General features: G+C 63.6%; 95 protein-coding genes and 2 pseudogenes (1 of these 97 cut by a window edge). 36 read left to right on the forward strand and 61 right to left on the reverse strand.

Annotated elements, in window-relative coordinates:
* Positions 1-34 precede the first annotated feature (34 nt).
* Positions 35-493, forward strand: a complete 459-nt coding sequence (locus tag BPNPMPFG_RS08785) for an Lrp/AsnC family transcriptional regulator (protein ID WP_258594754.1) — start codon at positions 35-37, stop codon at positions 491-493.
* A 51-nt stretch (positions 494-544) separates the two neighbouring features.
* Here the strand turns inward: BPNPMPFG_RS08785 and BPNPMPFG_RS08790 are convergent, their stop codons facing one another.
* Genes BPNPMPFG_RS08790 through BPNPMPFG_RS08810 form a run of 5 tightly spaced genes read right to left on the reverse strand, consistent with a single transcriptional unit; the run spans position 545 to position 4,893 of the window.
* Positions 545-1,516, reverse strand: coding sequence for an ABC transporter substrate-binding protein (locus tag BPNPMPFG_RS08790; protein ID WP_258594756.1), 972 nt, complete (start codon positions 1,514-1,516; stop codon positions 545-547).
* 41 nt (positions 1,517-1,557) lie between these two features.
* Positions 1,558-2,712 (reverse strand): ABC transporter permease, encoded by a 1,155-nt coding sequence (locus tag BPNPMPFG_RS08795; protein ID WP_258594758.1) that lies wholly within the window; start codon positions 2,710-2,712, stop codon positions 1,558-1,560.
* Positions 2,709-3,587, reverse strand: coding sequence for an ABC transporter permease (locus BPNPMPFG_RS08800; protein ID WP_258594759.1), 879 nt, complete (start codon positions 3,585-3,587; stop codon positions 2,709-2,711). The genes BPNPMPFG_RS08795 and BPNPMPFG_RS08800 overlap by 4 nt, the downstream gene beginning before the upstream one ends.
* Complete coding sequence (locus tag BPNPMPFG_RS08805) at positions 3,588-4,112, reverse strand: endonuclease domain-containing protein (RefSeq protein WP_413776839.1); 525 nt, start codon at positions 4,110-4,112, stop codon at positions 3,588-3,590.
* Positions 4,102-4,893: an ABC transporter ATP-binding protein gene (locus BPNPMPFG_RS08810; protein WP_258594760.1), complete on the reverse strand. Its 792-nt coding sequence runs from the start codon at positions 4,891-4,893 to the stop codon at positions 4,102-4,104. Before BPNPMPFG_RS08810 ends, BPNPMPFG_RS08805 begins: the two co-directional genes overlap by 11 nt.
* Before the next feature lie 142 nt (positions 4,894-5,035).
* Between BPNPMPFG_RS08810 and BPNPMPFG_RS08815 the strand changes: the two genes are divergently transcribed.
* Positions 5,036-5,440, forward strand: a complete 405-nt coding sequence (locus BPNPMPFG_RS08815) for a cupin domain-containing protein (RefSeq protein ID WP_258594761.1) — start codon at positions 5,036-5,038, stop codon at positions 5,438-5,440.
* 20 nt (positions 5,441-5,460) lie between these two features.
* Here the strand turns inward: BPNPMPFG_RS08815 and BPNPMPFG_RS08820 are convergent, their stop codons facing one another.
* The 6 genes and pseudogenes from BPNPMPFG_RS08820 to aptA all read right to left on the reverse strand — a co-directional run bounded on the left by BPNPMPFG_RS08820 (position 5,461) and on the right by aptA (position 10,947).
* Positions 5,461-5,838 carry a hypothetical protein gene (locus BPNPMPFG_RS08820; protein WP_258594762.1) on the reverse strand — a complete coding sequence of 126 codons (378 nt, stop codon included), beginning with the start codon at positions 5,836-5,838 and terminating at the stop codon, positions 5,461-5,463.
* A 22-nt stretch (positions 5,839-5,860) separates the two neighbouring features.
* A complete protein-coding gene (locus tag BPNPMPFG_RS08825; RefSeq protein WP_258594764.1) occupies positions 5,861-6,232 on the reverse strand; it encodes a hypothetical protein in 372 nt (123 codons plus the stop codon).
* Positions 6,233-6,234: 2 nt separating this feature from the next.
* Positions 6,235-7,687: pseudogene (gene hydA, locus BPNPMPFG_RS08830) on the reverse strand (dihydropyrimidinase).
* A gap of 80 nt (positions 7,688-7,767) precedes the next feature.
* Positions 7,768-8,133, reverse strand: coding sequence for an endonuclease domain-containing protein (locus tag BPNPMPFG_RS08835; protein WP_258594765.1), 366 nt, complete (start codon positions 8,131-8,133; stop codon positions 7,768-7,770).
* Positions 8,134-8,296: 163 nt separating this feature from the next.
* Positions 8,297-9,547 carry a Zn-dependent hydrolase gene (locus BPNPMPFG_RS08840; protein ID WP_258594767.1) on the reverse strand — a complete coding sequence of 417 codons (1,251 nt, stop codon included), beginning with the start codon at positions 9,545-9,547 and terminating at the stop codon, positions 8,297-8,299.
* A gap of 71 nt (positions 9,548-9,618) precedes the next feature.
* Positions 9,619-10,947 (reverse strand): omega-aminotransferase AptA, encoded by a 1,329-nt coding sequence (gene aptA, locus BPNPMPFG_RS08845; protein WP_258594768.1) that lies wholly within the window; start codon positions 10,945-10,947, stop codon positions 9,619-9,621.
* Between the two features lie 258 nt (positions 10,948-11,205).
* Here aptA and BPNPMPFG_RS08850 point away from each other — a divergent pair, with 258 nt between their 5' ends.
* Positions 11,206-11,841, forward strand: coding sequence for a TetR family transcriptional regulator C-terminal domain-containing protein (locus BPNPMPFG_RS08850; protein WP_258594769.1), 636 nt, complete (start codon positions 11,206-11,208; stop codon positions 11,839-11,841).
* A 12-nt stretch (positions 11,842-11,853) separates the two neighbouring features.
* On the opposite strand, the gene BPNPMPFG_RS08855 is transcribed toward BPNPMPFG_RS08850, so the two are convergent.
* The gene (locus tag BPNPMPFG_RS08855; protein WP_258594770.1) at positions 11,854-12,741 is read right to left on the reverse strand and encodes a helix-turn-helix transcriptional regulator; all 888 of its coding nucleotides are present in this window, start codon (positions 12,739-12,741) and stop codon (positions 11,854-11,856) included.
* A gap of 102 nt (positions 12,742-12,843) precedes the next feature.
* Between BPNPMPFG_RS08855 and BPNPMPFG_RS08860 the strand changes: the two genes are divergently transcribed.
* From BPNPMPFG_RS08860 to BPNPMPFG_RS08870, 3 genes are read left to right on the forward strand one after another with little or no spacing between them, the layout of a single operon-like run.
* On the forward strand, positions 12,844-13,689 hold the full coding sequence (locus BPNPMPFG_RS08860; RefSeq protein WP_258594771.1) for an SDR family NAD(P)-dependent oxidoreductase: 846 nt from the start codon (positions 12,844-12,846) through the stop codon (positions 13,687-13,689).
* Positions 13,686-14,408, forward strand: a complete 723-nt coding sequence (locus BPNPMPFG_RS08865) for an SDR family oxidoreductase (RefSeq protein ID WP_258594772.1) — start codon at positions 13,686-13,688, stop codon at positions 14,406-14,408. The genes BPNPMPFG_RS08860 and BPNPMPFG_RS08865 overlap by 4 nt, the downstream gene beginning before the upstream one ends.
* Before the next feature lie 11 nt (positions 14,409-14,419).
* Positions 14,420-14,542, forward strand: a complete 123-nt coding sequence (locus BPNPMPFG_RS08870; protein WP_258594773.1) for a hypothetical protein — start codon at positions 14,420-14,422, stop codon at positions 14,540-14,542.
* Between the two features lie 223 nt (positions 14,543-14,765).
* Here the strand turns inward: BPNPMPFG_RS08870 and otsB are convergent, their stop codons facing one another.
* The 10 genes from otsB to BPNPMPFG_RS08920 all read right to left on the reverse strand — a co-directional run bounded on the left by otsB (position 14,766) and on the right by BPNPMPFG_RS08920 (position 26,161).
* Positions 14,766-15,530, reverse strand: coding sequence for a trehalose-phosphatase (otsB, locus tag BPNPMPFG_RS08875; protein ID WP_258594774.1), 765 nt, complete (start codon positions 15,528-15,530; stop codon positions 14,766-14,768).
* Positions 15,527-17,308, reverse strand: coding sequence for an alpha,alpha-trehalose-phosphate synthase (UDP-forming) (locus BPNPMPFG_RS08880; RefSeq protein WP_258594775.1), 1,782 nt, complete (start codon positions 17,306-17,308; stop codon positions 15,527-15,529). Before BPNPMPFG_RS08880 ends, otsB begins: the two co-directional genes overlap by 4 nt.
* 141 nt (positions 17,309-17,449) lie before the next feature.
* On the reverse strand, positions 17,450-19,612 hold the full coding sequence (locus BPNPMPFG_RS08885) for an amylo-alpha-1,6-glucosidase (protein WP_258594777.1): 2,163 nt from the start codon (positions 19,610-19,612) through the stop codon (positions 17,450-17,452).
* 49 nt (positions 19,613-19,661) lie between these two features.
* Entirely contained in the window at positions 19,662-20,720 is a 1,059-nt protein-coding gene (locus tag BPNPMPFG_RS08890; RefSeq protein ID WP_258594778.1) for a glycosyltransferase family 4 protein, read from the reverse strand.
* Between the two features lie 139 nt (positions 20,721-20,859).
* Positions 20,860-21,237, reverse strand: coding sequence for a DoxX family protein (locus BPNPMPFG_RS08895; protein WP_258594779.1), 378 nt, complete (start codon positions 21,235-21,237; stop codon positions 20,860-20,862).
* Positions 21,238-21,305: 68 nt separating this feature from the next.
* Positions 21,306-21,764, reverse strand: coding sequence for a carboxymuconolactone decarboxylase family protein (locus BPNPMPFG_RS08900; RefSeq protein ID WP_258594780.1), 459 nt, complete (start codon positions 21,762-21,764; stop codon positions 21,306-21,308).
* A gap of 12 nt (positions 21,765-21,776) precedes the next feature.
* Positions 21,777-22,295, reverse strand: a complete 519-nt coding sequence (locus BPNPMPFG_RS08905) for an RrF2 family transcriptional regulator (RefSeq protein ID WP_258594781.1) — start codon at positions 22,293-22,295, stop codon at positions 21,777-21,779.
* 337 nt (positions 22,296-22,632) lie between these two features.
* Positions 22,633-23,946: an NAD-dependent dihydropyrimidine dehydrogenase subunit PreA gene (gene preA, locus BPNPMPFG_RS08910; protein ID WP_258594782.1), complete on the reverse strand. Its 1,314-nt coding sequence runs from the start codon at positions 23,944-23,946 to the stop codon at positions 22,633-22,635.
* 12 nt (positions 23,947-23,958) lie between these two features.
* Entirely contained in the window at positions 23,959-24,801 is an 843-nt protein-coding gene (locus BPNPMPFG_RS08915; protein WP_258594784.1) for a class I SAM-dependent methyltransferase, read from the reverse strand.
* Between the two features lie 4 nt (positions 24,802-24,805).
* Entirely contained in the window at positions 24,806-26,161 is a 1,356-nt protein-coding gene (locus BPNPMPFG_RS08920; RefSeq protein WP_258594786.1) for an NAD(P)-dependent oxidoreductase, read from the reverse strand.
* 308 nt (positions 26,162-26,469) lie between these two features.
* Between BPNPMPFG_RS08920 and BPNPMPFG_RS08925 the strand changes: the two genes are divergently transcribed.
* Complete coding sequence (locus tag BPNPMPFG_RS08925; protein WP_258594787.1) at positions 26,470-27,246, forward strand: VOC family protein; 777 nt, start codon at positions 26,470-26,472, stop codon at positions 27,244-27,246.
* Positions 27,247-27,354: 108 nt separating this feature from the next.
* Here BPNPMPFG_RS08925 and BPNPMPFG_RS08930 read toward each other — a convergent pair whose 3' ends face one another.
* The gene (locus tag BPNPMPFG_RS08930; protein ID WP_258594789.1) at positions 27,355-27,843 is read right to left on the reverse strand and encodes a hypothetical protein; all 489 of its coding nucleotides are present in this window, start codon (positions 27,841-27,843) and stop codon (positions 27,355-27,357) included.
* A gap of 209 nt (positions 27,844-28,052) precedes the next feature.
* Between BPNPMPFG_RS08930 and BPNPMPFG_RS08935 the strand changes: the two genes are divergently transcribed.
* The gene (locus BPNPMPFG_RS08935; protein ID WP_258594790.1) at positions 28,053-28,445 is read left to right on the forward strand and encodes a DoxX family protein; all 393 of its coding nucleotides are present in this window, start codon (positions 28,053-28,055) and stop codon (positions 28,443-28,445) included.
* A gap of 19 nt (positions 28,446-28,464) precedes the next feature.
* Here the strand turns inward: BPNPMPFG_RS08935 and BPNPMPFG_RS08940 are convergent, their stop codons facing one another.
* A complete protein-coding gene (locus tag BPNPMPFG_RS08940) occupies positions 28,465-30,891 on the reverse strand; it encodes a GcvT family protein (protein ID WP_258594792.1) in 2,427 nt (808 codons plus the stop codon).
* Between the two features lie 57 nt (positions 30,892-30,948).
* Complete coding sequence (locus BPNPMPFG_RS08945; protein ID WP_258594793.1) at positions 30,949-32,487, reverse strand: trimethylamine methyltransferase family protein; 1,539 nt, start codon at positions 32,485-32,487, stop codon at positions 30,949-30,951.
* Positions 32,488-32,699: 212 nt separating this feature from the next.
* On the opposite strand from BPNPMPFG_RS08945, the gene BPNPMPFG_RS08950 reads away from it, so the two are divergent.
* Positions 32,700-33,290, forward strand: a complete 591-nt coding sequence (locus tag BPNPMPFG_RS08950) for a transglycosylase SLT domain-containing protein (RefSeq protein WP_258594794.1) — start codon at positions 32,700-32,702, stop codon at positions 33,288-33,290.
* A gap of 28 nt (positions 33,291-33,318) precedes the next feature.
* Here BPNPMPFG_RS08950 and BPNPMPFG_RS43610 read toward each other — a convergent pair whose 3' ends face one another.
* The 7 genes and pseudogenes from BPNPMPFG_RS43610 to BPNPMPFG_RS08980 all read right to left on the reverse strand — a co-directional run bounded on the left by BPNPMPFG_RS43610 (position 33,319) and on the right by BPNPMPFG_RS08980 (position 48,455).
* Complete coding sequence (locus BPNPMPFG_RS43610) at positions 33,319-33,678, reverse strand: helix-hairpin-helix domain-containing protein (RefSeq protein WP_495885007.1); 360 nt, start codon at positions 33,676-33,678, stop codon at positions 33,319-33,321.
* 84 nt (positions 33,679-33,762) lie between these two features.
* Positions 33,763-36,072, reverse strand: a pseudogene (locus BPNPMPFG_RS08955) (dipeptide ABC transporter ATP-binding protein); the annotation flags it as partial.
* A gap of 48 nt (positions 36,073-36,120) precedes the next feature.
* On the reverse strand, positions 36,121-37,278 hold the full coding sequence (locus BPNPMPFG_RS08960) for an ABC transporter permease (protein ID WP_258594795.1): 1,158 nt from the start codon (positions 37,276-37,278) through the stop codon (positions 36,121-36,123).
* A gap of 12 nt (positions 37,279-37,290) precedes the next feature.
* The gene (locus BPNPMPFG_RS08965; protein WP_258594796.1) at positions 37,291-38,325 is read right to left on the reverse strand and encodes an ABC transporter permease; all 1,035 of its coding nucleotides are present in this window, start codon (positions 38,323-38,325) and stop codon (positions 37,291-37,293) included.
* 225 nt (positions 38,326-38,550) lie between these two features.
* Positions 38,551-40,203, reverse strand: a complete 1,653-nt coding sequence (locus BPNPMPFG_RS08970; RefSeq protein ID WP_258594797.1) for an ABC transporter substrate-binding protein — start codon at positions 40,201-40,203, stop codon at positions 38,551-38,553.
* A gap of 266 nt (positions 40,204-40,469) precedes the next feature.
* Positions 40,470-46,523 carry a translocation/assembly module TamB domain-containing protein gene (locus BPNPMPFG_RS08975; RefSeq protein ID WP_258594798.1) on the reverse strand — a complete coding sequence of 2,018 codons (6,054 nt, stop codon included), beginning with the start codon at positions 46,521-46,523 and terminating at the stop codon, positions 40,470-40,472.
* Between the two features lie 3 nt (positions 46,524-46,526).
* Entirely contained in the window at positions 46,527-48,455 is a 1,929-nt protein-coding gene (locus tag BPNPMPFG_RS08980; protein ID WP_258594799.1) for an autotransporter assembly complex protein TamA, read from the reverse strand.
* A 272-nt stretch (positions 48,456-48,727) separates the two neighbouring features.
* Here BPNPMPFG_RS08980 and BPNPMPFG_RS08985 point away from each other — a divergent pair, with 272 nt between their 5' ends.
* From BPNPMPFG_RS08985 to BPNPMPFG_RS09025, 9 genes are all read left to right on the forward strand, one after another.
* Positions 48,728-54,226 carry an alpha-2-macroglobulin family protein gene (locus BPNPMPFG_RS08985; RefSeq protein ID WP_258594800.1) on the forward strand — a complete coding sequence of 1,833 codons (5,499 nt, stop codon included), beginning with the start codon at positions 48,728-48,730 and terminating at the stop codon, positions 54,224-54,226.
* Positions 54,227-54,445: 219 nt separating this feature from the next.
* On the forward strand, positions 54,446-56,536 hold the full coding sequence (pbpC, locus tag BPNPMPFG_RS08990) for a penicillin-binding protein 1C (protein ID WP_258594802.1): 2,091 nt from the start codon (positions 54,446-54,448) through the stop codon (positions 56,534-56,536).
* A gap of 9 nt (positions 56,537-56,545) precedes the next feature.
* Entirely contained in the window at positions 56,546-57,277 is a 732-nt protein-coding gene (locus BPNPMPFG_RS08995) for a M15 family metallopeptidase (RefSeq protein ID WP_258594803.1), read from the forward strand.
* A gap of 173 nt (positions 57,278-57,450) precedes the next feature.
* Complete coding sequence (locus BPNPMPFG_RS42845; RefSeq protein WP_263013310.1) at positions 57,451-63,084, forward strand: autotransporter outer membrane beta-barrel domain-containing protein; 5,634 nt, start codon at positions 57,451-57,453, stop codon at positions 63,082-63,084.
* Between the two features lie 189 nt (positions 63,085-63,273).
* Positions 63,274-64,377: a TIGR03032 family protein gene (locus BPNPMPFG_RS09005; RefSeq protein ID WP_258594805.1), complete on the forward strand. Its 1,104-nt coding sequence runs from the start codon at positions 63,274-63,276 to the stop codon at positions 64,375-64,377.
* 223 nt (positions 64,378-64,600) lie between these two features.
* Positions 64,601-65,629, forward strand: a complete 1,029-nt coding sequence (locus BPNPMPFG_RS09010) for a sulfate ABC transporter substrate-binding protein (RefSeq protein WP_258594806.1) — start codon at positions 64,601-64,603, stop codon at positions 65,627-65,629.
* A 16-nt stretch (positions 65,630-65,645) separates the two neighbouring features.
* On the forward strand, positions 65,646-66,497 hold the full coding sequence (gene cysT, locus BPNPMPFG_RS09015; protein ID WP_258594808.1) for a sulfate ABC transporter permease subunit CysT: 852 nt from the start codon (positions 65,646-65,648) through the stop codon (positions 66,495-66,497).
* On the forward strand, positions 66,490-67,374 hold the full coding sequence (gene cysW, locus BPNPMPFG_RS09020; RefSeq protein ID WP_258594809.1) for a sulfate ABC transporter permease subunit CysW: 885 nt from the start codon (positions 66,490-66,492) through the stop codon (positions 67,372-67,374). Before cysT ends, cysW begins: the two co-directional genes overlap by 8 nt.
* 12 nt (positions 67,375-67,386) lie before the next feature.
* On the forward strand, positions 67,387-68,433 hold the full coding sequence (locus BPNPMPFG_RS09025; RefSeq protein ID WP_258594810.1) for a sulfate/molybdate ABC transporter ATP-binding protein: 1,047 nt from the start codon (positions 67,387-67,389) through the stop codon (positions 68,431-68,433).
* Between the two features lie 39 nt (positions 68,434-68,472).
* Here BPNPMPFG_RS09025 and BPNPMPFG_RS09030 read toward each other — a convergent pair whose 3' ends face one another.
* Both BPNPMPFG_RS09030 and BPNPMPFG_RS09035 read right to left on the reverse strand, forming a co-directional pair.
* A complete protein-coding gene (locus BPNPMPFG_RS09030; protein WP_258596679.1) occupies positions 68,473-68,958 on the reverse strand; it encodes a GNAT family N-acetyltransferase in 486 nt (161 codons plus the stop codon).
* On the reverse strand, positions 68,958-69,239 hold the full coding sequence (locus tag BPNPMPFG_RS09035) for a type II toxin-antitoxin system TacA family antitoxin (RefSeq protein ID WP_258594812.1): 282 nt from the start codon (positions 69,237-69,239) through the stop codon (positions 68,958-68,960). The genes BPNPMPFG_RS09030 and BPNPMPFG_RS09035 overlap by 1 nt, the downstream gene beginning before the upstream one ends.
* A gap of 260 nt (positions 69,240-69,499) precedes the next feature.
* Here BPNPMPFG_RS09035 and BPNPMPFG_RS09040 point away from each other — a divergent pair, with 260 nt between their 5' ends.
* Positions 69,500-70,486: a sulfate ABC transporter substrate-binding protein gene (locus tag BPNPMPFG_RS09040; protein ID WP_258594813.1), complete on the forward strand. Its 987-nt coding sequence runs from the start codon at positions 69,500-69,502 to the stop codon at positions 70,484-70,486.
* A gap of 377 nt (positions 70,487-70,863) precedes the next feature.
* Positions 70,864-71,313 carry an RrF2 family transcriptional regulator gene (locus BPNPMPFG_RS09045; RefSeq protein WP_006202816.1) on the forward strand — a complete coding sequence of 150 codons (450 nt, stop codon included), beginning with the start codon at positions 70,864-70,866 and terminating at the stop codon, positions 71,311-71,313.
* Positions 71,314-71,354: 41 nt separating this feature from the next.
* Here the strand turns inward: BPNPMPFG_RS09045 and BPNPMPFG_RS09050 are convergent, their stop codons facing one another.
* The 9 genes from BPNPMPFG_RS09050 to BPNPMPFG_RS09090 form a co-directional block, all read right to left on the reverse strand.
* Positions 71,355-71,903, reverse strand: coding sequence for a gluconokinase (locus BPNPMPFG_RS09050; RefSeq protein ID WP_258594820.1), 549 nt, complete (start codon positions 71,901-71,903; stop codon positions 71,355-71,357).
* Positions 71,904-71,905: 2 nt separating this feature from the next.
* Positions 71,906-72,892 carry an ABC transporter permease gene (locus BPNPMPFG_RS09055; protein WP_258594822.1) on the reverse strand — a complete coding sequence of 329 codons (987 nt, stop codon included), beginning with the start codon at positions 72,890-72,892 and terminating at the stop codon, positions 71,906-71,908.
* Entirely contained in the window at positions 72,889-73,869 is a 981-nt protein-coding gene (locus BPNPMPFG_RS09060; protein WP_258594823.1) for an ABC transporter permease, read from the reverse strand. Before BPNPMPFG_RS09060 ends, BPNPMPFG_RS09055 begins: the two co-directional genes overlap by 4 nt.
* Entirely contained in the window at positions 73,866-75,413 is a 1,548-nt protein-coding gene (locus tag BPNPMPFG_RS09065; RefSeq protein ID WP_258594824.1) for a sugar ABC transporter ATP-binding protein, read from the reverse strand. Before BPNPMPFG_RS09065 ends, BPNPMPFG_RS09060 begins: the two co-directional genes overlap by 4 nt.
* An 81-nt stretch (positions 75,414-75,494) precedes the next feature.
* Complete coding sequence (locus BPNPMPFG_RS09070; protein WP_258594825.1) at positions 75,495-76,622, reverse strand: sugar ABC transporter substrate-binding protein; 1,128 nt, start codon at positions 76,620-76,622, stop codon at positions 75,495-75,497.
* A gap of 303 nt (positions 76,623-76,925) precedes the next feature.
* Entirely contained in the window at positions 76,926-77,978 is a 1,053-nt protein-coding gene (gene gntR, locus BPNPMPFG_RS09075; RefSeq protein WP_258596681.1) for an HTH-type transcriptional regulator GntR, read from the reverse strand.
* Between the two features lie 131 nt (positions 77,979-78,109).
* Positions 78,110-79,339, reverse strand: coding sequence for an MFS transporter (locus BPNPMPFG_RS09080; protein ID WP_258594826.1), 1,230 nt, complete (start codon positions 79,337-79,339; stop codon positions 78,110-78,112).
* A 243-nt stretch (positions 79,340-79,582) separates the two neighbouring features.
* Positions 79,583-80,359: a FadR/GntR family transcriptional regulator gene (locus BPNPMPFG_RS09085; RefSeq protein ID WP_258594828.1), complete on the reverse strand. Its 777-nt coding sequence runs from the start codon at positions 80,357-80,359 to the stop codon at positions 79,583-79,585.
* A 104-nt stretch (positions 80,360-80,463) separates the two neighbouring features.
* A complete protein-coding gene (locus tag BPNPMPFG_RS09090) occupies positions 80,464-81,360 on the reverse strand; it encodes an NAD-dependent epimerase/dehydratase family protein (protein ID WP_258594829.1) in 897 nt (298 codons plus the stop codon).
* A 119-nt stretch (positions 81,361-81,479) separates the two neighbouring features.
* Between BPNPMPFG_RS09090 and BPNPMPFG_RS09095 the strand changes: the two genes are divergently transcribed.
* Positions 81,480-82,418, forward strand: a complete 939-nt coding sequence (locus tag BPNPMPFG_RS09095; RefSeq protein WP_258594831.1) for an NAD(P)-dependent oxidoreductase — start codon at positions 81,480-81,482, stop codon at positions 82,416-82,418.
* A gap of 18 nt (positions 82,419-82,436) precedes the next feature.
* On the opposite strand, the gene BPNPMPFG_RS09100 is transcribed toward BPNPMPFG_RS09095, so the two are convergent.
* Together BPNPMPFG_RS09100 and BPNPMPFG_RS09105 are read right to left on the reverse strand one after the other, a co-directional pair.
* Entirely contained in the window at positions 82,437-83,219 is a 783-nt protein-coding gene (locus BPNPMPFG_RS09100; protein ID WP_258594833.1) for a FadR/GntR family transcriptional regulator, read from the reverse strand.
* Between the two features lie 181 nt (positions 83,220-83,400).
* Complete coding sequence (locus tag BPNPMPFG_RS09105) at positions 83,401-84,390, reverse strand: sugar-binding protein (RefSeq protein ID WP_258594835.1); 990 nt, start codon at positions 84,388-84,390, stop codon at positions 83,401-83,403.
* A 476-nt stretch (positions 84,391-84,866) separates the two neighbouring features.
* Between BPNPMPFG_RS09105 and BPNPMPFG_RS09110 the strand changes: the two genes are divergently transcribed.
* The 12 genes from BPNPMPFG_RS09110 (at position 84,867) to BPNPMPFG_RS09165 (ending at position 95,659) form a co-directional block, all read left to right on the forward strand.
* A complete protein-coding gene (locus tag BPNPMPFG_RS09110) occupies positions 84,867-85,607 on the forward strand; it encodes an ATP-binding cassette domain-containing protein (protein WP_258594836.1) in 741 nt (246 codons plus the stop codon).
* Between the two features lie 40 nt (positions 85,608-85,647).
* The gene (locus BPNPMPFG_RS09115) at positions 85,648-86,646 is read left to right on the forward strand and encodes an ABC transporter permease (RefSeq protein ID WP_258594838.1); all 999 of its coding nucleotides are present in this window, start codon (positions 85,648-85,650) and stop codon (positions 86,644-86,646) included.
* Positions 86,647-86,660: 14 nt separating this feature from the next.
* Positions 86,661-87,428, forward strand: a complete 768-nt coding sequence (locus BPNPMPFG_RS09120) for an SDR family oxidoreductase (protein WP_258594839.1) — start codon at positions 86,661-86,663, stop codon at positions 87,426-87,428.
* Positions 87,429-87,612: 184 nt separating this feature from the next.
* On the forward strand, positions 87,613-88,440 hold the full coding sequence (locus BPNPMPFG_RS09125; RefSeq protein ID WP_258594840.1) for a helix-turn-helix domain-containing protein: 828 nt from the start codon (positions 87,613-87,615) through the stop codon (positions 88,438-88,440).
* Between the two features lie 139 nt (positions 88,441-88,579).
* On the forward strand, positions 88,580-89,023 hold the full coding sequence (locus tag BPNPMPFG_RS09130) for an SRPBCC family protein (protein ID WP_258594841.1): 444 nt from the start codon (positions 88,580-88,582) through the stop codon (positions 89,021-89,023).
* 11 nt (positions 89,024-89,034) lie between these two features.
* A complete protein-coding gene (locus BPNPMPFG_RS09135) occupies positions 89,035-89,829 on the forward strand; it encodes an FAD binding domain-containing protein (RefSeq protein ID WP_258594843.1) in 795 nt (264 codons plus the stop codon).
* A gap of 61 nt (positions 89,830-89,890) precedes the next feature.
* Entirely contained in the window at positions 89,891-90,373 is a 483-nt protein-coding gene (locus tag BPNPMPFG_RS09140) for a (2Fe-2S)-binding protein (protein ID WP_258594844.1), read from the forward strand.
* Between the two features lie 10 nt (positions 90,374-90,383).
* Complete coding sequence (locus BPNPMPFG_RS09145; RefSeq protein ID WP_258594845.1) at positions 90,384-91,751, forward strand: xanthine dehydrogenase family protein molybdopterin-binding subunit; 1,368 nt, start codon at positions 90,384-90,386, stop codon at positions 91,749-91,751.
* 1 nt (position 91,752) lies between these two features.
* Entirely contained in the window at positions 91,753-92,757 is a 1,005-nt protein-coding gene (locus BPNPMPFG_RS09150) for a xanthine dehydrogenase family protein molybdopterin-binding subunit (RefSeq protein WP_258594847.1), read from the forward strand.
* 9 nt (positions 92,758-92,766) lie between these two features.
* Entirely contained in the window at positions 92,767-93,648 is an 882-nt protein-coding gene (locus tag BPNPMPFG_RS09155) for an AAA family ATPase (protein ID WP_258594849.1), read from the forward strand.
* Between the two features lie 5 nt (positions 93,649-93,653).
* The gene (locus BPNPMPFG_RS09160; protein ID WP_258596683.1) at positions 93,654-94,772 is read left to right on the forward strand and encodes a vWA domain-containing protein; all 1,119 of its coding nucleotides are present in this window, start codon (positions 93,654-93,656) and stop codon (positions 94,770-94,772) included.
* Positions 94,772-95,659 (forward strand): amidohydrolase family protein, encoded by an 888-nt coding sequence (locus BPNPMPFG_RS09165; RefSeq protein ID WP_258594852.1) that lies wholly within the window; start codon positions 94,772-94,774, stop codon positions 95,657-95,659. The genes BPNPMPFG_RS09160 and BPNPMPFG_RS09165 overlap by 1 nt, the downstream gene beginning before the upstream one ends.
* A 70-nt stretch (positions 95,660-95,729) precedes the next feature.
* Here the strand turns inward: BPNPMPFG_RS09165 and BPNPMPFG_RS09170 are convergent, their stop codons facing one another.
* From BPNPMPFG_RS09170 to BPNPMPFG_RS09195, 6 genes are all read right to left on the reverse strand, one after another.
* Entirely contained in the window at positions 95,730-96,137 is a 408-nt protein-coding gene (locus BPNPMPFG_RS09170) for a carboxymuconolactone decarboxylase family protein (protein ID WP_258594853.1), read from the reverse strand.
* 406 nt (positions 96,138-96,543) lie between these two features.
* Positions 96,544-98,040 (reverse strand): sugar ABC transporter ATP-binding protein, encoded by a 1,497-nt coding sequence (locus BPNPMPFG_RS09175; RefSeq protein ID WP_258594855.1) that lies wholly within the window; start codon positions 98,038-98,040, stop codon positions 96,544-96,546.
* Positions 98,040-99,089: an SMP-30/gluconolactonase/LRE family protein gene (locus tag BPNPMPFG_RS09180; protein ID WP_258594857.1), complete on the reverse strand. Its 1,050-nt coding sequence runs from the start codon at positions 99,087-99,089 to the stop codon at positions 98,040-98,042. Before BPNPMPFG_RS09180 ends, BPNPMPFG_RS09175 begins: the two co-directional genes overlap by 1 nt.
* Positions 99,086-101,209, reverse strand: coding sequence for an ABC transporter permease (locus BPNPMPFG_RS09185; RefSeq protein ID WP_258594859.1), 2,124 nt, complete (start codon positions 101,207-101,209; stop codon positions 99,086-99,088). Before BPNPMPFG_RS09185 ends, BPNPMPFG_RS09180 begins: the two co-directional genes overlap by 4 nt.
* 75 nt (positions 101,210-101,284) lie before the next feature.
* The gene (locus BPNPMPFG_RS09190) at positions 101,285-102,310 is read right to left on the reverse strand and encodes a sugar ABC transporter substrate-binding protein (protein ID WP_258594861.1); all 1,026 of its coding nucleotides are present in this window, start codon (positions 102,308-102,310) and stop codon (positions 101,285-101,287) included.
* A gap of 60 nt (positions 102,311-102,370) precedes the next feature.
* The gene (locus tag BPNPMPFG_RS09195; RefSeq protein WP_258594863.1) at positions 102,371-103,357 is read right to left on the reverse strand and encodes an ABC transporter permease; all 987 of its coding nucleotides are present in this window, start codon (positions 103,355-103,357) and stop codon (positions 102,371-102,373) included.
* On the opposite strand from BPNPMPFG_RS09195, the gene BPNPMPFG_RS09200 reads away from it, so the two are divergent.
* Positions 103,356-103,652 (forward strand): hypothetical protein, encoded by a 297-nt coding sequence (locus BPNPMPFG_RS09200; protein WP_258594865.1) that lies wholly within the window; start codon positions 103,356-103,358, stop codon positions 103,650-103,652. The genes BPNPMPFG_RS09195 and BPNPMPFG_RS09200 overlap by 2 nt on opposite strands.
* On the opposite strand, the gene BPNPMPFG_RS09205 is transcribed toward BPNPMPFG_RS09200, so the two are convergent.
* Positions 103,629-105,062: a DHA2 family efflux MFS transporter permease subunit gene (locus BPNPMPFG_RS09205; protein WP_258594867.1), complete on the reverse strand. Its 1,434-nt coding sequence runs from the start codon at positions 105,060-105,062 to the stop codon at positions 103,629-103,631. The two genes, BPNPMPFG_RS09200 and BPNPMPFG_RS09205, sit on opposite strands and share 24 nt — an antisense overlap.
* Positions 105,063-105,183: 121 nt before the next feature.
* Here BPNPMPFG_RS09205 and BPNPMPFG_RS09210 point away from each other — a divergent pair, with 121 nt between their 5' ends.
* Positions 105,184-106,185, forward strand: coding sequence for an ornithine cyclodeaminase family protein (locus tag BPNPMPFG_RS09210; RefSeq protein WP_258594869.1), 1,002 nt, complete (start codon positions 105,184-105,186; stop codon positions 106,183-106,185).
* A complete protein-coding gene (locus BPNPMPFG_RS09215; protein WP_258594871.1) occupies positions 106,182-107,699 on the forward strand; it encodes an HAL/PAL/TAL family ammonia-lyase in 1,518 nt (505 codons plus the stop codon). The genes BPNPMPFG_RS09210 and BPNPMPFG_RS09215 overlap by 4 nt, the downstream gene beginning before the upstream one ends.
* Here BPNPMPFG_RS09215 and BPNPMPFG_RS09220 read toward each other — a convergent pair.
* The 9 genes from BPNPMPFG_RS09220 to BPNPMPFG_RS09260 form a co-directional block, all read right to left on the reverse strand.
* Positions 107,664-108,464, reverse strand: coding sequence for a 3-methyl-2-oxobutanoate hydroxymethyltransferase (locus BPNPMPFG_RS09220; protein ID WP_258594872.1), 801 nt, complete (start codon positions 108,462-108,464; stop codon positions 107,664-107,666). The two genes, BPNPMPFG_RS09215 and BPNPMPFG_RS09220, sit on opposite strands and share 36 nt — an antisense overlap.
* Before the next feature lie 35 nt (positions 108,465-108,499).
* Entirely contained in the window at positions 108,500-108,814 is a 315-nt protein-coding gene (locus BPNPMPFG_RS09225) for a MocE family 2Fe-2S type ferredoxin (protein ID WP_258594875.1), read from the reverse strand.
* A gap of 11 nt (positions 108,815-108,825) precedes the next feature.
* Positions 108,826-109,920, reverse strand: coding sequence for a fatty acid desaturase family protein (locus BPNPMPFG_RS09230; RefSeq protein ID WP_258594876.1), 1,095 nt, complete (start codon positions 109,918-109,920; stop codon positions 108,826-108,828).
* Positions 109,921-109,981: 61 nt separating this feature from the next.
* On the reverse strand, positions 109,982-111,166 hold the full coding sequence (locus BPNPMPFG_RS09235) for an aldose 1-epimerase family protein (RefSeq protein WP_258594878.1): 1,185 nt from the start codon (positions 111,164-111,166) through the stop codon (positions 109,982-109,984).
* Between the two features lie 10 nt (positions 111,167-111,176).
* Complete coding sequence (locus tag BPNPMPFG_RS09240; protein WP_258596684.1) at positions 111,177-111,959, reverse strand: ATP-binding cassette domain-containing protein; 783 nt, start codon at positions 111,957-111,959, stop codon at positions 111,177-111,179.
* The gene (locus BPNPMPFG_RS09245) at positions 111,956-112,960 is read right to left on the reverse strand and encodes an ABC transporter permease (protein ID WP_258594879.1); all 1,005 of its coding nucleotides are present in this window, start codon (positions 112,958-112,960) and stop codon (positions 111,956-111,958) included. The genes BPNPMPFG_RS09240 and BPNPMPFG_RS09245 overlap by 4 nt, the downstream gene beginning before the upstream one ends.
* 58 nt (positions 112,961-113,018) lie before the next feature.
* Positions 113,019-113,963 (reverse strand): sugar ABC transporter substrate-binding protein, encoded by a 945-nt coding sequence (locus tag BPNPMPFG_RS09250; RefSeq protein WP_258594880.1) that lies wholly within the window; start codon positions 113,961-113,963, stop codon positions 113,019-113,021.
* A 57-nt stretch (positions 113,964-114,020) separates the two neighbouring features.
* Complete coding sequence (locus BPNPMPFG_RS09255) at positions 114,021-114,935, reverse strand: sugar phosphate isomerase/epimerase family protein (protein ID WP_258594881.1); 915 nt, start codon at positions 114,933-114,935, stop codon at positions 114,021-114,023.
* 56 nt (positions 114,936-114,991) lie between these two features.
* On the reverse strand, positions 114,992-115,343 hold the final stretch of the coding sequence (locus tag BPNPMPFG_RS09260) for a Gfo/Idh/MocA family protein (RefSeq protein WP_258594883.1). It continues 734 nt past the right edge of the window; 352 of the gene's 1,086 nt are visible here — the last part of the coding sequence; its start codon lies beyond the right edge, outside the window — the gene reads right to left on this strand; it ends in the stop codon at positions 114,992-114,994.

Here is a 115,343-nt window from a genome sequence, read left to right on the forward strand (position 1 = left end):
CATTACCGCAACAAATTGCCGGAAGAGACCGATAATGCAGCAGAAGATAGCCGATGATTTCGACCGCAGGATCCTGCGTGAACTGCGGGCCGACGCCCGCATCACCAACAACGAGCTTGCCGAGCGGATCGGCCTGTCGCCGTCACCTTGCTTGAGACGAGTGCGGCGGCTGGAAGAAACCGGCGTCATCAGAGGCTACACCACGCTGGTCGATCCGGCCGCCTTCGGCTGGAGCATGGCCGCCATCGCCACCATCCGGCTCAGCCGTCAGAACGAGGACGAGATCGTCATGTTCGAGGACGCGATCCGCGGCTGGGAAGAGGTGCTGGAGTGCCACCTCGTCACCGGTTCGCGCGACTATGTGCTGAAAGTGGTGACCGGCAGCCTCGAACAGTACGAGCGCTTCATCAAGGAAAAGATCGCGCGGCTGAAATGCGTCGCCTCGATCGAGACCAGCTTCGTCATGAACACCATAAAGGAACGGCGCCTCTGACTTTTTTGCCAGAGGCGCCGTTCGTCAATATCAAGATGTTGCCGGCTAGGCTTACTTGACCGCCTTGTCGGTGATGGCGGTGGTGTAGGCGCCGGTCGGCTCCTTGGTGATGATCTTCTGGTCGAGCAGCGCCTTGGCGGTGCGCTCGTAGGTCGCCGGGTCGAGCTTGCCGTCGGCATTGTCGATCAGCTTGGCGACTTCGCTCATCATGCGCTTCTGGTGGTTCTCGTCCTGGCCGCCACCGTCCATGACGATGCTTGCCGCCTCGTCATTGTGGTCGACGGCATATTTCCAGCCCTTCATCGAGGCGCGCACGAAACGCACCATCTTGTCCTCGAAGGCCGGGTCCTTGAGCTTGTCTCCCGACGCATAGAGACCGTCCTCGAGCAGGTCGTTGCCCATCGCCGAGTAGTTGAACACGGTCAGCTGGTCCGGCTTGTAGCCGGCATCGATCAGCTGCCAGTACTCGTTGTAGGTCATCACCGAGATGCAGTCGGCCTGCTTCTGGATCAGCGGCTGCACGTCGAAGCTCTGCTTGAGCACCGTGACGCCGTCCGGGCCGCCATCGGTCTTCAGGCCGAGCTTGTTCATCCAGGCGTAGAACGGATATTCGTTGCCGAAGAACCAGACGCCCAGCGTGTGGCCCTTGAAGTCGGCTTCGGTCTTGATCGGGCCGTCCTTCGGGCAGACCAGCTCCATGCCGGCCTTCTTGAACGGCTGGGCGATGTTGACCAGCGGCACGCCCTTTTCGCGGGCGGCCAGCGCGCCGCCCATCCAGTCGACGATCACATCGGCGCCGCCGCCGGCGATCACCTGCTCGGGCGCAATGTCGGGACCGCCCGGCTTGATGTCGACGTCGAGACCTTCGGCGTCATAGAAACCCTTGGCCTTGGCAACATAGTAGCCGGCAAACTGGGCCTGCGTGACCCATTTCAGCTGCAACGTCACCTTGTCGGCGGCCATCGCCTGGAAAGCGGCAAGCGACATCGCGCCGGCCAGAACAGGAATAATCAGTCTTTTCATCTTTTTACCCTCTGAAGTTAGCACCCTTAAACCCACCGCCCCTATCCACCACGGACAGAGGGATGCCAAAACGTGACGGCTCTTTCGACCAGAGCGACCACGCCATAAAAGACCGAACCCGCAAGTGCTGCAACTGCGATTTCGGCCCAGACCATGTCGATGTTCATCCGCCCGACCTCGGTCGAGATGCGGAAGCCCATGCCGACGACGGGCGTGCCGAAGAACTCGGCGACGATGGCGCCGATCAGCGCCAGCGTCGAGTTGATCTTCAGCGCGTTGAAGATGAAGGGCGCGGCTGCCGGCAGCCGAAGCTTCAGCAGCGTCTGCCAGTAGCCTGACGCATAGGTGCGCATCAGGTCGCGCTCCATATGGCCGGAGGCCGCAAGGCCGGCGACCGTGTTCACCAGCATCGGGAAGAAGGTCATGATGATGACGACGGCTGCCTTGGACTGCCAGTCGAAGCCGAACCACATGACCATGATCGGCGCGACGCCGATGATCGGCAGCGCCGAGACCATGTTGCCGATCGGCAAGAGCCCGCGCCGCAGGAATGGCACACGATCGGCGAGGATCGCCGTGATGAAGCCGGCGCCGCTGCCAACGACATAGCCGAAGATCACCGCCTTGAAGATGGTCTGCCGGACATCGGCGCCAAGTATCGGCAGCGAGTTGGCGATGCGCACGCCGATGGCGCTTGGCGGCGGCAGCAGGATGAAGGGGATGCCGGCGCCCCGCGTCACCGCTTCCCAGATGATCAGGATCCAGGCGCCGAAGATCGCCGGGATGATCAGGCGCAGCGCGGTCCGAGCAGAGCTTGCCATCGGGCGAAGCCCCGACAGGACAGCGACGCAGCGCCAACCAAGCAGCCAGGCCGCCGTGAGCAGCAAAAAGTACGGCGCCAGCGCGGTGCCTTCGAAACCTGCAACGCCGGAGATCAGCAGCCAAGCGACGAGGTGAGCGCCGACAAACAACACCACGGCTTCCACAAGGGGCGGAATGCTGATCATCGAGATCAGCGCCGCCAGCACGGCCAGGCCGAACATCAAGCCCTTCGTCCCGAGATAGGGATAGTTGATGCTGGCCGTCGGGTCGGCAAGTGCCGCCGCTTCCGGCTTCGACATCGCACCGAGCGCCACCGCGATCAGGCACAGCACGATGGCCAGCACCGCTTGCCAGGAGGGTTTCAGCCAGTTCATGCCAGCCTCCCGCCCATGGCGCGGTCGACGATGCGCCCGGCAATGCCGACCACCATGACCAGCAGTGCGGCCACCACCGAACCGGCGACCAGCGTCGACCAGATGTCGATGGACTGGCTGTAGTAGGCGCCTGCCAGAAGCTTGGCGCCGATGCCGGCGACAGCACCCGTTGGCAGTTCGCCGACGATGGCGCCGACCAGGCTTGCCGCCACCGCCACCTTCATCGAGGTGAACAGGAACGGCACAGAGGCCGGCACACGCAATTTCCAGAAAGTCTGTGCGCGGCTGGCATTGTAGGTGTGCATCAGGTCGAGATGCATGATCTCGGGCGACCGCAGGCCCTTCACCATGCCGACCGTCACCGGGAAGAACGACAGATAGGTCGAGATCATCGCCTTCGGGATCAGGCCGGTGATGCCGATCGCCGCCAGCACGACGATGATCATCGGCGCCACCGCCAGGATCGGAATGGTCTGCGAGGCGATGATCCACGGCATCAGGCTGCGGTCGAGCGTCGCCACATGCACGATGCCGACAGCGATAATGATGCCCAGCGCCGTGCCGAATCCAAAGCCAAGCAGCGTCGACGACAGCGTCACCCAAGCATTATAGACGAGGCTGCGGTTCGAGGTGACGCTGCGCAGGAAGGTGTTTTCGAAGAAGTTCACCGCCACCTGATGCGGCGCCGGCAGAGTCGGCTTCGGCTGCGACAGCGTCTTGCCGATGAATTCGCTCAAGGTAGGCGTTTCACCGGCGCGGCGGTCGAGGTCGCGCTGGAACGGCGTGTTGAGGATGACGGCGAAAACATACCAGAGCACGACCACGCCAGCGAGGATCGAGGTCACGGGAATGAGCTTGTCGCGGAAGGTGTCCATTTAGCGGGGCTCCCCTCCTCTCCCCAACGGGGAGAGGGTGGCCGGAGCGAAGCGGAGGTCGGGTGAGGGGATAGAAATCTTTCCGTCGAGGCAAGCCAAGATCGTATCAAGCACCGCTCGACGCTCGGCCAAGACTTCGTGGTTCCAGAATCGAAGAACGGAATAGCCATGGCTGTTCAGCCAGGCTGTCCTGGCAGGATCGGTTGGAGAATCCGCATGTTGACTGCCATCGAGTTCGACAACGAGGCCTTTCTCGCGGCAAACGAAATCGGCGATGAAAGGTCCAAGCGGCACTTGCCTCACAAACTTATAACCGTTCAGATGGCGACCTCTCAGTTCCCCCCAAAGACGATAATCAGCTTCGGTCTCGTCGGATCGCAGCTTTCTGGCGCGCTCGGTTGCGCCTATCTTTCGCTTGGTTGGATCTGTCGGCGCAGCCCCCTCACCCGACCTCCGCTTCGCTCCGGCCACCCTCTCCCCGATGGGGAGAGGAGGGAGCCTATCCTCAGCCCGCTCAATCATCATAACTATGCCCTGCCCGCAGCCCGTCGCGGACGCGCGCCGCGATCGCCAGGAATTCCGGCGTCTCGCGGATGTCGAGCGGCCGCTCTTTCGGCAGCGTCGATTCGATGACATCGCTGACGCGGCCCGGGCGTGGCGACATGACGATGATGCGCGTCGAGAGATAGACGGCTTCGGGAATGGAATGGGTGACGAAGCAGATGGTCTTGTTGGTCCGTCCCCACAGCTCCAGCAATTGCTCGTTGAGGTGGTCACGCACGATTTCGTCCAGCGCGCCGAACGGCTCGTCCATCAAAAGAAGATCGGCGTCGAAGGCCAGTGCACGCGCGATCGAGGCGCGCTGCTGCATGCCGCCAGAAAGCTGCCAGGGATATTTCTTCTCGAAACCTGAGAGGTTGACGAGGTCGAGCGTGCGCTTGATGCGCTCCGCCTGCTCCGCCTTGGACAGGCCCATGATCTCCAGCGGCAGCCCGACATTGCGCTCGATGGTGCGCCACGGAAACAAGGCGGCAGCCTGGAAGACATAGCCATAGGCACGTTTCTCGCGCGCCTGTTCGGGCGTCATGCCGTTGACCGAAATCGTCCCTGAGGTCGGCTTCTCCAGATCGGCGATGACGCGCAGCAAGGTGGTCTTGCCGCAGCCCGATGGCCCGATGAAGGAAACGAACTCCCCCTTGCCGATGGTCAGGTCGACATTGGACAGCGCCTGCACCGGCCCGTCATTGGTCTGGAACGTCAGTCCGAGTTTGCTTGCCGCGACGACGGCTGGCGAAGTCCCTGTCATCGCTTGCTGCCTGCTTCCCGCCCCTGCGGCGCCGGCTGAAATCCGATTGCTTTTATCGCGTTGTTGTTTTCCACTCGCCCTGTCCCATTGGCCTCAGTCCCACTAACCTTGTCCCACTCAACCGACGCCCGGAGTTTCCCCGATGTCGCCCAAACCTAGCTGTCATCTTATCCGCCCTGAAACCACTTATGAAGGCAAGCAGGGATTGACCTATTTCGCCGGCATCGCCGCTGAAACCGTCGGCTCCTCCGGCATCTGCATGCACATGCTCACCATGCCGCCCGGCGCCCGCGCCAAGGCACATATGCATGAGAGCCATGAAACGGCGATCTACGTGCTCTCCGGCGAAGTCCATACTTGGTACGGCGACCGGCTCGAGCATCATATCGTCGTCAAGGCCGGTGACCTCTTCTACATTCCGGCCGGCGTGCCGCATCTGCCGGCCAATCTCAGCGGCGCTCCGTCTTCGGCCGTCATTGCCCGCACCGATCCCAACGAACAGGAAAGCGTCGTCCTGCTGCCGGAACTGGATGCGCTGGTCGCCTGAAGCCGATGCGAACTTGATCGTCATCGGCACCGGGAGACTTCCCCCATGACATTACCGTCCGCATCGGCGATCATCAGCTTCTTGGCGTTCTTGGGGTTCGGTTTGACGGTGAACTCCGCTGGCGACTTGCCTTCCTCGCCTTCCGTCTCGCACTGCGCCTTGATGGTCAGCGAACCGTCCGGCTTCGCCTGCTTGTCGGTGAAGGTGCAGGCGCTGGCCGCGGTGACCAGATCTTTGTCGGTCAACAGCAGCATGTCCTCGGCATAGACCTCCTGGCCGTTCTTGTTGATACAGCCGGACTTGTTGCCGTAGGGCCTGGACAGGTCGATGCCTGCCGCCGAAGCCGGGCCGGCCACCAGCACGAGAACCATCGCAACAGACACACCAAAACCACGCATGTTCATCCCCCGATGTCCAACGTCACGAACATGATTGCAGCGGCCCCATTTCGTCGAGACCGGGAATGGTGACGAAGAAACCATCCTCTCCCTTGTTGGTGACCACAATCGTTTCGATCGTCGTCCCCGCCTCGCCCTCGGCGGAACAGGTCGAACGCAGCGATTGCGCGCCCGGCACCGACATCAATTGCTGTGCGAAGCGGCAACTGCTGCCATAGGTTTCGATGCCCTCCGCGGTCAGCACGATATAGGCATCGCTGTCCTGAGACCCGGCCTTCACGCCGGCACAGCCGACGTCATTGCCCCAGGAGCCGGCGAGCACGCCAGCCGCGGTTGCCGGACCGGTGACAACCGCCGCCCAGACCAGCGAAAGGAGCGCGGCGGAACGCGCCAAGCTCAGACCCCGGTCGCCGGGATGCCGGTGCGCTCGACCTTGCGCGGCGCGGAAATTTCCTTCCAGGTCGACAGCGCCCGGTTGACCGCCGCATTCGGTTCGCGGCCGACGAATTCGCCGTGCCCCGGCTTGGCCTTGACCTCAGCCTCCTGGATCGACAGTTCGCCGCGCGAGAACACGAAGCGCGGCAGGCCAGTCACCTCGAACCCTTCGAAGACATTGTAGTCGATGACCGACTGCTGCTTTTTCGACGAGATCTTCTTCTTGGCGCTGGGATCCCAGACGACGATGTCGGCGTCCGCGCCTTCGACGATGGCGCCCTTCTTGGGATACATGTTGAGGATCTTGGCGATGTTGGTCGAGGTCACGGCGACGAACTCGTTCATCGTCAGCCGTCCGGTGTTGACGCCCGTCGTCCACAGCATCGGCATGCGGTCTTCCAGCCCGCCGGTGCCGTTCGGAATCTTGGTGAAATCGCCGACGCCGTTGCGCTTCTGCTTCGTCGTGAAGGCGCAATGGTCTGTCGCCACCACCTGCAGGGAGCCTGCCTGCAGGCCGGCCCACAGCGAATCCTGGTGCAGTTTGTTGCGGAAGGGCGGGCTCATCACGCGGCGCGCCGCATGGTCCCAGTCCTTGTCGAAATACTCGCTCTCGTCCAGCGTCAGGTGCTGGATCAGCGGCTCGCCGAACACCCGCATGCCTTTCTGCCGTGCCCTGCGGATCGCCTCATGGCTCTGCTCGCAGGAGACATGCACGACATAGAGCGGCACGCCCGCCATGTCGGCGATCATGATGGCGCGGTTGGTCGCCTCGCCTTCCACTTCCGGCGGCCGCGAATAGGCGTGGCCCTCGGGGCCGTTGTTGCCGGCCGCAAGCAGCTTCTGCGACAGGGCGGCAACGACATCGCCATTCTCGGCATGCACCAGCGGCAGCGCTCCAAGATCGGCGCAGCGCTGGAACGACGCATACATTTCGTCGTCGTCGACCATCAGCGCACCCTTGTAGGCCATGAAGTGCTTGAACGAGGTGATGCCCTTGTCGACGACTGTGGCCATCTCGTCGAACACCTGCTTGCCCCACCAGGTGATGGCCATGTGAAAGGAATAGTCGCAGGACGCCTTCGAGGTCTTGTTGTCCCACATCTGCAAGGCTTCGAGCAGTGAATTGCTGCGGCGCCGGTAGACAGAAATCGACCACCATCGTGGTGCCGCCAGCCAGGGCCGCCCGGGTGCCGGATTCGAAATCGTCGGCCGAATAGGTGCCCATGAACGGCATTTCGAGATGGGTGTGCGGATCGATGCCGCCTGGCATCACATAGCAGCCGGTGGCGTCGAACTCATGGTCGCCATGCAGATCCGAGCCGATGGCGACGATCTTGCCGTGGCTGAACAGCACATCGGCCTTCCATGTGCGGTCGGCGGTGACAATGGTGCCGTTCTTGATGACTTTGGTCATGTTCTTGTTCCCTTGTTCTCTTCGCGCTTCTTTGTGAGCGTCTTCGCTGTTTTCAGATCGGTTCAGGCCCTCAAATGTCCCTACATGACTCCAACTTCCCGCAATATCTCCTCGACGCAACCATCGAAAGAATTCGCCAGATCTCCGGTCGAAAACCGCAGCACACGATAGCCCTGTCGGTCAAACCATGCATCGCGTATCCGATCCTTCTCCATTTGCTCCGGCGTGAAGTGATGCTCTCCGTCCACCTCGATGACGAGGTTTTTCTCATGCAGAACGAAGTCCGCGACGTAAGGTCCGATCGGCGCCTGTTTCCTCGCATGTAAACCGTAGAGGCGACGGAACTCCTTCAACTCCGACCAAAGCTTGCGCTCGCCTTCCGTCATGTTCCGCCGCAAGACCCTGGCGCGCTTTATGACTGCGGGGTTGATTGCAGTCGGTGCCAAGACGAGTACCCCCACCCTCAATCCCTCCCCACAAGGGGGAGGGAGGCTCGGCGTCGCGCATTCACAGCCGTATCGTCAGAGCCTCCGAAAGCAAGCACAGACGTCCGCGATCCCCCTCCCCCTTGTGGGGAGGGGTTAGGGGTGGGGGTGCAGCGCCGACCTGTCACCCGACGATCTCCGCCGTCTCCACCACCGCATGGAACAGCACGTCGGCGCCGGCCGACGCCCATTCCTTCGTGATCTCCTCGGCCTCGTTGTGGCTGAGCCCGTCGACGCAGGGGCACATCACCATGGCTGTCGGCGCAACGCGGTTGATCCAGCAGGCATCATGGCCCGCGCCGGAGACGAGGTTGCGGTGGGAATAGCCAAGCCGTTCGGCGGCATCGCGGATTGCCTTGACGCAGCCGGCATCGAAGGTGACCGGGTCGAAGGCGCCGACCTGTTCGATCTTGTACTGGATGTCGAGCGCCTCGCAGATCGTGTCGATGCCTTCGCGGATGCGGCCGTCCATCGCGTCCAGCACTTCCTTTTCCGGCGAGCGGATGTCGATGGTGAAGACTGTGCGACCGGCGATGATGTTGCGCGAGTTCGGAAACACCTCCATGTGGCCGACCGCACCGACGGCATCCGGCTGGTAGTCCATGGCGATCTCGTGCACCAACTCGATCACCCTGGCCATGCCGAGACCGGCATTGCGGCGCTTGGGCATCGGCGTCGAGCCGGTATGCGACTCCTTGCCGGTCAGCGTCACCTGCAGCCATTTCAACCCCTGGCCGTGGGTAACGACACCGATGTCGATGCCTTCATCCTCGAGGATCGGTCCCTGTTCGATATGCAGTTCGAAGAAGGCGTGGATCTTGCGATCGCCGACCTTCTCGGTGCCCTTCCAGCCGATGCGTTCGAGCTCCTCGCCGAATTTCTTGCCCTGCTTGTCGGTGTGCTCATAGACATCGGCCTGGTCGAGCACGCCGGCGAACACGCCGGACGCCATCATCGCCGGGGCAAAGCGCGAGCCTTCTTCATTCGTCCAGTTGGTGACGACGATCGGATGCTTGGTCTTGATGCCGAGGTCGTTGAGCGAGCGCACGACTTCCAGCCCGCCCAACACGCCGAGTACGCCGTCATACTTGCCGCCGGTCGGCTGGGTGTCGAGGTGGCTGCCGACATAGACCGGCGGCAGGCTGGGATCAGTGCCTTCGCGGCGGGCAAACATCGTGCCCATCTCGTCGACGCCCGTTTCGAGCCCGGCGGCATCGCACCAGCGCTTGAACAGATGCCGCCCCTCGCCATCCTCGTCGGTCACTGTCTGGCGATTGTTGCCGCCGGCGATGCCGGGGCCGATCTTCGCCATCTCCATCAGCGAATCCCACAAACGGTCTGAATTGATTCGCAGATTCTCGCCGGGTGCGGCCATTCAAAGTCCTTCCATTTCATGTTCTGGGCGGGTGGCGGTTCCCATCGCCACCCGCCCAGATAAAGGCAGAATTAGTCTATCGAGCGCAGCACTTCGCGCACATGGTCGATCAATTCATTGATCTGGCCCTTGGTGATGATCAGCGGCGGCGACAGCGCGATGATGTCGCCGGTGGTGCGGATCAGCGCGCCGCGCTCGAACGCCTTGACGAAGGCCGAGAAGGCACGCTTGGTCGGCTGGCCGGCGATCGGCGCCAGCTCGATCGCACCGATCAGGCCGATATTTCTGATGTCGATGACGTTCGGCTCGCCCTTCAGCGAATGCAGCGCGTCTTCCCAGTACGGTGCCAGTTCCTCGCCGCGCGTCAGCAGGCCCTCTTCCTTGTAGGTGTCGAGCGTGCCCAGTGCCGCCGCGCAGGCGATCGGATTGCCCGAATAGGTGTAGCCGTGGAAGAACTCGATCATATGCTCGGGGCCGGTCATGAAGGCGTCGTGGATTTCCTTCTTCACGAACACCGCGCCCATCGGGACAACGCCGTTGGAGACGCCTTTGGCGGTGGTCATGATGTCGGGCGTAACCCCGAAATAATCGGCGGCGAACGGCGTGCCGAGACGGCCAAAACCGGTGATGACCTCGTCGAAGATCAACAGGATGCCGTGCTTGGTGCAGATTTCGCGCAGCTTCTGCAGGTAGCCCTTGGGCGGCAGGATGACGCCGGTGGAGCCGGCGACCGGCTCCACGATGACGGCGGCGATGGTCGAGGCGTCATGCAGGGCGACGATGCGCTCCAGCTCGTTGGCCAGTTCCGCGCCATGTTCCGGCACGCCCCTGGTGAAGGCGTTCTTTTCCGGCAGATGGGTGTGCGGCATGTGGTCGACGCCGCCGAGCAGCGTGCCGAACATCTTGCGGTTGGTGACGATGCCGCCGACCGAGATGCCGCCGAAATTGACGCCGTGATAGCCGCGCTCGCGGCCGATCAGGCGGGTGCGCGCCCCCTCGCCCTTGGCGCGGTGATAGGCGATCGCCATCTTCAACGCCGTCTCGACCGATTCCGAACCGGAATTGGTGAAGAAGACATGGTCCATGCCCTTGGGCGCGAGGTCGACCAGGCGGTTGGCCAGTTCGAAGACGATCGGATGACCCATCTGGAAGGCCGGCGCATAGTCGAGCTCGGCGGCCTGCTGCTGGATGGCCTCGGTGATCTTCGGCCTGCAGTGGCCGGCATTGACGCACCAGAGACCGGCGGTGCCGTCCAGCACCTTGCGGCCATCGCTGGTCGTGTAGTGCATGTCCTTGGCGGACACCATCATGCGCGGCGCCTGCTTGAACTGCCGGTTTGCCGTGAACGGCATCCAGAATGCGTTGAGATCGTTCGGCGTGACTTTCAGCCGGTTGGACATGACCAAGACTTCCCCTTGTAACCTGTTTCGGTGCGGCTAACGCTTGGTCTTCCCAACACTTGGTCTTCGCGACGATTTCGTGCTACGCAAATTTTTGACCGATTGGACAAACGTTAGCACCGCCCTGTCGGCGGTCAAGGGATTACTAGCGGAAATGCGGCACCTGAAGTGCGTTCCACAGCCTGGGGAAAAACTGGTCCAGAGAATTGGTCCAGATGACCTTGAACGCGAGGTTTGGCAAAGCGAGGGCCGGCAACGGTGAACACCGGCACGGACGCCCCTCGCCGCACCCGCATCCAGCAGGAAAAGCGCGAACTCATCCTGGAGGCGGCGCTCGAGGTTTTCTCCACCAACGGTTTTCGCGGCTCGACCATCGACCAGATCGCCGAAGCCGCCGGCATGTCGAAGCCGAACCTGCTCTACTATTTCCGCCGCAAGGAAGACATTCACGAGACGCTGATGCAGCGGCTGCTCGACACATGGCTGGCGCCGCTGCGCGAGCTCGACGACATCGGCGATCCCCTCACCGAATTGCGCAGCTACATCAGGCGCAAGCTGGAGATGGCGCGCGATTTTCCGCGCGAGAGCCGGCTGTTCGCCAACGAGATCCTGCAAGGCGCGCCGCGCATCATGCCGCTGCTGGCCGGCGAGCTGAAAACGCTGGTAGACGAGAAGGCCGCCGTCATCAAGGGCTGGATGCGCGCCGGCAAGATCGCCAGGACCGACCCGTGGCACCTGATCTTCTCGATCTGGGCGACGACGCAGCATTATGCCGATTTCGACGTCCAGGTCCGTGCCGTGCTCGGCCCGAACCGCGGCGGCGACGGCCGCTTCGAGGACGCAGCGCGGTTCCTGGAGCAATTGTTCCTCGACGGACTGAAGCCGAAGACCTGACGTTTTGACGCCTCAGGCGCTGCGCCGTTCGGCCGGCAGCGCGTCCAGCAATGTCTGAAGCTTGGCGACAGAGTTCTGCTCGGCAAGCGGCGTGTAGACGATCAGCTTCATGTCGGAGCCGTCGTCGATCGACAGGCTCATATGTTCGAAAGCCATGGCACCGGCGATCGGATGCCGAAGATGCTTCACGCCGGACAGGCGATGCACCACGTCGCGCTGCGGCCACCATTCACGGAACTCGGGGCTTGAGCGCATCATGAGTTCGATCAACCGCTCGAAATCCGGATCACCGACATATCTGGCGCTTTCAGCGCGGAAAGCAGCAAGGGTTGCGCGCGCCAGTCCTTCCCAGTCGACTAGCAGGTGCCGCCGTTGCGGATCGGTGAACACGCCATGGATGATGTTGCGGGCGTCGCCCTCCAGCAGCCCGTAGTCGCCGAAAATGGCAACCGCCCCGGCATTCCAGGCCAGCACATCCCAGCGCGGTCCTACGACATAGGCCGGCTGCAGGACCAGGCTTTGCAGCATATGCAGCAACGGGCCGTCCACCCTTTCCGGTGCAATACGCCGCCGCTCGGGCTGCTGGCGGCCGGCAAGGGTGAACAGATGCCGCTTCTCCGCGGCGTCGAGGCGCAGCGCCCCGCACAGCGCCGTCAGTACTTCCACCGAGGGCCGCACGTCCCTGCCCTGCTCCAGCCATGTGTACCAGGTGGTGCCGACACCGGCGATCATCGCCACCTCCTCGCGGCGCAGGCCCGGCGTACGCCGCCTGAGGCCGGTGGCTATGCCTGTTGCCGACGGCGTCAGCCTTTCGCGCCGCGAGCGCAGGAAAGCGCCCAGCTCGCGCCTGCGGCTGTCTTCAGCGGAATGAGCGGGGGCAGAGCGGGGTTGGGGGTCCATGAGCTATTATAGCAGTATTGATACCAGGATAAAGTTTGAACTGTTTGGCATGCGCCAGCAGTCCCATCTTCCGTTCAGAGCAACAGAACGGAGGCTCTGAACATGGAACTCAAAGACAAGACAATCCTCGTCACCGGGTCGACCGACGGCGTCGGCCGCGTCGTCGCGCAGCGGCTCGGCGCCGGTGGCGCCCGCGTGCTGGTACATGGCCGCGATGCAACGCGCGGCAAGGCGACGGTCACCGAGATCGAAGCCGCCGGCGGCAGAGCCGAGCTTCTGGTCGCCGACCTCTCCTCTCTGGCGGAGGTGCGCCGCCTCGCCGAGGCCGTTCGCGCCAGCACGGACCGCCTCGACATCCTCATCAACAATGCCGGCATCGGCACATCAGGCCAAGGGGCCAAAAGGCAAGTCAGTGCAGACGGTTACGAGCTGCGCTTCGCCGTCAACTATCTTGCCGGCTTCCTGCTGACATCGGAGCTTCTGCCGTTGCTGAAGGCGAGCGCGCCGGCGCGTATCGTCAATGTCGCCTCGGCCGGCCAGCAGGCGATCGACTTCGGCGATGTCATGCTGACCCGCTCCTATGACGGCATGCGCGCCTACTGCCAGAGCAAGCTGGCGCAGATCCTGTTCACCATCGACCTTGCGCAGAACCTGAAGGGCACCAGCGTCACCATCAATGCGCTGCATCCGGCCAGCTACATGAACACCACCATGGTCCGCCAGGCCGGTGTGACGCCATGGAGTTCGGTCGAGACCGGCGCCGACGCCATCCTCAACCTCGCGACGTCATCGGCGCTGGAAGGACGCAGCGGTCTTTATTTCGACGGCCTGCGGGAATCCCGCGCCGACGCTCAAGCCTACGACGCCAAGGCAAGACAACAATTGCGAACCTTGAGCCTCGACCTCGTTGGCCTCGCCTCCCCAATATCGAAGGAACAGCATTCATGACCAAGGCAATCGAACACACCGTCATCATCGGCGGCTCGTCCGGCATCGGTCTGGCGACGGCGCGCAAACTGCTTGGTCCCGGCATGAAGGTGACCATCACCGGACGCAACCAGGACAGGCTCAACAGCGCATGGAAGAGCCTTGGCGGCGCTGTCGACAAGGCTGCGTTCGATGCCGCGAATCCCGACGAGGTCAGCCAGTTCTTCGAGCGCCTCGGCCCGTTCGATCACCTGGTCCTGGCGGCCAGCGGCGGGAAGGGCCTTGGCCCCTTCCAGACGCTTGACCTGGCCGACATCGGCAGCGGTGTCGACGAGAAAGTAAGGCCGCAACTGTCCTGCCTGCAGGCGGCGTTGCCGACGCTGAACAAGAGTGGATCGGTCACCTTCATCTCGGCGGTCTCGGCTCAGCTTGCGATGCCGGGCGTCGCCGGCATCGCCGCCATCAACGGCATGCTGCTGACAGTGGTGCCGATCCTGGCTGTTGAGCTGAAGCCGCTGCGTGTCAATGTCGTGGCACCCGGCGTCATCGATACGCCCTGGTGGGATTTTCTGGCCGAGGAGCAGCGGCGGGCGATCTTTGCCGACTATGCCGGCAAGACCCCGGTTGGCCGCGTCGGTCGCGCCGAGGATGTCGCCGGCGCCATCGCCTTTCTCGTCTCCAACGGCTTCATGACCGGGCAGGTGCTGACCTGCGACGGTGGCCTGCGATTTGCGGCGTAGAGACAAGCAATATGAGCGACGCCAAGACCTGCTACCTGCTCGGCTTCCTTGGAACGCGCGGCAAATTCTTCACGTTTACGGGCCTGTCGCCCGCCGGTCTTGCCGTATCTGAAACAGGATGGTCCGGAACATGAGAATAATCGGACGTATCGGCCCCATACATCTTGTTGTCGATTGCTTCCTGCCAGCTGGCGTCAGCATCGGATGGTGAAATGCCGGCGGCTTCATGGCGGGTAGCGCGAGGATTGAGCCAATCTAGCGTGATCTCACGCACCAAACGTGCAAAGAGTCCCATCGAACCGTTCCTTTCCTGCCGAATATCCTTCCAAACTGCGCGATTGCGTCGCTCGGTTGGATCTAAAGTTGACCTCTCAGCCAGGCGAGCGTTTCGGCAACGCCGGCAAGGCCGTACCGCGCGGTGGTATGCGCTGGTGGTTTGATCCGTATCGATATACCGCCGGCATCATTGACGGCCTCAAAACCGTTTTCATCAGGTGTATCGTCGCCCAGGAAGACCGGGCGGCGGCCCGTGAATGGCGCGATGCCCATGAACCGCCGGATCGCGGCACCCTTGGCTGCCTCGAGCGGCAGCAGTTCCACTCCGGCATTGCCGGCAACCACCCGGTAGCCCTTTGGCAGGCTGGCCAGCGCCTGCTCGACAAGCTGCGTCGCGCGCGGAAGCAGATGCGGCGCAGCGCGCGTGTGGATCGCCAGCACCCGGCCCTTGCGCTCGATATAGGCTTGCCCACGACCGAGCTCGGCCTCGATCTCGTCGGCAAGAGCGGCAATATCCGCCGGCTCTCCCGCGACTTCGACGTCGTCGTCCGGCAGCAGCCTGTGTTCCAGGCCATAAAGCCCGGCCGCCCGCAGTTTCAAAGGTTGAAACAGCTGGTCCACGGCCGCAACGGAGCGGCCTGTGATAACGGCCAATGCCCCGTTCAACTTGTGATCCAGGCCCTGCAGCAAAGAGCGAAGTTCGTCGCTGACCGACACGGCGTCCGGATGTTCCGCATGTTCCAAAAGGGTGCCGTCAATGTCGAGGAACAGCGCCCATTCGCCGGTCAGCACAGTCTGCGGCCTTTGCAGGGTCTCGCCTATAACCTTTTGCAGGGTCTCGCTCATGACATTGCCAGCCGTTTGCGCTCGAACATGGAAACGACATTGTCGACGCTTGGAGGCTGCCGGTCGCCAGTGCCGGTTGCCCGATCGACGTCGCCGCGCTTGCGCAAGCGCGCCGCATCGAGAAGCATGCTGCCGGCCCAGCGATAGACATTGTTGTCGCGCACCATCTGCCGCATCGGCCGCATGCGCTCGCGCTGCTCGTCCGGCGTCATGGTCAGCGCCTGCAGCAGCGTCTCGCTCATCATGGCGGCATCGTAGGGATTGACGATCAGCGCTTCCAGCAATTCGCGCGAGGCGCCGGCGAATGTGCTGAGCATCAAAACGCCCTGTTCGTCGTCGCGCGCCGCGACGAATTCCTTGGCGACCAGGTTCATGCCGTCATGCAGGCTGGTGACCATGCATATGTCGGCGGCGCGATAGATCTCATAGACCTGTTCCTGCGTGTGATGTTCAGCCACCATGATCACCGGCTTGTAGCCATCGCGGCCATAACGCTCGTTGAGCTCTTCGGCATAGCGGTGGCATTCGTCGTGGAGCTGCTTGTAGGCCGGGAGCGTGCCGCGGCTGGGTGCCGCGATCTGCAGAAAGACCAGTTTTCCGATCCATTCCGGGTATCGTTTGAACAATTCGTCCAGCGCTTGAAACCGATCCAGGATGCCCTTGGTGTAGTCGAGACGTTCGACGCCGACGCCAAGCTTCACATCCGCTTTCAGCCCGAACCTGTTGCGCAGGCGGGCGCGGCAATCATCGACATCAGGCAATTTTGCCAGAAGGGCCGCCGGCCATTCTATCGAGATGGGATAGGCGTGTACCAGCGTCGTCTGCCCGCCATAGGAGATCGCCGCATCGGCTCGCTCGATGCGGCTCTCCAGGAAGCGATCGACGCTTTCGGTGAAATTGTTGGCATGGAACTGGGTGTGGAAACCGATGATCGAGCTGCCGAGCAGCCCCTCGAGGATGCGTTCACGCCACGGACAGATGCTGTATACTTCCGAGTTCGGCCATGGGATGTGCCAGAAGGTGATGACGATCGCCTCGGGCAGGCGCTCGCGGATCATCCGTGGCAGCAGCGCGAAATGGTAGTCCTGAACCAGCACGATCGGCCGCTCGTTGCGTGCCTCGGCCACCACCGTATCGGCGAACTTCCGGTTGACGGCTTCATAGGCTTCCCAGTCCGATGCGCGAAAAATCGGCCGGGTAAAGGCGATATGGCAAAGCGGCCACAGGCCTTCATTGGCGAAGCCGAGGTAGTAGCCCTGATGTTCTTCCTCCGTCAACCAGACCCGGCGCAACGTGTAGGACGGATTGCCGGGCGGCACCTGTACCCGGTCGTCCTTGTCGACGGTGAGGCGATCCGCCGTTCCGCCGCCATAGGCGATCCAGGTGCCGGCGCAGGCGCGGGTGATCGGCTCCAGCGCCGAAACCAGGCCGCTGGCCGGAACCACCAGTTCGACGCCATCATCCCTGACATTGTGGATATACGGCTCGCGGTTGGAGACCACGATGACCTGCGCATCGGGCAGATCGTCGGCCAGGATCTTGCGCAATGTTTCGGGCGACCATGTCACCAGGGCGGCGTCGGCCGATTGGCCGTTCTTTTCGAACTCCCGAATCACCTTGCGCGCGGCTTCCGCGGCCACGTCCTCGCCCGCCGGATGGGTAACCGCGGGAGGGTGATTGCGGCGTTGCCGCGATATGGAGAAGAAAACGGCAAGAGCGGAGAGACCAAGGCTTGCAAGGATCAGAACCCAGAGCAGGTCCGCACCATAATCTGTCATTGGAATACCAACTCGTCTCCGGCCGTTCGGCGGCCTTTTTGTTCGTGTTTCCGATTTGGAACTGTCCGCTGGCGACCCGGTCGCCGTCCGAACCTGAATTTGCAACGCACAAAGCCGGGATCGGTTCCGAGTTGATCCGGATCAGGTCCTGACGATGAGCGGCACCAGGCCTTCATGCCGGTCGGCAAGAAAGGCGACGACGCGGTCGCCAACGCGCTGGAACGTGAGATCGACCATTCTTTCGCCGACGCCCAGGTGCCGCAGCGTGAGTGTGTCGATGCCGATCGGCAGCCTCGGACGGGTAACGCGGATCTCGCCATCCCAGCCATCGATTTCCAGGCCAAGGCAGGCCTGCATCAGCATGAAGGCGGAACCCGCCGACCACGCCTGCGGCAGGCAGGCGACGGGATAGGCGATCGGTGCTTCGCCAGGCGCGCGCGTAAAACCGCAGAACAGTTCCGGCAACCGCATGTTGAAATGGACCGCGGATTCGAATGTGCCACTCATCAGGCGGACCACGCTGTCGCGCTCGCCATAACGCGCCAGGCCGGCGCCGCATAGGGCGGTGTCATGCGGCCAGATCGAGCCATTGTGGTACGACATCGGGTTGAAGAACACGGCATCGTCGGCAAGCGTCCTCAACCCCCAGCCGGAATGGAAGGAGGCGGAAAGAAGCTGATCGGCGACCATCCGCGCCCGCTCCGGCGCAGGCAACCCGACAAGGAGAAGATGTCCGGCATTCGAGGTCCGCACCTTGCAGGGCTCGCCGGCACCGTCGATCGCCAAGGCATAGAAGCCGAGATCGTCGAGCCAGAAATCGCGTTCCACCGCGGCCCGCATGGCCTCGGCGCGGCTATCCCAATGATCGGCTCTGTCGTCCTCGCCGCGGCGACGGGCGAGCTTCGCCAGCCCCCGGAAGGCGGCAAAGACATAGCCTTGCACCTCGACCAGCGCGATCGGACCCTTGGGGATGCGGCCATCGGCATGAAAGACGGAATCGAAGCTGTCCTTCCAGCCCTGGTTGGCCAGGCCGGACTCGGCAGCCCGCTGGTAGGTCACGAATCCGGTCTCGCGGCCCGCCTCCTCCGTCCACTCGGCCGCGGCGCACAGCGACGGCCACAGGCTGTCGATGAACGCCATGTCACCGGTACGATCGGCATAGGCACAGGCGAGATGGATGTAGAGCGGCGTCGTATCGACGCCGCCATAGTAACGACCGAAGGGAAGTTCCAGCAGCGCGGCCATCTCGCCCTTGCGGGTCTCGTGCATGATCTTGCCCGGCTGCGAATCGCTGAACGGCGACGTCTCCGTCGCCTGATGCTGGGCCAGGAAGGCCAGCACGCCCCGCGCCAGGCCTGGGTTGAGCCAGAGCATCTGCAGCGCCGAGATGACGCCGTCACGGCCGAATGCCGTCGAGAACCAAGGGATGCCAGCATAGGGATAGGGTCCGGTCGCAAGCTCGGTGGTCAGCAGCGCGACATCGGCGCGGGCGCGCTCGACCCAGTCGTTGAAGACGCGACCGGAACTGTGCACCGTCGCGCCATGGCGGCGCTTGGCCCGCATGCCAAAGCGGGCCCGGGCGGCGGCGGCGCGAAACCGGTCGCGATCGGGCGCATTCGCCATCTCGGGACCGACCTCGACATAGAGCACCTTGCTGCTGCGCTTGGTCACGGCGAGCAGGAAATCGGCGCGGTCGGCCGTCAGCTGATCCGGTTCCTGCGAGAACGAAATCACCGATGCGCGCGCCAACCCGTCCAACCCGTCGTAGCGCAGCAGGACGGATGTCGCACCCGTCTCGGCCACATGGGCCAGGCCGCGCCGCGGCCGTGTCGAGCCGCGCACCTCGAACATGTCGCGGAAATCGGCGGCAAAGTGCAGGGAAACGCCGATTGTCGAGGTTTCCCGACTGTAGTTGGAAAGTCTGATGCGTTCGAACAGCCTGTCCTGCCAAAGCAGCCGGACGCGTTCGACGTGAATCGCGCCCTGCGGAATGTCGCGGCCGCCAGCACTCTGCATCGGTAGATTGGTCAGGTTGGTGGTGAACAGCACATTGTCCTGGCTGAGCGAGGCGCCAAGCAACGATGTCTGCCTGCCGCCGACGGTCAGCCTGAACTCGGAGAGCACCCGTGTGTCGTCGCGGAAGAAGCCATCGCCGGCGCCCCGTATGTCGCCATAGGCATCGGCAACGACAAAGCAGTCGCCCTGCTTGAGCGCAAACAGCCGGTGTGGCTCACGAGGAGCGGTTGCGTCGAGCGAGGCAAGCGCTACGGCTGGATCGAGCTGGCGCTCGTCGAGTTGGGCCATTCGTCACAAATCCCTGTCGTTTTGTTCCGTCGCCCGAGCACGTCGCCGTTCACGACGCCTTCGCTTGGGCCGGGACGCCGATCAGTCGCGCATAGGCGGCCAAATAGTCGCCGGCCATTCTTCTGGCGGAAAACCGCTTTTCGAAAACGGCTCTCACCTTTCGCCTGTCGAGTTGCAGCAAATCAGGCACGGCAGCGACCGCGCCATCCACCGTGTCAGCTATAAAGCCGGTCACGCCCTGATCGATGATTTCCGGCAGTGCGCCGCAATTCCAGGCGATCACCGGCGTACCGCAGGCCATTGCCTCGATGGCGACAAGGCCGAACGGCTCCGGCCAGTCGATCGGAAACAGCAGGCCGGCCGCATTGCCGAGAAATTCCGCCTTCTCGTCCTCCTCGATCTCGCCGACATAGTCGATGCGATCGCCGTCGATCAGAGGTTCGACCACCTCGTGGAAATAGGCGCGATCGTCGTCGCCGATCTTGGCCGCGAGCTTCAGCTTAAGCCCCGAGCGCAAGGCGATCTCGATGGCGCGATCCGGGCGCTTGTCGCGCGAGAACCGGCCGAGGAAGGCAAGGTAGGGTTCTTCCGCGGTCCTGAAAGTCGGTTCGTAGATATCAGGCGGCAGTCCATGGTGGATCGTTGCCAGCCAGTTGGCCTTGGCCAGGCCTGCCTTCTGGCTGTGTGAAATGGAAATCATCGGAAAGCGCGCGAAACGCTCATAGGCCGGCGCCAGGTCGACATAATCCAGCCTGCCATGCGGCGTCGTCACCGTCCGCTCCGCTATGTCCTCGAAGAAGGAAAAGTGCAGGAAGTGGCTTAGGTGAAAGTGGATGACGTCAAACTCTCGCGCGCGTTTGCGCACCTCGGCGAGCATTGAAAGATGCGCCGCAATCTCGGATTTGAGCGGGCGCGGATCGAGGCGAAGCGCGCATTCCCGGCCGGCTACCAGCCTGGCGGAGGTCTGGCTGTCGCCGCTCGCAAACAGCGTCACATTATGGCCCAAATCGACCAGCGCTTCGGTCAGATACGAGACGATGCGCTCGGTGCCACCGTAAAGTCTGGGCGGGACCGATTCATAAAGCGGCGCGACATGGGCGATTTTCATATTTCATCCCGGGATGCTCGGCATACAGGTGCGAAATGCGTCAACGGCTCGATTGGTTCCGATTTAAGATCGATGCCGTCGGGCTACAGAACCGCCCATCCAGGAATTGGCGACGGCCACACGGTCGCCGCCGGATCTGTCAAACCGACTGCGCGATCAGCGTCAGAAAACCGCCGCTCAGTGCGACATTGCCGACGAAGCCATTGATACGCGATGCGCGGTCCGGGCCCCGATGGTCCCAGAAATTGTGGAGCATCGGCGTGGCGACGATGAGGAACAGCAACAGCACCGCGGCGGCCATTGCCGTCCAGAGGCCCGCGATTACCACCAGACCGGCGACAATCTGCAGGACAATGCCGGTCCACAGCGCCAACCGCGCCTGCGGCACGCCGCGTGCTGCCATCAACTGGGTCAGGAACTCCGCGTTCTGGATGTTGCGCAGGCCGGCGAGAACGAAGGCGCCACCGAGCAACAGGCGGCCGAGAAACAACAGGATCGAAGGCAAATCGACAGGCATCAAACTCTCCCTTCAAAAACAGTTGGAGCGCCGCCTCGTCGACGGCGCTCCAAGACACAATTGGACAATCAGGCAGCCTTCGCCGTCGGCATCGGATGAATGGCCTGGAACGGAATGCACAGCCGGTTCCAGGTGTTGATCATGCCGAGCGCGACGGACAGTTTGACCAGTTCCTCTTCCGAGAAATGCTCGAGCGTCCTTGCATAGAGTTCGTCCGACACGCCGTTGTTGGCGATCAGTGTGACGGCCTCGGTCCAGGCGAACGCAGCCCGCTCGCGCTCGGAAAACAGCGGCGATTCCTTCCAGGCCGAAACCAGATAGAGCCGTTGCTCGGTCTCGCCGTCGCGCCTGGCCTCGCGGCTGTGCATCTCGACGCAGAACGAGCAGCCATTGATCTGCGACGCCCTCAGCTTGATCAGGTGCAGCAGGCTTTCCTCGAGTCCGCATTCGTCGACCGCCTTGTTGAGCGCCGACACCGCCTTCATGATCTCCGGCGCCTTGGCGAAAAATTGCAGCCTCTGTTTCATCTTGATGTCCCTTTACGCTTGCTTGGTTGAACTGGATTTCTGCTGCCGCTGATGGCGCGCCACGAAGGCACAGCCTGCGGCCACCGAACGCGGATCGGCATCGGTCATGTATTCCGCCACGATGTCGGACAGCTTTGCCTCGGCGAGTGCGGCGCGGTAGGCTTTCTCGGCCTTCAGCATCGCGGCATTGATGCCGCAGGGTTTGACATAGGCCGAGGCGTCGAGCCTGGCCGGACCGTTGCGGCGGATCTCGCCACAACGAAAGGCCGGTTCGCGCCCTTCGACGGCGAGCACGATATCGAGCAGCGTTATGCGCTCGGCCGGCCGCGCCAGCCGGTAGCCACCGGCCGGTCCCGAGACCGATTCCAGGATGCGCGCCGCGCTCAGCATGTTGAGATGCTTCAGGAGATAGCTCGGCGACAGGCCAAAGGCCTCCGCCATGGCGGAGGCCGGCATGGTCGCCTCGCCCTCGACGCCGGCCAGCATGGCGGCGCAGTGAATGGCTGCTTCAACGCCCTCGCCCAGCTTCATTGTGTCAGCCTCCTATTCATGGATAGTTTTTATCGTGGATAATTCTTATCCGCAATAGGAAACTGGACAATCTCCCCCTCTCGCGGACGATATAGCGTTGAGGGGTTGCGGTTGCAGGAAGTTCCTCGCCCCCGCGGGAGCGGGGGAGAGGTGGCCCGGCGAAGCCGGGACGGAGAGGGGGACGACCTTCGCGACGTCAGAAGCGCAGAGGAAAAGGCACGAGCAAATAAAAGGCCATCCGGACTTTGGGCAGTGCCCAGTCGTCCCGAAAGCCCCTCTCCGTCCCGGCTTCGCCGGGCCACCTCTCCCCACTTCGTGGGGAGAGGAAAACCCAAAACTACTCCGCCGCCACCTTGGCCATCGGGTTGTTCGGGTGCGTCGTCCAGTTGGCATAGACCGGCGACACCGGCTTGCCGGTGCGCTGGTCCATGACGCCTGCCGCCAGCGGTTCCATGGTGATGCAGTTCTCGACCGGGCAGACATTGACGCACAGATTGCAGCCGACGCACTCGGCTTCGATCACCTCGAAGTGCCTGACGCCATCGACCATGCTGGTGATCGCCTGGTGCGAGGTGTCCTCGCAGGCGATGTGGCAGCGGCCGCATTTGATGCAGGCGTCCTGGTCGATACGCGCCTTGGCGATGTAGTTGAGGTTGAGATACTGCCAGTCGGTGACGTTGGGCGTGGCGCGGCCGACGATGTCGTCGAGCGAGGCATGGCCCTTCTCGTCCATCCAGTTCTCGAGGCCGGCGATCATCTCCTGCACGATCTTGAAGCCGTAGGTCATCGCCGCCGTGCACACCTGCACATTGCCGGCGCCGAGCGCCATGAATTCGGCCGCGTCGCGCCAGGTGGTGATGCCGCCGATACCGGAGATCGGCAGGCCATGGGTTTCGGGATCACGCGCGATCTCGGCCACCATGTTCATGGCAATCGGCTTCACCGCCGGACCGCAATAGCCGCCATGCGACCCCTTGCCGTCGATGGTCGGCTGCGGCGCGAAACTGTCGAGGTCGACGCCGGTGATCGAATTGATGGTGTTGATCAGCGACACCGCGTCGGTGCCGCCGGCATGCGCCGCCCTCGCCGGCTTGCGCACATCGGTGATGTTGGGCGTCAGCTTGGTGATGACAGGCATGCGGGTATTCTGCTTGCACCAGCGCACCACCATTTCGATATATTCCGGCACCTGGCCGACTGCGGCACCCATGCCGCGTTCCGACATGCCGTGCGGGCAGCCGAAATTGAGCTCGATGCCATCGGCCTCCGTCTCCTCGACAACCGGCAGGATCGCCTTCCAGGCCTCCTCGACGCACGGCACCATCAGCGAGACGACGATGGCGCGGTCGGGCCAGTCCTTCTTGACCTGCTTGATCTCGCGCAGATTGACCTGCAGGTCGCGGTCGGTGATCAGCTCGATGTTGTTGAGCCCGAGCAGGCGGCGGTCGGCGCCCCAGATGGCGCCATAGCGCGGGCCGTTGACGTTGACCACCGGCGGGCCTTCCTCGCCCAGCGTCTTCCACACCACGCCGCCCCAGCCGGCCTTGAAGGCACGGATGACGTTGTAGGCCTTGTCGGTCGGCGGCGCCGAAGCCAGCCAGAACGGATTGGGCGATTTGATGCCGACGAAATTGTTGCGGATGTCTGCCATGACAGGTCCCTTTCAGCCGAGACGAAGGAGCAGTTCGACGGGTGCAAGAATGCCGCCTTCAAGCGCGGCGGTAAGATTGGCGATCTTGGTGCGGGCGTCCTCGCCCATGATGAGGCCGACGCCGGGCGGCGGTTTTTTGCCTTCGGCTTGCGCAGCCGCCATCCGGGCACGCATCGTCGCGAAGAATTCAATGGCAAAGGCGCCGCGCGGCCGCTCAGCGGTCACCGAGAACCCCGCGGCGGTTGCCGCCGAGCGATAATCGTGAGGCGTCGCGACGAAGGACATGGTTTGGTTCGACGCCCATGGCAGCGGATGGGTCAGCGCGCCGTCCTTCAGCCTCATGACATCGTAAACGGCGAAAACGCCGCCCGGCCGCAGCACGCGGGCGGCCTCGCTCATCAGCTTCGGCTTGTCGGGAAGGTTCATGCCGACATGCAGGATGACAGCCGCATCGAAGCTTGCATCCGCAAATGGCATATCCAGAGCGCTGCCTTGCACGAAGTGTGTCTTGCCAGCCATCCCGGTTCGCTTCGACAGGCTGGTCGCGATATCGACATAGCTTGGCGTCAGATCGATGCCGGTAACATCGGCGCCAACGCTGTTTGCAACAAAGCGAGCCGGGCCACCGACACCAGACCCAATATCGAGAAGCTTGGCCGCCGGCTTCAGACCCATCTGCTCGATGAGTTCCCTGGTGGCGGCCACGCCGCCAATGTGGAATTCGTCGACCGCTTCGAGATCGCCGGCGCGCAGATGGGCAACGTCCACGCCCGTATCGGCGAGCGCGGCAATGATCCGCTCCTCCAGACCCGATATGTCGTAGTGACGGGCGATGCCCGGTTCCACCGTGGCCATGATCCTATCCCTGAGCGAGGCTCCTGTGGATGCTCTCCGCCGCGTCGCGGCCTTGCGCGACGGCCGAGACGGTGAGGTCGTCGCCGCCAAAGATGCAGTCACCGCCAGCCCAGACCTTGGCGAGCGAGGTGCGGCCTTCCGCATCGACCTTGATGCGGCCGGCTTCGAGGTCGATCGCGGCACCGCTGCCATTGAGCGCTGTCGGCACAAAGCTCTGGCCGATCGCCTTGAACACCTGGTCGGCGACGAGCGTCAGCGTCTCGCCGGTGCCGGCAAGCCTGTCGCCATTCATGGCGGTGTATTCGAGTTCGATCGCCGACACCTTGCCGGCCTCAGCGACCACCCGCTTCGGCTGCAGCCAGTGGCGGATGCTGACGCCGTTGGCGGCGGCCAGATCCTGCTCGAACCCGGAAGCGTTCATGTGCTCCTGGCCGCGCCGGTAGCAGATCGTCACCTCCTCGGCGCCAAGCAGTTTCGACTGCACCGCCGCATCGATCGCCGTCATGCCGCCGCCGATGACAACGACGCGACGGCCGACCGGCAACCCCGAGAGATCGCTGGCCTGGCGCAATTCGGCAATGAACTCCACTGCATTGGTGACGCCGTCGGCGTCCTCGCCATCGGCGCGCAGTGCATTGACGCCGCCAAGCCCCATGCCGAGAAACACCGCATCGTAATTTCGGATCAGGTCGGACAGCTGATAGTCGCGGCCGAGCGCCTTGCCGTTCTGGATGTCGATGCCGCCGATGGCGGTGACGTAGTCGACTTCGGCCTGGGCGAAATTGTCGACGCTCTTGTAAGCGGCGATGCCATATTCATTGAGGCCACCCGCCTTCGGGCGCGCTTCCAGGATGGTCACGTCATGGCCATGCCGGGCAAGCCGGTGCGCGGCGGCAAGGCCTGCCGGCCCGGCCCCAACCACTGCAACCGTCTTGCCGGTGGCGGTGGCGCGTTGGTAAAATTGCTTGTTCTCGCCCATCGCGACATCGGTGGCATAGCGCTGCAGGCGGCCGATCTGCACCGGCTTGCCTTCCGCCACTTCGCGCACGCAGACCTCCTCGCACAGCGTCTCGGTCGGGCAGACGCGGGCACACATGCCGCCCAGAATGTTCTGGTCGAAGATCGTCTTGGCCGAACCGATCGGATTGCCGGTCGAGATCTGTCGGATGAACAGGGGAATGTCGATCGAGGTCGGGCATGCATTCATGCACGGCGCGTCGTAGCAGAAATAGCAGCGGTCGGATTCGACCAGCGCCTCGTGATGATCGAGCGGCGGATGCAGGTCGGAAAAATTGTCTGCATACTGGTCGGCCGCAAGCCGGCCGCCGGCAATACCCTCTTTGAACTGGCCTTCTGGCATCGTCAGTTCCCCATGTTTTCGTTTTGCGAAAGGCTAGCACGTTTTATTTTTTTATCAATTGGTCAATTTTCGGCGGAAGACACTGAAAAGGCTCGATAAAAACATGATTTTTTTAGTCATGTTATGACAGCTGCGGTTGCGTTTGCAGCGCGAATGAATGGCTGGGCTCGCCTGCACGGGCATCGATAGCCCTGACCTCGTCCATGGATCGACATTGTTGTTTGGGCGTTGTCGGATTTTCGTCGTGAAGATCGTCCTAGGATGGATCGTCCGAACGATCGATGCATGAACCGGTGAGGAGACCGACAATGCCAAAATCCCCGATGCCCTTCTTCTGGTACGAATTGATGACCACCGATCTCGACGCCGCCGAGACGTTCTACACCAAAGTGGTCGGCTGGACGGCGCAGCCTTTCGACAAGGCCCCCGGCATGCCGCGCTATATCGTCATGAATGTCGGCGAGCGTGGCGTCGGCGGCCTGATGACGATGCCTGAGGATGCCGCCAAGATGGGCATGCCGCCCGCCTGGCTCGGCTATATCCATACCAAAGACGTCGATGCCGCCACGGCATCGCTGGAGAAGGCCGGCGGTGCCGTACACCGCCAGCCCGACGACATTCCGGGCGTCGGCCGCTTTGCCGTCGTCGCCGATCCGCAGGGCGCGACCTTCATGTTCCTGCAGCCGAACGGCCCGGACCAGCCCATCGTGCCGGCCAGCACACCAGGCCATATCGGCTGGCACGAGCTTTACACATCGGATTGGAAGGCCGCGTTCGATTTCTATTCCGACCAGTTCGGCTGGGCCAATGCCGGCGATTTCGACATGGGCCCGATGGGCATCTACCAGACCTTTACCGCCGGTCCCGAATCCGGTGGCGGCATCATGAACAAGCCGCAACAGATCCCGGTGCCGGTCTGGCAGTTCTACTTCAATGTCGCGGCCATCGACGCGGCGGCAAAGCGGGTGACCGACAATGGCGGCAAGATCTTGATGGGGCCGATGGACGTCCCCGGCGGCAGCTGGATCGTGCAATGCCAGGACCCGCAAGGCGCGCATTTCGCTCTGATGGCCCCGGTACGGTAAGAGCTCACCGGAAGCTCGCAACGTTGTGAAGGCTGGCGATCCTTTGCGCCTCACTCTGTCCGCCAGACAGAGTGAGGCGCTGTCCCGCCAACCCCGCGCCTTTGACGATTATTCCGGCGTCAGCACCGCGACCTTAAGGTCAGCCTTTTTCGCGCCGCTGAACTGGACGGTGGCCGGGCCGGCTGCAAGCTTGAAACGCACACTCTTACGGATGCCGGGGCAGGTTTTCACGCCGCTATAGCCCACCGACTTCACGGCGTGGCCGTCCTGAATGACGTCGATCCAGGCCTCGCCCGACAGGCTTATCTGGATGGTTCCGTCGGGCGGCACCTGTAGGCTGGCGGTCGCACCAAACGTGCCTGGCGCCGGGGCATGTTCGGGCGGCACCGCGAAACCGGCCTTCTCGACCGGCACCAGCGCCAGCTCCGCGGCCGCGCCGACCGCCAGCGTCGCCCCGGACGGCGTTGCCGGCGCGGCGGCAAACAGCGCCTGTTCCCGCGTTACCGGCCACTTGAAGGCCTCACAACCGGCGTCCTCGGCCATGGCGGCCGTCGTTGCCGCCAGCATGGCTGCAAAACCAAGAGCGAGTGTCTTCATTGGCGAGGCTCCATAGGACTGAATGACGGATCGGGCGAGATGTGGCGCCAACTATAGCGCCTCGGACGGCGATGGCCAGATGCGAGCCGGCCGATCCCATCCGTCCGCCTCACAGCCCTCTCACCGACAATTGATGGCGGACCGGACTTTGTGAATGGCCCGGCTTTCGGCAATGATCTACGGCCGGGCGGGTAATAATGGAGTCATTTATGAAGCTTTTCGACAGCCTCGCCAAATACCAGCCGCAGGCTCTGGGCGTGCTGCGCATCGTGACGGCGCTGCAGTTCATCGAACACGGCAGCCAGAAGCTGTTCAACTTCCCCGTCAGCGCCCAACCCCATGCCCTTGGCGGGCTCTCGCTCGCCGCCGGAATTCTCGAATTCGCCGGTGGCATCCTGCTGGCGCTGGGCCTCCTCACCCGCCCGGTCGCGTTCCTTCTGGCCGGCGAAATGGCGATCGCCTATTTCATGGCGCACATGCCGCGCGACTTCTTCCCGGTCAACAACAGCGGCGATGCGGCGATCTCGTTCTGCTTCATCTTCCTCTATCTGGTGTTTGCCGGCGCCGGTGCCTTCGCGCTGGACAACCGCCGCGGCGCCTGAAGCCTTGAAAGGGATGCGTTCAGGCGCGCATCCGCTCGAAATTGGCATCGAACAGCGGCACCGCCTGCATGCGCGCCGCATGACGCTTGCCCAGGAGCTCGATCTCGAACCCGTCGCTCTCGTCGGCGATCTCCTTCGGCACGTAGCCGACGGCGACGGATTTTTTCGAATGATGCGCATAGCCGCCCGACGTCACCCAGCCGCGCACCGCGCCGCCGAACCAGATCGGCTCGTCGCCGATGACGTCGGCGTCGGCGGTGTCGACGATGAAGGCGCGCAGGCGAAGCTTGCCGCCCTGTTTGCGCTCGGCGAGTGCCGCAGCCTTGCCTATGAAATCCGCGTCCTTGCTGTAAGCGACGAAGCGATCGAGCCCGGCTTCCAGCGGCCCGTAGATCGGCCGGTACTCGCGCGCCCATGAGCCGTAATTCTTTTCCAGCCGCAGCGCGTTGAGCGCCCGCGAACCGAACAGGCCGACGCCAAACTCCTCGCCGGCCGCCACCAGCGCCTGGAACGCGGCGCGCTGATACTCCGGCGCCACCCAGATCTCATAGCCGAGGTCGCCGGTGTAGCTGACACGGCCGACCAGGCATGGCGCCATGCCGATGTCCATTTTCGCAACCGCCATGAACGGAAACGCCGCGTTGGAGACATCCGCGCGGCTGACCTTGGCCAGCACTTCCCGCGCCTTCGGCCCGGCGATAGCGAGGCCAGTGAGTTTCGGTCCCAGCGCCTCGATACGAACGGAGTCATCGCCAGGCAGATGCGTCTCGAACCAGCGCATGTGGTACTGCTCGGCGATGCCGGAGCCTGCGAGGAACCAGCCCTCCCTGCCGAGATTGGCCAGTGTGAAGTCGCCGATCAGCTTGCCGTCGTCCTTCAACATCGGCGCCAGCGTCATGCGACCGGGCTTCGGCAGCTTGCAGGCCAGCATCCGGTCCAGCCACACGGCCGCCCCCTCGCCCGTCACCTTGTATTTGGCGAAGCTCGAAATCTCGGACAGGCCGACACTGTCGCGAACGGTCGCGACCTCCCTGGCGACCTGGGTGAAATCGCTCGAGCGGCGCCACGAGAACTCGTCCTTGACGCCCTCCGGCGCATACCAGAGCGGCACCTCCAGCCCATAGGCGACGCCCCACTGCGCGCCCTTGGCCGAGAGCAGATCATAGACCGGCGTCGTCTTCAGCGGACGCCCGGCGGGCAGCTCCTCATTGGGGAAGCGGATCGAAAAGCGCCTGGAATAGTTCTCGCGCACCTTGGCGTTGGTGTAGGCCATCGTCGCCCAGTCGCCATAGCGCGCGACATCCATCGCCCAGATGTCGGCGCCGGGATCGCCCTCGATCATCCAGTTGGACAGCGCCAGGCCGACGCCGCCGCCTTGTGAAAAGCCGGCCATGACGCCGCAGGCGACCCAAAAACCCGGCAGGCCGCGCACCGGCCCGACCAGCGGGTTGCCGTCCGGCGCGAAGGTGAAGGGGCCGTTGATGATCTGCTTGATGCCGGTGTTCTGGAAGGCCGGGAAATGCCGAAACCCGACCTCCAGCGACGGCGCGATGCGATCGATGTCGGGCGCCAGCAATTCATGGCCGAAATTCCACGGCGTCTGGAACTCGGACCACGGTTTGTTGGCTTTCTCATAGGTGCCCATCAGCATGCCGCCGCGCTCCTGGCGCAGATAGAGTTCGCCGTCGAAATCGACCGCATGGATGATCTCGGTGCCGGTCTTGGCGTTCCAGGCAGCGACCTCCGGCATGTCTTCGGTGATCAGGTACATGTGCTCCATGGCCAGCACCGGCAGTTCCAGCCCAACCATGCGGCCGACCTCGCGCGCCCACAGGCCGCCGGCATTGACGACATGCTCGGCCACCACCTCGCCCTTGTTGGTGATGACCCGCCATAGTCCGTCGGCGCGCCGCACGATGTCCTCGACCTTGGTGAAGCGCTCGATCTCCGCGCCAAGTTTGCGCGCGGCCTTGGCATAGGCATGGGTAACCCCCGACGGATCGAGATGACCGTCCTCCTTGTTTCTGACGGCGCCGACGAACTGCTTGGGATCGAGCAGCGGCATCAGTTCGGCCGCCTCGCTGGGCGAGATTTCCTCAAGCTCGATGCCAAGATAGCGACCCTTGGCGACGACGCCGCGCAGCCAGTCGAGCCGCGCCTCGGTCGCCGCCAGAAGCACGCCGCCGGTCAGGTGTACGCCGGTCGCCTGGCCGGAAAGCTCCTCGATCTCCTTGTAGAGGTTGATGGTGTATTTCTGCAGCTTGGCGACGTTGGGGTCGCCATTGATGGTGTGCATGCCGCCGGCCGCGTGCCAGGTCGAGCCCGACGTCAGTTCGTCGCGCTCCAGAAGCACGACATCGGTCCAGCCATGGCGGGCCAGATGGAACAGTACGGAGCACCCGACGACACCACCGCCAATGACCACGACCTTTGCATGCGATTTCATGGGTTCTTCTCTGATATCAGTGAGTTGGATGGGTGAGTGGATTCAGGATGGGAGGCATCACGGCTCGCCATGCCCGATCGCTTCCTTGCGCTTGGCCATGTAAGCCTCCAGTGCCTCGCGCACGGCGATATCCATCACTGGCTCGACATAGTCCTCCAGCGCCTTCTTCCACAGCCGCGTCGCGCGCGCCGTGGCGTCGAGCCCCCCGGCTTCCTGCCAGGCTTCGTAATTCTGCCAGTTGGACAGCATCGGCTGGTAGAAGGCGGTGGCGTAGCGCTCCAGCGTGTGCGGCTCGCCGAAGAAATGGCCGCCGGTCGGCACCGCACCCAGCGCCTCGACGGCAAGCTCCGCCTCGTTGACCTCGATCGGGCGCAAGAACTCCATCATGTGCTGGATCATCTCGACATCGATGATGAGCTTCTCGAACGATGCCGTCAGCCCGCCCTCCTGCCAGCCGGCGGCGTGGTAGACTAGATTGCCGTGGCCGAGCACGGCGCCCCACAACGCCATCAGCGTCTCGTAGGCGCCTTGCGCATCGGCGGCGTTGGAGGCCGAGCCCGGCGTGGTGCGGTAGGGCAGCCCGTAGCGCCGCGCCAATTGCCCCGAGGCAATGTTGGCCTTGGTGTTTTCGGGCGTGCCGAAGGCCGGCGCCCCCGACTTCATGTCGACATTGGAGGTGAAGGCGCCATACATGACCGGCGCGCCGGGCCGCACAAGCTGTGTCAGCACCACACCGAACAACGCCTCGGCATTCTGCTGCGCCAGCGCGCCGGCCAGCGTTACCGGGCTCATCGCCCCCATCAGCGTGAACGGCGTCACCGCCACCGACTGGCCGAATTCGGCCATGGTCATCAGCCCCTCGGCCATCATCTCGTCGAAACGGCGCGGCGAGTTGACCGAAATGATGGTGGTGATGCCGGGATCATCGCGCATCTGGTCCAGTGTCATCCCACGCGCAATCGCCATCATCTCGATGCCGTCCAGCGCCCGGCCTCGGCCGATCGCCGAGACATGGAAACTCTTGTCGGTCAGCGTGAGATTGGTGAAGTAGGTATCGAGATGGCGGGAATTCGCCGGCAGTTCGACCGGTGCGCAGACCTGGTTGCCGAGCATGTGAATGCAGTTGAAATGCTGCGCCAGCCGAGTCAGATCCGCATAGTCGCGCAAATTGCCGGCGCGGCGCCCGCGTTCCATGTCGTGCACATTTGGTGGCCCGGCGACGAGGGTGAAGTTGATGGTGTTGCCGCCCAGATGAATGGCGTTGGCCGGATTGCGCGGCGTCAGCGTATAGTTGGACTGAGTGGTCTTCAGCGCCTCGACAACCAAGCCGCGATCGATGCGGACATTCGCTGAGGCATGATCGACCTGGGCGCCGGATTTCTCGAACAGCGAAAGCGCGCGTGGGCTCATCACCTCGATGCCGAAATTCTCCAATATATGCATCGACGCCTGATGGATCTGCTCGATCTGATCGGGCGACAGCATTGCCATCGGCGGATAGGGATTTGTCACCCGCCTGAGCGGCAATTGCGGGATGGCCGACGGCCCCCTGTTGCTGGTGCGCTCGGCGCCACGTTTGCGTCTTGGTTCGTTCATGCCTGATATCAAAGCCCTGGCAAACCGGGCAAGCTGTCAGAAATACGCCATTTGCGGGCGTGATTTTAGCCACGGCGGCATTTCTTCAATAGCTGTTTAGAAAAAGCGACTAAATACGTCGGATTATCAATACGGTATCGAGCGACGCCGACGACGAAGCGTTAATGGACGCAGCAAGATTCCTTTTATGTTTTCGGTCTATTGCTCATCCAATGCGTAGTTCGAGTTTTAGTAAAATTGGTGCGGTTTGCGTGCTGCTGGCATTGTCGGCCTGCGCCACCGCGCCCAGTCACATCAACAATGTCTGCGCCGTCTTCGATCAGAACGATGGCTGGTTCGACAATTGGCAATCGGCCGCCGAACGCACACAGCGGAAATACGGCGTGCCGGTTCCCGTGCTGATGGCGACGGTGCGCAAGGAATCCGGCTTCAAGAGCAATGCCCGGCCGCCGCGCACCAAGCTGTTCGGCTTCATCCCCTGGAAACGTGTCTCGTCGGCCACCGGCTTTTCGCAAGCCCTGGACGGCACCTGGTCGCAATATCAGCGGGAAACCGGCAACTGGGCGGCGCGGCGGACGAAATTCGCCGACGCCGTCGATTTCGTCGGCTGGTATCACTCCAAGACATCGGACACGTATGGCGTCGCGCGCAACGACACCTACAATCTCTATCTCGCCTACTATCTCGGCTGGACCGCCTATGGCCGCGGCAATCGCGGCGATGCCGGCGTGCAGGGCTATGCCCGGGCCACCGAAAAGATGGCGCGGGACTATGCGCAGCAGTTGAGCCAGTGCGGCAGCTGAAAGATCTGCCGCGGTAACGTCGTTCCGGTCAGCGCGGCTTCTTGCCGAACACCTTGATGTATTCAGCCTCGCCACCCTTGGCGAGCGCCTTGGCCTGCTTGACCCAGTCGTCGCGCTCGATACGGCCGTGAAACTTCAGATGGTCGTCGACCCACTCGCGCTCGGCCTTCTTCCACGCCGCGACCTGCGCGTAGGTGAAGATGCCGAGACCATTCAGGATGCCTTCGATCTTCGGGCCGACGCCGGCGATCAGCTTCAGATCGTCGGGCTCGGCAGGCTTGCCGATGCCTGATGGTCGATTCTTGTCGACGGCGCTGGCGCCGGTCAGCGGAGCGGCCGTCTGGTTTGGTTTGGTCGGCCTCGCGGCCCGCCCGCCCGCCGGTGCCACGCGTGCATTCTCCGCCTGACGACCGTCGCCAAGCGTTCTTGGCGTGAACGGCGCGGAGGTGGCATTGGCATCGGTCGCTGGCCCGCCGGTTTCCGAAACCTCGTCGCGAACCTCGTGTTGGCGGGCTCGTGAAACGGCTTCCGTTTCCTCGGCGGCCTGCCCCACCGCGTCGGCTTCCGCGCTCGCCGTCTTGCCGTGCGGCCGGTTGGGCGGCGTGCCGACAAGTCCCGGGCCGACGCCACGCGGCCCGTCTTCCGGCACGCCCTCATGTGCCGCATGTTCCTTGTCGAACTTGATCACCGGCTCCATCTTGGCCAGCACGTCGTCGGCCAGCCAGCACAGGCTCATATGGCCATCGCCGAGATGCTTGACCGGCGGCACCTTGGTCTCGCACAGATTGTCCGGCACCAGCTTCTTGTAGCCGCAGCGCGTCTGGAACGGGCAGCCCGACGGCGGGTTCATCGCCGAAGGAATGTCGCCTTCCAGCACGATGTGGCGCTTGACCACGCTGGTGTCGGCGATCGGGATCGCCGACAGCAGCGCCTCGGTATAGGGGTGATAGGGCGGCGCGAAGATCTGGTCGGTCGTGCCTTGCTCGACGATATAGCCGAGATACATTACGACGACGCGGTCGGCGATGTAGCGCACGACCGACAGATCGTGGCTGATGAACAGCATCGTCGTCTTGTTCTTGCGCTGGATGTCCATCAGCAGCTCAGTCACCGCCGCCTGCACCGAGACGTCGAGGGCCGAGACCGGCTCGTCGGCCACCACCACCTTGGCGTCGCCGGCAAAGGCCCGGGCCACTCCGATGCGCTGCTTCTGGCCACCTGAAAGCTGGCGTGGCTTGCGGGTCTCGAAAGCCCTGGGCAGCTTCACCAGGTCGAGCAGTTCCAGCATGCGCTTGCGGCGGTCGGCAACCGTCTTGCCGACATTGAATTTCTCCAGCGTGCGGATGATCTGCGAACCGACAGAATGGCTGGGATTGAGCGTGTCGAACGGGTTCTGGAATACCATCTGGATCGACGACACGGTTTCGACACTGCGGCGCTCAATGCCGGTCGACTGGATTTCCTTGTTGCCCAGCGTCACCGTGCCGGCACTTGCCGTCTCCAGCCCAAGCAGCACCTTGGCCAGCGTCGACTTTCCGCAGCCGGATTCGCCGACGATGGCGACGGTCTCGGATTCGCGCGCCATGAACGAGATCGTCTCGTTGGCCTTGACGACACGGCCTTCGCTCGAGCCGAACACCTCGCTGCCACCGACCTTGTAGTATTTTCTCAGATCCTCGATCTTGAGCACCGGCGCGCCGGGCACGACGCGCTCATTGACCTTCTTGGCGCCGGGCGGCAGCGCTTCCCAGTCGATCTCGTTGAAGCGCACGCAGCGCGAGAAATGGCCTTCGTGACCCGCGACCTCGATCATCGGGATTTCGGCGGCGTTGCAGACGCCCTCGACGAAATGGTGGCAGCGCGGGCCGAAATTGCAGCCCTTCGGCCGCTCATGCGGCAGCGGCAGCTGTCCGGGAATGGAGATCAGCGGCCGCGAGTTCTTGTCGGCGCCGGGCAGCGGGATTGAGCGGAACAGCCCTTGCGTATAGGGATGGCGCATCCGGTCGAACACGTCCTTGATCTTGCCGGTCTCCACCGCTTCGCCGGAATACATCACGGTGATGCGGTCGCAGGTTTCGAGGATCAGGCCGAGATTATGCGACACGAAGATCATCGAGGTGCCGAACTTCTCGCCCAGCCCCTTGACCAGATCGACAATGCCCGCCTCGACCGTCACGTCGAGCGCCGTCGTCGGCTCGTCGAGCAAAAGCAGCGCCGGCTTCGACAACAGCGCCATGGCAATGACGATGCGCTGCTGCTGGCCGCCGGAGAGCTGGTGCGGATAGGAGCGCATCATGCGCTCGGGGTCGGGCAGCTTGACCGAGCGCACCATGTCCAGGGCACGTTTATAGGCTTCTTCCTTCGACACCTTGTCGTGGATCAGCGGCACTTCCATCAGCTGCTGGCCGACCTTCATCGCCGGGTTGAGGCTCGCCATCGGCTCCTGGTAGATCATCGCGATCTTGTTGCCGCGAATGGAGCGCAGCTCCTCATCGGAGAGCTCGCCCATGTCCTTGCCCTGGAACTTGATCTTGCCGCCGACTATCTTTCCGATGTTGGAAAGGTCGCGCATGATGCCGAGCGACACCGTCGACTTGCCGCAGCCGGATTCGCCGACGATGCCCATCGCCTCGCCCGGCATGACCGTGCATGAAAAATCCATGACGGCCGGGATCTCGCCCTTACGGGTGAAGAAGGAGATCGACAGGTTCTCGATCTCGATGATCGGCCCATTGGTCGGCCCAGGGGTCGGTTTGGCGGGATTTCGAACTGCCTCATTCATGGGTCGCTCCAATCCAAATTTTACCAGACGCGGGCCAGAGCCCGTCAATCAGTCTTTCATCGATTGTTCGCGCAGCGAGTCGGCGAGCAGGTTCAAGCCCAGCACGAACGACATCAGCGCGATCGTCGGCGGCAGCGCCGGGTGGATGAAGGAGCGCAGCAGGCGGCTGGCGTCCTTGATCGCGGTGCCCCAGTCCGGGCTTTCCGGCGCCAGCCCAAGGCCGAAATAGCCGAGCGTGCCGAGCAGGATGGTGGTGTAGCCGATGCGCAGGCAGGCATCGACGATCAGCGGCCCGCGCGCATTTGGCAGGATCTCCCACAGCATGATGTACCAGGGCGATTCACCGCGCGTCTGCGCCGCCGCCACATAGTCGCGCGTCTTGATGTCCATCACCAGGCCGCGCACGATGCGGAACACACCGGGGCTGGAGGCAAACACCACCGCCACGAAGATGTTGAGCTGGTTGGGATCGATATGCACGATGTGCAGCGGGTCCTTGTCGAACACAAGGCCGAGGTAGATCCAGCCGCCGACGATCAGCGTGATGCCGAGAAGGATGTACAGCCGGTCCGGCCGGTTCTTGTAGCGCGTCCAGAACAGCACGCTGAAGAAGATGATCGGAAACAGGAAGAACACGCCGGCCATCGCATAGGGGATCGGCGTGTCCATGATGCCCGGCGTCACCAGCAGGTAGAACAGCAGGATCACCGGGAAGGCCAGCACGAGGTTGGCCAGGAACGACAGCACCGTGTCGATCTTGCCACCATAATAGCCCGCCGGCAGGCCGAGCGTGATGCCGACCATCAGCGCGAAGCCGGTTGCGGCAGGCGCGATGATCAGCACGATCTGGCTGCCATAGACCATGCGCGAAAACACGTCGCGCGCCAGCTTGTCGCCGCCGAACAGATAGGTCAGTCCCGATTGCGGCTCGATGGCGCCCGGCAGCACGTCCTTCATGATTGGGACCTGGGCCAGCGGATCGAAGGGTGAGATGGTCGCGGCGAAGATCGCCGTGAACAGCCAGAACAGGCAGATGCCGACGCCGACGATGCCGACGCCGCTGTCGAACAGTTGGCCGTAGAGCGCCAGCTTCTTCTTGTAGGCGAAGCTCGTTCCCATGACGATGAGGAGTGCGATCCAGACGGGCCAGAAGCGCGACAGCACTTCGAGAACCACGGTGAAGCCACTGATGTATTGAACCGGCATCCGCTTCGCCCCCTACTGAACTCTGATACGCGGATTGAGGAACGCGTAGCCGACATCGGAAATGAGCTGCGTGATCAAGACGATGAACACCGAGACCAGCGAGCAGCCGAGCAGCAGGTCGATGTCGTTGTTGCCGGCCGCCTCGACCAGCGTGTAGCCAAAACCCTGGTAGCGGAACATCACCTCGACGATGACGACGCCGGTGAGCAACCAGGGAAACTGCAGCATGATGACCGTGAACGGCGCGATCAGCGCATTGCGCAACGCGTGCTTCACCACCACGTTGCCGAAGGAGAGACCCTTCAATCGGGCGGTGCGGATATATTGCTGCGTCATCACCTCGACCATCGAAGCGCGCGTCATGCGGGCGATGTAGCCGATGCCGTAGATCGCCAGCGTCATCACCGGCAGGGTGAAATTGTAGAAGGTGATGCCCTGGCTCGCCGAAGCCGCCGAACCGTTCAGCCAGCCAAGCCATGAGGCGAAGATGACGGTGAAGATGACGCCCGACACATATTCGGGTGTCGCCGTCGAGGCGATCGAGGCCACCGACAGCACGCGGTCGGTTCGCGACCCCTCGCGCATGCCGGCCAGAATGCCGATCAAAAGCGAGATCGGGACCATCACCGCCAGCACCCAGAACATCAGGATGCCGGTGGCGCCGAGGGCGGGAAACAGTTTCGAGGCGACCGTTGCCTTGAACTTGGTCGAGCAGCCGAAATCGCCCTCGAAGACACCGGCGAAGGTCGGCACGATCGGGTCATTGCAGAAGCTGAAACGCTGCGCCGGCTTGCCGGTCGCCGGATCGGTCACCGGCTGCTTGGGCACGACGCCAAGCCACTGCCCGTAGCGGACGAAGAAATTCTGCCGGTAGCCATGACTGACCAGCCAGCTCTCGAGCTGCTCGGCCGACGTATGCATTTCGGTCTGGCTGATCGCCAGCTTCTTCAGATTGGGTTCGAGGTTGATCAGGAAGAAGACGACCATGGTCAGGCACAGCATCGTCAAAGCCATGGTGCCAAGGCGCCTGATAACGAAAGAAAGCATGGCGGTCCCCTGCCGATGGGTTGGGGTTCGAGCCGGCTATGAAAACCAACCCTGCCGTGACCGGCGGGGCTGGCTGTCAAACAGGCCTTCGGATGCGATCAACCCTGTTTTGTTGCACGACCTTGCCCGGGAGTCCGCAACTTTTTTGAGAAGCGCGGACCACAGGGGCGGATGATGCCAAGAGCGAGGGAAAGGGACCGACGCCCCTCCCCCTTGTCGGTGCGATCAAGCCTGTTCGAGCCAGACCTTGCCGTAGTCGCGCTCGAAGGTCGGATGCATCTTGTAGTTCTGCACCGCCTTGACCGAATGGCTGTAGAGCTTGCGCCAGTACGGCTGGATCATGATGCCGGAATCCTGCAGGATCTGCTCGATGTCCTTCATCATTTCCTTGCGCTTGGCGGCGTCGGCAACGGCAAGCGCCGCATTGAGCTTGGCATCCCAGTCGGGGTTCGACCAGCCAGCCTCGTTCCAGGCCTCGCCGGTGCGATAGGCGATGGCCAGAACCTGGACGCCGAGCGGGCGCATGTTCCAATTGGTCATCGACAGCGGATACTTCGTCCAGTCGTTCCAGAACGTCGAACCCGGAAGCACGGTGCGCTTCACCTTGATGCCGGCGTCGCGCAACTGGGCAGCGATCGCATCGCCGGTGTTCTTGTGCCAGTCCTCGTCGACGGTGATCAGCTCGTGTTCGAAGTCGGCCTGGCCGGCTTCCGCCATCAGCGCCTTCGCCTTGGCCGGATCACGCGCAACCTTGGGCAGCTCGTAATATTCCGGATGGATCGAGCAGACATGGTGGTTTTCGGCGACCGAACCGGCATTGCCGTAGCCGAGCTGCAGGACGACTTTATTGTCGACCGCCAGCTGCAACGCGTGGCGCACCTTCTGGTCGCCATAGGGCTTGTTGTTGACGTTGGTGCGGCAGACGATGGTCGACGCCGTGACGATTTCCGACTTGACCAGGTCCATGCCGTCGAGGATCGACACATAGTCGGCCGAGGTCTCGAAGTTGGTGTGCACTTCACCGGCTTCGAAAGCGCTGACCATGGCTGCCGGATCGGTGCCGTAATCGATGAATTCGAGGCCATCGAGGAACACTTCGCCGTCCCACCACTTATTGTCGGTGCGGCGCTTGTAGACGACCTTCTGGCCGACATCGTAGGAGACGAGTTCGAACGGACCGGTGCCGATCGGGCAGGATTTGAAATCGCCGCCCTTCTGATCGAAGCTCTTGTGGACGATCAGGCCCGGATAGTCGCACATGTTCGGGATCAGCGCGATGTCAGGCTTGGTTAGCTTCAGCACGACCGTGTGGTCGTCCGGCTTGGTCACGGCACTTTCGTCGAGCTTGTCGTCCTTGACCAGCGAGCCGAGACGGCCGGGCATCGAATTGCCTTCGGCTTTCTTGTCGGCCCAGCGCTTCAGGTTGAAGATGATGTCATCGGCGGTGAAGGCGTCGCCATTCGACCAGGTCACGCCCTTGCGCACATGCAGCGTGTACTGCGTGGCGTCGTCATTGACGTCCCAGCTTTCCAGCAGATAGGGGCGGAACGTGTATTCGGACGTGTACTTGACCAGCGGCTCGAGTGCCTGGCGCTCGGCATTGGCGATTTCCGACCAGTCGGCCTTGCGCGGGTCCTTCGGATCCTTGATCCACTGGGCGATCTTCAGCGTGCCGCCCTTCTTGCCTTTTACCTCTTCGGCCTTCGCCGGCGTCGGGTCGGCGAGGCCGAGCAAGCCGTAAGCCATTGCCGTCGATGCACCGAAGACGCTGGCCATGGCCAGGAACTCGCGGCGATCCACCTTGCCTGCCTTGGCGTCTTCGGCCATCGCCAGGATGTGATCCGGAACGCGATCGCCATTGCTCTTGTAAATTGTCATGACTTAACTCCCATTGTTGGCTTTCCGCCTTTTAACATTCCGCATCCAGGCCATGATGTCAAAGACGGCATGGATTGGGAACATGTTAGCGAATGTGCAACTTTGGAAAGGGAGCGGTTCGCGCGATAACGACAGTCTTGGCGCAAAATTGCTACTGCCCGACCGATTCCGCTGGAATCTCGATAGTCGATTAAACTGAGCCATTTACCGAAGGCCGGACAGCGCCAGCCTTGAGCCACGATGAGGCCAAAAGCCTCATCGAAATATCAGTATTCCTTCTCGTAGAAGATACCGCCCTTGGCCTCGCCGGCATCGTTGGCCTCGCCGCGCAATTTGACGCCGCGCCCGACATTGAGGTCGATCGTCGCCTTGCCGGAGCCCGGTTTGTCGCCTTTCTGGATCGTCACATAGGTGCGGTCGTTGAGATACTTGCCGGCTGAAACCGCCGTGCCGCCCTTGTCGTCGGTGGTGACGTCCAGATCGTCGACGCCGATGGCGCTGCGCAGGTTTTCCAGCAGCGACGTCGAGCCGCCAACCCCGGCCAGTTGCCCGGCCGCTTCGGCGAGCTGGGCGATCTGCAGCGGCGACAGGTTCGACATCGAGCGCCCGAAGATCAGCTGAGCCAGCACCTCGTCCTCGGGCAGCGCCGGCACCGAGGAGAAGGTGAATTTCGGATTGGTCGCCTCGCCCGACACCAGGATGGTGACGGTGGCGCTGGTCGTCGTCGTTGTCGCCGTCAGGTTGAGGTAAGGCACCAGCGAGCCGGAGAAGCCGACCGTGCCCTCGGTGAAGGTCAGCCGCTTGCCGAGGATCGACAGCCGACCGCGCTGCAGGGTGAAGGTGCCAACCGCTTGCGGCGACGAGGCCGGCCCCGTCAGCCTGAGCGAGCCACCGAGTTCGGCATCGACGCCCCTGCCCTGGATGAAGATCTGGTTCGGCGCGTTGACCGTGACGTCGAGAGCAAGGCCGCCGCCACCGCCACCGCCGCTGGTCGTCGCCGGGCGCAGCGCCTTATCCTGTGCCCGTACCGCACCTGACGCATTCTTGTGCTTGACGTCGAGCGCCGCCAGCGAGCCCGGCAATTTGTCTGGAACCGTGATCACCGTCTTGGCGAGATTGACGGTGCCGGCAATGACCGGTGCCGATGTCAGCGGTCCCTTGATCGTCAGGTCGCCACCGAGATTGGCGGTCACCACCCTGCCATCCGTATAGCGGCCGTCGACCAGCTTGATCGACAGATCGGCCGGAAACCCCTGAGCCGGGTTGATGCCAACCGTGCCGCTGGCCGACAGGCTGCCGCGCGTCGACAGCGTTCCGGTCAGCCGGTTGATCCTGGCGACACCGCCGCCGATCGACACGTCGGCGGCGAGATCGTTGACCGCGAGACCGGAGCGCGCATCGACCAGGCGCGCGCCGGAGGTGCTGACCGAGCCGCCGATGACAGGCGATGTCGCGGGACCGCGCACCTGCACGTTGACATTGGCCGTTCCGGACAGCGACAGCCCCTGCGCGGCAAGCTTCTGGCCAAGCACGCCGAAGGGCACGGTGCCATTGAAGTCGAGCACCAGCGCCGGCGTGCCTGCCGTCGTCACTGTGCCGCCGCCCTTGAGGCCAAGGCCGGCTCCATCGCTGACATTGGCGTTGAAGGCCAGCCTGTTGGCGGCGAAGGTACCGGAAGAAGAAACACTCACCGCGCCAATTCCCGCGCCGCGGGTCTGCGACGTCTGCACGCCTGACGCGTCGATGTTGAAGGCAACGGCGGGGCTCGCCGGCGCGCCCGTCACCTTGACCGTGCCCGAGATCGAACCGGCGGCATCGAGGCCTGGCGAGAAACTGTTGGCAAGCGACATCGGCACGCGTGCCAGCGTCGCATTGATGTCGAGCGCCGTGCCGACCTTGCCGGTCACCGTCGCCGTCCCGCCACCCAGGTTGAGCACCAGCCGGTCCAGCGTCGTCGTGCCATTGGCGATGCTGACGGTCGAGGCCTGTGCGATGGCCGCCTTGATCCCCTGGACGGTCGCCTGGCCGGAAGCGAGTTCGATGGTGGTCGTGCCATTGGCCACTTTCACCCGGCCTGCGGCCTGCGCCGGAATGCCCTTGACGGTGGCGCCGCCCGAAAAGCCGGTCCAGTCGCCGTCGCGCTTCAAATCGACATTGATGCCACTGATCAAGGTACCGCCGGAGGTGACGGTGTCGGCACGGATTTTTCCGGAGATCACCGGTGCCGCCAGATAGTTGGCGATCAGCGCATCGACAGAGACGGCTTTTGCCTGGAGGTCGCCGCGCGCAATCGATGCCGTCGCCGCCTTGATGGCGACTTGTGGCGCGGTGCCATTCTTCGAGAAAGCGATCGTCCCGCGCACGTCGCCTTCGGCCTTTTCCAGCGCAAGTGCCGCCAGCGGACCGATATCGGGCAGATCGAGCGCGATGGTGCCGACCGGCACGAACTTCTCATCCAGCGCCAGATCGCCGGAAATCCTGTTCTTGCCGAGCGACAGCAGCAGTCCATTGATGGCGCTCTTGCCGTCGGCAGTCGCCAGCACCGCACTGCCTTGCAGCGCCTGGCCGGCGACATTGCCGGTCAGTTGCACATTCGCCGCCGGATTGGCGGCATCGGCCTTGCCGGTGGCGGTGAGTTTCAGGCCGGTGATCTCGCGCGCCGCCACCAGAAGCCGGTCGCTATTGACCGTCAGCGACAGATCGGGCGCGGTGGCCGGTCCTTGCGCATTCAGGGCGAAGGCAATGGCGCCCTTGGCGTCCTTCGACAGCAGGGAAATGTCGGTGAGAGCACCGCTGATGTCGGCGGCGACCTTGTTGTCGGCGAGGCTGGCCTGACCCTCGGCAGTCAGCGCACCCGAGGCCAGCTTCAATCCATCGACATTGACATTGCCCGATGCATCGCGCTTCAGCGCAGCACTGAGTTGCGTGCGCTCGGCAAGCACGCCGCGCACCGCGGCCGGCAGCGCTGCGGAAGCCGCATCAGCTTTCAAATTGAGATCGATGGCGCCGTCGGCCAGCGATATCCGGCCGCTAAAACCACTGTTCAGCGCATCGCTCGTCACCGAGCCGTTGTCGATGGTGACGGCGTCCGTGGCGAGGCTGCCGGCAACCTTGGCCGTGACCTTGCCGGCGATCAGCGGCGCGATGGTCGGATTGTCGAGACCGATCCCGTCGGCCGACACAGTGCCGGAGATCGGACCCGTCCGGGCCTTCAGATCGAAAGCATCGGAATGCAAGGCGACCGCGACGCCCTCGACCTTGGCCAGCTTGGTGGCGACCGAGGGCAGCGTCGCCGAAATGTCGAGCCGTGGCTGCGTGCCCTGCCCGGCGGCTTTCAGCGACAGCGCCTGCAGTTCGAGCTTGATCGGGCTTTCCGCGCTGCCCAGCGTCAGCGGCAGGCTTGGACCGGTCGAGGCGAGGTCGAGAGCAAAATCGCTAGCGCCGTTGGGATTGATTGTGCCTGTCGCCTTGCCCGAAATCTTGTCGCCGGAGAGCGTCGCGTGGTCGAGGGCGACGCCGCCGGCCATGGTGTAGCTGCCGGCCGCGTCGAGCGCGAGCGGCCCGAGTCCGGCCTGGCGAGTCTGACTGGTTTCGACACCAGCCAATTGCGCGTTGAACCGAACCTCGGGAGCCGACGGCGACCCGGTCACTTCAGCGGTACCGCCCAGTGTTCCCACGGCATCGAGGCCGGGCGAAAATTCATTGGCGAGTGCTGCCGGCAGTGCTGAGAATTGCGCTACCAGGTCGAGCGTCCGACCGGCGGTGCCGGACAGCGTCACCGAGCCGCCACCGACATCGAGCGCCAGTTTTTCGATGCTGGTCGTGCCATTGGCGATGGAGAGCGTCGATGGCTGCGCGATCGCCGCCTTGATGCCACGAACCGTGGCCTCGCCAGAGGCGATCTCGACGCTGGTGATGCCGTCAGCGATCTTCACCCGGCCTGCAGCAGTCGCCGGAATGCCCGCTATGGTGGCGCCGCCGGTAAAATTGGTCCAGTCGCCATCGCGCTTCAGGTCGACGCCGATGCCGCCGATTTCGGTGCTGCCGGAGGTGACGCTGTCGGCCTTGACCGAACCGGCGATCGCCGGGGCCTTCAGATAGTTGGCGATCAGCGCGTTGACGGTGATCGCCTTGGCCGTCACCTCGCCACGCGCGATCGACGTGCTCTTCGCGTCGATGGCGACCGAGGGCGCGTCGCCATCCCTGGCGAAGCGGATGGTGCCGTCGATGTCGCCCATCACCGCCTGGCCGGCGAGCGCGGCCAGCTGATCGATGGCGGGCGCGGCGAGCGTCAGCGTGCCCAAGGGCATGAATTTGTCATCCAGCGCGAGATCGCCCGAGACCTTGTTGTCGCCCAGCGAGATCAGGAAGCCGTTGATCGACCGCTTGCCTTCGCTCGTCACCAGTGCCGCCTTGATGTCGAGCGGCTGGTCGTTGACGGAACCGGTCAGCGAGACATTGGCGGCGGGGTCGGCGATGTCGGCCTTGCCGCTCGCGGTCAGCTTGATGGTCTTCACCGTGCGGCCCGAGGCCGTCAGGCTGTCGCTGTTGGCGGAGACCGTGAAATCGGGCGCGGTGCGCGCACCCTTGGCGCTGAGCGAGAAATCGATGCCACCCGCAACAGGGACGCCGACCATCGGCGACAGCACCGAAACGTCACCCAGCGTGCCCGTGATGTCGGCCTGGATGTCCGTGCCTTGCGCGCTGGCTGTGCCGCTGGCGCTGAGCGTGCCGGAGGTCAATGAGATCGAATTGGCGGCAAACGACCCCTGTGGATCGCGGGTCGCGGCGGCCGAGAATTTCACCCGGGCGCCGAGCACCGAGGCGATCTGCGGCGGCAAGGCCGTCGCCACCGCATCGGCATTCATCTTGAGCCGCATCGACAGGTCGGCAAGCGCCACCGTCGCCGTCAGCGAGGCATTGACCGCATCGGAGCGCAACGTGCCCTGGTCGATAACAATGGCGTCCTTGCTGACCGACCCGGCCAGATCGACATTGACTTTGCCGGTGATCAACGGCGCCAGCGTCGCCACGTCGGTTTTGAGACCACCCGCCTCCAGCTTGACGGCAACCGGCCCGGCGCGATTCTGGATGTCGAAGCCGTCGGAATGAATTTGCGCCGCTAGATCGTCCAGTCGCGTGCCGCCGGCGACAATCGACACGAAGGAGGCGCCGATGTCGATGATCGGTGCCTTGCCGTCGCCGAACGCGCGGGCGGTGGCGTTGCTGATCGCCAGCGTGATCGGCTGTGCCTTGCTGCCGACGCTGATCACCACGGGGGCGCCCTTGGCGGCGAGTTCGACCGAAAGGTCGCTGGCCCCGGCGGGATCGACGATGCCGGATGCGTTGCCGTGCATGGCATCGCTGTCGATGTTGGCGCGATCGACACTGACGCCGCCGGCTGACGTGGCGGTGCCCGCCACATCGAAGCTGGTCTTGCCGGCAAACAGCGCCTTCAAATTCTCCGGCAGGAAGCGGGCAAAGTCGCCGTCACCCTTGGCCTCGACGTGATTACCCTTGTCGGTCAGTTGATGGCGCCCGGTGAGCTGGGTGACGATCTGGCCGTCGACAACGAAGGTACCGATGCCGCTCCAGTTGGCCAGTGGCCCCGTCCCCGAGACAATGATTTCGACCGGCGGCGCATCAGGCAATTTGAGCAGGTTGGCGATGATGCCGCCCGCCGGTTCCGATGCCTTCAGATCGAGGTCGAGCTTGTTGTCGGCTGGCGCGAAATGGACTTTGGCCTCGACATTGCCTTGCTTGCCGTCATGGCGGGTGACGTTGAGCGTCGTCTCGACCGCCAGCGGCGCGGCGTCGGCCTTGAGCATGCCCTTGGCGGCGAGTTCGGCAATGCCGCTGCCGGCCAGATCCTGCCCAAGCGCGATTTCGGGCAGGTCGATCTGCTTGATGTCGAGCGAGACCGGCAGCGTCGTCGTGCCGCCGCTCTGCGCTGGCTGCGTGCTGGCCACAGGCAACCGGGCCAGTTCGATGCGCTCGGCCGCGATGCGCTCGGCGCTGAAGCTTTTCGACAACAACGCCAGCGGCGACCAGTCGACGGCGACCTTGCGCGCCACCAGCCAGGCGCCCTCGCGATCCTCCACCACGACATGGTCGACGCTGAGCGCGCCCGACCAGATGCCGTCAATGCCGCTGACGGTGATCTTGCGATCATCGCTCGATGCCAGCCGCGAAATGATGCCGGCAAGATTGTCGCGGCCACGCTCTGTCTTGGTCAGCACCACCAGCGCGCCGATCGCTCCGGCGACCACGATGAGCAGCGTGTAGAAGACAATGCGAAGGATGCGTCTGAATATCTTCATCGCTCAGAACGCCTGTCCGATGCCGGCATAGATGCCGAAATGCGGATCACTGGGGTCGCGGTTGAGCGGCACGGCGGCGTCGATGCGCAGCGGCCCGAACGGCGTGACATAGCGCAGGCCGATACCGGCACCGACCTTGACGTCGGAGAAATTGGGGACCGCCTTCGTCGACACTGTGCCGGCATCGACGAACGGGACGATGCCTATCGTGTCGGTGATGGCGATGCGCATCTCGACCGACGTCTCGAAGAACGACAGGCCGCCGATGGGCTGACCGGTAGGATCCTTCGGGCCGATGCCCTGATAGGCGTAACCGCGCACCGAACCGCCACCGCCGGAATAGAAGCGCCGGTCCGCCGGCACATTCTGAAGTCCGGTGCCGACGATCGAACCGACCGCGACGCGTTCGGCCAGCACGAACTTCGAGGCCGAATCCAGCGACTGATAGGCCGACCCCTCGCCCTTCAACTTGAGGAAGGCCGCACCGCTCAGAATGTCGTAGCTCGGCTCGGCATAGGCCAGCACCCGGAAGCCGCTGGTCGGGTTCAGCCTATTATCTCTGTTGTCATAAACATATTGCAGCGGGATGCTGGCGATCAGGTACTTGTGCTTGCCGAAGGCGTCGTGGATTCGGGAATAGTCGAGTGACACTTCGGCGGACACTGTCTGCTTCTTGGTCAGTTCGTAGGACAGGCCTGTGCTGCCCTTGACCGAGAAATGGTCATAGGCATCAGGATGTTCGAGCACTGTCTTGAGACTGGCAAAGAACTTTGACGCCGGTCCGATCACGCCCGGCTTTTCGAACATGATGCCGGCATTGTAGTTGAGCTTGCTGAGATTGTTGCTGCCGATACCGCTGATGGCGCCGTCGATGCGCAGCTTTTCGGCCCGGCCAAACAGGTTGCGGTGGCCCCAATAGCCTTCCAGGCCAAGACCCTCGGTGTTGGAGAACGTGCCGCCGACGCCGAAAAAGCGTGGCTTGCGCTCGCTGACCTGGACGCCGATGGGAATGTTGCCGTCGGCATCGAGCTTGTCGGCTTCCTTGAACGTCACGCTGTTGAAGACCTCGAGCGCCAGCAACCGGTCGCGCGCATCGCTGATCTCGTCGGGCGAGTATTGCCGGCCGCGCTTGAGGCCGGTCATGTATTCGGTGAAATCGCGGTCGACCTTTTCGGTGCCTTCTACCGTGGTGTCGCCATAGCCGGCGACCGGCCCCGCGGCGACCGTCAGTGTCACGTCGAGCGTCGAGGTGGCATGGTCGGCAACGATCTGGCGGTCGGTCACCTTGGCCAGCGGCCTGCCCTCCTGCTTCAACGCTCGCACGATCAGCGCCTCGGCCTTGAGCACGGCGCCGGAGCCGGCGTCGCCGCCGGCGATCAGCCCATAGTCGGCGCTCATCAGCCCCGCCGCATCACCATCAAGCCGGATATTGCCCAAGGTGAATTTCGGCCCGCTGGCGATATCGATGACCACTGGGACCGGCTGCGGGCCCTTGAATTCGGCATCCGGCGGCAAGTCATCCAACGGCTTGCCGTCGATGGTGATGGTGACGACGCCTTCATAACGGGCATCGGCATAAAGCGCGGCGACCAGTTGTTCGCGATCGCTGCGCGCCTTGGCCATCAGCCCGAGCGAGCCGGAAACCGGGCGCTCCTCGTCGCTTTTCAGGGCCGAGGCGTTTTCGAGCTTCTTGACGAGATCCTTGTCGGCATCGGGCGCGGAGATGGTCACGGCATAGCGGAGCGGATCGACGATGTCGGCGTCCTCGTCGTTCGACGCCCCCCACAGCTTGATGCCGAAAAGCTCGAAAGCGGCCGCCGGCCGCGATTCGGCGACAAGGGCGGTCGAGCAAAGCATGGCCAAAAGCAGGGCGCGCGGAAGCACGCGCCCTGGCGCGATACCTCCTGACATCTGCTCTTCATGCGCCGGCATTAAGACAACCTAGGTTGAAAAACTAAAATTGGAATGAAGTTCTGAAGCGCTCGTAAAGGAGCCACAATCCAATTGTCTGAAATAGGCCGGGCTTGGAATTCACACCTTTTGCGTCGCCGCAAGAAAGCGTGATCCCCTGTCCTATGGAGGTTACTACCGGCCATTGGCCGGAAAGGAAACCGTTGGCAGGCGGAACCCTGCCGCGTCCTTGTGTTGACAAGCTTGACTGAAGCTTGAACATGCCCGGACGTCAGCAGTGTCTGGAGGGTGTTATGGCAATGCGCGCGGCTCGTGGTCTGTCGATCCTGATTCTTCTCATTTTCGCCTGGGCCAATGTCTTGACCTGGAGTGGTGTCGCGCAAGCAGCCGAAGCCCGGCGAATCGCGACGTCAGACAATTCCGACTATTTCGGCTTTGACCTCAGGTCCGACCAGAATGTCACGCTCGATCAGTGCAAGACGACATGTCTTGGCGATCCGGCCTGCCGCGCCTTCACCTACAACACCAAGGCCAAATGGTGTTTCCTCAAATCCGACTACAACCAGTTGAAGCCGTTCAACGGCGCCGTCGCCGGCAAGGTCGTCAAACTCGACGGCGATCCCGATATCGGCGCGCCGCCGGAACTCGCCTTCTTCCCCAACTGGATGGCCGACCAGGCCCAGCAATACCGCAACAAGCTGCTCGGCCCAGGGTATGACAAGCCGAAGGACGGTATGGCTGCGCTGACCAACGCTGCCGAGCAGGCAGTGCTCACCGGCGATCATCGTTCCGCAATGCTGAAATACGAAGCAGCGGTCTCGATCATGCCTGATGATGGTCAGCTTTGGCTCAACCTGGCGCGTGAAACGCTGGCCGTGCAGCCCGCCGCCAACACCTCCGAAGCCTCCACTTTGCCGGCAAACGGCACATCGGCGGCCTTCAACGCCTACAAGCTGCTGCGCACCACCAAGACGCGCGCCGAAGTGCTGGCGCAGCTCGGCAATGGCCTCGACAAGCGCGATCTCTACCGACCGGCCCTGCAGGCCTATGAAGCCAGCCTTGCGCTGGTACCTTCGCCGGCGGTCCAGGCCGACTATGCCGATCTCAAGGCGCGCAAGGGTTTCCGCGTCATCGACCACACCGTCGATGCCGACACCAGCGCACCGCGCATCTGCGCGCAATTCTCCGAGGATCTGGTCAAGACCGGCGTCGACTACGCGCAGTTCGTCACCGTCGACAACGCGCCGCCCAAGGGCGTCGAGGCCAAGGACAAGCAGATCTGCATCGAAGGGCTGGAGCATGGCCAGCACTACGACGTCACCTTCCGCGCCGGTCTGCCGGCCGCCATCGGCGAGGTGACCGCCGCCCCCGTGGTGCTGTCGATCTATGTGCAGGACCGGGCACCCTCGGCCCGCTTCACCGGCGACAGCTTCGTGCTGCCGGCCGGCGCGCGCCGCGGCATTCCCGTCGTCACCGTCAACATGAACGCCGCCGAAATGAAGCTCTACCGCATCGGCGACCGCTCGTTGGCTCAGCTTCTGTCCGGCTACCAGTTCCTGCACCAGCTGGACGGCTATGATATCTCCAACATTTCCGAGCAGATGGGCGAGCCCGTCTGGCAAGGCCAGCTCGACATCGCCAATGATCTGAACAAGGAGGTGACCACCTCCTTCCCCGTCGACGAGGCGCTGCCGCAGCGCAAGCCCGGCGTCTATGTGCTGACCGCCCAGGCCGTCAATGGCAAGAGCGACAGCTACAACTCGATGGCCACGCAATGGTTCGTCGTCTCCGACATCGGTCTGTCGACCTATACCGGCCAGGACGGGCTCAATGTCTTTGCCCGCTCGCTGGGCAGCGCCAAGCCTATCACAGGCGCCGAACTGACGCTTGTTGCCCGGAACAACGAGGTTCTCGGCACCGCGACCACGGATGCGGACGGCCACGCCGTCTTCAACCCCGGACTGACGCGTGGCGACGGCGGCATGGTGCCGGCGGTGCTGATGGCCAAGCAGGGCGACAATGATTTCGTCTTCCTCGACATGGGCCGGGCCGGCTTCGACCTGTCCGACCGCGGCGTCACCGGACGCCCGGCGCCCGGCGCGCTCGACGTCTATGCCTGGACCGAGCGTGGCATCTACCGCGCCGGCGAGGATGTCCATGTCGCGGCCCTTGCCCGCGATGGCGCCGCCAAGGCGGTCGAGAACCTGCCGCTGACCTTCATCTTCTCGCGCCCCGACGGCGTCGAGGACCGTCGCATCGTCAGTGACGGCGCGTCGGCCGGCGGCCATGCCGTCGACCTGCCGCTCGAGCCGAACGCCATGCGCGGCACCTGGTCGGTGTCGATCCATACCGATCCCAAGCAGCCGGCGGTGGCCAGCCAGATGTTCCTGGTCGAGGATTTCGTGCCGGATCGCATCGAATTCGACATGAAGTCCGACAAGCAGGAGATCGCGCGGGGCGAAACCGCCAACATCAACATTGACGGTCGCTTCCTCTATGGCGCGCCGGCAGCGGGGCTGGCGCTGGAAGGCGAGTTGACGCTGTCGACGTCCCGCGATTGGGACCGCTTCCAGGGCTTTTCCTTCGGCCTCGCCGACGAGCAGTCGGCGCAACCCACGGTCACGCCCCTCACCGATCTGCCGGTGGTTGGCGACGACGGCAAGGTCACCTTCCCGATCACCGTCGAACAGCTGCCGTCGACCACCAAGCTGGTCGACGCCAAGGTGACGGTACGCATGCGCGAAACCGGTGGCCGCGCCATCGAGCGCTCGCTCAACATCGGCATCCGCCCGCAAGGCCATATGATCGGCATCCGTCCGGATTTCGCCGACAATGAAGTGCCGCAGGGCGGCACGGCGAAGTTCAGCCTGATCGCCGTCGATCCCGACGGCAAGCGCGAAGCGCTGAAAGGCGCGCAGTGGACGCTGGTCAAGGTCGAACGCAATTACCAGTGGTACCGCTCCAACAATTCATGGAACTACGAGCCGGTCACCTTCACCAAGTCGATCGCCAACGGCCAGGTCGATCTGAGCGCCGATGGCGACGCAACGGTCTCCGTGCCGGTCGATTGGGGCCAGTACCGGCTCGAGGTCGAGACATCGGATCCCGAAGGCCCGGCAACCAGCTACGAGTTCGACGCCGGCTGGTACGTTTCCTCGATCACCACTGAAACACCTGACGGCCTCGAGATCGCCCTCGACAAGGATACCTATGCCGCCGGCGAAGTGGCCAAGCTCAAGGTCTCGCCGCATTTTGCCGGCGAACTTCTGATCAACATCGGCTCCGACAAGCTGTTGAAGACCGTCACCGCAACGGTGCCGGCCGGCGGCAGCACCGTCGATATCCCGGTAGGCAATGACTGGGGCGCCGGCGCCTACGTCACCGCAACCCTGTTCCGGCCGGGTGATGCGCAGGAGACGCGCATGCCGGCCCGCGCCATCGGCGTGAAATGGCTGAAGGTCGATCCGGGCTCGAAGAAGCTCGCCATCACCCTGACGCCGCCGGACAAGACCATGCCGCGCCAGCAGCTGTCGATCCCGATCGCGGTGGCCGGCATGCAGCCGGGCAGCAACGCCTATGTGATGGTCGCCGCCGTCGATGTCGGCATCCTCAACCTGACCAACTACAAGGCGCCGGATCCGGAGAACTGGTTCTTCGGCCAGCGCATGCTGGGCATGGAAATCCGCGACCTCTACGGCCGCCTGATCGACGGCTCGCTGGGCAACACCGGCAAGCTCAGGACCGGCGGCGATGGCGCCAACATGCAGACGCAAGGCAGCCCACCGACCGAAAAGCTGGTCGCCTTCTTCTCCGGTCCGGTCCAGCTCGATGCTGACGGCAAGGCGCGGATCGACTTCGACATTCCGCAGTTCAACGGCACCGTGCGCGTCATGGCTGTCGCCTGGACCAAGGAAGCGGTCGGCCATGCCCAGTCCGACGTCATCGTGCGCGATCCGGTGGTGATCACCGCCGGCCTGCCGCGCTTCCTGGCGCCTGGCGACGCCGCCGTCATGCGCCTCGATGTCGCCGACACCGATGGCCCGGCCGGCGACTATGCGCTGTCGATCGAAACGACGGGCGACCTGTCGACCGGCGACAAGCCCCTGCCCCAGAAGCTGACGCTCGCCCAGGGCAAGCGCCAGACCCTGACCGTGCCGCTGATCGCACAGACGGCGGGCAACGCCTCGCTCACCATCAAGCTCGCCCATGCCGATGGCACCAAGGTCGAGCAGACGCTCTATGTGCCGGTGCGCCCGGCGCAGTTGCCGGTCACCACCCGCCTGGTGGTCGACCTCAAGGGCAATGGCGGCGCGCTGCGCGTCGACAAGGAACTCTTGGCGGCAAGCCTGCTCGACGGCGCCTCCGTCAGCGTCGGCGTTTCGCAGGCGGCAGCCTTCGACGTGCCCTCGCTCTTGATGACGCTCGACCGCTACCCCTATGGTTGCGCCGAGCAGACCACCAGCCGCGCCATGCCGCTTCTCTACGTCAATGAAATGGCGTCAGGCATCGGCATGGCCAGCGACCCCGACATCCATGGCCGCATCCAGGACGCCATCTACAAGGTTCTGAGCTATCAGGCCTCTGCCGGCAGCTTCGGCCTGTGGGGTCCGGGCTCCGGCGACCTCTGGCTCGATGCCTATGTCACCGACTTCCTGACCAGGGCCCGCGAGCAGAAATACGACGTGCCGAGCCTGGCCATGAACCAGGCGCTGAGCAACCTGCAGAACTCGCTCGGCTACGACCAGAGCGTACAGGACCGTGGCAGCGAGATCGCCTACGCCCTCTACGTTCTGGCACGCAACAAGAAGGCCTCGATCGGTGATCTGCGCTACTATGCCGACACCCAGCTCGAAGCCTTCTCAAGCCCGATGGCGGTTGCCCAGCTGGCGGCCAGCCTCGCGCTCTACGGCGATACGCCGCGCGCGGAATCCACGTTCCAGACCGCCTTGCGATTGGCCAAGTCGACCACCGACTACGACTACTACCGCTCCGACTACGGCTCGCCCTTGCGTGATGGCGCGGCGATGCTGGCGCTGGCGGCGGAATCGAAGCCAGTGCCGACAGTCGTGCCGGAGTTGATCAAGCTGGTGACCAGGGAACGCGCCCAGGCCGACTGGACCAGCACCCAGGACGAATCCTGGATGCTGCTGGCGGCCCGCGCATTGAAGGAAGGCAATGATTCGATCACGCTGACTGTCAATGGCGCGCCGCATTCGGGCGGTTATTCCAACCAGCTCAACGGCAGTGACCTGGCCGACAGCCCGCTGACCATTGCCAACACCGGCAAGACACCGCTGCAGGCCGTCGTCACCACCGTGGCGTCGCCGATCCAGCCCTTGCCGGCGGGCGGCAACGGCTTCACCATCGAGCGCACCTACTACAAGCTCGATGGCACCGAGGCCAATGTGACAGAGGCAACCCAGAACGAACGCTATGTCGTCGTTCTCAAGGTCAACGAGCAGAACACCTGGCCTTCGCGCCTCTTGATCACCGACCTGTTGCCGGCCGGCTTCGAGATCGACAATCCTGGCCTGGTCTCCAGCGCCCAGTTGACGAACTTCTCCTGGCTCGCGCAGACCGACGCCGCCCATCTCGAATTCCGCGACGACCGTTTCGTCGCGGCGTTCAACCCGAGCGACGGCGACCACGACCACAATCTGACGCTCGCCTATGTCGTGCGCGCCGTGACGCCGGGCACCTACGCCCACCCGGCGGCAACGGTGGAGGACATGTACCGGCCGCAATATTCGGCCCGTACTGCTACCGGCATGATGGAGATCAAGGCGCCGTAAGGCGCCGATGATGGTGGCGATCATGGACATGGCGACAGCGCTGCCCCTCATCCGCCTGCCCGCACCTTCTCCCCGTATAGCGACGGGGAGAAGAGGACTGTCGCGATCGTCGGCACCTGTTCTGCTACGTCCAAAATTGGCGAAAGCCTCGGTGCAGGCCCATTTCTCCCCGTCTCTATACGGGGAGAAATGCCCGGCAGGGCAATGAGGGGCAGCGCCATGCTTTCAAGAAAGCTCCTTCGCCGCGCCGCCATCACCGCAGCATCCTGCGCCGGCGCCCTCGCCCTGTCCACAGCCGGCCTCTGGGAACTCGACCGCGCCTTCCCGCCGCCGTTGCCGGCCGAACTCACGGTCTCGACGGAAGTCCAGGACCGCGACGGCCAGCTGTTGCGCGCCTTCGCCACGCCGGACGGCTATTGGCGGCTCGAAACCCGCCTCGACCAGGTCGACAAGCAGTTTGTCGACATGCTGGTCACCTATGAGGACAAGCGCTTCTGGGATCATGAGGGCGTCGACGTGCTGGCGCTGGCCCGCGCCGCCGGCCAGTTCGCCACCAGCGGCCACATCGTTTCCGGCGGCTCGACCCTGTCGATGCAGCTCGCCCGGCTGATCGAGCCGCGCGAAAGCCGCAGCCTTGGCTCCAAGATCAAGCAGATGCTGCGCGCCATCCAGATCGAGCGCCGGCTGTCCAAGCGCGAAATCCTCGAACGCTATCTGACGCTGGCGCCCTATGGCGGCAATCTGGAAGGCGTGCGCGCCGCCTCGCTCGCCTATTTCGGCAAGGAACCGAAGCGGCTCACTGTTTCCGAAGCCGCCCTGCTCGTCGCCTTGCCGCAGCTGCCGGAAAGGCGCAGGCCCGACCGCAACCTGCAGATTGCCCACGCCGCGCGCGACCGGGTGCTGACCCGGATGGTCTCCTCCGGTCTGCTCGGCGAGCGCGAGGCCGCGCGCGCCGCCCTCGACGATGTGTCGGGTCTGCGCCGCACGCTGCCGGCACTCGCCGCGCACGCCGCCTATGCGATGCTGCCCAAGGCTGTTCCCGGCCAGCCCTTGCAGCTGACGATCCGCAAGAGCGTCCAGGAAGGGCTGGAACAGGTAGCCAGGGACGCCGCCACCAAGCTCGGGCCGCGTCTGTCCGTCGCCATGGTGCTCGCCGACGCCCGCACCGGCGACATCCTTGGCGAAGTCGGCTCCGCCAATTTCTTCGACGCCAGCCGCTCCGGCTGGATCGACATGACCAAGATCGTCCGCTCGCCCGGCTCGACGCTGAAGCCGTTCATCTACGGTCTCGCCTTCGAGCAGGGGCTGGTGGCGCAGGAAACGCTGATCGACGACAGCCCCGTCGATTTCTCCGGCTACCGGCCGAAGAATTTCGACATGGGCTACCAGGGCGACGTCAGCATTCGCCAGGCGCTGCAGCTGTCGCTCAACGTGCCGGCGATCCGCGTGCTCGACGCGGTCGGGCCAACGCGGCTGATGGCGCGGTTCCGCCAGGCGGGGGTGAATCCAATACTGCCGGTCAACGAAGCCCCGGGCCTGGCCATCGGCCTCGGCGGCGTTGGCGTGACATTGCGCGATCTCGTCCAGCTTTACACAGGGCTAGCCAATGGCGGCAAGACGCACACGCTGCACGACGGCACCGAGCCGGCCAGCGCCGAGCGCACCACCGCCACCATCCTCGACAATCAGGCCAACTGGCAGATCATCGACATCCTGTCGGGCGTCAAGCCGCCCGAGGGCGCCTTGCAGCGCGGCATCGCCTACAAGACCGGCACCTCTTACGGCTACCGTGACGCCTGGTCGGTCGGCTTCGACGGCCGCTACGTGCTGGGCGTCTGGGTCGGCCGCCCCGACGCCGGCGCGGTGCCCGGCCTGTCAGGTTATGTCTCGGCCGCTCCCATTCTGTTCGAGGGCTTTGTCCGATCCGGCCTGGCCACAGTGCCCTTGCCGGGCAAGCCGCCCGGCGTCCTCAGCCCCAAACGCGAGGACCTGCCGATGACGCTCGCCCGCTTTGGGACCGGTTCGGACGGGCTGGTGCAGGCGACGCCGACCGAACCCGCGCCAACCATCATCTTTCCACCGGACGGCGCCCGCGTCGATCTTGGCACCAACTCAGCCGATGCCTCGCCACTGGTGCTGAAGCTGCAAGGCGGCCGTGCGCCGTTCCGCTGGCTGGCCAACGGCAAGCCGCTCACCGGCATCGATCGCCGCCGTACCGCGACGTGGCAACCGGACGGTACCGGCTACTCGACGCTGACCGTGATCGACGCCGCTGGACGTGCGGCCAGCGTGAAAGTGTTTGTCGAGTGAAAGCGTTCCTTGAATAGAACGCGCCAGGCGATTCAGCGCATTGGCTTTTGCGCACTTGTGGTCGCGGCTCTCGCTCTGCCGGCACATGCCGACGCGCTGCCCGCCGGCTTTGTCCGGCTCGCCGATGTCGACCCCTCGATCCGCCAGGACATCCGCTACGCCGGATCGGACAATTTCCTCCATCGCAAAGCCAATGGCTATGACGCACCGGTCTGCATCCTCACCGAGCAGGCGGCCAGGGCACTCGGTCGTGTCCAGAAGGCAATCGCCGCCAAAGGCCTGGCGCTGGTCGTGTTCGATTGCTACCGCCCTGCCCGTGCCGTCGCCGACATGGGCGAATGGACGCGAGAGGGCGGACCACCCGATCCGCAATGGTATCCGTGGATCAAGCGCGGCGACCTCATCGCCAAGGGCTATGTCGGTCAACTGTCCAGCCATTCTCGCGGCTCGACGGTCGATGTCGCCATCGCGCGAACCGACAGGACATCCGCGCCGAAACTGGCCTGCGGTGCCGTAGATGCCGGCACGCTCGATTTCGGCACCGGCTTCGACTGCTTCGACCCGATGAGCGAAACTGTCCACCACCCGCTCAGCAACGAAGCGGCGGCAAACCGCGAAATGCTTGTCGATGCCATGCGCGCGGGCGGCTTCAAGAACTATGCCCGCGAATGGTGGCACTTCACGCTGGAACACGAGCCCTTCGCCAAGCAGCGTTTCGACTTTCCCGTCGCCGCCGAGTGAGGCCGAGACAGCCGCCAGCCGGCGATTTGCTGTATGGCGAACCCAGCACACCAGCAAGTTGTTGTATAATTACAACATAAATTATCAGTCGCTAATAATTATCCCGAGATCGAGCAGACTCAATTTGCAATTTTCTTCCGCAGGGATACCCATGGCCGCGGGAGGGGCTTCCTATGGGCTATACGTCGGATTTTGACGTCGCGTTCGCGCGCGGCGTGGTTCAACTGCGTCCAAAGCGTCGCCGGTTGCTCCTTCTGGGCACGGCACTCGGCTCGACGCTGATGGCATTCTCCGCCTCTCCGTCCTTCGCCGCGAACTGTACGCAGCCGGCTTCACCCTCTCCGATCACGGTCAACGGCGCGGCGACGCCGATCTCCTGCATCAACCCCGTTGCACGCGCGGCAGCCGTGGCCGGCGACAACGCCATCGGCATTGTGACGACCGGCAACGGCAACACCGTCGACATCACCAACAGCGGACTGCTGACGACAAATTCGACCTCCCTCATTCCGGGCCCATCCTATTCGCAGTCGACCGGCGCGCGCGGCATCTATGCCGGCACCAACGGCATCGGCGCTGACATCACCATCAACAACGCCGGCACCATCAACTCGTACAGCGACGGCATCAAGGCGACCGACTCCGCCACGAGCGGCACCATTTTCAGCAGCGACACGCACATCACCATCACCAATTCGGGCAACCTGACCGCCGGTCCCAATGCCGAGGGCATATTCGCCCGTGCCAGTTCCGGCGCCAACAATATCGTGACCATCGACAACAGTGGCAGCATCCAGACCGGCTACAGCACTTCGACCTCAGGCACCTCGACAGGCATCGTCGGCAATGTCGGTGGCGACAATGGGCTTGTCGACATCACCAACAACGGCGCCATCACCACTTCAGGCCTGAGTGCTGCCGGCATTAGCGCGGTCGCCAGCTACTACAATGGCTCGAACAGCAGCATCGTCATCGACAACAAGGCCGGCGGCACGATCAACACCGCCCACGGGGCCTATGGCATCTTTGCCCAGGCAGGCAGCATCGGCCCGGCCAATCCTGACAATGGCGGCACGATCGAAATCACCAACGCCGCCACCATTAATTCCGGCTATATCGGCATCGGCGCCTTCACTTACGGCACGGGCGGCAACATCATCATAACCAACAAGGCCGCGATCACGTCCGGCAACGGCGGCAACAACGGTTCCGACGGCATCAAGGCCGTGGCAAATGACAGCGACTCCACGCTCAGCGTCACCAACAGCGGCGCCATCGACACCTCCGCCGGCGGCGCGAATTCGATCGGCATCGAAGCCATCAACGGCTCCCTGTTCAACGGCTCCAACCTGCATATCTCGGTGACCAACAGCGGCAACATCACCACTGGTGCCGATTCGGAAGGCATCTTCGCCCGCTCGGCCGGCGCCAATGGCATGGTGACGGTCGACAATAGCGGCAACATCCAGACAGGGCCTAGTGCGTCGCTGAGCGGCGGTTCGTCCGCCATCTTCGCCGACGTCGACGGCGACAACAGCCAGATCAACGTCACCAACAGCGGCACGATCAGCACCAGCGGTGCCAGCGCTGCCGGCATCTCGGCGATCGCCAACTACTATAATGGCAACAATGGCAGCATCGTCATCGACAACAAGGCAGGCGGCACCATCACCACGACAGGCGCCGACGCCTATGGCATCTTTGCCCAGGCCGGCAGCATTGCGCCGAGCAACAACATTCCCAATCCGAACAATGGCGGCACCATCAACCTCACCAACGCCGCAACCATCCATGCCGGATACATGGGCATCGGCACCTTCACCTATGGCAGCGGCGGCGACATCACCATCATCAATTCGGGCAACATCGCCTCGGGAAGCGGTGGCTATGATGGGTCCGATGGCATCAAGGCGGTGGCCAACGGCGGTGACGCGACCATCAGCATCACCAACAGCGGCGCCATCGACACCACGGCGGGTGGCGCCTATTCCGTCGGCATCGAAGCCATCAACACTCCGTGTCTGTGCATCGGTTCCAACACGCACATCTTGATCACCAACACGGCCAACATCACCACCGGAGCCGATTCCGCTGGCATCCTCGCTCGCTCGCTCGGCGATGGCGCCGTGGTGACGATCGACAACAGCGGCAGCATCCAGACCGGACCCAGCACTTCGGGGGGCGGCAATTCGTTTGGCATCTTCGCCACTGTCGCCGGCGACAACAGCCAGATCAACATCGCCAACAACGGTTCTATCAGCACGATCGGCGACGGCGCTATCGGCGTTGGAGCCGCCAATTACCACGCTGGTTCCGACAGCAGCATCGTCATCGACAACAAGGCGGGCGGCTCTATCACCACCACCGGCAGCTATGCGTCCGGCATCTTTGCCATCAGCATCGGCCGGGCCGGTGGGGGCAGCATCGAGATCACCAATGCTGCCACGATCAACTCGGCCAACATAGGCATCGGCGCCGTCAACTATGGCAGCGGCGGCAACATCACCATCACCAACACGGCCGCCATCACCACCGGCTCCGGCGGATACGGGTCGAACGGCATCAAGGCGCTGGCCTTTGGCGGCGACTCGACCATCAGCATCACCAACAGCGGTGCCATCGACACCACGGCTGGCAGTGCCTATTCCGCCGGCATCCAGGCCTCCAACGCATCGCCGTCCACGGGCTCCAACCCGCACATCTCGATCACCAATACGGCGGCCATAACCACCGGCGCCGATTCCGACGGCATCTCCGCCTACTCGGTCGGCAGCGGCGGCATGGTGACGATCGACAACAGTGGCGCCATCAAAACCGGTGCCAGCACTACGACCTTCGGCTACTCGTCCGGTATCTTCGTCGCTGCAGACGGCGACAACAGCCAGATCAGCGTCACCAACAGCGGCACGATCAGCACGGTCGGCACCGGCGCGGCCGGCATTTGGGCGACCGCCAATTACTATGGCGGCTCCAAAGGCAGCATCGTCATCGACAACAAGGCGGGCGGCTCAATCACCACCACCAAGGATGCCTACGGCATTCTTGCGAAGGCGGGCAGCATTGGTTCCAATAGCCCCGGCAATGGGGGCACCATCGAGATCACCAATGCCGCCACGATCAGTTCAGGCTATGTCGGCATAGGCACCTTCGCCTATGGCAGCGGCGGTGACATCGCCATCACCAATAAGGCCGCCATCACCTCCGGCACCAGCGGACACGATGGGTCCAGTGGCATCCTGGCCATGGCCAATGGCAGCGACTCGACCATCAGCGTCACCAACAGCGGCGCCATCGACACCACGGCCGGCGGTGCCAATTCCATCGGCATCGAGGCCGTCGGCGGAACTTGTCAGTGTGCGGGTCCCAACCCGCAGGTCTCGGTCACCAACACGGCTGCGATAACCACTGGCGCCGATGCAGTCGGCATCCTCGCCCGCTCGACCGGCACCGGCGGCATGGTGACCGTCGACAACAGCGGCGCCATCCAGACCGGTGCCAGCGCTTCGAGTTTCGGCGGCTCATCCGGCATCTTCGCCGACGCCGATGGCGACAACAGCCAGGTCAATGTCACCAACAACGGTGCCATCCACACGGTCGGCGCCAACGCGGCCGGCATTTGGGCGATCGCCAACTACTATGCAGGCTCCAACGGCAGCGTCGTCGTCAACAACAAGGCCGGCGGCACGATCACCACCACCAGCAGCGATGCATTCGGCATCTTTGCCCAGGCCGGCAGCCCGGGCGGCGCCCCCGCCAACCCCAACGACGGCGGCACGGTCGATGTCACCAATGCCGCCGCGATCAACTCGGGCGGCAAGGGCATTGGCGCCTATACAAATGGCGCCGACGGCATCATCACCGTCACCAACAGCGGCGCGATCGTCTCGACCGCAGGCGACGGCGTCTACGCCAAGTCGAACGGCGACGACAGCAGGGTCACCATCACCAACACTGCCTCTGTAAGCTCCCTGAACGGCGATGCGGCAATCTCGGCATTCACGGCCGGAGCCAACAGCCGCATCACGGTCACGACCAACGGCAACAGCACCGGTGTCGGCGGCTTTGGCGTGATTGCGAAGGCAAGCGGAGCGTCGAGCACCGTCGTCATCAACGGAGGATCCAGCATCCATGGCGCTCTTGGCGGCATCCAAGCCGATTCGACGGCGGGATCGACGATCAACATCGATCCTTCCGGTTCCGTCGGCGCCGGGAACAACCTCGCCATCAAGTCTTTCGCAGGAACAGCCACCATCAACAATGACGGCGTGATCATTGGCCGGGTCGAATTGAGCGACGCCGGCAATGTCATGAACATCAAGGGCAACGGTGTCTTCAGGGCATTTACCGACAGCAAGTTCGGCGCCGGGGCCGATGTGCTCAACAACGGCGGCACCCTCTACGCGTCGAGCAGCTTCTTTGGTGCGTCACCAGGCACCGTCAGCTTCATCGGTCTCGAGACCTTCGTCAACGGCAGCCTGGGCTCCGGAGCCGGCCTGACGACGATGATCGATGGCGTGGCCGGCGACAGGCTGACAACGAGCGGCAACTTTACCGGTCAGGGCAATTCGAAGCTCGGCGTCGATGTCGATTTTTCGTCCAGCAAGGCGGATACGCTGACAATCGGCGGCAATGCCTCCGGTCATACCGATCTGGTCGTGAACGCCATCGGTGCCGGCCTGCCCGCGGTCTTCATCCCCGTGGTCACGGTGACCGGAACAACCGCCGAGAGCGATTTCGGTCTGGCCGGGCCACTCAACGCCGGCCTCTTCACCTATGGCCTGTTCCTGCAGGGCAACACGCACGGCCTGCGTTCCATCGGCCTCAACGATGCGGGTTTCGAACTGCCTGCCGGCGTCACCGGCGCACAGGATGTGTGGCTGGACACGACCGGCTTCTGGCAGGATCGCATGGCGGATCTGCGCACGCAGGAAAGCGGCGTCCACAATGCGGATATGCCCGATTCCAAACTCGCAGCGCGCATGGGAGGCCTCTGGGCACGGGCGTCCGGCGATTGGTCGAGCCGCGACAGCACCATAAGCTACACAGATCCGGTCTCGCTGCACACAGAGACGCTCAACCTCGATCGCAAGCAGCACACAGGCGCGTTCCTCGGCGGCATCGACATGGGGCTCGAAGGTGTTGCCGGCGGCGATATGCTGTTCGGCGTCATGGGCGGCTATGTCACCTCCACGCTCGACTTCAAGGCGACGAATAACAGCTGGAACTACAAGGGCGGCACGGTCGGCGCCTATGCCACCTACCTGAACGGCGGCTTCTATCTCGATGGCCTCGTCAAGGCGGACTTCCTCAACGTCGACATCAACGACGTCGGCGGCAAGGCGAGCACCAACGCCACCAACATCGGCGCGCGCCTCGACGCCGGCTACCGCGTCGCCATGGGCTGGGGCTTCATCGAGCCGCAGGCTAGCCTGGAATGGGTCCACACGAACATGGACTCGGTCTCGTTGTTCGGCGGCGACGTCGACTTCCAGAACGGCAGCAGCGGCCGCGCCAAGATTGGCGTGCGCATCGGCACCGACATGCAGATGAACGGCATGACCGTCAGCCCCGACCTGACGCTGAGCGTCTGGAACCACTTCGGCAGCAGCAATGCCGTCAACATCAACTTCCCGGGCAGCGCCTTCTCCGCAACCGACAGCGCCGGCAACGGCACATTCGGCGAGGTTGGCGTCGGCGTGAATGTGGCGAGCTCCAGCAACTGGTCCGGCGTGGTCCGCGGCAGCGTCCGCTTCGGCAGCAATTACAGCGCCGGTTCCATCGGCGCGTCACTCCGTTACGGCTGGTAGTCCTGCGGATTGCATCTGAACTTCTTGCGCCGGCCCTCGTGGCCGGCGTAGTCATGACCAATGTATGTCGCCCAAAAGTGGTCCCCGGTTTTTGGGACAACGACACGCATAAAAACAGGGACCTAAAGCGCGCGTCGCCTGATTCCGTTCAAAGGCGACGCGCTTTTTAGGTCGACCCATGGAGCGAGCGTGAGCACATCCAAGGCCACCGACGAGGCCACGGCGAAACCGGCGGAAGCCGCGCCTGCCAGCCCGGCCGAACAGCAGACCAACGTCTCGCTGTCGCGCGGCTTCATCAACTGGATGCAGACGGCGCAGTGCTCGCTGGCCTTCACCTCCTACCAGACCGGACAGTTGTTCCTGGTCGGCCTCACCGGCGACAGGAAGGCGTCGATCCACCAGACCAGTTTCACCAGGGCGATGGGCGTGACCGTGGCCGGGCAGCGCATCATCCTTGCCTCCGACACCGCGGTGTGGCGGCTGGAAAATATCCTCGGTCCCGATCAGGTCGCCAACACCATCTACGACCGCATGTATATGCCGCGCGCCGCCTCCTACACCGGCGACCTCGACATCCATGAGGTGGCCGTGCGCGAAGACGGGCAGATCGTGTTCATCAACACCAAGTTCTCTTGCCTGGCGACGCTGAGCCCGACGCATTCCTTCCGGCCGCTGTGGAAGCCGTCCTTCATCAGCAAGCTGGTGCCGGAGGATCGCTGCCATCTCAACGGTCTGGCCATGCAGAACGGACGGGCGCGCTATGTCAGCGCGATCAGCCGGTCGGACTCGGTCGGCGGCTGGCGCGACCGCCGCTGGGAAGGCGGCATGATCATCGACATCACCGAGGACAAGGTGGTGGTCGACGATCTGTCGATGCCGCATTCGCCGCGTGTCCATGACGGCGCGCTCTGGGTGCTCGATTCCGGCCGCGGCTTCCTGGTCCGCATCGATCCCGGCACGAACGAAAAGCAGAACATCGCCTTCTGCCCCGGCTTCCTGCGTGGCCTGAGCTTTCATGGCCGCTTTGCCATCGTCACCACGTCGCTGCCGCGCGATGGCCTGTTCAACGACCTGCCGCTGCAGGCCAATCTGCGGACGCGCGACGCCGAGCCGCGCTGCGCGCTCTACATCATCGACCTGCATACAGGCGGCATAGCCGAGTGGATCGAGTTGAAGGGACACATCACCGAGCTGTTCGACATCGCCGTCATTCCAGGCTGTCGCTGCCCCTCGTCGGTGCCGCTCAACAGTCCGAACATGGCTTCGCTGATCACCATCGACAGCGAAGGCTGAGCGGACCGCCCCTCGCCGGCGAGGTCCTTGTCCCGGCCGGCCCCAAAGCTAGATGACACGTCAGCCAGGCCTGGAGCACGCTCAGTGCAGCCATGAGGAAGAAATTTCTCCACATGGCGAAAGATCGTCAAACATTTTCTTCAGAGGGGCAAAAAAGGCAACATTGAATGCATCTAATTTCTATCAATTCGGTAGATTTGGCGCGGGTTCAACGGAGGCAGAAATGACCAAACCTCATTTCAGGAAACTGCTCGGCGCACTGGTCGCCACATCTGTCCAGTTCGGCACGCTCGGTTTCGCGTTCGCCGATACCACCATTCTCAACGTGTCCTACGATCCGACACGCGAGCTCTACAAGGCCTATGACGAAGCCTTCGCGGCACATTGGAAGGCCGACACGGGCGAGACAGTCACCATCCAGCAGTCGCATGGCGGATCGGGCGCCCAGGCCCGTGCCGTGATCGACGGCCTCGACGCCGATGTGGTGACGCTGGCGCTCGAAGGCGACATCAACGCCATCGTCTCGAAATCGAAGAAGATCAATCCCGACTGGCGCACCAAATTCGAAAACAATTCAGCGCCTTACACGTCGACCATCATCTTCCTGGTCCGCAAGGGCAATCCCAAGGGCATTCACGATTGGAACGACCTCGTCAAGGACGGCACCCAGGTGATCACGCCTAACCCCAAGACATCAGGCGGCGCACGCTGGAATTATCTTGCGGCCTGGGCCTACGCCAACGCCAATGATGGCGGCGACGAGGCCAAGACCAAGGAATTCGTCGGCAAGCTCTACGCCAATGCCCCCGTGCTCGACACCGGCGCGCGCGGCTCGACCGTGACCTTCGCGCAAAAGGGCATCGGCGATGTGCTGATCGCCTGGGAAAACGATGCCTATCTGGCGCTCGACGAATTCGGCGCCGACAATTTCGAGGTCGTCTATCCCCCGACATCGATCCTGGCCGAGCCGCCGGTGGCGATTGTCGACGCCAACGTCGATGCCAAGGGCACACGCAAGGTCGCCGAAGCCTATCTGGGCTGGCTCTATTCCAAGGAAGGGCAGACGATCATCGCCAAGAACCATTATCGTCCGGCCAAACCCGAACTCGTGCCGCCGGAAGATCTCGCCAAGACACCTGAAATCAAGCTGATCTCCATCGACGATCCGCTTTTCGGCGGCTGGAAGAAGGCACAGCCTTATCATTTCGGCGACGGTGGTATATTCGACCAGATCTACAAGCCGGCCCAGTGAGCTAGATCAGGACGATATGACCACAGCACCCGCGCAGGCGGGGTGGCGGTTCAGGCAGCCGAGCGTCATTCCGGGTTTCGGATTGACGCTCGGCTTCTCGCTTGCCTACCTCACCCTCATCATCCTCATACCGCTGTCCGGGCTGATCTGGCGCTCGGCCGCCCTTGGCTGGCCTGAATTCTGGGCAATCGCCACTGACCGCCGCACCCTCAACGCGCTGGAAATCAGCTTCGGCACCGCCTTCATCGCGGCTGCCGTCAACGTTGTCTTCGGCACGCTGGTCGCCTGGGTACTGGTTCGCTACCGCTTTCCCGGCCGCCGCATCGTCGATGCCATGGTCGACCTGCCCTTCGCACTGCCGACGGCGGTGGCCGGCATCGCGCTGACCACTCTCTACGCTCCGAACGGCTGGATCGGCAAATTGCTGATGCCGCTCGGCATCAAGGTCGCCTATACGCCGCTCGGCATCGTCATCGCGCTGATCTTCATCGGCCTGCCCTTCGTCGTGCGCACCGTGCAGCCGATCATGGAGGAGATCGACAAGGAGGTGGAGGAAGCAGCCGCCACACTCGGTGCAAACCGCTTCCAGATCATCACCCGCATCCTGTTTCCGGGCCTGGCGCCGGCCATCGTCACAGGCTTTTCGCTGGCCTTCGCGCGCGGCGTCGGCGAATACGGCTCGGTCATCTTCATCGCCGGCAACCTGCCCTATAAATCCGAGATCGCGCCGCTGCTGATCGTCATCCGGCTGGAGGAATACAATTATCCGGCGGCGACCGCGATCGCGGCGATCATGCTCGCTTTGTCGTTCGTCATGCTGCTGGTGGTCAATCTGGTGCAGACATGGAGCCGCAAGCGCTATGGCTGACCCCGAGATCAAGTCCTACGAACCGCACCACGAGAGCCAGTCAGCCGCGGTGACAGAAAGCCGCCCGGCGCGCATGGCGCTGATGAGCGTTGCCTTCGCCTTCCTCGGCATCTTCCTGCTGCTGCCGCTGATCATCGTCTTCCACGAAGCGCTGGCGAAAGGCGTCGGTGCCTATACGCAATCGCTGAGCGATCCCGACACGCGCTCGGCGATCCGGCTGACTCTGCTGGTGGCAGTGATCTCGGTGCCGCTCAACATCGTCTTCGGCATTTCCGCCGCCTGGGCAATCGCCAAGTTCGAGTTCAAGGGCAAGGCCTTCCTGACCACGCTGATCGATCTGCCCTTCTCGGTCTCGCCGGTCATATCAGGCTTGGTCTACGTGCTTCTGTTCGGCGCCCAGGGGTTGCTCGGCGGCTGGCTGAAGGCGCACGGCATCGTCATCCTGTTTGCCGTGCCGGGCATCGTACTGGCCACAGTCTTCGTCACCTTCCCCTTCGTCGCGCGCGAACTGATCCCGCTGATGCAGGAACAGGGCAATGGCGACGAAGAGGCATCCCTGTCCCTCGGCGCCAATGGCTGGCAGACCTTCTGGTACGTGACCTTGCCCAACGTCAAATGGGGGCTGCTCTATGGCGTGCTTCTGTGCAATGCGCGCGCCATGGGCGAATTCGGCGCGGTTTCGGTGGTATCGGGCCACATTCGCGGTCTGACCAACACCATGCCGCTGCATGTCGAAATCCTCTATAATGAGTACAACGCCGTCGGCGCCTTTGCCGTCGCTTCATTGCTTGCGGGCCTGGCGCTCGTCACGCTGGTCTTGAAAACACTTCTCGAGATGCGCTACGGCGCCGAGATCGCCGCCACGCGCGGGCACTAGAAGGTTCTGTCGATGGAAGTTCGCGTTGCCAACGTGCGCAAGGAGTTTGACCGGTTTCCGGCGCTTCACGACGTGTCGCTCGACATCAAGTCGGGCGAACTGATCGCCTTGCTCGGGCCATCCGGTTCCGGCAAGACGACGCTGCTCAGGCTGATTGCCGGGCTGGAACGGCCGACGCGGGGGAAAATCTTCTTCGGCGACGAGGACGCCTCGCACAGGTCGATCCAGCAGCGCAATGTCGGCTTCGTCTTTCAGCACTATGCGCTGTTCCGGCACATGACGGTCGCCGACAATATCGGCTTCGGCCTCAAGGTCCGGCACGGGCCGTCGCGCCCGCCGGCGCAGGAGATCCGCCGCCGCGCTTCGGAGCTGCTCGATCTCGTCCAGCTTTCGGGGCTCGAGAAGCGCTATCCGGCACAGCTCTCCGGCGGCCAGCGCCAGCGCGTGGCGCTGGCGCGCGCCATGGCGATCGAACCCAAGGTGTTGTTGCTTGACGAGCCGTTCGGCGCACTCGACGCACAGGTGCGCAGGGAATTGCGCCGCTGGCTGCGCGAAATCCATGACGCCACCGGTCATACCACCGTCTTCGTCACCCACGACCAAGAGGAAGCGCTGGAGCTTGCCGACCGCGTCGTGGTGATGAGCCAGGGCCGCATCGAGCAGGTCGGCACCGCCGACGACATCTACGACACGCCGAACTCGCCCTTCGTCTACGGCTTCATCGGCGAATCGAGCTCGCTTCCCGTCAAGGTCGAGAATGGCGAGATCTGGCTCGCCGACCGTCCGATCGGACTTGCCGCGCCAAACGAGCCCTCGGGCGATGCAACGCTGTTCTTTCGCCCGCACGACGTCGAATTGCTGGACGGCTGCAGCGGCTGCATCGCCGGCACGGTCGCCGCCAGCCGCCGCGTCGCCGGCACGCGCCGGGTGGAGCTTGAGATCGGCGGCGATCGCCAGCGGGTCGAGATCGAGCTGCCGGTCGGCCATCCCGCGGCGCAGAAAAGCCGGGTGGCGTTCCGCCCCGGTCGCTGGAAGCTGTTTCCGGCCGCCTCGCTATGAGGCACCATGAATTTGGCGCACCATGCTGAGCGACATCGACTACCCTTTCAACGCGCCTTTTAACGACAGCACCAAGGTCATCGGATTTTTCGGGGAAGCCGCAAAGCCGTAGCGCACATGGAAAGCTTTCGCTTCATCCGATATGGCATGAACAAAAATGCCGCGAATCCCCAGGATCGTCGCCGCGTGACCGGCACGCAGAACGGCGTCTTGCAACAGCGCTGCGCCCAGTCCCTTCCCTTGCCAACCTGCGTCTACGGCGAGACGCCCGAGCACAACCATTGGAATGGGATCTGGCATGTTGCGGCGAATGGCACCGGGTGCTTCCGCGAGATCAAGCCCGCCCGAAGAGAGACAGTAGTAGCCGACGACACGAGCGCCTTCAGCCACCACATAAGTGCGCGACGCGCCACTGACCTGGTTGGCCCGCGCCCTGAGGTGAAGCCATTGGTCGAGGCTTTCCGTCCCGCTTTGGAAAAATTCGACATCGTGATTTTCGGCCAGAGGCGTGGGCGCCGATAGCATCAGCCCTGCCATGGCTTGGGCACGTTCATGAGGCGTGCAAAACCTTCACCGCTCGGCGGTCCATCAAGGATGTCGAGATAGTGCCGGTAACTCTCAGGATCCACCTTGATCAGAGCTTGGTCGAGCAGCGTATCCTCGGCCGCACGGTAGGCAGCATCGATCATAAAGTCGGAACGGGTTTTCCCACGTATTTTCGCGGCGCGGTCAATCAGCATGCGCACATCCTCTCGGATGCGCAGATTTACAGGCTTGGCGTGGGTCTCAGGTCTGGTCTTTGTCATGGAGGACTCCTTTCCGTATCATAGCATTCCGCATACACAATGTGTATCTATTTTATCATCTTGCCAGTGAGGTGACTGGAAGGGTCGGCTTCCGAAGGCCCTCAAAAGAGACTCTCCTTGAAAGAAAATCCTACGGGCCATCCATTTCAGCAATGGTTTTTCTAGCAACGGGCGCTCAGCCTTGAACCCATACCTCGCCGCACACCCTGCCCCACGGCTATGGTCCAACCATAAACGCATTGCATCGGAGCCCTATTTTCATGAAGCGATTTTTCCTCGGTGTAGCCACCGTCGCCGGCCTGTTCCTCGCATCTTCCCAAGCCTGGTCGGCCGACAAACTGCTCAACGCGTCCTACGATGTCGGCCGCGAACTGTTCGTGCAGGTCAACAAGGCCTTCATCGCAGGGCATCCCGGTGTGACCGTCGACCAGTCGCATGCCGGCACCTCGGCGCAGGCTCGCGCCATCGCCGAGGGCCTTGGCGCCGATGTCGTCACCTTCAACCAGGTCACCGACATCGACTTCCTGGTCAAGAAGGGCCTCGTCTCGGCCGATTGGCAGAAGGATTTCCCCGACAACGCTTCGCCGTTCTATTCGCTGCCGTCCTTCCTGGTGCGCGCCGGCAACCCCAAGCACATCAAGGACTGGAACGATCTGGTGCGCGACGACGTACAGGTGATCTTCCCCAACCCGAAAACCTCGGGCAATGCGCGCTACACCTATCTGGCAGCCACCGCCTACGCCAAGGAAGCCTTCAAGGGCGACGATGCAAAGGTAAAGGAATTCGTCACCAAGCTGTTCAACAACGTGCCGATCTTCGATACCGGCGGCCGCGCCGCGACCACCACCTTCGTGCAGCGCGAGATCGGCGACGTGCTGATCACCTTCGAGTCCGAGACGCGCGGCATCCGCAAGGAATATGGCAACGACAAGTTCGAGCAGGTCACGCCCTCGGTCAGCCTGCTGGCCGAATTCCCGGTGGCGATCGTCGACAAGGTGGCCGACGAACATGGCAGCCGCGATCTGGCCAAGACCTATCTCGACTTCCTTTACACGCCGCAGGGCCAGGACATCCTCGCCCAGAACGGCAACCGGGTCCGCGACGCCGCCGTCGCCGCCAAATACAAGGCCGACTTTCCCGATGTCCGCCTGCTGACGGTGGAAGACGTCTTCGGCGGCTGGGACAAGGTGCAGAAAGAGCATTTCGCCGCCGGCGGCCTGCTCGACCAGACCTATGGCAGCCGCTGACGAAAGCAACATCCGAAGTGACCGAGAAAGCCGGCGCTTTGCCGGCTTTTTCGTTTCGTGCGCCGGCAACCCGGTTTTCAGCGACCAAAGCATGATCCCGAAAAATGGAACCCGGTTTTCTCGGACAACCGGAAACCGTTTGTCCAGACATCATGCTCAAGCCAAGAGATCGAGGCCCATCCCGAGTCTATCGGGATGGAACAGGCTTTATCGGCGTCATCCGTGCAAAACGTTACAAAGAATCAACGCGTTTGTGCCTAACGTGCCATCCGGCGGCTTGTTTTCGCGAAACATCATCGCTTGATCAAACCGTCATTATTTGCACACAAACAGTCGCCAGATGCGGGTGGTTGGGGCTTTTATGGGTTGATCTGGGCATGCTGACAAAAAAAGGCAAATACGGCCTCAAGGCCCTGGTGCATCTGTCCGGCCTGCCGGTTGGCCAGTTGGCCTTCGTCAACGACATCGCGGTTGCCAACAACATCCCGAAGAAATTCCTCGATGCCATCCTGGGCGAACTGCGCAATGCCGGCTTCGTCCAGAGCCGCAAGGGCAAGGAAGGCGGCTATCGCCTCGCCCGCCCGGCCTCCGAAATCAAGATCGGCCATGTCGTGCGCGTGCTTGACGGACCGCTGGCGCCGATCCCCTGCGCCAGCCGCACGCAGTATCAGCGCTGCGAGGACTGCGACGAGGCGACCTGCCAGGTCCGGCACATGATGCTGGAGGTGCGGCAGGCGATCGCCGAAGTGCTCGACAATCGCAGCCTTGCCGCCATGCGCGATGCCGACAATGACGATTTTCCGGTCGAGCTGACGTCGCAGATTTAGCGGCTCGGGACACCATCCATCCATATCAGCACTGATGAAGGTTATATCAGGCGTATCAGGCGGGCGGCTTCAGCGACGATTTCGCCGACCGGGCGTTTCGCGTCGAGCGTCAATGCCCGCTCCTCCGCTGTCGGTGGCTCGAGGATGGCGAACTGGCTGTCGACCAGGCTTGCCGGCATGAAATGGCCCTTGCGGTTACCGACGCGCTTTCTGGCCGTGGCGGGATCGATCTCCAGATAGAGAAAGACGATGTCCGGGCAGAAGCCGCTCAGCCGTTCGCGATAGCTGCGCTTCAGAGCCGAACAGGCGGCGACCGCCCCTTGCCCCTGCCCCACGGTCGCCGCGATGCGCGCGCCGATCGCATCGAGCCAGCCTTCGCGCAGCTGATCGGTGAGCGGCTCGCCGCTTGCCATGCGCGCGACATTTTCAGGCGGGTGCAGCCTGTCGCCCTCGATGAAGACGCCGCCCAGCACAACGGCCAAGGCCGTGCCGACCGCCGACTTGCCGCAGCCGGCGACGCCCATCACCACGATGGCCGGAGGCACTGAGCCGGGAGCGCCCGATGGCGCCTGTGCTGCCTTTTCGTCCACTGTCAGCGGCTTGCCGGCGCGCGGCCGTAGAGCAACAGCATGGCGACGATGACGACGCCATAGATGATCTGCCGCCCTGCCTCCGGCATCTGCATGACCGACAGGATGGATTGCAGCAGCGTGATCAGGATGACGCCGGCGACGGTGCCGAGATAGGAGCCGCGCCCGCCCAGGATCGAGGTGCCGCCAAGCACCACAGCGGCGATCGACGGGAGCAAATAAGCGTCGCCCATCGATTGCGCCGCCTTGGAGGCATAGCCGGCCAGCAGGACGCCGCCGAAGGCCGAGAGACCGCCGGAGACGGCGAAGGCGATCATCACCACGCGCCGCGTATCGATGCCGGAGAGATAGGCGGCGCGCTCGCGGTTGCCGATGCCGTAGACGGTGCGGCCGAAGCTGGTACGGGTCAGCACGAACACCATCGCCGCGCCGATCAGCGCCCAGATGATGACCGCATTGGGCACGCCCGGAATGGTGAAGCCGGTCGCCAGGTAGCGCATCGCGCCGGTCGCCGAATCCTGCGGCGAGAAGCCGCCGGTGTAGACCACCATCAGACCTTGCGCGACCGCATTGGTGGCCAGCGTGATGATCATCGAGGGGATGCGCAGATAAGCGACGCCGATGCCGTTGACGACGCCGATCAGCATGCCGCAGATAATACCGAACGGAATGGCCAGCACCACGCCGACCGGGCCATAGGCGGCGGCCGCACAGGCCATCATCGCGCCCGCCGCCACCGCCCACGGCACCGACAGGTCGATCTGGCCGAGCAGGATGACCAGCATCATGCCGGTGGCGATGACGCCGAGAAACGACGCCACCTTGAGCTGCTGCAGAAGATATTCAGGCGACAGGAAGCTTCTGGAATAGAGGCTGCCCAGGAACAGCAACAGCACGATGCAGGCAAAGGCCGTCAGCACCGCCGGATCGGCGCGGCGGATGAATTTCGGCATATGCCCGGCGATGCCGCCCAATGTCGTTTCGCTCACAGGAACCACTCCAGCCGATTGCGGACCCGAAACAGGGCAAAGGCGCCGAGGCTGACGGCGACCAGCAGGATAACGCCCTGGAACAGCGGCTGCCAGAGCGGATCGAAATCGAAGACGAACAAAAGGTCGCCGATGGTGCGGAAGGCCAGTGCGCCGAAGATGGCGCCGATGGCGCTGCCCTTGCCGCCGAACAGCGAGACGCCGCCAAGCACCACGGCGGCGATCGAAAACAACGTGTAGGAGTTGCCGCTGGCATAGGCCGCTTCGCCCGTATAGGTGAAGAAGGTTAGGAACAGACCGCCGATCGCGGCCAGCAGCCCGGCCAACGTGTAGGCGGCGAACTTGCCGCGCCGGATCGGCACGCCGGACATGTACGCCGCCGTCTCCGACGACCCCGCCGCGTAAGCCGCGCGGCCAAGCACCGAGCGGCTGAACGGCACCCAGATCACCAGCACGATGACGAGCAGGACGACGAAGCTCGCCGGTACCACGCCGAACACACGGCCGGTCAGCGCATCGGCGAGATCCTCATTGACCGAGCCGCCCGGAAACGGCCGCAGCAGCAGGCCGATGCCGTAGTAGACGGCACCAGTGGCAATGGTGGCGACTATTGGCTGCAGCCGCCCGTAGATGACGATGGCGCCGTTGATGGCGCCGCAGAGAATGCCCACCGCCAGCACGGCGATGACGCCCAGCGTCGTCTGCATCGGCGTGCCCACCACCAGCCAGGAGGCGAGGCAATTGGTGAGCAGGAAGATCATGCCGACGGACAGGTCGATGCCGGCGGTGATCACCACCAGCGTCTGCGCCATGGCGACGAAGGCGAGCAGCACGCCCTTGTTCGCTGCCGTCTGCACGACATTTGCGGTGAAGCCCGCCGGATGGTTCGAGGTGTATATGACGAACATGACGATGAATATGCCAAGCGCCAGCAGCGTTCCGCGCTGTTCGGCCAGCCAGTAACGCCAATCTTTCACGCGTCCGCTCCCAAGCTCACGGGGCTCTCTTCGCCATGGATGTTGAGCGCGCTGGCGATCAGCGCCCGCTCGGAGATCTCTGCGCCGACCAGCTCGCGCTTGACCGCGCCGTCATAGAGCACCAGCACGCGGTCGCAGCAGCCAATCAGTTCGTCATAGTCGGTCGAATAGAACAGGATCGCAGCACCCGCATCGGCGAGCTTGCGCATCAGCTGGTAGAGCTCCTGCTTGGTGCCGACATCGATGCCGCGCGTCGGATCGTTGAGCAGGATGATGCGCGGCTGGCGCATCAGCCATTTGGCGATGACCACCTTCTGCTGGTTGCCGCCCGACAGCGCGCCGACCGGTATGTCGAGACCCGCGGTCTTGATCGCCAGCAGGCCGACCATGTCGTCGATCAGCCGCTGTTCGGCGGCGCGGTCGATGATGCCGGCTTTCGACAACCGGTCGAGCGCGGCGAAAGAGAGGTTCTCGCGCACCGTCATCGGCAGCATCAACCCTTCCGTCTTGCGGTCTTCCGGGATCAGCGCCATGCCGATCCCGTCATGGCGTGCAGCGGCAGGGCTGGCGATCAAGACCGGCTTGCCGTCGATCAGGATCTGACCGGACAGGCCGCGCAGCACACCGAAGAAGGCGAGCAGCAATTCGCGCTGGCCCTGGCCGTCGAGACCGCCAAGACCGACCACCTCGCCTGCCCCAACCGTCAACGAGACATTGTCCAACCGATCGGTCCATGAAAGCTGGCGTGCCTCCAACACCGGAACGGCGGCAGCCGAAGCGCGTACCGGCTTTGGCGGAAAAATATGGCTGTATTCGCGCCCGATCATCAGCTCGACCACTTCATTGTCGCTCTTTGTGCCCGCCGCGTAACTGGCGACGTTGCGGCCGTTGCGGAACACCGTGCACTGATCCGCCAGTTCGGCGATCTCGTTCATGCGGTGCGAGATGTAGAGCAGCGCCAGCCCTTCCGAGCGCAGCCGTTTCAGCACCGCGAAGATCTTGGAAACATCCGCCGCCGTCAGCGCCGAGGTCGCCTCGTCGAGGATGAGGATGCGCGGCTTCCTGGCGAGCGCCTTGGCGATCTCGACCATTTGCCGGCGCGACAGCGGCAGGTCCTTGACCAGCGCCAGCGGATGGATGTCTGCGGCGCCCGCGCGCGCCAGCGCCTCCTCCGCGATCCGGCGTTGTGCCTTGCGGTCGATCATGCCGAACCGCGTCGGCGGGTCGGAAATGACGATGTTGTCGGCGACGCTGAGCTCAGGAACCAGCGACAGTTCCTGGAAGATGCAGACGATGCCGGCCTGGTTGGCGGCAGCCGGCGAAGCGAACGTCACCTCGCGCCCGTCCAGCGTCATGCGGCCTTCGTCGGGCGCCACGACGCCCGCCATCACCTTGATCAGCGTCGATTTGCCGGCTCCATTTTCGCCGAGGATGGCGTGAATGCTGCCGGATGAGACCGACAGCTCGGCCTTTTCCAGCGCCCGCACACCACCATAGCGCTTGGACATGCCTTCCATCCGGAAGAGCGAAACCGCACCGTCCATCGGCCCTCCCGAGGCAATTTGACGACTAGGGATATCGACTGGTCGGCGCCGCGGGAGATCCCGCGGCGCCAGGTGTGCAGCCTACTGGTCAGCCTTGGTCTGGCCCATGATTTCCTGAGCGGTGAAATTGATACCGCAGGTCGGGAAGGAATTGCCGACGAAGAAATTGTCTGACTGGTCGGGGAAGAAATCCTGACCTGCCTTGAAGTTCGGATCCTCGACGATCGCAAGCGGCAGCTTGACCGACTGCGGGACGACATTGCCTTCAAGCGCCGAGATCGCCGTCTTGATGGCAACCGCCACCTGGGCCGGACCGGTACCGGCTGACGAGCATTTCAGCCCGTCCGCTGCATGGGCCGCGCAGAACTTGCGGAACCCGTTCTCTGTTTCGCCGCCGAACGGTACGAAGGGATGCTTGGCATCGATCATCGCCTGCACGATGCCGGTGTCGCCACCCTGGCCAGTGATGCCGACGAACGGACCGTTGGTGGCGATCGCGTCAGCCGTAACCTTCTGCGCTGTCGGATCGTCCCACTTGCCGGCGACTTCGGTGACATCCCATTTCTTGCCCGAAGCGTCGAGAACCTCATGGATGCCATTATGACGATCGGTGTCGACCGACGTGCCGGCAACGCCGCGCACTTCAAGAATCTTGCCGCCATTGGGTATATGGCTGATCAGCCATTTGCCCCAAAGCTCACCGAGGCCCTTCTGATCGACATTGACGTTGATGGCATCCTTGGTATCGAGAATGTTGTCGAAGGCGACCAGCACGACGCCGGCTTCCTTGGCGCGCTTGATGACCGGCGCGAAAGCGGTCGGGTTCTGCGCGTTGACAACAATGGCGTCATAGCCGGAATCGATGAAGTTGTTGATCGCCGAAATCTGCGCCGGCACATCCTCGCCGGTCGACACCACCTTGAATTCCTTCAGCTTGGCGGCGACGTCCTTTTGCGCTGCGTAAGCCTTGGCGGTCTGGATCATCTGGATGCGCCAGGTGTTGGCGATATAGCCGTTGGCGAGCGCGATCCGGTATGGGCCATTTTTTTTGGGAAACTTGAAGAACTGCGTATCTGCGGCCCAGGGCGCGAAACAGTCCGCCTCGGCGGCAGGTCCCTTCACGACTTCGGGGCCGGCGGCCATTGCGGCCGAGTTGAGCATGACGAATGCAGTGGCGGCAACGATGCCACCAACAAGTGACTTGATCATCGACATTCCTCCCAGTTGCAGTTTTGAGTGTTGTTGGCTGCCATGCACTTCACGCGTCCGGCCAGACACCTCCCGCCTTGCCTGTCGCGCTTTTTAAGTCGCCAATGCCGAGCCGATGCCCTCCTTTGCCACCTCTCAATCGGAAACAAAAACTATCATATTATACATAATAAACAAGCATTAGCTGTCGCTTATATATAATAAACAGGCCTTGGCTTTTGCCGTAAGTTTCCACGGTAGGCAATTGGTAGCGCTACCATGACGTTGTGTAAACCGGCATTCACACAGTCGCTTCTGTGTGTTTCAACGGGCGGTGCTCTCGCGGCGCTTGAGTTCGAAACCGAGATCGACGATCCGTTGTTCCGGCCTGTTGCCGGCGATCGCCGACAGCGCCATTGCGACCGCACGCCTGCCGATCTCATACCGGTAGGTGCGGACGCTGGTGATCGAAGGGAACGCCACCTGCATCATGTCGAGATCGTTGAAGCCAACGATGCCGATCGTCTTCGGCACCGCGATCGAGGCGCGATGGCACTCGAACAGCACGCCGAGCGCGATGTCGTCATTGTTGCAGAAGACGCCATCCAGCGTCGGCATCTTGGCCAGCGCGTCGCGGAACAGCTCACGGCCGAGCGGCACGCTGGACAGCACCGGCGTGGTGGTGACGAGGCGCGGGTCGAACAGGCCGGCTTTCTCCATCGCCGCGCGATAGCCGGCCAGGCGCCGCTGCGAGCGCGGGTCCATGCGCGCCCCGATGAAGCCGATGCGGCGATAACCCGCCTCGATCAGATGTTCTGTCGCCGTCCTGCCGCCGTCGAGATGCGAGAAGCCGACCATCATGTCGACAGGGTCGGGTCCGGTTTCCATGACCTGCACCACCGGACAGCCGGCGTTTTCCAGCAGCTTTCGCGACACCGGTGTCTGGTCGATGCCGGCGACGATCAGCGCTGCCGGCCGCTGCGAGCCGAACAGCTGCAGCAGCCGCTCTTCCTCGAGGCCGGAATAATGGGTGTTGCCGAGCTGGATGCGGAACGGGCTGGCCGACAGGCTGTCATAGATGCCGCGCACCACCTCGGCAAAGACGTTGTTGGTGAGCGACGGCACCAGCACGCCGAACACCTCGGCGCGCGCCGAGGCCAGCGCCCGCGCATTCGGGTCCGGCACATAGCCGAGTTCGTCGACGGCGACCTGGATCTGCCGGCGCAGCTCTTCGGAGACACGCTCCGGCTCGCGCAGGGCGCGCGACACGGTGATGGCGCCGACGCCGGCCTTGCGCGCGACATCGGCAATGGTCGGGCGGCCCCCGCCCCGGCGTGAGCGCGGCTTGATCAAGGACGCACTCGCCCAGAAATGCATCCGCCAAGGCGCGGCCGCGATACGATCATTTTTCCTGCCGCCATCCCACCGGCCCGCTTTGCCGCTCACTCGCCTGCTGGCGTCGCGCAGCCTGTCGTCCTTGTCAAGCAATGGGAACCGAGCTGACCCGTTCAGGCCATCACCGCAGCCCTGCGCCTTGCCTTCCACAGCAACAGCCCGATCGCCACTATGTTCAGCAGATTCCAGGCAATGCCGTTGAGGAACGCCGCGGCGTAGGAGCCGGTCAGGTCGTAGATCCAGCCCGACATCCAGCCGCCGATCGCCATGCCGAAGATGGTCGCCATCATGACGATGCCGATGCGCTGCCCAGCCTCCCTGGCCGGCATGTATTCGCGCACGATGATCGCATAGCAAGGCACGATGCCGCCTTGCGACAGGCCGAACACCAGCGACACGACGTAGAGCGAGGCAAGCCCGTCGAACGGGATGTAGAACAGCAGCGACAGGCACTGCAGCACCGACCCGATCAGCAGTGTTTTCACGCCGCCGATGCGGTCGGCAACAAAGCCGGACGCCAGCCGGCTGACGACGCCGGCCGCCATCATGATCGACAGCATGTCGGCGCCATGCGCCATGCCGTAGCCGAGATCCATGCAATAGGCGACGATATGCACCTGCGGCATCGACATCGCCACGCAACAGCCAAGGCCGGCGACCACAAGCAACACCTGCAATGCCGCTGGTGACAGCGAGATCGGCTGCACCGGCCGGCTGCCGGGCGAACCTGCAGCGGCCGCTTGAGGAGCACCACGCCGCAGCAGCAGTACCAGCGGCACCATGGTCACCAGGCAGAAGACGCCGATGGCGGCATAGGTGAAGCGCCAGCCTTCGGCCTTCATCAACGTCGGCATGATGGTCGGCCATATCGCTCCGGCGAGGTAGTTGCCGGCCGCCGCAGCGGTCACCGCGACACCGCGGCGGCGATTGAACCAGTGCGAGATATCGGCGATCAGCGGCCCAAAGATCACCGACGTGCCGACACCGATCAGGACACCCTGCACCAGCGTGAACTGCAGGATCGATGTGCTCAGCGACGCCAGCAGGAAGCCGGCGGCGAGTGTAATCGAGGAGAGCAGCGCCGGGATCCAGTAGCCCATACGGTCGATGGCGCGGCCGACCAGCGCATTGCCGGCAGCGAAACCGACCATGGTCGCGGTGTAGGGCATCGACGCGGCCGCGCGATCGACGCCGAACTCGGCCTGTACGGCGGGCAGCACCACGACAACAGCCCACATGCCCACGGCGCCAATCGTCGCCAGCAGCATCGAAATGGCCAACCGCACCCAGGCATAGGTGCTGTCGATGCCAGGGCTTGGCCGGCTCAAGTCGGTTCGGGTCAAGGCGTTTCCTGTCGGCGGTCTCAAAAATCGGCTGCCGTTTGCACCACTATCGGCGCATTCGCGGCACGCAGCAGCGCCACGGCGGGCAAATCCGTGGCTCCAGACCAAGGCGGATGTCGGAACCGATGCCGATGTGCGGAGTTTCCTGCCTGTCGCGCACAAGAAAGTGCTCGAGGACACCAAGGGCGAACTGCGCACCGCCTTCGTCGTGAGAAGGAGGATTGGCCCAGACTCGTCAGGCGCCTAGCGCGAACGGATGACGCCATCGGTATTGGCCAGCAGCTTGCGCACCGCATTGCGCGCCGCATCCGGCCGTTGCAGGCGGATGTTCTTCTCGATCGCCTCGTGCAGCTTCTGTGCGTGCTGCAAATCGTCCAGCTCCCGCGTCGTATAGGCGAACAGGTGATCGAAGGCGGATTCGATCAGCACGCCAAGCGGCACCAGAAGATCGTTGCCCGAGGCGCGCAGGATGGCGAGGTGAAAGCGCGTGTCGGCGCGCGTGCGCTCTTGCAGGCTGGTGGCCTCGCCCATCTCGCGGCAGGCCTGGCTGATCTCGGCCATCTGCTCGTCGGTCCGCCGCATGGCGGCAAAGGCGGTCGCTTCCGGCTCGATGATATGGCGGAATTCCTGCACGGTCTTCAGGAACACCTCGCGGTCGGGCGACGTCGCGTACCAGGCCAGCACGTCGCGATCGAGCAGGTTCCAGCGCTCCTTCGGCTCGACCCAACTGCCGATCTTGGGGCGCGACGCCAACAGGCTCTTGGCCATCAGCATCTTGATCGCTTCACGCACCGCCGAACGGCTGACGCTGAAGGTCTCCGACCATTTCGCTTCATTGGGCAGGATGGTGCCGGGCGGGTAGTCCCCGCGCACGATCCGCAGACCAATCTCGCTGGCCAGCGAAGCATGGACACTCGAACCTGGAATACGCGCCGCGTCAGGTCGGCGAACGCCCGCCGGACGCTCGGTGGATGCCGCTTTCGCTGGCGATTTTTCCTTGTTCGGCTTCGCGTCCCGCATGGGTTCCAGAAAGTCCGGATTGAGGGTGCTGTCAAGCGCGGCAAGCGGCTCGGGCGGCAAAGCCGGCCGCTGTGCACAGATCAGCCCCCTGCCGCCCCTGCGGATCAGGCCTGGTTGACGTATTTGCGCCAGCTGTGCTCCGGACGGAAGCCGAGGATATCGCGCGCCTTGCGGTTCGACAGCAGCGTCTCGTACTCGCCGAGTTCGCCCTGGACCGGCACGCTGGCGTAGAAGCGCTTCAGGAGTTCGGCGGTCGACAGGTCGGACGAGGTGTCGTCATTGGCGGCGTTGAACACCTGATAGCCGAGCCCGTCCTTCTCGATGGCGCGCAGCGTGATCTGCCCGAGGTCGCGCGCGTCGACATAGCTCCAGGCGATGCGCTTGCGGAAACCGGGATCGGCGAACCATTTCGGAAACAGCGAATATTCATGCGGCTCGATGACGTTGCCGATGCGCAAGGCGTAGATGTCGATGCCGCTACGCAACGCAAACGCGCGCGCCGTCTTCTCGTTGACGACCTTGGACAGTGCGTAGCTGTCCATCGGATCGACATCATAGTCCTCGTCGAGCGGGAAATACCGGGGATCACGCGGCTCGTTGGCGAACACCAGCCCATAGGTCGTCTCGCTGGAGGCGATCACCACCTTGCGGATGCCGAGCTTCACCGCCGCCTCGATGACATTATAGGTGCCGAGCGCATTGATGCGGAACACCTCGTTGTCGGTGGTGATCATGATGCGCGGGATGGCGGCGAAATGCACCACGGCATCGACCGGCTGGGGGCGCAGCGACGGGTCGAACTCGTGCAGGCCCATATAGCTCGACAGCGCGTTGAACACCTGTCCGCTGTCGGTGATGTCGGTGATCAGCGTGCGCACCTTGGGATTGTCGAGCGGCTTGGTGTCGATGTTGAGCACCTGGCAGCCCTGCTCGACCAGATACTGCACCACATGGCGTCCGGCCTTGCCGCTGCCGCCGGTGAACATGATCCGCTTCGTCATTTTGCTCTCCACATCCGCTGGGATTTATGTGTATTGTCAGACAATATCGCAATCCGCAACCACCCTCGCCTGCAAAACGGCAGCGCTGCTCATCAATCATTGCAACAGGATTTGAAGACATGAACACGACTGCCGCGAGCGAAAAGATCGGCTTCATCGGCCTCGGCCTGATGGGACACGGGATCGCCAAGAATATCGTCGACAAGGGCTACAGCCTGACCTTTCTCGGTCGCAAGAACCGCAAGGCGGCGGAAGACCTGCTTGGCCGCGGCGCCACGGAGGCATCGACCTCGCGCGATGTGGCGGCGGCATCAACAATCGTCTTCATCTGCGTCACCGGCTCGCGCGAGGTCGAGGCCATCGTTCGCGGTCCCGGCGGCCTCAAGGAGGGCTTGAAGAAGGGCTCGGTCGTCGTCGATTGCTCGACCTCCGATCCGGTCTCGACCGTAGCACTTGCGGCCGAACTCAAGGCGCTCGGCATCGACTATGTCGACGTGCCGCTGAGCCGCACGCCAAAGGAGGCCTGGGAGGGCACGCTGGACGCCATGGTCGGCGCGCCGGACGCCGTCTTTATCAGGCTGAAGCCGGTGCTGGAAACCTGGGCCGGCCGCATCGTCCATATCGGCGACACGGGCGACGGCCACCGCATGAAGCTGCTCAACAACTTCATCTCGCTTGGCTACGCCGCGATCTATTCCGAGGCGCTGGCGCTGGCGCAGAAGGTCGGCATCTCGCCGCCGCGCTTCGACAGCGTCATCCGCAACGGCCGCATGGATTGCGGCTTCTACCAGACCTTCATGCGCTGGACGCTGGAGGGCGATCGCGACGCGCACAAATTTTCCATCGCCAACGCTTTGAAGGACCTGACCTATCTGGAATCGATGGCGGGTGCGGCAGGCATCGCCAACCCGCTCGGCAACGCCACCAAGAATTCCTTTGCCGGCGCCTTCGCCACCGGCCCGGCCGAGCAGTTCGTGCCGATGCTGGCGACGCATATCGCCAAGGTCAACGGCGTCGACCTGATGCCGACGAAGGATGGCAAGAAGCAGACGATTTGAGTGAGGCACAGGCGCCGGTCACCGCCTTGACCGCCCGATCCCTTCATCGGTGTTCTCGAGCAGCTTGTGCACGGCGTTGCGCGCGGCTGCCGGACGCCGCAGGCGGATGTTCATCTCGATCGCCTCATGCAGCTTCTGTGCCTGCCGCTGATCGCCGACCTGCTGCGTCGTGAAGGCGAAGAGATGGTCGAGCGCCGATTCGATCAGCACGCCGAGCGGCACCAGAAGGTCGTTGCCGCAGGCGCGCAGAATGGCGAGATGGAAGCGCGTGTCGGCGCGGACACGCTCCTGCAGGCTCGATGCCTCACCCATATCGCGGCAGGCCAGGCTGATCTCCGCCATCTGCTCGTCGCTGCGCCGCAGCGCGGCAAAGGCCGACGCTTCCGGCTCGATGATGTGGCGAAACTCCTGCACGGTGCGCAGGAAAGCCTCGCGATCGGGCGCCGTCGCGTACCAAGCCAGCACGTCACGGTCGAGCAGGTTCCAGCGCTCTTTCGGCTCGACCCAGCTGCCGATCTTGGGACGTGACGCCAACAGGCTCTTGGCCATCAGCATCTTGATGGCTTCGCGCACTGCCGAACGGCTGACATTGAAGGTCTCGGCCCATTTGGCCTCGTTGGGCAAGATGGTGCCGGGCGGATAGTCGCCGCGCACAATCCGCAGACCAATCTCGCTGGCCAGCGAGGCATGGACGCTCGCACCCGGAAAGTGCACTGCACCGGCCCTTCGCACGACAGCCGGGCGGCCGCCGGCTTGTGCCTTGGCCCTGTCGGCTCGCTTCTTTGACTTGTCGTCCGGCATCCACGTTCCAATGCGTCGGCCGTTGTCGTCCGGAATGATCCGAACCTCCACGCCGCGCCGATTTCGTTGCCGAAAATTCCAGATCATGGGCGCGTCAAAGCCGGGGCCGGTTGCCCCAACCGCCGCGTCCCGTTCGGGAATGGACGGGGCGCCCGTTGCCGAGCGCCCCGAAATCGAGACCCTACTTCTGGATGCAGGTGTCAACCGTGTCCTTGGTGCATTCGTCGAGGCCGGTGAACACCGGATCGGCGACTTTCTTGCCTTCGATGAGATCGATCATCACCGATGGCGCCTTGTAGCCCATTTCGAATGGCCGCTGGCCGACCAGGGCGGTCACGAGGCCATCCTTGGCGATCGCCACTTCGTCGCCGATCGTGTCGGCGGCGCCGATGACGAAATCGTTGCTGGCCAGCTTGTCCTTGAGCGGCCCGATCAGGTCGCGGTAAGGCTGCGGTGCGCCAAACAGCGGCCAACCGCCCATGATGCCGAAAGCATCGAGCTTGGGATTGGCGGCGAGGATGTCGGTCATCGCCTGCACGCCCTTGGCGCCGTCGTCATTGGTGAACACTGGGCAGCCGGCGACTTCGGTCCAGCCGCCTTCGCCGGCCAGCGCCGCGAGGCCTTCCTTGCCCGACAGCGCGTCACGCATGCCTTGCGCACGACGCAGGATGTTGTCGGCCGCGGGATTGCCCTCGATGGTGCAGATCGTGCCGCCCTTCGGCTTGGCCTTCTTGATGTACTCACCGATCTTGTGACCCATCAAATAGTTGTCGGTGCCGAGATAGGTCTTGCGCAGGGCCGCATCAGCCTTGGTCAGGTCCGCGTCAACGGTCATGATCGGGATCGTCGGATTGGCTGTCTTGATCGTCTGCGCGATCAGTGGCGCGTTGGACGGCGAAATCGCCATCGCCACGGTGTCGGGCTTGCTCAGCATGTCTTGGACGATCTGCGCCTCGCCGGCTTCGTCGGAAGTCGACGCCGGGCCGGTGTAGAAGCATTCATACTCCGAGCTGGCGTTTTCCTTGTTCCATTTCTCGCAGCCCTGGTGAATGGCTTCGAAGAACGGATTGTCGAGACCTTTCACGACAATGACGAGCTGCTTCTTGGCCAAAGCCGGCCCGGCGCCCATCACCATCATGGCGGCGGCGGCGAGCAAAAGTGATTTCCTCATGTCAATCCTCCCTTGAAACAGACGGACACGGCGTGCCCGCCACACAGATCGACCGGATGCGAGATGACGGAGGGTCGTTGCGCGAGCGCTCATGTCGTACGCCAGGTCGATAGGTATTTTCATGTCGGTCAGCCAGGTCGAAACAGACCGACAATCCTCAGCTGATCCCGCGCGGCAAACCGGCATGGGATCGGCAGACTACTCCTCCGATGCTCAGCTAATATCGGCGCGCAGCCAACGTCAATGCCATTTGTCCTACAAAACAGATTTTTCGAAACAGGCCCCATCCTCCCCAACGACAACCGACCCTCATTCGTCCGACAATTGCCGGCTCTTATTCGTCTGACAATTGACGCCTGCGCCGGCATTTGCGTAGATGCACGGCAGCGCTGTTTCCGGGAGGAGCTGGATAGAGCGCAGCGAAAGCCGAGCCCGGACCACCGGGAAAGCAGGCAGGCACGGGGAGGCAAAGGCTGGTGGCGGTTCTCGAACTCTCCAACATCTCGAAGCATTTCGGCGCCATCCAGGCGGTCAACGACGTATCGCTATCGATCGAGGCCGGACAGGTGGTTGGGCTGATGGGCGACAACGGCGCCGGCAAGTCGACGCTGGTGAAGATGATCGCCGGCAATTTCCGCCCGAGCCACGGCAGCATGCGCATGGACGACAAGGAATTGATCCTGCACAAGCCGGTCGAGGCGCGCCAGCACGGCATCGAGATCGTCCACCAGGATCTGGCGCTCTGCAACAATCTGACCGCGGCGGCGAATGTCTATCTCGGCCGCGAACTGCGCCGCGGCGTCGGCCCGTTCCGCATTCTCGACTACGCCTCGATGTACAAGCGCGCCGGCCAGATCTTCGCCGAGCTCAAATCCGAGACCCGTCCGCGCGACCTCGTCAAGCAGATGTCCGGCGGCCAGCGCCAGGCGGTGGCAATCGCCCGTACCATGCTGTCGCAAGCCAGGATCGTGCTGATGGACGAGCCGACGGCGGCGATCTCTGTGCGCCAGGTCGCCGAAGTGTTAAACTTGATCCGCCATTTGCGCGACCAGGGCATATCAGTCGTGCTGATCAGCCACCGCATGCCCGACGTCTTCACCGTCGCCGACCGCGTCATAGTTATGCGGCGCGGCCGCAAGGTCGCCGACAAGACGATCGCGTCGAGTTCGCCCGAGGAAGTCACCGGGCTGATCACCGGCGCCATCGAACAGGTATGACTGCAAGCGTTTTCACCATGGCAGCAGATGAAGGCCAACGATGGCACTGACAATTGACCAGCCGATCGAGCACAAGCAGCAATCCTTGCCGGCGAGGCTATTTGCCAGCCAGACCTTCTGGGTGGTGATCGCCGTCATCCTCGCCTGCCTGTTCCTGTCGTTTGCCACCGACGCCTTCGCCACGTCGAAGAACCTCTACAACATCACCCGCAACGTCACCTTCGTCGCCATCATCGCGCTCGGCATGACCTTCGTCATCATCACCGGCGGCATCGACCTGTCGGTCGGCTCGGTGCTGTGCCTGTCGTCGATGGTGCTGGCGGTCACCATGCATGCCGGCTACTCGATCGAGGTCGGCATCATGGCTTCGATCGCCACCGCGCTCGCCATTGGCGCCTTCAACGGCATCCTGATCGCCTATCTCGGCTTTCCACCGTTCGTGGTGACGCTCGGCATGCTGTCGATCGCCCGCAGCCTGGCCATGGTCGCGTCCAACAACACCGTCGTCTTCCAGTTCGGCCCCGACCACGACAAGCTCTTGGCGCTGGGCGGCGGCGCCTGGGTGTTCGGCATCGCCAATCCGGTGCTCTACACCATCGTGCTGGCGCTGATCACCGGCTTCACCTTGCGCTGGACCAAATTCGGCCGGCACATCTTCGCCATTGGCGGCAATGAGCATGCGGCGACGCTGACCGGCGTGCCGGTGCGCCAGATCAAGGTCGCCGTCTACATGATCTCGGCGCTGTCGGCGGGCATTGCCGGCATCATCGAAACCGGTTGGCTCGGCGCCGTCACCACCAACATCGGCACCGGCATGGAGCTTCAGGTCATCGCCGCCACCGTCATCGGTGGCGCCAACCTGGCCGGCGGCGTCGGCACCGCCTTCGGCGCCATTGTCGGCGCGGCGCTGATCGAGGTGATCCGCAACAGCCTCGGTCTGCTCGGCATCAATGCCTTCTGGCAAGGCGTCTTCATCGGCGGCGCCATCCTGCTGGCGGTGCTGTTCGACCGCATCCGCAATTTCCGCCGTAGCGACTAAGCCGGGACGATCCGATGTCAAACTCGCTGTTCAGCCTCCAGGGGCGGCTGGCGCTGATCACCGGCTCCGGCCAAGGTATTGGCTTTGCCCTGGCGCGGGGCCTGGCCGAACATGGGGCAAGCGTGGTCCTCAACGGCCGCGATCCAGGCAAGGTCGATGGCGCGGTCGCGAAGCTGCGCGATGCCGGCTTCAAGGCGCATGCTTCGACCTTCGACGTTACCGATTTTCGCGCGGTCAATGACGACGTTGCCCGCATCGAGGGCGAGATCGGCGCCATCGACATCCTCGTCAACAATGCCGGCGTGCAGTTCCGCGCTCCGCTCGAGGATTTTCCAGAAGAGCAATGGGAGCGGCTGTTCAAGACCAATGTGTCGGGCGCCTTCCATGCCGGCAAGGCGGTTGCTCGCCACATGATCGCGCGCGGCAAGGGCAAGATCATCAACATCGGCTCGGTGCAGAGCGAACTCGCCAGGCCGAACATCGCGCCCTACACCGCAACCAAGGGTGCGATCCGCAACCTGACCCGGGGCATGTGTGCCGATTGGGCAAAACATGGCCTGCAGATCAATGCGATCGCGCCGGGTTATTTCCGCACCGAGATGAACCAGGCGCTGGTCGACAATCCCGAATTCTCCGCCTGGCTGGAAAAGCGCACGCCGGCCGGACGCTGGGGCAATGTCGAGGAGCTGATCGGCGCCGCCGTGTTCCTCGCCTCCGACGCATCGTCCTTCGTCAACGGCCATACGCTGTACGTCGACGGCGGCATGACGGCGTCGGTCTAGGTTCGGGCCAGAGGTACGGCCCACCGTTATTCGTTCCAGTGCCTATCGCTCAGTCTGAAAATCCACCGCCATCGGCTGTCACCCGCCCTCTCCACAGGCCCCGCGCCTTGACGTGGCGCCGAACTCCGCCGCACAATCCCCCAGCAGGCGAAGGGAGGCCAGTCGTCTGCGGGAGGAAACACCCATGACGGAAGCGATCAGGCTCTACTGGGGCCGGTTCGGACATGTTTCTGTCCTGAATGTCGCAAGCGACTTCGTCACCCATGCCCATGTCGAGGCCCATCTGATCATCTGGCTGGACGGCACGGCCGGCGAAATGACCATCGGCCGCGAGACGGTACGGCTTGGACCTCGCACCGCCGCCGGCATCAACTCCTTCCAGCCGCACAGCCATGTCCTGTCGCAGAACGGCACACCGGGCCTGTTCCTCGCTTTTTACGTCGACCCCGACTGGGCGCGTCGCCGCCGCGACCTGCCTTCGTCCGCGCCGCTTTTCTCGCAGGCCGCGATCACACTGGAGCCATGGCTGCACCAGGCCGCCGCCAATCTGCTCGATCGCCTCGGCGACAATGAAAGCGTCGACGATGTCGCCAACTACGAGATCGAGCGCTTCGTCGACAGCGTGCTCGATGCCGCCGATGCGTCGGCGCCGCAGCAGGCGCGCGTGCGCATCAACACCATGCAGGATTTCCGCGTCCGCAAGGCCATCCAGCTGATGAAGGCCAATGTCTGCGAGCGCATCTGCTTCGACGACGTGGCGCGCAGCGTCGGCCTGTCGCGACCGCATTTCTTCGCCCTGTTCAAGGAACAGACCAATCTGACGCCCAATGTCTACTGGAACACGCTGCGCATGGAGGAAGCGGTGCGGCAATTGCAGTGGTCGCAGGAGCCGCTGATTTCGGTCGCCTGCAATCTCGGCTTCACCACGCAAGGCAATTTTTCGCGCTTCTTCCGCGACCATGTCGGCGTGCCGCCGACGCTCTACCGCGAAGCGGCGCGGATGATCGCCTGAGCCGACCGCCCGCCACCTTTTTTCAGACTCCCACCCTTTTTCAGACTCCTTGATACGGGCTCAAGACGCATTGATAAGCGTCCCTCAAATGGCCGCCCTACCCTTGCCCAACTGTCGCGTTTGCAAGGGAACATCTGATATGGCGAAAGTCACCATCTCCAGCGTCATCGACGCGTCCGTCGAAAAGGTCTGGGCCCGCATACGCGACTTCAACGGCCTGCCAAGCTGGCATCCGCGCATGGTCGAAAGCCATATCGAGGACGGCAAGGATGCCTCGACGATCGGCTGCGTGCGCAATTTCCAGCTCGCCAGCGGCGCCCGCATCCGCGAAAAGCTGCTCGATTTCTCTGATCAGAATTTCCTCGTCAGCTACTCCATCCTGGAGACGCCGCAGCCGCTCACCAATCACAAGGCGACGCTACAGCTCAGGCGCGTGACGGATGGCGACCGCACCTATGCCGAATGGACAGCCAGCTTCGACGCAGCGCCCGAGGAAGCCGGCAAGCTGGCCGAAGGCATGGGCGCCAATGTCTTCCAAGGCGGCTTCAACGCGCTGAAGAGCCATTTCGCCGGCCAGAACTGAAGGAGCCAGCCGTGGCGCTAGCACTGCAGACATTTGCAACGGTGAAGGACGCCAACGCGGCCCTGAAATCCGCAGGGACCCGCTATCTCGGTGGCGGCACGCTGGTCGTGCGCGCCGCCAATGAGGGCGACATTTCGGTCTCCGGCCTCGTTCGCTCGACGGATCCAACCCTGTTCGCCATCGAGGTCACGGGCGGCAAAGTCCGCATCGGCGCTTCGGTGACCATGGCGGCGATCGCCCGCCATCCGGAACTTGGCGCCATCGCCCGCGCCGCGCGCGCCGTCGGAGGCCCGGCGGTCCGCAACATGGCCACCGTCGGCGGCAACCTGTTCGCACCAACGCCTTATGGCGATTTCGCCGTTGCCCTGCTGGCGCTCAATGCCACGGTCAGCACCGACGACGGCGCGGTTCCGATCGAGACCTTCCTGGCCAAGCGGGATGGCAGCTGCGCCATTATCACTTCGGTGGACTTCGCGCTTCCACAGGCTGACGGTTTTCGCTTCCTGAAAGTGTCGAGGGTCAAGCCGAAGGGTGTTTCGGTGCTGAGCATCGCCGCAGTGCTTCAGCTGGCTGGCGACGGCACCGTGTCCTCGGCACGGATTGCGCTGGGCTGCATGGCCGACCGGCCAATCCGCGCCAGGGCAGCGGAGAAAGCGCTGATCGGCCGAAGCCTGACGAAAGACGGCATCGCGCCGGCCTTGGCCGTCATCAACGACGGCACCTCGCCAGCCACCGATCCGATCGCCAGCGCCTGGTATCGCAACGAAGTGCTGCCGGTCCATCTCGGCCGGCTGCTGCTCAGCTAATCACCTGTCGGGGGGCGCGCGTCTGTCCGATCAATCGGGCAGGCGCGCAAGGAGGGAAAACATGGCAAAGGTCCCGGTTCAGTTCACGCTCAATGGCGCGGAAAAAGCCGAATTCATCGACAGCGGCACGACGCTGCTTCATGCCTTGCGCGACAAGATTGGCGACACCTCGCCGAAAGGCGGCTGCCACCAGGGCACCTGTGGCGCCTGCTCCGTCATCATCGATGGCGAGCTCAGGCTGTCCTGCCTCACGCTGGCCGAGACCTGCAACGGGGCGGCCATCATCACGACGTCGGGGCTTTCGGAAGGCGGTGTTCTGCACCCGCTGCAGCGCGCCTTCCTCGATGCCTTCGCGACGCAATGCGGCTTCTGCACGCCAGGCATGATCATGGCTGCCAAGGTGCTGCTTGACCACACGCCCAACCCCAGCCGCGACGAGGTGGTCGAGGCGCTGTCGGGCAACATCTGCCGCTGCACCGGCTACGAGCCGATCATCCAGGCGGTGCTGACCGCCGCCCGTTCCAATTCGCAAAACGCGGCCTGAGGCAAGCAAAATGGAACTGCGCAAGAGCTACTTCGCCGATGTCCGCAAGGACGATCTGCACGAGATCGGCCAGCCTCGGCCTCGCTCGGATTCTCCCGGCCATGTCACCGGCAAGACCGCCTTCTTCGCCGACCGCAATTTCCCCGGCATGCTGCACCTGAAGATGGTGCGCAGCCCGCATCACCATGCCCGCATCCGCTCGATCGATACCTCGGAGGCGGAAAAACATCCCGGCGTGGTCAAAATCCTCACCGCGAAAGATGTGCCGCACAATGTCTACACCATCCTGATCCTGATCCAGATCGGGCCGGAGGACGAGACGGTGCTGGCAGACGGCAAGGTGCGCTGGAAGGGCGAAGCCGTGGTGGCGGTGCTGGCCGAGACCGAGCGTGCCGCTCAGGAGGCCGCCGCCAAGGTGAAGGTCGACTATGAAGTGCTGCCGGCCGTCTTCGACATGGAAGAGGCGCTGAGACCCGGCGCGCCGCTGATCAACGAATATCACGGCCAGAACTACTACCTCTATGACAGCGGCGAGTGCCGCAAGGTGCGCTTCGGCGATGTCGAGGCGGGCTTTGCCGGCGCCGATCACATCCTGGAACAGAGCTACCAGTCCTCGCCGATCGAGCATGCGCCGACCGAGACCACCGGCTGCGTCGTGATGCCTGAAGGCAATGACCGCTTCACCTGCTACACCAACACGCAGGCGATGTTCTTCAGCCTCGACAACACCTCGATTATCCTGCAGATGCCGGGCAACAAATTGCATTTCGTCGGAGGCACCGTCGGCGGCGGCTTTGGCGGCAAGGTCGACGTCATCGTCGAACCGATCGCCATCCTCGGCGCCAAGCTCACCGGTCGTCCGGTCTCCTTCATCTACAGCCGCGAGGAGGAGATGCAGATCTCCTCGCCACGCGCCGCCGAAAAGGTGGTGATCAAGGACGGCGTCATGAAGGACGGCCGCATCGTCGCCCGCAAAGTCACCGGCTACACCGATGCCGGCGCCTATTCGCGCCACTCGCCCTATGGCGCCCAGAAAGGCGCCGGGCATTACCCCGGCCCCTACACCATCCCCAATGTCTGGATCGACACGTACTGCGTCTACACCAACCGAACGCCGTCCTCGGCCATGCGCGGCTTCGGCGTCACCATCGGCGATTTCGCGCTGGAGGTGCAGATGGACAAGCTGGCGCGGCTGATCGGCATGGACCCGCTCGAATTCCGCTTCATCAACGCTTATCGCGACGGCGACATGAAGGCGCATCGCCAGCCGACCGAAGGCGCGGCGCTGATCGAGTGCATGCAGGAAGCCTCGCGCGCTGCCAACTGGCCGCTGGCGGAAAAATACCTGGCGATGTCGTCCTACGCGAAGGGAGCTTGAGATGGCGATCAGGCGCGGACGCGGCGTCGCCGCGATCAACTATCCGACCGGCATGAACCTAGGCGGCGACCCGACCCAGGCGTTGGTGCATTCGACGCCGACCGGCAATTTCATGGTCACGCTGTCGTCAGTCGATCTCGGCCAGGGCATGAAGCAGATCATGGCGCAGATCTGCGCCGAGACGATCGGTGTGCCGACCGGCCGCGTCGTCGTCGACACCGCCGACACCGACACCGGCCCGCACTGCATGGGCACCTTCGCGTCGCGCGGCACGCACCGCGCCGGAAACGCCGTCATCCAGGCCGCCAAGGAAGCCCGGCAAGTGATGCTGGAAGTGGCCGCAGAAGAACTGGAGGTCAACGCCTCCGACCTCGAAACAGACGGCCAGGGCAACATCCTGGTCAAGGGCGCGCCCCAGAAGTCGATCTCGATTTTCGATGTCGCGCTGTCGGCACATTTCAAGCGCGGCCGCTCGATTTCCGGCCGCGGCATGTTCCTGATCCCGCGCTCCTATCCCGAGAAGGAAACCGGAGCGATGAAGCCGTCGACCTGCTATGCGCACGCTTGCACCGTGGCCGAGGTCGAGGTCGACGACGAGACCGGCGAGGTCACCGTGCTGACGGTGAAGAACATCTTCGAGATCGGCCGGGCGCTGAACCCCAAAATGGTCGAGCAGCAGCTGGTCGGCGGCTCGTGGATGGGCATCAGCCACGCGCTCTACGAGACGACAGAGCCCTACTACCCCAACCGTGACCATGGCGGCACCGACTTCAACCAGTATCTGATGCCCGGCCCGGGCGACCTCGCCGAGACCGAGATCATCGTGCTGGAGCGTCCCTCCGCTGACGGGCCTTATGGCGCCAAGGGGCCGGGCGAAATGTGCGCCAACCCGCAAATCCCGGCGGTCGCCAATGCCGTCTTCGACGCCGTCGGCGTGCGCATCGACACGCTACCGATCACGCCGGAGCGCATTTTGCGCGCGCTCAAGGCGCAAGCGCCGAACTGAGTGGTCGAAATGCCAGAAGTGAACGCCGAGACATCAGCAGCCTCGCCGGAGGCGGTGGCGGAGCAGCTGGCCGCCTCGCGCTATCTGGCCGATGAGAGCCTTTCGACCGCCATCTTTCTTGCGATCCGGCTGGGTAAGCCGCTGCTGCTCGAAGGCGCGCCGGGCGTTGGCAAGACGGAAGCGGCCAAGGCGATCGCGCAGCTGCTCGGCCGCGATCTGGTGCGGCTGCAATGCTATGAAGGCATCGACGCCGCGCACGCGCTTTACGAATGGAACTACCAGCGCCAGTTGCTCGCCATCCGTCATGCCGGCGAGCACGAGATCGACATCTATGACGATCGTTTCCTGATCGCCCGGCCGCTTCTGCAGGTGCTGAAGGCGCCCGGGCAGCGCGTGCTGCTGGTCGATGAGATCGACCGTTCGGACCATGAATTCGAAGCGCTGCTTTTGGAATTCCTCTCCGATTTTCAGATCAGCATTCCCGAGCGCGGCACCATCCGCGCCACGGCACAGCCGATCGTCATCCTGACCTCGAACCGCACCCGCGAACTGGCCGAGGCGCTGCGCCGGCGCTGCGTCTATCACTGGATTGGCTATCCCGACGCCGAGCGTGAGGCCGCCATCATCATGCTGCGCGCGGGCGATGTCGCTGAAAGCACCGCACGCGCGGTGGCGACAGCCGTGCAGACCATCCGCGCCCGGCCACTGGCCAAGCCGCCCGGCATCGCCGAGGCGGTCGAATGGGCCAACGCCGCCACCATTTTGGAAAAGGGCGGCAGCCCGTGGCCGGAAGCGTTCCGCCGTGCCATCGGCGTGCTGATCAAGGACGAGGAAGATCTGTCCTACATCGCGCCGGAGCTTGGCCGGATTGTCGAGGAGGCCTTGGCGTGAGCGCCCTGCCCCACGCCGCCGCACCCTTGCTCGGCTTCGGCCGGCTGCTGCGCCGCCACGGCTTTGCCGTCGCACCGGAACAGGTCTCCGGCTTCATGCAGGCTGTGACATTGCTCGGGCCGCGCTCGATGGCCGACATACGCGAGGCAGCGCTCGCCATGCTGGCGCCGCCGCCCGACCGCCACGGCGAATTCGAGGCGCATTTCCAGAGCCATTTTTACGGCAACGCCGATGCCGTGGTCGAAGGCGAAGCAGACGAGGAAACCCGCATCAAGGACGATGGCGGCGCGAGCCAGGAAGAGATCGAGGTGGTCAGCCAGCAGCAAGGCGGCGAGCTGTCCTCAGGCGCCGAACAGCTGAGCACCCGCGACTTCCAGCGCGACGACGATGGCTTGGGCGCCTTCCGCCGCAAGCTCGCTTCCGCCCTGCCCGCCCGCCGCTCCTTCCGCACCGTGCGCACGCATTCGCGCGGCAAGCTCGATCTGCGCCGGTCGCTCAGGGAAATCGTCTGCGCCGATGGCGACGTGCCCTCGCCGCTGCTGCGTCGCCGCCAGGCCGTGCCGCGCAAGCTACTGATCCTGATCGATATCTCCGGCTCGATGAAGCTGCACACGTCCGATTATCTCAAGCTGGCGCATGCAGCGGTGCAAGGTGCCGACCGGGCCGAAATCTTCACCTTCGGAACACGGCTGACCCGCATCACCGCCGCACTTCGCATTCGCGACCGCGACCAGGCGCTGGCCCGTGCGGCGGCCCAGGTCGACGATTGGGACGGCGGCACCCGCATGGGGCCGACGCTGCTCGCCTTCCTGTCGGTGCCGCGCTTCTCGTCCTTCGCACGCGGTGCCGCGGTTGTCATCCTCTCCGATGCGCTGGAGCGCGGCGACCATGCCGAACTGGAGACCGCGATGCGCCGGCTGAGCGCCCGCGCCTTCAGGCTTTCACTGGCGACGCCGCTGGCCGGTGACCCGCGCTTCAAGCCGGCAACGGCGGCACTCAGCGCCATCCTGCCGGTGCTCGACGATCTCATCGATGGCTCGTCGCTCAGGGGCCTCACCGATTTCATCCTGTCACTCGCGCGCCCTGCCCCGGCGGCGACGGCAATCTGGAAGAGGGTTTCCTGATGCAGAAAGCAATCGACGCGCATTTCCACATCTGGCGCCAGAAAGACCAGCCCTGGCTGGTCGTGCCGATGGTGCCGCGCATCTTCGGTCCCTATGAGCCGATCCGCCGCGACTACCCGATTGAGGAATTTCTGGCCGACCAGAAAGGTTCCGGCGTCGAGAAGGCCGTCTACGTCCAGACCAACTGGGCCAAGGAGGATTTTGAGAAAGAGGTCGCCTTCCTGCAGAAGACGGCTGACGAAACCGGCTGGCCGCAGGCCATCGTTGGCTACGCCGACATGACGGTGGACGACGTCAGACCTCAGATTGACCGGCTGATGAAATACCCCTTGCTGCGCGGCGTGCGCATGCAGTTGCACTGGCATGAGACGCCGGCCTTCCGCTTCGCCGCCTCGGCCGCTCAGGTCATCGACCCGAAGGTGCGCGCCAACGTCGCGCGGCTGAAGGACTATGGCCTGTCCTTCGACCTGCAGCTTTTTCCCGCCCAGATGAAGGACGGCCTGACGCTGGTCGGCGAGAACCCGGATACCAATTTCATCCTCACCCATGCCGGCATGCTGACCGGCATGGAGCCCGAAACCACCGAGGCCTGGAAAGCAGGTCTGCGCACGCTGTCGGCAGCGCCCAATGTCTACGCCAAGCTGTCAGGCCTCGGCACCTTCGTCCATCGCAACGATCCGGCGCTGATCGCATACATCGTCGACAATGCGATCGACATCCTGGGCGCGGACCATTTGATGTTCGGCTCGAACTTCCCGATCGAGAAACTCTGGACCAGCCACGCCGAGCTAATCGAGGCGCACCGCGCTGCGGTGGCCAAGCATGGCGCGGCCGCCGAGGCGGATATTTTCTGGAACACGGCGGAGCGAGTTTACAGGCCGGTGTAGCACAGACCTTCTCCCCCTGGGGCTAGCGTGTGCACACAGGGGGAGAAGGTAAGACGTGCGGCTCCGCGCCTTACTTCACCTCGAACTGCGGGTCGACGGGGATCTGCATCGCGGTGACCAGATGGTTGGTCTGGCCAGCCAGTCCGATGATCGACACCAATTCGCCATGCTGCGCGTCTGTCATGCCCTTGGCGCGGGCTGCCGCTGTGTGCGAGTGGACGCAGTAGGAACAGCCATTGGCCGTCGACACGGCGATGTAGATCATCTCCTTGGTCAGCGGGTCGATGGCGCTCTCAGTGACCATCACCACCTTGAGCTGTTCCCATATCCGCTTCAGTGCCGCCGGGTCATTGGCCAGCCCGCGCCAGAAATTGTTGACGAAGTCGGATTTGCGCGTCGCGCGGATGTCGTCGAACACCGCCTTCACGGCCGGGATTTTTTCCACTTCGGCATCGCTCAGGAGTCTTGTGGTGGCCATGGTTCGGTCCTTTCGTTTGAATCGTCGTTTGGGCGCCCTGAATCAGGTGTTGAGCAATTGCGGCTAATCGGCTTGTCTGATTCAGTTTCCACCCAGATTGGCGCAAACCGTGGAAGTTGGCCGACGCCGCTCAACTTCGTCATCCCAGGGCGAAGCAGGCGCGAAGCGCCGTCGCGAAGACCCTGGGATCCATGCCGTGACTGTCGCCAAGGAATGCAGCGGGCGAGAATTCAGCACCGCAGCGGTACTCCCGAGTCGCGGCATGGATCCTGGGGTCTGCGCCGCGTCGCTTCGCTCCTTGCTACGCCCCAGGATGACCAAGAGGCAGGCGTTTGGGCCAATCGCCAAAGCTTGCGATCCACCGATGCAAAGACTATCCGACATGTCAAAATTCTGCGCCAAACATTTAATGCACCGCCGCATACATGATCTTCTCCTCCGTCGCCTCCGCCGGCGAAAACTCCTCGACGATGCGGCCTTGGCGACAGACAAGAATACGGTCGGACAGGTTCATGACCTCCGGCAGGTAGGAGGAAATAACGACGACGGCCAGGCCCTCGTCGGCCAGCCGGTTGATGATCTGGTGGATCTCGGCGATCGCGCCGACATCGACGCCGCGCGTCGGTTCGTCGAAGATGACGATGCGCGGCTGCTGCACCAGTCCCTTGCCGATCACCACCTTCTGCTGGTTGCCGCCAGAAAGCTCGACGACGCGCGCATTGTCGTTGATTGCCTTGATGTTCAGCGTCTTGGTCCATTCGGCCGACAATGCCCGCATTTCCTGCGCATTGATCACCCAGGCCTTTTCGCGGCCCGCCGCCAAAAGCCCTCCGAACAGGTTCTCGGCGATGCCCATCGTCTCGAAGATGCCCTCGCTCTTGCGGTCCTCGGTGACGTAGACGATGCCGTCGGCCACCGCCTCGCTCGGCACGAGATAGCGCACCGGCCTGTCGTCGAGTTCGATGGCGCCGCCGCGCAGAAAATCGCGCTTGTAGATGCCGGAGACGATCTTGAAGGTCTCGGTGCGGCCCGAACCGATCAGCCCGAAGACGCCGGTGATCTGGCCTTCGAAGATCGAGAACGAGTTGTTGCGCACGACATTGCTCATCGAAATGTCCTGCACCGACAGCACTTTCTTGCCGGCCTTGCGCAGCTTGGCCTCGTCACGCTGGCGGTAGATCTGCCCCGACAGCGTACGCCCGACCATGGCGGCGACGATCCGATCGCGGTCGAAGGCGGATGTGTCGTCGGTAATGACCAGCTCACCGTCGCGCAAAATGGTGATGCGGTCGGCAATCATCAGTGCCTCTTCCAGCGCGTGGCTGATGAAGACGATCGACACGCCGCTGGCCTTCAGCCGACGGATCAACGCGAAGAAGTGCCGCTTCTCCTCGGGCGTCAGCGTCGCCGTCGGCTCGTCGAAGATGATGATCTCGGCATTGTGATGGACGGCGCGCGCGATCTCCACCATCTGCCGCTTGGCCGCACCCAGCGTCGCCACCATCGCATTCGGATCGACGGGAAAGTTCAGCGACTGCAGGAACTGCTGCGCCGAAATGTAAGTACCGCGCAGCCGGTTGAGGAACTTTTCAGTGCCGAGATAAAGGTTCTGCGCCACCGTCATCGACGGCACCAGGCTGGTTTCCTGGAACACCATGGCGATGCCTGCTTCGAGCGCCGCGTGCGGCGAGGCGTAGGCGATCTCCTGTCCCTTGTGGAACATCTTGCCGGAGGTGGCGTCGACGACGCCGGCGATGATCTTGGTCAGCGTCGACTTACCCGCGCCATTCTCGCCGAGCAACGCGTGGATTTCGCCCTTGCGCAGTTCGAAACTGACGTTTTTCACCGCGGGCACGCCGCGATAGGTCTTGGTGACGTTTTCCAGACGGACGATCGGCTCCATCAGAAACCTCCCGTGGCGACGGACAGCACGCAGTCGCCTCCCCTGGAGGCGATGAACAGAAGGCCATCCTTTTCCACCACGCTGCAAATGCCGTGGCGCGTGCCGTTGGCGCGGCTGTGCAGGCTGAATTGCGGCTGCATTTTCTGGTCCAGCCTGACCACCAGCCCATAGGAGCGGCTCGGCGACCATGGCTTGTGAATGCCCATGGTACGGATACCGCCGCATTGCAGCGGTTCGAGGAAGCTGCGGCTGGAGGCCAGCGCCGGCGCGATCCAGTAGGCCGGCGGCACCTGTTCGATCATGTCCTGCCGGTAATGCGTTTCCTGCAGCACGAATTCGATCAGCCGGTTGCGCGGCGCAAACAAGGTCAGCCAGGCCCCGCCATCGGCGGAAGGCGACAGCCGCGCGGGATAGCCGGGCAGATGCGTCAACACCGCCGAGCGGTTGCCGGTCGCGCCATCGAAGCGGACGAGCTGGTGACGCCAACTTTCGCTGACCAGCACATCCCGCCCCATGGGATGGAGTCCATAAGGGAACGCAATCTCCCTGGCCACCTTGCGGAGGCCGCCGCCTGCTGCCTCCCGCTTCCATAGCGAACCGGACGCGCCCTTCTTCATCAAGTCGGCGGCCCATAGCGATGGCGCGTGCTCGGCCGAGCCATTGGCCAGCCAGAGCGTGCCATCATCGGCATAGGCAAGTGCGGTGATGCAGCGGATCTCTGGAGGCAGCGAAACCTCCTTAGCGGCAATCAGCAGCTTGCCACTTTCGAGCCCGACCGTCAGCTCTCCCGACGGCGAGAGCGCCAGCGCCGTGACCCCAGATGGAAACGCTTCGACCAGGACAGGTTCAACGCCGGCAGCAATCGCGTGGATGGCGTTGCCGCTGGAGGCCAACAGCCTGTCACCTGAAATCAGCAGATTGTCCGGTTCGGTCAGTTCGGTGAAAGCCGGGGCGTCATCCAGCTGCGTGTTGGGCCGGAAAGCGCCATCGAGCGGCGGGATGGTCACCGCCTTGCCGCGAAAGAGGTCAAGCACCGGATCGAGGATCATGGCTTCGCCCCCCAATAGGAAGCAGGGCTGGTCCAGGTCGGGTCGGCGCCGGCGATCTTGTAGCGGCCGATGCGGTTGTTGAGGATGCCGCCGACGAACAGAAACCCCTTGTGCTCGCGCATCGAGGTGACCATCGGGTGCGCACCGCCGGTGAGGTCGCCCATCGCCTCGACGATGCCTCCGGTTTCGTTGAACTTCACCACGCCGCCGGTGTTGATGTTGGGGAACAGCCATTCGTCCTGCGGTAGCCGGCGCGTCATGCGTTTGCGCATATCGGGATGACGCAGCGAAAGGTCGAAGCTCGGCGTGCGCATGCCGAGCCACGCCATCCAGTAATTGCCGTCGGAGGCGCGGTTGATGTTGTCGGGATAGCCGGGCATGTCGCGGATGACGCATTCGGCGGTGCCGGCCTTCGGCCCTTCCAGCCAGTATCTGTGCACGCGACAGGCCCAGCTTTCGGCAAAGAACAGCGACTTGCCGTCATGCGCCATGCAGACACCGTTGGTGTAGCGGTAGCCGTCGAGCAGCGTCCTGGTCGAACCATCCTTCGGATCGTAGACCAGCAGCCGGCCGGTGGCGCGGTTCTCGATCGAATCCAGCGCCCAATCGTGGGCGTCATAGCGCTTCGTTGAATCCGTAAAATAGATGCGGCCATCGGGTGCCACGTCGCAATCATTGGGATCGCGCAAACGCGCATCGTCGACGATCGAGGTCCAGGAGCGCGACGTCTCAGCCGACAACCGTCTCACCTCGCGCTGCGGCGAGACCGAATAGAGTCCCATGGCGCCGACGCAGCTGATCAGATTGCCCGATTTGTCGAAGGCAAGACCCAACGGAAAGCCGCCAATGTGGGCAAACAGTTCCGATTTGACATAGTCCGGCGCGAAGAAACGGACGATCTCGCCATGGCGCGTGCCGCAGTAGAGATGGTCGTCGCGATCGAGGATGACGTCTTCCGGCCCTTCCAGTTCGCCAAGCCCGATGTGATCGGCGACCGACAACCGATTATCGAGCTCGTAAGGCGTCCCCGAACTAGGCGCCGCCGACTGGGTTGCGCCCATCTTCAGATAGACCGGCGCGACATAGACCTCGTTCAGCACCTTGTGGCGGTTCTTCAGCCAGCGGATATCGATGGTCACCGCCACCGCCAGCATGATGCCGAGCACCATCTGGTTGGTGCCGGTGCCGTAGCCCAGCCGGATCAGCCCGTTGGTCATGGTCAAGACGATGATGGCGCCCATCAGCCCCTTGATCACCGATCCACGCCCGCCGCCGAGGCTGACGCCGCCGACCACCGCCGCCGTCAGCGCCATGATCTCGAGGTTGAGGCCTGTTCCCGGCCCTGCCCCGCTCAGGCGACAAGCGATCAGAAAACCGCCGATCGAGGCGCAGAAGCCGGAGAAGACATAGGTCATGAACACCGTGCGGCGCACGCGGATGCCGGCATTGTGGGCCGAGCGCCTGGAGCCGCCGACCGCCAGCACATGCCAGCCCGGCCGCGAACGCGTCAACGCGACATGGGTGACGATGGCGAGGAGGATCGCCAGCCAGACCGAGACGGACAGGCCCCAGAACGTGCTGTCGCCGATGAAGTCGAGCACATTGGAGGTGGCTGTCGAAAGCTGCACGTCGGCGGCATAGGTGGTGACGAGGATGTCGAACAGCGCCCGCCCGAAGATGAAGGTGACCAGCGTGGTGAGAAAGGCCCGCAGCCGGAGGTACCCGACCAGATAGCCGTTGATGGCGCCGAAGACGAGGCCGGTGGCGAGCGACGCGGCCATCGCCAGCCAGATCGGCTGTTCGAGGATGAAAAAGACATAGACGGCCGAGAAGCAGGACAGTGCGAAGATCGAGCCGACCGACAGGTCGATGCCACCGCCAAGCATCACCACCGTCATGCCGGTGACCATCATCGAGAATTCGCCGAGCTGGCGGGTCGATTCCTGCAGCGAGGTCAGTTTGAAGAAGCCCGGAATGATCGAGCCGAACACGCTGAGCGTCGCCACCAGCGCCAGGAACGGAATGGCGTTGTCGGTCCAGCGTTTGGTCAGTATCTCGCCGACGAGATGGTCGGGCACGAGATTGTAGCGCCAGGACTGGAGGCGTTCGCGAAAGGACATCAGGTCACTGCTGCAAGAGAAAGAGGTGGCCGGGCAATCCGGCCACCTCGTTGATCGGTGTTGGAGACGATAGGCTTATTTCGCCGCCGCTTCGGCCTGCAGCGCCTTCAGGTCCCAGCAGCTGTCGGGCTTGAGGTCGGCCTTGGTCGTCGCCTTCTCCAGAGTGTAGATGTAGGTGTGCGATGTGCCGGCCGGCTGGCCGCTCTGCAGCAGGAACTTCATGATGGCGTTCATGTCGCCAGACTGGCGGGCAAGGTCGGTCATCACCACGGCGCCATAGGTGCCGTCCTGCAGCTTGTCGCAGTCGGCCGCCTTTTCGCCGCCGCCGGTGGTGACCAGGAACACCTTGCCGTCGAGCTTGGCGTCGCGGATCGCGGCCGAGGCGCCAGTTGCGTCACCATCCCAGAAATCTATGATCGAGCAGATGTCGGGGTTCTGCTGCAGCATCGTCGTCGTCACGTTGCGCGAGGTCGTCGCATCCCAGTTGGAGTCGGGCTTGGCCACCACCTTGAAGTCGGGATGCTTGTCCAGAACCTTCATGATGCCGGCATACTGATAAAGACTGGAGGAATTCGCCTGGTCGCCCTGCACCAGGCCGATCTTCTTCGACGATTTTTCGCCGCAGCCCTTGATCGCCGCTTCGGCCTCAAGCTGGCCAAGCCGGTCCCAGTCGCTGCCGACAAAGGCGTCGGCCGGGAAATTGGCCGGATTGTCGACCAGCATGACGTAGGTACCGGCGGCCTGCGCCTTCTTCATCAGCTTGGAATAGGAATTGAGGTCCGGTGCGTGAATGATCAGCACGTCCGGCCTGGTATCCGACGAGATGGCATCGGTGATCGCCTGCGCGCCGGCATCGACCACCCAGTTTGGGTCGCGCGTTTCGAAGACGCCGCCCCAGGCCTCGACTTCGGTCTTCAGATAGTGTGCCCAGCCCTGCGCCAGATCGAAGCCCATCGCCAGCGGCACCAGCATGACGCGCTTGCCCTTCAGCGCCTGCGCATAGGCAGCCGGACCCGGATCGTCGGCGGCAAAGCTGGGCGCCACGAAGGCGGTAACTGCTAGCGCCGTGGCAGCGGCCATGAGTGTCTTGATCAGTTTCATGTCACATCCTCTGGTTTGGTCATGGTTGTTCACGGACGGCCCCAACCGTCCGCGTTTGGTTCAGATATCGCCCTGCTGCGCGGTCTGTTCGTCACGTGGATTGATGATGCCGTCGACGATGATCGCCCCCAGCAGGATCGCCGCCTTGATCAGGTTCTGGTAGAGCAGCGGAATGTCGATGATGGTCATGGCGTTGAGCAGGATGCCGATCAGTGCCGCGCCGACCAGCACATTGCGCACCCCGCCACGCCCGCCAGACAGGCCGATGCCGCCGATCACCGCCACCAGGACGATGTCGTAGAGCAGCGTCGAATTGACGACGCGGGTGTTGATCGAATGCAGGCTGGCCGCCGTCAGCAGGCCGGCAATCAGCGCGACGAAGGCAGACAGGACGTAGCGCAGCACCAGCATCGGCCGCACCGGAATACCGATGTTGCGCGCGGCCACCGGATTGTCGCCGGCGAAATAGATGTAGCGGCCCCATTTGGTGTAGCGCAGGAACAGGAAAAACAGGAAGGCGAGACCGGCGAAGACGAACACCTCGATGGGAATGTCGAGGAAGCGCAAGCCGCCGAGAAGCTCGACCCAATGGCCTTGCGGCACCGGCACGGCATCCTGCGTGATCAATTGCGAGCGCACATAGCCGAAGACGAAGGAGCCTGTCGCCAGCGTCACGAAGATCGCCGGCACATCGGCATAGGCGACGAGGAAGCCGTTGAGCAGGCCGATGGCCAGCACCCCGGCCAGCACATAGGCGAAGGCCAGCCCGTCCGGCGTTCCCGAATTCAGGAGTTGCAGATACCAGGCAACCGACATTGCCATGATCGCCACCGCCGAGAGATCGATGCCGCGGCCGATGATGACGACAGCCATGCCGAGCGCCAATATGCCGAGCACCGAGACAGAACGCACGATGGCAACAAGGTTGTTGGGATCGATGAAGCCCGGCAGGCCGATGGCGGCGGCAACGAACAGCACCACCGCGATGGCAAAGACAATGCCTTCCTGATTCAGGCTCCTGAAATTCGGCCAGCCGATCGCGTTCATGTCTGCTTACGCCCCCATGGCAGCGCTGCCATCCCTGGGAAAGAAAGCTAATCGGCTCAACGCCGGTTCGTCAAATGAATCCGCGTTCAGAAGCCCGCTCGGCGGCGATATTCAACGAGTGGACGCATCGATTGCCGAAGCTGGCGCAATGCTCGGAAAACTCTGCACTTTTGGCAATTGGTTCCACCATTGCGATGGCTCGCGAAAGCGCCGCATCGAGGCGAAAGGACGGGGCGGAATTTATCTCCGCATTTGGTGGAAAAATTCGATTTCAATTCCCAGCCGCGTGGCCTGAAACCTCGGCGCCCGCACCTGGCGGCAGCGCGAGGAAACGCAACGCCGCCACCAACCCGATGGCGCCGATCGCCAGGAAGGCTGCTCGAAAATCGACGAGATCGAGCGCCGGCTCGGCCCAGGCGATCTGCGACAGGTTGAGGATGGCCGCCGCCACCGCGACGCCGAACAGCATCGCCACTTGCTGCAGCATGCTGGAGAGCGTCGCCGCCGAGCTGCGCTGCGCTGCGTCGATATCGGCGAAGGCCAGCGTGTTGAGGGCGGTGAACTGCATCGAGCGCGACAAGCCGGCGATCAGCATCAACCCAATCACCAGCGCTTGCGGCGTCTGCGGCGAGATCGCCGCGCACGCCATGATAGACGCCGAGGCGATCAGGCCATTGACGACCAGCACCGAGCGGAAGCCGAAGCGGCGCAGCGTCGGTGTCGTCACCGTTTTCATGCCGAGATTGCCGAGGAAATAGGCGAGGATCATCATGCCGGCATCGACGGGTCTCAAGCCGAAGCCGACCTGGAACAGCAGCGGCAGCAGGAACGGCGTGGCATTGATCGCCACCCGGAAAATGGTGCCGGCGGCAAGCGTCGAGATGGCAAAGGTCAGCACCTTGAACGACGACAGGTCGAGCAGCGGATGCGGCGCGCGCCTCAGATGGCGCACCGCCAGCCACCCGATGACGATGCCGGCCACGATGAGCGCCACCGTCGGCAGGACACCGTCCTCCGGATGCGCGATGCGCTCGAGGCCGTAGAGCAGCAGAGCGAGCCCCGCCGATGTCAGCGCGAAGCCCGGCCAGTCGAGCGGCTTGGGATCGGCCTCGCGGTCGCCCGGAATGAAGCGGGCGACCAGCGCCAGCCCAATCACGCCGAGCGGAATGTTGATGAAGAAATTCCAGTGCCAGGACAGATAGGTGGTGATGAAACCGCCGAGAACCGGCCCGACCACTTGTGCGAACAGCGCCGGCCAGGTGATCAGCGCGGTGGCGTTGAGCAGCTCGGACTTTGAGGCATTGCGCAACACGAGAATGCGGCCGACCGGTGTCATCAGCGCGCTGCCCAGCCCTTGCACGACGCGTGCGGTGACGAACTGGGTCAAATTCCCGGAGAAACCGCAGGCGATCGACGCCAACGTGAACAGCGCAATGGCCAGCAGGAAGATGTTGCGCGCACCGAAACGGTCGGCGAGCCATCCCGACAATGGCACGAACACCGCCATGGCCAGCATATAGCCGGTGATGCCGATGCTCATCGCCACCGCCGGCACGCCGAAGGAGGCGCCCATCTGCGGCAGCGAGGTTGAGATGATCGTCGAATCCAGCAGCTGCATGAAGAACGCGATGGCGACGATCAGCGCCACGCGCCGCGCGTTGGTGGCCGTTTCGGGCAAGGCTTCTGTGTCGGGAATGGCCGTCATGTCGGGACCGGTTTGAACAGCATTTGGCCGGCCGCGTCCAGAGTTGGCGCAACAAACTTTCGTGTCGCTTCTTAGCCTGCTATGGGATGAACGGGGTGGCCGAGGAAAGTGTACGCGTCACATGAAACCCATCTATATCGACTACCTCAATGCCCTCGACATCGATGCCCTTGCCATGACCGATGCCGAAATCATCGCCGCCGTCGAGGCCGGCCTGGTGGCGCAAGGCAATGGCCAGACGGTGATCGAGCCGCGCGTCCATCTCGAGCCCGACCCGTCCTTCCACGGCCATTTCAATGTCTTGCGCGGCTACGTCGCGCCGCTCGACACGGCCGGCGTCAAGATCGTCGGCGACTATGTCGACAACTACCTGCACGACCTGCCTTCCGAATTCGGCATCCTCAACCTGTTCGATCCGCGCACCGGCACACCGCGCGCCATCCTCGACGCCACCGTCATCACCGATATGCGCACCGGCGCCGTCACCGCCATTGGCGCCAAGCACCTGGCGCGCAAGGGCTCAAAGGTGCTGGCCCATATCGGCGCGCGCGGCACCGCCTACTGGAACGTTCGCCTGCTCGACCATCTCTTCGACTTCGACGAGATCCGCGTCCATTCGCGCCGTCCGGAAAGCCGCGACGGTTTCGCCGCCAAACTCGCCGCCGATCTCGGCAAGCCGGTGACGGCAGTCGCCGACTGGAAGAGTTGCGTCGAAGGCGCCGACATCGTCGTCGAGGCCTCGCGGCTGCCGGAGCCGCAACCGTTGTTGAAGACCGAATGGATCAAGCCCGGTGCGCTGGTCGTGCCCTATGGCACAATGAGCGCGGTGGAACTGTCGCTGACCGACATCATGCAGAAGATGGTCGTCGATGATTGGGGCCAGTGCAAGGGCGGCAAGTTCGGCTCGCTGCGCGCCCATGTCGAGACCGGACGGCTGAGCGAAAAGACGCTGCACGCCGAGCTCGGCCAGATCGTCGCCGGCCTCAAGGCCGGGCGTGAAAGCGACAGCGAGACGATCCTGTTCTGGCATCCCGGCCTGTCGCTGTCCGACATCGCGTTGGGCAAGGCGATGCTGGCCAAGGCGCAGGCGCAAGGCATCGGCCAGAGGCTGCGCTTCGCATGAACGCGCTCGTCCTCACCGGAACCGGCGTCGGCACTGCGGATGTCGCCACTGTGGCCCGCGAAGCGCGCAAGGTGGAAATCGGACCCGATGTCATCGGCAGGCTGGAGAGGGCGCGAAAAGTGCTCGACCAGGCCGCCATGTCCGGCCAGCAGATCTATGGTCTCAACACCGGGCTCGGCGCCAGTCTCGGCACGACGGTCGAGGGCGACGCCAGCGCCTTCCAACGCCAGCTGCTGGAAGGGCGAAGCGGCGCGGTTGGCGAAGCGTTGCCGATCGAGGCCGTGCGGGCAACCATGTTTGCCCGTGCATCGATGCTTTCGGCCGGCGGCTCTGGGCTTTCGCCTGCCGTTTTCGTCGCCCTGGTCGACGCGCTCAATGCCGGCGTCCATCCGGTGATGCCGTCGCTCGGCTCGATCGGCGCCGGCGATCTGGTGCTGATGACCGCGCTTGCCCGCCTGCTGACCGGCGAAGGCGAAGCCGACTATCAGGGCAGGCGAATGCCGGCGGCCAAGGCGCTGATGATGGCGCGTCTCGTCCCCATCAGCCTGGCGCCCAAGGATGGGCTGTCGCTGATCAACGCTTCGGCCGTGTCCGCCGGCAGCGGTGCGCTCGTGGTCACGGATGCGCTGTCCGCGCTTGCCCAGCAGCAGCAGGCCGGCGCGCTGACCATGGAAGGCTTTGGCGCCAACCGTACCATCCTCGACCCGCGCCTGCACATGGCGCGGCCGGCGGCCGGCCAGCAGGAAGCGGCAAAGGCGTTGCACGATCTGCTCGCCCGCGACGAAGCGCCGGCGCCGACCACCTTGCAAGACCCGCTGTCGATCCGCTGCATGCCGTCAATCCACGGTGCCCTCATCGAGGCGATCGGTCAGGCGAGGCAGGCGACCGAGATCGAACTCAATGCCGCCGCCGACAACCCGCTGGTGCTCAGCGATGACGATCTGGTGCTGTCGACCGGCAATTTCCACACCGCGTCGCTGTCGCTGGCTTTCGAGACGCTCGGCCTGGCGATTGCTCAATGTGCCGCCGCGAGTGCCGCCCGTTTCATCCAGCTCACCGGTTCGGGCCGCAACGGCCTGCCCAAATATCTGTCGCCGGTCGGCGGCGCCTCGGCTGGCTTCGTGCCGCTGCAGAAGACGGCGACATCGATCCTGGCCGCCATCCGCCACAAGGCCAATCCGGTGATGCTTGATTTCCTGCCGGTTTCGGAAGGCGTCGAGGACCATGCCACGCAAACACCGCTGACTGTCGCGAAATGCGCCGGGATGATCGTGCTGTGGCGAAGGCTGATCGCCTTCGAGCTGATGGCGGCGGCACAAGCGGTCGATTTGCGTGAAGGGTTCACCCTGGCGTCACGCACCGCCGCAATTCACACGGCGATACGGGCGCTGGTCCCTGCCCTGAAGGAGGACCGGCCGCTCGGCATCGACGCCGAAGTGCTCTATGCCGCGCTCATTGGCGGAAGCTGGCGGGCGACCTTACGCCCGGCCGACCTTGTCCAGGAACAGGCGTAGCTCGGCCGGATCCATGTGCACCACGTGCCTGTCCTCGGGATAGGCCAGGCTGTTGACGTCGGCGACATATTCGGAGAACGCCGCGATGCGCTCCGCCTGCAGGCGATCATACTCGGCGGCGAAATTCCGGTAGACCTTGGAATGGCGGGGCATATGGCCACGGTTCTGGCCAAGGATGTCGTCGGCGAACAGATATTGCGCGTCGCAGCCGGTGCCCGCCCCCATCGACAGCATGATCAGCGACGTCCGTTCCGAGATCGCCTTGGCCACCTCGACCGGCACAACCTCGATCTCGGCGCCAATGGCGCCGGCGGCCTCCAGCTGCTTCACCGCTTCGAAGACCTGCATGGCGGTGTCGGCGGTCTTGCCGACCGCCTTGAAGCCGCCCGTCCAGGTTGCACGCGACGGAATGAGGCCGACATGGCCGATGACCGGGATGGCATCATCGGCCATCCGCTTGATCGTGGCGTAGCCGGCGCTGCAATAGACCGCGTCAGCGCCGGCCTTGTAGAGCCGGAAGGCCCAGCGCAGGAAATCATCCGTGGTTCCAATCTCGAAGAAATTGTCGCCCGGCATGGTGAACAGGCTGGGCGCCGCATCGCGATATTGCGGGTTGAGCACCAGTTCGGGCGGCACCGAGACGATGTCTACCCCTGCCCGCTCGGCGGCCTCGGCCTCGTCCATCGTCAGCACACGCAGCATGGTCAGCTGGCGCTTGCCCTTCAAGGCGCGCAGGTCTGCCACTGTCGGTCTTGTTCGGCTCATCGATAAGGGTTCCCTCTGTTGCATGCTGCGGCAGGTCAGCCGATCTGGATCATCACTTTGCCAGCCTCGACCTTCACCGGATAGGTCGCGAGATTGACGCAGACCGGAGCGCCCTTGGCGGCACCGGTCTTGTAGTTGAAGCGGCCATTGTGCTTGGGGCATTCGATGATGTCGTCCATCACCAGCCCATCGGCCAGATGCGCCTTCTCGTGCGTGCAGAAACCGTCGGTGGCAAAGAACTCGTCATCCGGGCTGCGAAAGATGGCAAAGGTGCGTCCGCCATGGTCGAAGCGGATGACATCCTCTTCCTCGACATCATCGACGCCACACGCTTCAACCCAGTCCGCCATACGTTTTCTCCCTATTCCGCTGCCGCCGGAACGGTCAGGGCATGGAACTCCTCCCGGTACGGCCGCGCCGTCGGCGGCAATTCGCGCTTGAGGAAATAGTCCTCGTAGCGGAGCTGTTTGATAAGCACCGGCCAGACCTCGCGATAGGCATGCCACATCGACGGATTGGGCTCCGGCAGATCGTGCTTGATCATCGCATGCAGCTTCGGCAGCGCGTGATAGGGCACCATCGGAAACATGTGATGTTCGACGTGGTAGTTCATGTTCCAGTAGATGAAGCGGCTGATCGGGTTCATGGTGACGGTGCGCGTGTTCAGCCGGTGGTCGGTGACATTGTCGGCCAGCCCGATATGCTGCAACAGCCCGGTCAGCACCATGTGCCAGCTGCCGTAGAGGCGCGGCAGGCCGATCAGCACCAGCGGCAGGAATGACCAGAGATAAAGCGCCAGCGCGATCGCCGCGACATAGATGGCGACATGCCAGCGCGCGGCGATCACCGCCTTGCGCTGCTCCATCTCGGGCACGAAGCTTTTCTCGCCGGGCGAGAGGTTGCCGAACGCGTTGCGCACCAGCGTCGGCAGCGAATAGCGGAAATCGAGGACGCCGGTGAAGGCGAGTGCGGCGCGCAACAGGTCCGGCGGGCGCATAACGGCGATCTCGGCGTCGCGGCCGACGATGATCGTGTCGGTGTGGTGGCGGGCGTGGCTCCAGCGCCAGGTCACCGGATTGCGCATCAGCATGAAGCTGGCGATCTGGTAGACGACATCGTTCATCCAGCGGGTGCGGAAGGCCGTGCCGTGGCCGCATTCGTGCCAGCGCGAGTCGCTGGAGGAGCCGTAAAGCACACCGTAGATAAACAAAAACGGCACCACCCACCAACTGCCCCAGAACCAAACAATTCCCGCTGCCGAGCCCAATATGGCGGCGATCCAGATGACGGTGTCGCGGATCGCCGGACCGTCGGAGCGCTGCATCAGCTCCTTCATTGTCTTGCGCGGGACGTCGGTGTGATACCATTCGGCCGAGGCCAGCCCGGTCTCGATCGCGATCCGCGTGCTTTCGCCGACCAGGCTGTAGTCGCGCTTCATCTTGCCAGCCGTCATCATGGCCTCCGGATATTGAACCGGGCGGGCTCGTCAGCCGGCCCTTTCTGTCGTCGCGCGCCCGTCATCGACCTGCGCTCCCGAGGGTCGGAAATTTGCCCGACGGCATTGGATAATCCTCTTGCGGCTGCATTGCGATCGCCGCGATCCGCCGCTCGCATGCGGCGATCGCACCGGCGCCGTCCAGAACGCGGAACGCCGCATCATAGGAGCGGCTGTCGCCATGCTCCAGCCAGATCATCTCGCCGCGTTCGCGTGCGGCGAGATTGCCCAGCACATGATGCGTCGAGGGCTCGATGCCCAGCGCATACTGCCCCGCCTGGAAATTCTGCCATTGATAGGCGCAAGGCAGCTGGTCCTTGCGGGTAACCACTTCGAAGCCAAGCCCGAGCTGATCGTTGACCACCGCCACGGGCACGTCGCCCTTGGCATCGGCCGCCATCTCGTGCTGCCAGACCTGCTCGCTGAAACCCAGTTGCGGCGCCGGCACCGTGCGGTAGCCGACCTTCTGCGTCTGGTAGCACTCGCCGCCATGGCCGGCCCAGACGACGTCCCGGATCGGCGCCAGATAGCGCGAGCCTTCGTCGAGCAGGGGATGGCTGACATTGACGTGGTAGAAATACATATGCGGCGTGCGGTTGAAGCCGTGATTGACGACACGGTCGAAGAGCCTGATCTCGTTGCTGCCGACATCGGCCTCGACGCGCCGCAGCAGATGCAGGTCCTCGCCGAACACCGCCGACTGCTGAACGATGCCTTCGGCCCACAGCACGCAGCGGTCGCCGTCCCAGGTCTCGCCATAGCCGGTCAACCTGGCCGGAATGGTGCCGACGCGGCCGTGCAGCGAATGGACGACGGACTTCTTCCCCGGATAGTTGTAACTCTCGGCCGGCACTTCTTCCCGCCCCAAGATATGGTCGAGCCCGCAGGTGACAAGCAGGCCCGAGAAAGAACGCGCCCAGGCCAGGCCCGCCTCGCCCTCATAGTCGTGCAGGCCGGGATGACGAAAGCCGCTCGGCGAATGCCAGCCGATCGCCTGGCCCTTGAAGTCACAGTCCGCGATATCGAGCGCCCGGTCGACCAGCGCGGTGAAGCGCAGGCCCGAGCCGGTGCGGAACTCCAGCATGCGGATGCCACGTTCCACACCGTCGCCGAGTGTCATCAGCCGCACGCCGGCGAATTGCGACAGCATGCCCGAGCGTTCGCTGACCTGCCGGCGCGACAGCGCCTTGCCGTAGAGTTCTACCATGCGACGTCCTTCATTTTGCCCTCGCCTCCTTGAGCAGGGCCGACATGTCGGCGCCAGTGATGATGCTTTCCACGGTCAACAGATCGGTATCGGCGACCGTCTGCTCGGCGACGATCTCGCCGCGACGCATGACGATGATGCGGTCGGCGACCTGGAACACATGGTGGATGTTGTGGGTGATCAGAAGCACGGAATGGCCGGCGTCGCGCACCTCCTTGACGAAGCGCAGCACGCCATGGGTTTCCTCGACGCCGAGATTGTTGGTTGGTTCGTCGAGAATGATGACCTTGGCGGCAAACTGCATGGCGCGCGAAATCGCGATCGACTGGCGCTCACCGCCCGACAGCGTGCTGACTAGCGCATCGGCGTCCAGCTTTTTCGAGATGCCGACGCGCTTCAAAAGGGCCGAGGCGGCACCGCGCAATTTGGCGAGATCGAGCGGCGCGAACACGCCGAGCCATCCAAGATTGACCGGTTCGCGGCCGAGGAAAAGATTACGCGCGATGCTGAGATCCGGCGCCAGTGAGGTGTCCTGGTGGATGGTCTCGATGCCGAGATCCATCGCGTCGCGGGTCGAGCGGATCGATGCCTTCTCGCCGCGCACATAGATGTCGCCGCGGTCGGCTGGAAACACGCCGGAGATCGCCTTGATCAGCGTCGACTTGCCAGCGCCATTGTCGCCGAGCAAAGCCACCACCTCGCCCTCGTTGAGCGTGAAGGAGGCGCTCTTCAGCGCCCGCACGCTGCCGAAGGACTTTTGCAGATTCTGCAGCCGAAGCACTTCCATCGTCAGCTCCTTGCGGCGTTCTTCTGCAGCAAAGCGTGCAGGATGAGCATGGCGAGGATGATGACGCCGACGAAGATGTTGTAGGCGAGCCCAGGCACGCCGATCAGCACGATGCCGTTTCGGATGGCCCGCAGCATCAGCGCGCCGACGATGGTGCCCAGGATCGTGCCGCGCCCACCGGTCAGCGCCGTGCCGCCGACCACGACCATGGCGATCACTTCGAGCTCGTAGCCGGTGCCGGCTACCGGCGAGGCGGCCGAAATGCGGAAGGCGCTGATCATGCCGGCCAGTCCCGCCAGCACCGAGGTGAGGATGAACAGCCAGATCTTGACGGCATCGGCCGGCACGCCGCGCGCCACCGCCGCGTTGCGATTGCTGCCGATGGCGCTGATCCAGTTGCCGAGCTTGGCGTAGCGCAGGATGTAGATCGCCAGCAGTGACAGGCCGATGAACCACCACAGCGAGGTGTAGAACCGGAACGAGCCGACATTGAAGCTGCCGGCCAGCAGCGTCACGAAAAAGCCGGGCTGGTCCCAGGATTTCAGTGGAAATCCTTGCGTGACGTAGAGCGCCGCCCCGCGCACCACGAGCAGCATCGACAGCGTGACCAGGAAGGAAGAGATGCCGATCTTGGTCACGATCAACCCGTTGATCGCACCGATCACCACGCACAGCAAAAGCCCGGCAAGCAGAGCCACGCCGATGCCGGCCTCGCCATTCTGCACCAAAAGCATGACCACCACCGGCGCCAGCCCGAACACGGCGCCGACCGACAGGTCAAACTCGCCCGCCGTCAAAAGCAGCGTCATGCCGAGCGCGATGATGCCGAGCTCGGGCAGGAACGCCATCATGTTGGAAATGTTGAGCGGCGACAGGAAATTGGCATCGGCGATGGCGAACACCGCCAGCAAAATGATGAGGATGACGAAGGACGAGAACTGCGGCGAGCGCATCAGGCTCGATCTGCGTTTCCCGACAGGCATTTCGTCTTCTGCGGCGATCGTCATGACTGCTTGAACCATGCTTTGAAGAGGTGCCCGCGGCTTGCCCCGCGGGCGCCGGTTTTCACTTCGTGTTGTAGAGCTTCAGGATCGGCTCGACGCTTGTCGCGTCGTAGAGGCTGAAGGTGTGGATGTCGTAGCCGATCGGCTCGCCCGAGGCGGCGAGGCCGAGCAGCGCCACCGGCATAAAGCCTTGCGCCGACGGGAACTGCCAGGCGGCCGCGTTGACGAAGCCGGATTTGACGGCCTCGGCGGTTTCCTTGGAGTTGCCCCAGCCGACGACCGGGATTTTGCCGGCCGGCACGCCGGCGCCGTCGAACACCCGCTTGACGCTGGCCGCCACGGAATCGCCAAGCGCGATGATCGCCGGCGGATTGTTGGCGACCATATAGTCGGTCATCTTGGCGATGATGCCGGCCGGGTCGGTGCCGCAATCGACCACATCATATTTGATGCCGAGCGGATCGAAGACGCTGGCGATGCCTTCGGTCTCCAACTGCTGGTAGCTGGCGCCAGGCACCTCCACCGGCAGGAACACCTTGTCGCCCTGCTTCACCATCTTGTGGTCGACAAGGTACTTGGCCCAGATGACGCCGGCCTCTTTGAGGTCAGCGCCGACATAGGCCTGCCGCCCGGTAGCCGGATCGTCGGTGTTGAAGAACACGATCGGGATGCCGGCCGCCTTGGCTGCCTTCACCTCCTCGGTCCACAGACCGGGCTGCGCCGATGTGGTGGCGATGCCGTCGGGCTTGGCGGCAAGGGCCGAGTTGAAGGCTTCCTTCTGCGCTGCCATGTCGCCGCCGCTGAAGGAGATCTTGCAGGTCACCTTGAGCTGATCGCAGGCCTTGGTGGCACCAGCATTCCAGTCCAGCCAGAACGCATCCGACGGACCTCCATGCGACAGCAGATAGAACGTCTTGTGCCCATCCTGCGCCAGTGCCGGCGTGCCCAATGAGACGCCGGCGAGCAGCGTTGCGGCAGCTGCCAGTTTCAATGCGAATTTCAACATTCTTTCCTCCCTTTGCTTGCAACCGCGCCGCCGCGAACCGACGGCGCGCGGTGACCATCACAGGCCGTTGGCGCGGAACTTCCCGTCGAGAAACTTCTTGGCGCGCGGCACGTCGTCTTCGGCCAGATGCTCGATGATGACGGGGATGTTCGGATGCTTCTCGGCCAGCCGCTGAAGGTAGAGGTCGTAGTTCAACGAGCCGAGGCCGGGCGCCGGCAGTTCGATCTCGCCGACGCCGCGGAAAGTGTGGCTTTCCATGGCGTTGTCGTCGCCGATATCGGCGTGCTTTTCCGACTTGTCGCTACCCGAGCGCTTGACGTCCTTGGCGTGAGCAATCTTGATCTTGTCGGTCAGCGTGTCGAACACCTGGTTCAGGATCTGGTCCATGCGGTCGATGTTGTGCGTCTCGAAATAGTTGGTCGGATCCATCAGCAGGCCGAGGCCGGGATGGTCGACCTGGGCGAACATCCTTACCGTCTCCTCGACAGAGCCCACGACGTTGTTGACATAGGTTTCGAGCAGGAAGACCGCGCCGTGGTCATAGGCCGTCTGGGCGAGGTCGGCGATCACCTTGCGGCATTCCTCGAAACCTTCCTCGGTCTTGTTCTTGGGGTGATGCACCCAGTCGGATTCGGTGTTGTAGGTGCCGGTTTCCGAGATCACATACGGGCTGCCGAAATGGCGGGCGTTGCGGATGATCTCCTTGAGGTAGCCGACGCGTTTGTCGCGCTCGGCCCTGTCCGGATGGATGATGTTGGTGTAGCCCGATACGCAGCAGATCGGCAGATTGTGTTCGCGAAACGTGTCGCGGACTTTCTTGGCCTTGTCCTTGGTGATCTGCCCGGCCGACAGGTCGACATCCCTGAAATGCAGGTCGAGCTGCACCGTGTTGAAATCGAGCCCGCGGATCTTCTTCGCCGTCTCTTCGAGACCGTACGGGAAATAACCCGTGAAAATACCTGCCTGCATCATGATGTGAATTCCTCCCTGTAAGCGACTCGAGTTGCTTGATGATTTGGTTGTGGTGATCAGATGGCGATTTCGGAAAGCCTGACCGTGCGGCCCTCGTCGATCGAGCGGTAGCCCGCCTCGACCAGCGCCATGGTCTTGACGTTGTCGGCGACGGAGAGCGCCGGCGGCGCGCCGGTCTTGACCGCGTGCTGCAGCTGCTCCATCACGCCGATGAAGGCATGCGGGAACCACATCGTGTCCCAATGGGGCGTGACCCACGCGCCGCCGGTCGTCTCGGTCGAGGCATAGGTCAGCGTCGAGGCAGCGCCCGTCGGCCAGCCGATGGTGCCCTTGGCGACGCCCTTGGTGCCGTCGACGCGCCAGTTGATGTGCTGGTCGTCCTTGTAGCCATCCTGGCGCGGGCCGGAC

The organism is Mesorhizobium sp. AR07 (genome assembly GCF_024746815.1).
GTDB lineage: Bacteria > Pseudomonadota > Alphaproteobacteria > Rhizobiales > Rhizobiaceae > Mesorhizobium.

Excerpts from the sequence above, each read along its gene's own strand:
- BPNPMPFG_RS08785 (WP_258594754.1), top strand. The coding sequence starts at position 35 with ATGCAGCAGAAGATAGCCGATGATTTCGACCGCAGGATCCTGCGTGAA.
- BPNPMPFG_RS08790 (WP_258594756.1), bottom strand. The coding sequence starts at position 1,516 with ATGAAAAGACTGATTATTCCTGTTCTGGCCGGCGCGATGTCGCTTGCC.
- BPNPMPFG_RS08795 (WP_258594758.1), bottom strand. The coding sequence starts at position 2,712 with ATGAACTGGCTGAAACCCTCCTGGCAAGCGGTGCTGGCCATCGTGCTG.
- BPNPMPFG_RS08800 (WP_258594759.1), bottom strand. The coding sequence starts at position 3,587 with ATGGACACCTTCCGCGACAAGCTCATTCCCGTGACCTCGATCCTCGCT.
- BPNPMPFG_RS08805 (WP_413776839.1), bottom strand. The coding sequence starts at position 4,112 with ATGATGATTGAGCGGGCTGAGGATAGGCTCCCTCCTCTCCCCATCGGG.
- BPNPMPFG_RS08810 (WP_258594760.1), bottom strand. The coding sequence starts at position 4,893 with ATGACAGGGACTTCGCCAGCCGTCGTCGCGGCAAGCAAACTCGGACTG.
- BPNPMPFG_RS08815 (WP_258594761.1), top strand. The coding sequence starts at position 5,036 with ATGTCGCCCAAACCTAGCTGTCATCTTATCCGCCCTGAAACCACTTAT.
- BPNPMPFG_RS08820 (WP_258594762.1), bottom strand. The coding sequence starts at position 5,838 with ATGCGTGGTTTTGGTGTGTCTGTTGCGATGGTTCTCGTGCTGGTGGCC.
- BPNPMPFG_RS08840 (WP_258594767.1), bottom strand. The coding sequence starts at position 9,547 with ATGGCCGCACCCGGCGAGAATCTGCGAATCAATTCAGACCGTTTGTGG.
- aptA (WP_258594768.1), bottom strand. The coding sequence starts at position 10,947 with ATGTCCAACCGGCTGAAAGTCACGCCGAACGATCTCAACGCATTCTGG.
- BPNPMPFG_RS08855 (WP_258594770.1), bottom strand. The coding sequence starts at position 12,741 with ATGGACCCCCAACCCCGCTCTGCCCCCGCTCATTCCGCTGAAGACAGC.
- BPNPMPFG_RS08860 (WP_258594771.1), top strand. The coding sequence starts at position 12,844 with ATGGAACTCAAAGACAAGACAATCCTCGTCACCGGGTCGACCGACGGC.
- BPNPMPFG_RS08865 (WP_258594772.1), top strand. The coding sequence starts at position 13,686 with ATGACCAAGGCAATCGAACACACCGTCATCATCGGCGGCTCGTCCGGC.
- BPNPMPFG_RS08870 (WP_258594773.1), top strand. The coding sequence starts at position 14,420 with ATGAGCGACGCCAAGACCTGCTACCTGCTCGGCTTCCTTGGAACGCGC.
- otsB (WP_258594774.1), bottom strand. The coding sequence starts at position 15,530 with ATGAGCGAGACCCTGCAAAAGGTTATAGGCGAGACCCTGCAAAGGCCG.
- BPNPMPFG_RS08880 (WP_258594775.1), bottom strand. The coding sequence starts at position 17,308 with ATGACAGATTATGGTGCGGACCTGCTCTGGGTTCTGATCCTTGCAAGC.
- BPNPMPFG_RS08885 (WP_258594777.1), bottom strand. The coding sequence starts at position 19,612 with ATGGCCCAACTCGACGAGCGCCAGCTCGATCCAGCCGTAGCGCTTGCC.
- BPNPMPFG_RS08890 (WP_258594778.1), bottom strand. The coding sequence starts at position 20,720 with ATGAAAATCGCCCATGTCGCGCCGCTTTATGAATCGGTCCCGCCCAGA.
- BPNPMPFG_RS08895 (WP_258594779.1), bottom strand. The coding sequence starts at position 21,237 with ATGCCTGTCGATTTGCCTTCGATCCTGTTGTTTCTCGGCCGCCTGTTG.
- BPNPMPFG_RS08900 (WP_258594780.1), bottom strand. The coding sequence starts at position 21,764 with ATGAAACAGAGGCTGCAATTTTTCGCCAAGGCGCCGGAGATCATGAAG.
- BPNPMPFG_RS08905 (WP_258594781.1), bottom strand. The coding sequence starts at position 22,295 with ATGAAGCTGGGCGAGGGCGTTGAAGCAGCCATTCACTGCGCCGCCATG.
- preA (WP_258594782.1), bottom strand. The coding sequence starts at position 23,946 with ATGGCAGACATCCGCAACAATTTCGTCGGCATCAAATCGCCCAATCCG.
- BPNPMPFG_RS08915 (WP_258594784.1), bottom strand. The coding sequence starts at position 24,801 with ATGGCCACGGTGGAACCGGGCATCGCCCGTCACTACGACATATCGGGT.
- BPNPMPFG_RS08920 (WP_258594786.1), bottom strand. The coding sequence starts at position 26,161 with ATGCCAGAAGGCCAGTTCAAAGAGGGTATTGCCGGCGGCCGGCTTGCG.
- BPNPMPFG_RS08925 (WP_258594787.1), top strand. The coding sequence starts at position 26,470 with ATGCCAAAATCCCCGATGCCCTTCTTCTGGTACGAATTGATGACCACC.
- BPNPMPFG_RS08930 (WP_258594789.1), bottom strand. The coding sequence starts at position 27,843 with ATGAAGACACTCGCTCTTGGTTTTGCAGCCATGCTGGCGGCAACGACG.
- BPNPMPFG_RS08935 (WP_258594790.1), top strand. The coding sequence starts at position 28,053 with ATGAAGCTTTTCGACAGCCTCGCCAAATACCAGCCGCAGGCTCTGGGC.
- BPNPMPFG_RS08940 (WP_258594792.1), bottom strand. The coding sequence starts at position 30,891 with ATGAAATCGCATGCAAAGGTCGTGGTCATTGGCGGTGGTGTCGTCGGG.
- BPNPMPFG_RS08945 (WP_258594793.1), bottom strand. The coding sequence starts at position 32,487 with ATGAACGAACCAAGACGCAAACGTGGCGCCGAGCGCACCAGCAACAGG.
- BPNPMPFG_RS08950 (WP_258594794.1), top strand. The coding sequence starts at position 32,700 with ATGCGTAGTTCGAGTTTTAGTAAAATTGGTGCGGTTTGCGTGCTGCTG.
- BPNPMPFG_RS08960 (WP_258594795.1), bottom strand. The coding sequence starts at position 37,278 with ATGCCGGTTCAATACATCAGTGGCTTCACCGTGGTTCTCGAAGTGCTG.
- BPNPMPFG_RS08965 (WP_258594796.1), bottom strand. The coding sequence starts at position 38,325 with ATGCTTTCTTTCGTTATCAGGCGCCTTGGCACCATGGCTTTGACGATG.
- BPNPMPFG_RS08970 (WP_258594797.1), bottom strand. The coding sequence starts at position 40,203 with ATGACAATTTACAAGAGCAATGGCGATCGCGTTCCGGATCACATCCTG.
- BPNPMPFG_RS08975 (WP_258594798.1), bottom strand. The coding sequence starts at position 46,523 with ATGAAGATATTCAGACGCATCCTTCGCATTGTCTTCTACACGCTGCTC.
- BPNPMPFG_RS08980 (WP_258594799.1), bottom strand. The coding sequence starts at position 48,455 with ATGCCGGCGCATGAAGAGCAGATGTCAGGAGGTATCGCGCCAGGGCGC.
- BPNPMPFG_RS08985 (WP_258594800.1), top strand. The coding sequence starts at position 48,728 with ATGGCAATGCGCGCGGCTCGTGGTCTGTCGATCCTGATTCTTCTCATT.
- pbpC (WP_258594802.1), top strand. The coding sequence starts at position 54,446 with ATGCTTTCAAGAAAGCTCCTTCGCCGCGCCGCCATCACCGCAGCATCC.
- BPNPMPFG_RS42845 (WP_263013310.1), top strand. The coding sequence starts at position 57,451 with ATGGGCTATACGTCGGATTTTGACGTCGCGTTCGCGCGCGGCGTGGTT.
- BPNPMPFG_RS09010 (WP_258594806.1), top strand. The coding sequence starts at position 64,601 with ATGACCAAACCTCATTTCAGGAAACTGCTCGGCGCACTGGTCGCCACA.
- cysT (WP_258594808.1), top strand. The coding sequence starts at position 65,646 with ATGACCACAGCACCCGCGCAGGCGGGGTGGCGGTTCAGGCAGCCGAGC.
- cysW (WP_258594809.1), top strand. The coding sequence starts at position 66,490 with ATGGCTGACCCCGAGATCAAGTCCTACGAACCGCACCACGAGAGCCAG.
- BPNPMPFG_RS09025 (WP_258594810.1), top strand. The coding sequence starts at position 67,387 with ATGGAAGTTCGCGTTGCCAACGTGCGCAAGGAGTTTGACCGGTTTCCG.
- BPNPMPFG_RS09030 (WP_258596679.1), bottom strand. The coding sequence starts at position 68,958 with ATGCTATCGGCGCCCACGCCTCTGGCCGAAAATCACGATGTCGAATTT.
- BPNPMPFG_RS09035 (WP_258594812.1), bottom strand. The coding sequence starts at position 69,239 with ATGACAAAGACCAGACCTGAGACCCACGCCAAGCCTGTAAATCTGCGC.
- BPNPMPFG_RS09040 (WP_258594813.1), top strand. The coding sequence starts at position 69,500 with ATGAAGCGATTTTTCCTCGGTGTAGCCACCGTCGCCGGCCTGTTCCTC.
- BPNPMPFG_RS09045 (WP_006202816.1), top strand. The coding sequence starts at position 70,864 with ATGCTGACAAAAAAAGGCAAATACGGCCTCAAGGCCCTGGTGCATCTG.
- BPNPMPFG_RS09065 (WP_258594824.1), bottom strand. The coding sequence starts at position 75,413 with ATGGACGGTGCGGTTTCGCTCTTCCGGATGGAAGGCATGTCCAAGCGC.
- BPNPMPFG_RS09070 (WP_258594825.1), bottom strand. The coding sequence starts at position 76,622 with ATGATCAAGTCACTTGTTGGTGGCATCGTTGCCGCCACTGCATTCGTC.
- gntR (WP_258596681.1), bottom strand. The coding sequence starts at position 77,978 with ATGCATTTCTGGGCGAGTGCGTCCTTGATCAAGCCGCGCTCACGCCGG.
- BPNPMPFG_RS09085 (WP_258594828.1), bottom strand. The coding sequence starts at position 80,359 with ATGCGGGACGCGAAGCCGAACAAGGAAAAATCGCCAGCGAAAGCGGCA.
- BPNPMPFG_RS09090 (WP_258594829.1), bottom strand. The coding sequence starts at position 81,360 with ATGACGAAGCGGATCATGTTCACCGGCGGCAGCGGCAAGGCCGGACGC.
- BPNPMPFG_RS09095 (WP_258594831.1), top strand. The coding sequence starts at position 81,480 with ATGAACACGACTGCCGCGAGCGAAAAGATCGGCTTCATCGGCCTCGGC.
- BPNPMPFG_RS09100 (WP_258594833.1), bottom strand. The coding sequence starts at position 83,219 with ATGCCGGACGACAAGTCAAAGAAGCGAGCCGACAGGGCCAAGGCACAA.
- BPNPMPFG_RS09105 (WP_258594835.1), bottom strand. The coding sequence starts at position 84,390 with ATGAGGAAATCACTTTTGCTCGCCGCCGCCGCCATGATGGTGATGGGC.
- BPNPMPFG_RS09115 (WP_258594838.1), top strand. The coding sequence starts at position 85,648 with ATGGCACTGACAATTGACCAGCCGATCGAGCACAAGCAGCAATCCTTG.
- BPNPMPFG_RS09120 (WP_258594839.1), top strand. The coding sequence starts at position 86,661 with ATGTCAAACTCGCTGTTCAGCCTCCAGGGGCGGCTGGCGCTGATCACC.
- BPNPMPFG_RS09125 (WP_258594840.1), top strand. The coding sequence starts at position 87,613 with ATGACGGAAGCGATCAGGCTCTACTGGGGCCGGTTCGGACATGTTTCT.
- BPNPMPFG_RS09130 (WP_258594841.1), top strand. The coding sequence starts at position 88,580 with ATGGCGAAAGTCACCATCTCCAGCGTCATCGACGCGTCCGTCGAAAAG.
- BPNPMPFG_RS09140 (WP_258594844.1), top strand. The coding sequence starts at position 89,891 with ATGGCAAAGGTCCCGGTTCAGTTCACGCTCAATGGCGCGGAAAAAGCC.
- BPNPMPFG_RS09145 (WP_258594845.1), top strand. The coding sequence starts at position 90,384 with ATGGAACTGCGCAAGAGCTACTTCGCCGATGTCCGCAAGGACGATCTG.
- BPNPMPFG_RS09150 (WP_258594847.1), top strand. The coding sequence starts at position 91,753 with ATGGCGATCAGGCGCGGACGCGGCGTCGCCGCGATCAACTATCCGACC.
- BPNPMPFG_RS09155 (WP_258594849.1), top strand. The coding sequence starts at position 92,767 with ATGCCAGAAGTGAACGCCGAGACATCAGCAGCCTCGCCGGAGGCGGTG.
- BPNPMPFG_RS09165 (WP_258594852.1), top strand. The coding sequence starts at position 94,772 with ATGCAGAAAGCAATCGACGCGCATTTCCACATCTGGCGCCAGAAAGAC.
- BPNPMPFG_RS09170 (WP_258594853.1), bottom strand. The coding sequence starts at position 96,137 with ATGGCCACCACAAGACTCCTGAGCGATGCCGAAGTGGAAAAAATCCCG.
- BPNPMPFG_RS09175 (WP_258594855.1), bottom strand. The coding sequence starts at position 98,040 with ATGGAGCCGATCGTCCGTCTGGAAAACGTCACCAAGACCTATCGCGGC.
- BPNPMPFG_RS09180 (WP_258594857.1), bottom strand. The coding sequence starts at position 99,089 with ATGATCCTCGATCCGGTGCTTGACCTCTTTCGCGGCAAGGCGGTGACC.
- BPNPMPFG_RS09185 (WP_258594859.1), bottom strand. The coding sequence starts at position 101,209 with ATGTCCTTTCGCGAACGCCTCCAGTCCTGGCGCTACAATCTCGTGCCC.
- BPNPMPFG_RS09190 (WP_258594861.1), bottom strand. The coding sequence starts at position 102,310 with ATGAAACTGATCAAGACACTCATGGCCGCTGCCACGGCGCTAGCAGTT.
- BPNPMPFG_RS09200 (WP_258594865.1), top strand. The coding sequence starts at position 103,356 with ATGTCTGCTTACGCCCCCATGGCAGCGCTGCCATCCCTGGGAAAGAAA.
- BPNPMPFG_RS09195 (WP_258594863.1), bottom strand. The coding sequence starts at position 103,357 with ATGAACGCGATCGGCTGGCCGAATTTCAGGAGCCTGAATCAGGAAGGC.
- BPNPMPFG_RS09205 (WP_258594867.1), bottom strand. The coding sequence starts at position 105,062 with ATGACGGCCATTCCCGACACAGAAGCCTTGCCCGAAACGGCCACCAAC.
- BPNPMPFG_RS09210 (WP_258594869.1), top strand. The coding sequence starts at position 105,184 with ATGAAACCCATCTATATCGACTACCTCAATGCCCTCGACATCGATGCC.
- BPNPMPFG_RS09215 (WP_258594871.1), top strand. The coding sequence starts at position 106,182 with ATGAACGCGCTCGTCCTCACCGGAACCGGCGTCGGCACTGCGGATGTC.
- BPNPMPFG_RS09220 (WP_258594872.1), bottom strand. The coding sequence starts at position 108,464 with ATGAGCCGAACAAGACCGACAGTGGCAGACCTGCGCGCCTTGAAGGGC.
- BPNPMPFG_RS09225 (WP_258594875.1), bottom strand. The coding sequence starts at position 108,814 with ATGGCGGACTGGGTTGAAGCGTGTGGCGTCGATGATGTCGAGGAAGAG.
- BPNPMPFG_RS09230 (WP_258594876.1), bottom strand. The coding sequence starts at position 109,920 with ATGATGACGGCTGGCAAGATGAAGCGCGACTACAGCCTGGTCGGCGAA.
- BPNPMPFG_RS09235 (WP_258594878.1), bottom strand. The coding sequence starts at position 111,166 with ATGGTAGAACTCTACGGCAAGGCGCTGTCGCGCCGGCAGGTCAGCGAA.
- BPNPMPFG_RS09245 (WP_258594879.1), bottom strand. The coding sequence starts at position 112,960 with ATGACGATCGCCGCAGAAGACGAAATGCCTGTCGGGAAACGCAGATCG.
- BPNPMPFG_RS09250 (WP_258594880.1), bottom strand. The coding sequence starts at position 113,963 with ATGTTGAAATTCGCATTGAAACTGGCAGCTGCCGCAACGCTGCTCGCC.
- BPNPMPFG_RS09255 (WP_258594881.1), bottom strand. The coding sequence starts at position 114,935 with ATGATGCAGGCAGGTATTTTCACGGGTTATTTCCCGTACGGTCTCGAA.